At 67.6% G+C, this 113,576-nt stretch carries 105 protein-coding genes and 1 pseudogene (1 of these 106 running past the window's edge); 47 read left to right on the forward strand and 59 right to left on the reverse strand.

The window, feature by feature from the left end:
• Positions 1-324 precede the first annotated feature (324 nt).
• Positions 325-1,827, reverse strand: a complete 1,503-nt coding sequence (locus tag EV643_RS04120; protein WP_238165350.1) for an MFS transporter — start codon at positions 1,825-1,827, stop codon at positions 325-327.
• Between the two features lie 25 nt (positions 1,828-1,852).
• Between EV643_RS04120 and EV643_RS04125 the strand changes: the two genes are divergently transcribed.
• The 7 genes from EV643_RS04125 to EV643_RS04150 all read left to right on the forward strand — a co-directional run bounded on the left by EV643_RS04125 (position 1,853) and on the right by EV643_RS04150 (position 10,827).
• Positions 1,853-2,305: a MerR family transcriptional regulator gene (locus EV643_RS04125; RefSeq protein ID WP_133798620.1), complete on the forward strand. Its 453-nt coding sequence runs from the start codon at positions 1,853-1,855 to the stop codon at positions 2,303-2,305.
• 31 nt (positions 2,306-2,336) lie between these two features.
• Positions 2,337-3,359 carry a 1-aminocyclopropane-1-carboxylate deaminase gene (locus EV643_RS04130; RefSeq protein WP_133798621.1) on the forward strand — a complete coding sequence of 341 codons (1,023 nt, stop codon included), beginning with the start codon at positions 2,337-2,339 and terminating at the stop codon, positions 3,357-3,359.
• A 247-nt stretch (positions 3,360-3,606) separates the two neighbouring features.
• Positions 3,607-3,780, forward strand: coding sequence for a hypothetical protein (locus tag EV643_RS44010; RefSeq protein WP_166665315.1), 174 nt, complete (start codon positions 3,607-3,609; stop codon positions 3,778-3,780).
• A 185-nt stretch (positions 3,781-3,965) separates the two neighbouring features.
• Positions 3,966-7,349, forward strand: a complete 3,384-nt coding sequence (locus EV643_RS04135; protein ID WP_202869386.1) for an alginate lyase family protein — start codon at positions 3,966-3,968, stop codon at positions 7,347-7,349.
• Complete coding sequence (locus EV643_RS04140; protein WP_133798622.1) at positions 7,349-9,094, forward strand: glycosyl hydrolase family 28 protein; 1,746 nt, start codon at positions 7,349-7,351, stop codon at positions 9,092-9,094. The genes EV643_RS04135 and EV643_RS04140 overlap by 1 nt, the downstream gene beginning before the upstream one ends.
• A 24-nt stretch (positions 9,095-9,118) precedes the next feature.
• Entirely contained in the window at positions 9,119-10,345 is a 1,227-nt protein-coding gene (locus EV643_RS04145; RefSeq protein WP_133798623.1) for an alginate lyase family protein, read from the forward strand.
• A gap of 65 nt (positions 10,346-10,410) precedes the next feature.
• Complete coding sequence (locus tag EV643_RS04150) at positions 10,411-10,827, forward strand: SgcJ/EcaC family oxidoreductase (protein ID WP_133798624.1); 417 nt, start codon at positions 10,411-10,413, stop codon at positions 10,825-10,827.
• Between the two features lie 418 nt (positions 10,828-11,245).
• Here the strand turns inward: EV643_RS04150 and EV643_RS04160 are convergent, their stop codons facing one another.
• Both EV643_RS04160 and EV643_RS04165 read right to left on the reverse strand, forming a co-directional pair.
• Positions 11,246-11,572 (reverse strand): putative quinol monooxygenase, encoded by a 327-nt coding sequence (locus tag EV643_RS04160; protein WP_133798626.1) that lies wholly within the window; start codon positions 11,570-11,572, stop codon positions 11,246-11,248.
• 69 nt (positions 11,573-11,641) lie between these two features.
• Positions 11,642-12,637, reverse strand: coding sequence for a proline racemase family protein (locus EV643_RS04165; protein WP_238165351.1), 996 nt, complete (start codon positions 12,635-12,637; stop codon positions 11,642-11,644).
• 183 nt (positions 12,638-12,820) lie between these two features.
• Between EV643_RS04165 and EV643_RS04170 the strand changes: the two genes are divergently transcribed.
• Entirely contained in the window at positions 12,821-13,027 is a 207-nt protein-coding gene (locus EV643_RS04170; protein WP_133798628.1) for a hypothetical protein, read from the forward strand.
• A 156-nt stretch (positions 13,028-13,183) separates the two neighbouring features.
• Here the strand turns inward: EV643_RS04170 and EV643_RS04175 are convergent, their stop codons facing one another.
• From EV643_RS04175 to EV643_RS04185, 3 genes are all read right to left on the reverse strand, one after another.
• Entirely contained in the window at positions 13,184-13,378 is a 195-nt protein-coding gene (locus EV643_RS04175) for a hypothetical protein (RefSeq protein WP_133798629.1), read from the reverse strand.
• A 341-nt stretch (positions 13,379-13,719) separates the two neighbouring features.
• The gene (locus EV643_RS04180; RefSeq protein WP_133798630.1) at positions 13,720-14,493 is read right to left on the reverse strand and encodes an ABC transporter permease; all 774 of its coding nucleotides are present in this window, start codon (positions 14,491-14,493) and stop codon (positions 13,720-13,722) included.
• A gap of 10 nt (positions 14,494-14,503) precedes the next feature.
• Positions 14,504-15,403 carry an ATP-binding cassette domain-containing protein gene (locus EV643_RS04185; RefSeq protein ID WP_133798631.1) on the reverse strand — a complete coding sequence of 300 codons (900 nt, stop codon included), beginning with the start codon at positions 15,401-15,403 and terminating at the stop codon, positions 14,504-14,506.
• A gap of 82 nt (positions 15,404-15,485) precedes the next feature.
• Here EV643_RS04185 and EV643_RS04190 point away from each other — a divergent pair, with 82 nt between their 5' ends.
• Entirely contained in the window at positions 15,486-16,232 is a 747-nt protein-coding gene (locus tag EV643_RS04190; protein ID WP_238165352.1) for a TetR/AcrR family transcriptional regulator, read from the forward strand.
• Positions 16,233-16,257: 25 nt separating this feature from the next.
• Here the strand turns inward: EV643_RS04190 and EV643_RS04195 are convergent, their stop codons facing one another.
• The 9 genes from EV643_RS04195 to EV643_RS04235 form a co-directional block, all read right to left on the reverse strand.
• On the reverse strand, positions 16,258-16,881 hold the full coding sequence (locus EV643_RS04195) for a nucleoside/nucleotide kinase family protein (protein WP_202869387.1): 624 nt from the start codon (positions 16,879-16,881) through the stop codon (positions 16,258-16,260).
• A gap of 71 nt (positions 16,882-16,952) precedes the next feature.
• Entirely contained in the window at positions 16,953-17,630 is a 678-nt protein-coding gene (locus tag EV643_RS04200; protein WP_133798633.1) for an urease accessory protein UreD, read from the reverse strand.
• Positions 17,614-18,396: an urease accessory protein UreG gene (ureG, locus tag EV643_RS04205; protein ID WP_133798634.1), complete on the reverse strand. Its 783-nt coding sequence runs from the start codon at positions 18,394-18,396 to the stop codon at positions 17,614-17,616. The genes EV643_RS04200 and ureG overlap by 17 nt, the downstream gene beginning before the upstream one ends.
• Positions 18,389-19,066 carry an urease accessory protein UreF gene (locus EV643_RS04210; RefSeq protein ID WP_133798635.1) on the reverse strand — a complete coding sequence of 226 codons (678 nt, stop codon included), beginning with the start codon at positions 19,064-19,066 and terminating at the stop codon, positions 18,389-18,391. Before EV643_RS04210 ends, ureG begins: the two co-directional genes overlap by 8 nt.
• Entirely contained in the window at positions 19,066-20,769 is a 1,704-nt protein-coding gene (locus EV643_RS04215) for an urease subunit alpha (protein ID WP_133798636.1), read from the reverse strand. Before EV643_RS04215 ends, EV643_RS04210 begins: the two co-directional genes overlap by 1 nt.
• Positions 20,762-21,127 carry an urease subunit beta gene (gene ureB, locus EV643_RS04220; protein ID WP_133798637.1) on the reverse strand — a complete coding sequence of 122 codons (366 nt, stop codon included), beginning with the start codon at positions 21,125-21,127 and terminating at the stop codon, positions 20,762-20,764. The genes EV643_RS04215 and ureB overlap by 8 nt, the downstream gene beginning before the upstream one ends.
• Before the next feature lie 11 nt (positions 21,128-21,138).
• Positions 21,139-21,441: an urease subunit gamma gene (locus EV643_RS04225; RefSeq protein ID WP_133798638.1), complete on the reverse strand. Its 303-nt coding sequence runs from the start codon at positions 21,439-21,441 to the stop codon at positions 21,139-21,141.
• The gene (locus EV643_RS04230) at positions 21,438-23,144 is read right to left on the reverse strand and encodes a purine-cytosine permease family protein (protein ID WP_133798639.1); all 1,707 of its coding nucleotides are present in this window, start codon (positions 23,142-23,144) and stop codon (positions 21,438-21,440) included. Before EV643_RS04230 ends, EV643_RS04225 begins: the two co-directional genes overlap by 4 nt.
• A gap of 97 nt (positions 23,145-23,241) precedes the next feature.
• Positions 23,242-23,622, reverse strand: a complete 381-nt coding sequence (locus EV643_RS04235; RefSeq protein ID WP_133798640.1) for a MarR family winged helix-turn-helix transcriptional regulator — start codon at positions 23,620-23,622, stop codon at positions 23,242-23,244.
• Positions 23,623-23,766: 144 nt separating this feature from the next.
• Here EV643_RS04235 and EV643_RS04240 point away from each other — a divergent pair, with 144 nt between their 5' ends.
• The gene (locus tag EV643_RS04240; RefSeq protein ID WP_133798641.1) at positions 23,767-24,831 is read left to right on the forward strand and encodes a substrate-binding domain-containing protein; all 1,065 of its coding nucleotides are present in this window, start codon (positions 23,767-23,769) and stop codon (positions 24,829-24,831) included.
• Positions 24,832-25,031: 200 nt separating this feature from the next.
• Here the strand turns inward: EV643_RS04240 and EV643_RS04245 are convergent, their stop codons facing one another.
• Entirely contained in the window at positions 25,032-26,408 is a 1,377-nt protein-coding gene (locus EV643_RS04245; protein ID WP_133798642.1) for an FAD-dependent monooxygenase, read from the reverse strand.
• Between the two features lie 87 nt (positions 26,409-26,495).
• Here EV643_RS04245 and EV643_RS04250 point away from each other — a divergent pair, with 87 nt between their 5' ends.
• The gene (locus EV643_RS04250) at positions 26,496-27,104 is read left to right on the forward strand and encodes a TetR/AcrR family transcriptional regulator (protein WP_133798643.1); all 609 of its coding nucleotides are present in this window, start codon (positions 26,496-26,498) and stop codon (positions 27,102-27,104) included.
• A gap of 122 nt (positions 27,105-27,226) precedes the next feature.
• Complete coding sequence (locus tag EV643_RS04255; RefSeq protein WP_255512943.1) at positions 27,227-27,727, forward strand: class I SAM-dependent methyltransferase; 501 nt, start codon at positions 27,227-27,229, stop codon at positions 27,725-27,727.
• On the opposite strand, the gene ligD is transcribed toward EV643_RS04255, so the two are convergent.
• From ligD to EV643_RS46815, 4 genes are read right to left on the reverse strand one after another with little or no spacing between them, the layout of a single operon-like run.
• Positions 27,728-28,705: a non-homologous end-joining DNA ligase gene (gene ligD / locus EV643_RS04260; RefSeq protein WP_133798645.1), complete on the reverse strand. Its 978-nt coding sequence runs from the start codon at positions 28,703-28,705 to the stop codon at positions 27,728-27,730. It lies immediately after the preceding gene.
• A gap of 37 nt (positions 28,706-28,742) precedes the next feature.
• Positions 28,743-29,852, reverse strand: coding sequence for a branched-chain amino acid aminotransferase (locus EV643_RS04265; RefSeq protein ID WP_133798646.1), 1,110 nt, complete (start codon positions 29,850-29,852; stop codon positions 28,743-28,745).
• A 41-nt stretch (positions 29,853-29,893) separates the two neighbouring features.
• Positions 29,894-30,880 (reverse strand): XRE family transcriptional regulator, encoded by a 987-nt coding sequence (locus EV643_RS04270; RefSeq protein WP_166665316.1) that lies wholly within the window; start codon positions 30,878-30,880, stop codon positions 29,894-29,896.
• Complete coding sequence (locus EV643_RS46815; protein WP_133799188.1) at positions 30,783-31,127, reverse strand: helix-turn-helix domain-containing protein; 345 nt, start codon at positions 31,125-31,127, stop codon at positions 30,783-30,785. Before EV643_RS46815 ends, EV643_RS04270 begins: the two co-directional genes overlap by 98 nt.
• Before the next feature lie 82 nt (positions 31,128-31,209).
• On the opposite strand from EV643_RS46815, the gene EV643_RS47205 reads away from it, so the two are divergent.
• The 5 genes from EV643_RS47205 to EV643_RS04300 all read left to right on the forward strand — a co-directional run bounded on the left by EV643_RS47205 (position 31,210) and on the right by EV643_RS04300 (position 37,242).
• Entirely contained in the window at positions 31,210-31,683 is a 474-nt protein-coding gene (locus tag EV643_RS47205) for a hypothetical protein (RefSeq protein WP_502255077.1), read from the forward strand.
• Between the two features lie 62 nt (positions 31,684-31,745).
• A complete protein-coding gene (locus EV643_RS04285; protein ID WP_133798648.1) occupies positions 31,746-32,099 on the forward strand; it encodes a hypothetical protein in 354 nt (117 codons plus the stop codon).
• A gap of 193 nt (positions 32,100-32,292) precedes the next feature.
• Positions 32,293-34,062, forward strand: a complete 1,770-nt coding sequence (locus tag EV643_RS04290; protein WP_133798649.1) for a chitinase — start codon at positions 32,293-32,295, stop codon at positions 34,060-34,062.
• A gap of 55 nt (positions 34,063-34,117) precedes the next feature.
• Complete coding sequence (locus EV643_RS04295) at positions 34,118-35,779, forward strand: NAD(P)/FAD-dependent oxidoreductase (protein ID WP_133798650.1); 1,662 nt, start codon at positions 34,118-34,120, stop codon at positions 35,777-35,779.
• Positions 35,779-37,242, forward strand: a complete 1,464-nt coding sequence (locus EV643_RS04300; RefSeq protein WP_133798651.1) for an ATP-binding protein — start codon at positions 35,779-35,781, stop codon at positions 37,240-37,242. Before EV643_RS04295 ends, EV643_RS04300 begins: the two co-directional genes overlap by 1 nt.
• Before the next feature lie 173 nt (positions 37,243-37,415).
• Here the strand turns inward: EV643_RS04300 and EV643_RS04305 are convergent, their stop codons facing one another.
• Together EV643_RS04305 and EV643_RS04310 are read right to left on the reverse strand one after the other, a co-directional pair.
• Entirely contained in the window at positions 37,416-38,375 is a 960-nt protein-coding gene (locus EV643_RS04305) for a sugar kinase (protein ID WP_133798652.1), read from the reverse strand.
• A complete protein-coding gene (locus tag EV643_RS04310; RefSeq protein ID WP_133798653.1) occupies positions 38,368-38,991 on the reverse strand; it encodes a bifunctional 4-hydroxy-2-oxoglutarate aldolase/2-dehydro-3-deoxy-phosphogluconate aldolase in 624 nt (207 codons plus the stop codon). Before EV643_RS04310 ends, EV643_RS04305 begins: the two co-directional genes overlap by 8 nt.
• 141 nt (positions 38,992-39,132) lie before the next feature.
• Between EV643_RS04310 and EV643_RS04315 the strand changes: the two genes are divergently transcribed.
• The gene (locus EV643_RS04315; protein ID WP_133798654.1) at positions 39,133-40,950 is read left to right on the forward strand and encodes a sialidase family protein; all 1,818 of its coding nucleotides are present in this window, start codon (positions 39,133-39,135) and stop codon (positions 40,948-40,950) included.
• Between the two features lie 79 nt (positions 40,951-41,029).
• On the opposite strand, the gene dgoD is transcribed toward EV643_RS04315, so the two are convergent.
• From dgoD to EV643_RS04350, 7 genes are all read right to left on the reverse strand, one after another.
• Positions 41,030-42,175 carry a galactonate dehydratase gene (dgoD, locus tag EV643_RS04320; RefSeq protein WP_133798655.1) on the reverse strand — a complete coding sequence of 382 codons (1,146 nt, stop codon included), beginning with the start codon at positions 42,173-42,175 and terminating at the stop codon, positions 41,030-41,032.
• A gap of 70 nt (positions 42,176-42,245) precedes the next feature.
• Positions 42,246-42,983 (reverse strand): SDR family NAD(P)-dependent oxidoreductase, encoded by a 738-nt coding sequence (locus EV643_RS04325; protein ID WP_133798656.1) that lies wholly within the window; start codon positions 42,981-42,983, stop codon positions 42,246-42,248.
• 79 nt (positions 42,984-43,062) lie between these two features.
• Positions 43,063-44,310, reverse strand: a complete 1,248-nt coding sequence (locus EV643_RS04330) for a cellulase-like family protein (RefSeq protein ID WP_133798657.1) — start codon at positions 44,308-44,310, stop codon at positions 43,063-43,065.
• A 3-nt stretch (positions 44,311-44,313) separates the two neighbouring features.
• Positions 44,314-46,308 carry a glycoside hydrolase family 2 protein gene (locus EV643_RS04335; RefSeq protein WP_238165353.1) on the reverse strand — a complete coding sequence of 665 codons (1,995 nt, stop codon included), beginning with the start codon at positions 46,306-46,308 and terminating at the stop codon, positions 44,314-44,316.
• A gap of 26 nt (positions 46,309-46,334) precedes the next feature.
• Entirely contained in the window at positions 46,335-47,258 is a 924-nt protein-coding gene (locus EV643_RS04340; RefSeq protein ID WP_133798659.1) for a carbohydrate ABC transporter permease, read from the reverse strand.
• On the reverse strand, positions 47,255-48,151 hold the full coding sequence (locus tag EV643_RS04345; protein WP_133798660.1) for a carbohydrate ABC transporter permease: 897 nt from the start codon (positions 48,149-48,151) through the stop codon (positions 47,255-47,257). The genes EV643_RS04340 and EV643_RS04345 overlap by 4 nt, the downstream gene beginning before the upstream one ends.
• A 64-nt stretch (positions 48,152-48,215) precedes the next feature.
• Positions 48,216-49,553, reverse strand: a complete 1,338-nt coding sequence (locus EV643_RS04350) for an ABC transporter substrate-binding protein (RefSeq protein ID WP_133798661.1) — start codon at positions 49,551-49,553, stop codon at positions 48,216-48,218.
• A 202-nt stretch (positions 49,554-49,755) separates the two neighbouring features.
• Here EV643_RS04350 and EV643_RS04355 point away from each other — a divergent pair, with 202 nt between their 5' ends.
• The 3 genes from EV643_RS04355 to EV643_RS04365 all read left to right on the forward strand — a co-directional run bounded on the left by EV643_RS04355 (position 49,756) and on the right by EV643_RS04365 (position 54,250).
• Positions 49,756-50,490: a FadR/GntR family transcriptional regulator gene (locus EV643_RS04355; RefSeq protein ID WP_133798662.1), complete on the forward strand. Its 735-nt coding sequence runs from the start codon at positions 49,756-49,758 to the stop codon at positions 50,488-50,490.
• Positions 50,491-50,635: 145 nt separating this feature from the next.
• The gene (locus tag EV643_RS04360) at positions 50,636-52,213 is read left to right on the forward strand and encodes an FG-GAP-like repeat-containing protein (RefSeq protein ID WP_133798663.1); all 1,578 of its coding nucleotides are present in this window, start codon (positions 50,636-50,638) and stop codon (positions 52,211-52,213) included.
• A gap of 258 nt (positions 52,214-52,471) precedes the next feature.
• Positions 52,472-54,250 carry a bifunctional metallophosphatase/5'-nucleotidase gene (locus EV643_RS04365; protein ID WP_133798664.1) on the forward strand — a complete coding sequence of 593 codons (1,779 nt, stop codon included), beginning with the start codon at positions 52,472-52,474 and terminating at the stop codon, positions 54,248-54,250.
• On the opposite strand, the gene EV643_RS04370 is transcribed toward EV643_RS04365, so the two are convergent.
• From EV643_RS04370 to EV643_RS04405, 8 genes are all read right to left on the reverse strand, one after another.
• Positions 54,225-55,010 carry an alpha/beta fold hydrolase gene (locus EV643_RS04370; RefSeq protein ID WP_133798665.1) on the reverse strand — a complete coding sequence of 262 codons (786 nt, stop codon included), beginning with the start codon at positions 55,008-55,010 and terminating at the stop codon, positions 54,225-54,227. The two genes, EV643_RS04365 and EV643_RS04370, sit on opposite strands and share 26 nt — an antisense overlap.
• A gap of 194 nt (positions 55,011-55,204) precedes the next feature.
• Positions 55,205-56,647, reverse strand: a complete 1,443-nt coding sequence (locus EV643_RS04375; protein ID WP_133798666.1) for a GH1 family beta-glucosidase — start codon at positions 56,645-56,647, stop codon at positions 55,205-55,207.
• A 34-nt stretch (positions 56,648-56,681) separates the two neighbouring features.
• The gene (locus EV643_RS04380; protein ID WP_133798667.1) at positions 56,682-57,686 is read right to left on the reverse strand and encodes an ABC transporter ATP-binding protein; all 1,005 of its coding nucleotides are present in this window, start codon (positions 57,684-57,686) and stop codon (positions 56,682-56,684) included.
• Complete coding sequence (locus EV643_RS04385) at positions 57,683-58,726, reverse strand: ABC transporter permease (protein ID WP_133798668.1); 1,044 nt, start codon at positions 58,724-58,726, stop codon at positions 57,683-57,685. Before EV643_RS04385 ends, EV643_RS04380 begins: the two co-directional genes overlap by 4 nt.
• On the reverse strand, positions 58,726-59,706 hold the full coding sequence (locus tag EV643_RS04390; RefSeq protein WP_133798669.1) for an ABC transporter permease: 981 nt from the start codon (positions 59,704-59,706) through the stop codon (positions 58,726-58,728). The genes EV643_RS04385 and EV643_RS04390 overlap by 1 nt, the downstream gene beginning before the upstream one ends.
• Complete coding sequence (locus tag EV643_RS04395) at positions 59,703-60,767, reverse strand: ABC transporter ATP-binding protein (protein ID WP_133798670.1); 1,065 nt, start codon at positions 60,765-60,767, stop codon at positions 59,703-59,705. The genes EV643_RS04390 and EV643_RS04395 overlap by 4 nt, the downstream gene beginning before the upstream one ends.
• A 290-nt stretch (positions 60,768-61,057) precedes the next feature.
• Positions 61,058-62,740: an ABC transporter substrate-binding protein gene (locus EV643_RS04400; protein WP_133798671.1), complete on the reverse strand. Its 1,683-nt coding sequence runs from the start codon at positions 62,738-62,740 to the stop codon at positions 61,058-61,060.
• Between the two features lie 184 nt (positions 62,741-62,924).
• The gene (locus EV643_RS04405) at positions 62,925-64,043 is read right to left on the reverse strand and encodes a LacI family DNA-binding transcriptional regulator (RefSeq protein WP_238165354.1); all 1,119 of its coding nucleotides are present in this window, start codon (positions 64,041-64,043) and stop codon (positions 62,925-62,927) included.
• 374 nt (positions 64,044-64,417) lie between these two features.
• Here EV643_RS04405 and EV643_RS04410 point away from each other — a divergent pair, with 374 nt between their 5' ends.
• Together EV643_RS04410 and EV643_RS04415 are read left to right on the forward strand one after the other, a co-directional pair.
• A complete protein-coding gene (locus EV643_RS04410) occupies positions 64,418-65,602 on the forward strand; it encodes an ROK family transcriptional regulator (RefSeq protein ID WP_255512930.1) in 1,185 nt (394 codons plus the stop codon).
• 266 nt (positions 65,603-65,868) lie between these two features.
• Positions 65,869-67,207: pseudogene (locus EV643_RS04415) on the forward strand (GH1 family beta-glucosidase).
• A 192-nt stretch (positions 67,208-67,399) separates the two neighbouring features.
• Here EV643_RS04415 and EV643_RS04420 read toward each other — a convergent pair.
• Positions 67,400-68,650, reverse strand: coding sequence for a glycoside hydrolase family 16 protein (locus EV643_RS04420; RefSeq protein ID WP_133798673.1), 1,251 nt, complete (start codon positions 68,648-68,650; stop codon positions 67,400-67,402).
• Between the two features lie 506 nt (positions 68,651-69,156).
• Between EV643_RS04420 and EV643_RS04425 the strand changes: the two genes are divergently transcribed.
• From EV643_RS04425 to EV643_RS04440, 4 genes are all read left to right on the forward strand, one after another.
• A complete protein-coding gene (locus EV643_RS04425; protein WP_238165355.1) occupies positions 69,157-70,914 on the forward strand; it encodes a ricin-type beta-trefoil lectin domain protein in 1,758 nt (585 codons plus the stop codon).
• Positions 70,914-72,281, forward strand: a complete 1,368-nt coding sequence (locus EV643_RS45380) for a chitinase (RefSeq protein WP_133798674.1) — start codon at positions 70,914-70,916, stop codon at positions 72,279-72,281. The genes EV643_RS04425 and EV643_RS45380 overlap by 1 nt, the downstream gene beginning before the upstream one ends.
• Positions 72,282-72,444: 163 nt before the next feature.
• Positions 72,445-73,266: a MerR family transcriptional regulator gene (locus EV643_RS04435; protein WP_133798675.1), complete on the forward strand. Its 822-nt coding sequence runs from the start codon at positions 72,445-72,447 to the stop codon at positions 73,264-73,266.
• Positions 73,267-73,269: 3 nt separating this feature from the next.
• Complete coding sequence (locus tag EV643_RS04440; RefSeq protein WP_133798676.1) at positions 73,270-73,671, forward strand: VOC family protein; 402 nt, start codon at positions 73,270-73,272, stop codon at positions 73,669-73,671.
• 6 nt (positions 73,672-73,677) lie between these two features.
• On the opposite strand, the gene EV643_RS04445 is transcribed toward EV643_RS04440, so the two are convergent.
• Positions 73,678-74,463 (reverse strand): AlkZ-related protein, encoded by a 786-nt coding sequence (locus tag EV643_RS04445; RefSeq protein ID WP_133798677.1) that lies wholly within the window; start codon positions 74,461-74,463, stop codon positions 73,678-73,680.
• A 145-nt stretch (positions 74,464-74,608) separates the two neighbouring features.
• Here EV643_RS04445 and EV643_RS04450 point away from each other — a divergent pair, with 145 nt between their 5' ends.
• On the forward strand, positions 74,609-75,229 hold the full coding sequence (locus tag EV643_RS04450) for an antibiotic biosynthesis monooxygenase (RefSeq protein ID WP_166665317.1): 621 nt from the start codon (positions 74,609-74,611) through the stop codon (positions 75,227-75,229).
• 115 nt (positions 75,230-75,344) lie between these two features.
• On the opposite strand, the gene EV643_RS04455 is transcribed toward EV643_RS04450, so the two are convergent.
• Entirely contained in the window at positions 75,345-75,650 is a 306-nt protein-coding gene (locus EV643_RS04455; protein WP_133798678.1) for an ArsR/SmtB family transcription factor, read from the reverse strand.
• A 327-nt stretch (positions 75,651-75,977) separates the two neighbouring features.
• Between EV643_RS04455 and EV643_RS04460 the strand changes: the two genes are divergently transcribed.
• Both EV643_RS04460 and EV643_RS04465 read left to right on the forward strand, forming a co-directional pair.
• A complete protein-coding gene (locus tag EV643_RS04460) occupies positions 75,978-76,199 on the forward strand; it encodes a DedA family protein (RefSeq protein ID WP_238165356.1) in 222 nt (73 codons plus the stop codon).
• A gap of 60 nt (positions 76,200-76,259) precedes the next feature.
• Positions 76,260-76,874, forward strand: a complete 615-nt coding sequence (locus tag EV643_RS04465) for an NADPH-dependent FMN reductase (protein WP_133798679.1) — start codon at positions 76,260-76,262, stop codon at positions 76,872-76,874.
• 103 nt (positions 76,875-76,977) lie between these two features.
• Here the strand turns inward: EV643_RS04465 and EV643_RS04470 are convergent, their stop codons facing one another.
• From EV643_RS04470 to EV643_RS04480, 3 genes are all read right to left on the reverse strand, one after another.
• The gene (locus tag EV643_RS04470; RefSeq protein ID WP_133798680.1) at positions 76,978-79,491 is read right to left on the reverse strand and encodes an FtsX-like permease family protein; all 2,514 of its coding nucleotides are present in this window, start codon (positions 79,489-79,491) and stop codon (positions 76,978-76,980) included.
• The gene (locus EV643_RS04475; protein ID WP_133798681.1) at positions 79,488-80,309 is read right to left on the reverse strand and encodes an ABC transporter ATP-binding protein; all 822 of its coding nucleotides are present in this window, start codon (positions 80,307-80,309) and stop codon (positions 79,488-79,490) included. The genes EV643_RS04470 and EV643_RS04475 overlap by 4 nt, the downstream gene beginning before the upstream one ends.
• 119 nt (positions 80,310-80,428) lie before the next feature.
• A complete protein-coding gene (locus EV643_RS04480) occupies positions 80,429-81,028 on the reverse strand; it encodes a TetR/AcrR family transcriptional regulator (protein WP_133798682.1) in 600 nt (199 codons plus the stop codon).
• Positions 81,029-81,136: 108 nt separating this feature from the next.
• Between EV643_RS04480 and EV643_RS04485 the strand changes: the two genes are divergently transcribed.
• The 6 genes from EV643_RS04485 to EV643_RS04510 all read left to right on the forward strand — a co-directional run bounded on the left by EV643_RS04485 (position 81,137) and on the right by EV643_RS04510 (position 86,237).
• On the forward strand, positions 81,137-82,147 hold the full coding sequence (locus tag EV643_RS04485; RefSeq protein ID WP_133798683.1) for an ABC transporter permease: 1,011 nt from the start codon (positions 81,137-81,139) through the stop codon (positions 82,145-82,147).
• A 217-nt stretch (positions 82,148-82,364) separates the two neighbouring features.
• On the forward strand, positions 82,365-83,756 hold the full coding sequence (locus EV643_RS04490) for an extracellular solute-binding protein (RefSeq protein WP_166665318.1): 1,392 nt from the start codon (positions 82,365-82,367) through the stop codon (positions 83,754-83,756).
• 12 nt (positions 83,757-83,768) lie between these two features.
• Entirely contained in the window at positions 83,769-84,710 is a 942-nt protein-coding gene (locus EV643_RS04495) for a carbohydrate ABC transporter permease (RefSeq protein WP_133798685.1), read from the forward strand.
• A complete protein-coding gene (locus EV643_RS04500) occupies positions 84,707-85,534 on the forward strand; it encodes a carbohydrate ABC transporter permease (RefSeq protein ID WP_133798686.1) in 828 nt (275 codons plus the stop codon). The genes EV643_RS04495 and EV643_RS04500 overlap by 4 nt, the downstream gene beginning before the upstream one ends.
• A 59-nt stretch (positions 85,535-85,593) precedes the next feature.
• Positions 85,594-85,851, forward strand: coding sequence for a type II toxin-antitoxin system RelE/ParE family toxin (locus EV643_RS04505; protein ID WP_238165357.1), 258 nt, complete (start codon positions 85,594-85,596; stop codon positions 85,849-85,851).
• A 68-nt stretch (positions 85,852-85,919) separates the two neighbouring features.
• Positions 85,920-86,237 (forward strand): helix-turn-helix domain-containing protein, encoded by a 318-nt coding sequence (locus EV643_RS04510; protein WP_133798687.1) that lies wholly within the window; start codon positions 85,920-85,922, stop codon positions 86,235-86,237.
• A 75-nt stretch (positions 86,238-86,312) separates the two neighbouring features.
• On the opposite strand, the gene EV643_RS04515 is transcribed toward EV643_RS04510, so the two are convergent.
• The 3 genes from EV643_RS04515 to EV643_RS04525 form a co-directional block, all read right to left on the reverse strand.
• Positions 86,313-87,551: an RNA polymerase sigma factor gene (locus EV643_RS04515; RefSeq protein ID WP_133798688.1), complete on the reverse strand. Its 1,239-nt coding sequence runs from the start codon at positions 87,549-87,551 to the stop codon at positions 86,313-86,315.
• A gap of 1 nt (position 87,552) precedes the next feature.
• On the reverse strand, positions 87,553-87,894 hold the full coding sequence (locus EV643_RS04520) for a YciI family protein (RefSeq protein WP_133798689.1): 342 nt from the start codon (positions 87,892-87,894) through the stop codon (positions 87,553-87,555).
• Between the two features lie 113 nt (positions 87,895-88,007).
• Positions 88,008-88,913, reverse strand: a complete 906-nt coding sequence (locus EV643_RS04525) for an aminoglycoside phosphotransferase family protein (protein WP_166665319.1) — start codon at positions 88,911-88,913, stop codon at positions 88,008-88,010.
• Between the two features lie 175 nt (positions 88,914-89,088).
• Here EV643_RS04525 and EV643_RS04530 point away from each other — a divergent pair, with 175 nt between their 5' ends.
• The 4 genes from EV643_RS04530 (at position 89,089) to EV643_RS04545 (ending at position 94,204) form a co-directional block, all read left to right on the forward strand.
• On the forward strand, positions 89,089-90,381 hold the full coding sequence (locus tag EV643_RS04530; RefSeq protein ID WP_133798691.1) for a M16 family metallopeptidase: 1,293 nt from the start codon (positions 89,089-89,091) through the stop codon (positions 90,379-90,381).
• Positions 90,378-91,724 (forward strand): M16 family metallopeptidase, encoded by a 1,347-nt coding sequence (locus EV643_RS04535; protein WP_133798692.1) that lies wholly within the window; start codon positions 90,378-90,380, stop codon positions 91,722-91,724. The genes EV643_RS04530 and EV643_RS04535 overlap by 4 nt, the downstream gene beginning before the upstream one ends.
• Positions 91,725-91,807: 83 nt before the next feature.
• Positions 91,808-92,350: a DUF4190 domain-containing protein gene (locus EV643_RS04540; protein ID WP_133798693.1), complete on the forward strand. Its 543-nt coding sequence runs from the start codon at positions 91,808-91,810 to the stop codon at positions 92,348-92,350.
• A 156-nt stretch (positions 92,351-92,506) separates the two neighbouring features.
• Complete coding sequence (locus tag EV643_RS04545) at positions 92,507-94,204, forward strand: S8 family serine peptidase (protein WP_133798694.1); 1,698 nt, start codon at positions 92,507-92,509, stop codon at positions 94,202-94,204.
• 66 nt (positions 94,205-94,270) lie between these two features.
• Here EV643_RS04545 and EV643_RS04550 read toward each other — a convergent pair whose 3' ends face one another.
• Together EV643_RS04550 and EV643_RS04555 are read right to left on the reverse strand one after the other, a co-directional pair.
• Complete coding sequence (locus EV643_RS04550; RefSeq protein ID WP_133798695.1) at positions 94,271-94,696, reverse strand: CBS domain-containing protein; 426 nt, start codon at positions 94,694-94,696, stop codon at positions 94,271-94,273.
• A 126-nt stretch (positions 94,697-94,822) separates the two neighbouring features.
• A complete protein-coding gene (locus tag EV643_RS04555; RefSeq protein ID WP_166665320.1) occupies positions 94,823-95,473 on the reverse strand; it encodes a DUF4386 family protein in 651 nt (216 codons plus the stop codon).
• A 206-nt stretch (positions 95,474-95,679) separates the two neighbouring features.
• Between EV643_RS04555 and EV643_RS04560 the strand changes: the two genes are divergently transcribed.
• The 3 genes from EV643_RS04560 to EV643_RS04570 are packed head-to-tail and all read left to right on the forward strand — an operon-like array spanning position 95,680 to position 98,689.
• Entirely contained in the window at positions 95,680-97,485 is a 1,806-nt protein-coding gene (locus EV643_RS04560; RefSeq protein ID WP_166665321.1) for a sensor histidine kinase, read from the forward strand.
• Positions 97,473-98,120 (forward strand): response regulator transcription factor, encoded by a 648-nt coding sequence (locus EV643_RS04565; protein WP_133798698.1) that lies wholly within the window; start codon positions 97,473-97,475, stop codon positions 98,118-98,120. The genes EV643_RS04560 and EV643_RS04565 overlap by 13 nt, the downstream gene beginning before the upstream one ends.
• Complete coding sequence (locus EV643_RS04570; RefSeq protein WP_133798699.1) at positions 98,120-98,689, forward strand: hypothetical protein; 570 nt, start codon at positions 98,120-98,122, stop codon at positions 98,687-98,689. The genes EV643_RS04565 and EV643_RS04570 overlap by 1 nt, the downstream gene beginning before the upstream one ends.
• Positions 98,690-98,756: 67 nt before the next feature.
• On the opposite strand, the gene hisN is transcribed toward EV643_RS04570, so the two are convergent.
• Entirely contained in the window at positions 98,757-99,536 is a 780-nt protein-coding gene (gene hisN, locus EV643_RS04575) for a histidinol-phosphatase (protein WP_133798700.1), read from the reverse strand.
• Positions 99,537-99,684: 148 nt separating this feature from the next.
• Here hisN and EV643_RS04580 point away from each other — a divergent pair, with 148 nt between their 5' ends.
• The gene (locus tag EV643_RS04580) at positions 99,685-100,179 is read left to right on the forward strand and encodes a DUF2231 domain-containing protein (RefSeq protein ID WP_133798701.1); all 495 of its coding nucleotides are present in this window, start codon (positions 99,685-99,687) and stop codon (positions 100,177-100,179) included.
• A 56-nt stretch (positions 100,180-100,235) separates the two neighbouring features.
• Here the strand turns inward: EV643_RS04580 and rsgA are convergent, their stop codons facing one another.
• The 10 genes from rsgA to EV643_RS46655 all read right to left on the reverse strand — a co-directional run bounded on the left by rsgA (position 100,236) and on the right by EV643_RS46655 (position 110,712).
• Positions 100,236-101,258, reverse strand: coding sequence for a ribosome small subunit-dependent GTPase A (gene rsgA / locus EV643_RS04585; protein WP_133798702.1), 1,023 nt, complete (start codon positions 101,256-101,258; stop codon positions 100,236-100,238).
• On the reverse strand, positions 101,258-102,529 hold the full coding sequence (aroA, locus tag EV643_RS04590; RefSeq protein ID WP_133798703.1) for a 3-phosphoshikimate 1-carboxyvinyltransferase: 1,272 nt from the start codon (positions 102,527-102,529) through the stop codon (positions 101,258-101,260). The genes rsgA and aroA overlap by 1 nt, the downstream gene beginning before the upstream one ends.
• Positions 102,530-102,580: 51 nt before the next feature.
• Positions 102,581-102,874, reverse strand: a complete 294-nt coding sequence (locus tag EV643_RS04595) for a hypothetical protein (RefSeq protein WP_133798704.1) — start codon at positions 102,872-102,874, stop codon at positions 102,581-102,583.
• Between the two features lie 88 nt (positions 102,875-102,962).
• Positions 102,963-103,145, reverse strand: coding sequence for a hypothetical protein (locus tag EV643_RS04600; RefSeq protein ID WP_133798705.1), 183 nt, complete (start codon positions 103,143-103,145; stop codon positions 102,963-102,965).
• 65 nt (positions 103,146-103,210) lie between these two features.
• Entirely contained in the window at positions 103,211-103,801 is a 591-nt protein-coding gene (locus tag EV643_RS04605) for a DoxX family protein (protein ID WP_133798706.1), read from the reverse strand.
• A 134-nt stretch (positions 103,802-103,935) separates the two neighbouring features.
• Complete coding sequence (locus EV643_RS04610; protein ID WP_133798707.1) at positions 103,936-104,661, reverse strand: DsbA family oxidoreductase; 726 nt, start codon at positions 104,659-104,661, stop codon at positions 103,936-103,938.
• Between the two features lie 343 nt (positions 104,662-105,004).
• On the reverse strand, positions 105,005-106,351 hold the full coding sequence (locus EV643_RS04615; RefSeq protein WP_133798708.1) for an ArgE/DapE family deacylase: 1,347 nt from the start codon (positions 106,349-106,351) through the stop codon (positions 105,005-105,007).
• 214 nt (positions 106,352-106,565) lie between these two features.
• Positions 106,566-106,760 carry a hypothetical protein gene (locus EV643_RS04620; protein WP_133798709.1) on the reverse strand — a complete coding sequence of 65 codons (195 nt, stop codon included), beginning with the start codon at positions 106,758-106,760 and terminating at the stop codon, positions 106,566-106,568.
• Positions 106,761-106,823: 63 nt separating this feature from the next.
• Positions 106,824-108,113: an aspartate--tRNA(Asn) ligase gene (gene aspS / locus EV643_RS04625; RefSeq protein ID WP_133798710.1), complete on the reverse strand. Its 1,290-nt coding sequence runs from the start codon at positions 108,111-108,113 to the stop codon at positions 106,824-106,826.
• Positions 108,114-108,417: 304 nt separating this feature from the next.
• Entirely contained in the window at positions 108,418-110,712 is a 2,295-nt protein-coding gene (locus EV643_RS46655; protein WP_166665322.1) for a sigma-70 family RNA polymerase sigma factor, read from the reverse strand.
• A 309-nt stretch (positions 110,713-111,021) separates the two neighbouring features.
• Between EV643_RS46655 and EV643_RS04635 the strand changes: the two genes are divergently transcribed.
• The 3 genes from EV643_RS04635 to EV643_RS04645 form a co-directional block, all read left to right on the forward strand.
• Positions 111,022-111,825, forward strand: coding sequence for a hypothetical protein (locus EV643_RS04635; RefSeq protein WP_133798712.1), 804 nt, complete (start codon positions 111,022-111,024; stop codon positions 111,823-111,825).
• 187 nt (positions 111,826-112,012) lie between these two features.
• Positions 112,013-112,813, forward strand: a complete 801-nt coding sequence (locus EV643_RS04640) for an SOS response-associated peptidase (protein ID WP_133798713.1) — start codon at positions 112,013-112,015, stop codon at positions 112,811-112,813.
• A gap of 137 nt (positions 112,814-112,950) precedes the next feature.
• Positions 112,951-113,576 carry the 5' portion of an alpha/beta hydrolase family protein gene (locus EV643_RS04645; protein WP_133798714.1) on the forward strand. 7 nt of this gene lie beyond the right edge of the window, so only the first 626 of its 633 coding nucleotides appear in the window; its start codon is at positions 112,951-112,953; its stop codon lies beyond the right edge, outside the window.

Here is a 113,576-nt window from a genome sequence, read left to right on the forward strand (position 1 = left end):
CTGAACTGTCTCGACAACAGCCAGTGTTCAGAGGCCACGAGCCCCTACCCCGCAGGCAGAGACCGCGTGTCGTGCCCGGTCAAGATCGAAGAGCCCCTTTACCGGCCTCCTTGCCCTGCTCATGGCTCTTACCCATTACGAGTTCTGGACCGTCGGAATAGCTGCAGTCAACGGACTGTGCGTGGTGCTGCTTGGCGCCTGGTGCATCTTGTTTGCGTGGTCCGGCAGCCTCGCCAGGCAGTTGGTCGTCGATGTTGCCGGCGCTCGGGCGTCGTGAGGACTGCGTTCCAGCTGGCTCAACCGGATTTGTATCCCTCGAACTTGTCACGCGCCAACAGAGTTAGCCCCGGCCTGCCGCGTTCTTGGTTGGTCCGGGTCCTGGAACAGTGCTGCCGCTCGGCTGGCGGTATCCATGGCCCAGGGGCCGGTGCTGAGTACGCCCAGGATCAGGATCCCGGCGCCGAGGGCGAGTATCAGCCACCACACGTTGTGCTCCGCCTTGGTGTACGCCGTACCGCCGCGGGTCAGGGCTGAGCCCACGATCGTGCCCGCGATTGCGACGCCCAGGGTGGTGCCGGTTTGGCGGCCGGCGGAGGCTAGCGAGGTGGCGACGCCGGCCATTGAGCGGGGCATCCCGGAGACGGCTGTGTTGGTGATCGGCGGGTTGACGGTGCCGAGGAAGATGCCGAACAGGAGGTAGATCGCGAGTACGGCCGGTAGCGGGGTGGTCGGCCCGAGCCAGATCGACACGGCGCCGCCCAATGCCAGTGCGGTCCCCGAGATCACCAGCGGCAGTCGCGGGCCGCGGGTACCGACCAGTCGGCCGGTGATTGGGGAGAGGACCACGATCAGTACGCCGATGGGGAGCAGGCTCAGCCCGGCCGTCAGCGCCGACATACCGCGCACGTCTTGCAGGTACTGGGTGGTCACGAACAAGAAGGCGCCAAACGCGCACAAGGCGAACAGCGCCATCAGGATCGCCGAGCTGAACGGCACGCTGCGGAAGAGGCGTAACTCCAGCAGCGGGTCGGTACGCCGCGGCTCGTAGCCGACGATGCCCAGTGCGCTGAGTACGGCGATGGCGAGCAGGCCGAGGATGATCGGCGAGGTCCAGCCCAATTTGTGGGACTCGATAATCGCGTAGACGACGCTGCCCAGCATCAGGATCATCAGGGTCTGGCCGACCGGGTCGAAGCGGCGCGTCCGGGCGGCGCGGGACTCGGGGACGAACAGCGCGGTGCACACGATCGCGGCCGTCACGATCGGCACGTTGATCCAGAAGATGGAGTGCCAGCCGAAGCCGTCAACCAGGGCACCGCCCAGGATCGGGCCGAGCGCCAGCGACAAGCCGGTCACCGAGCCGAACACGCCGATCGCCCTGGCACGTTCACGCGGATCGGGGAACGTGGTGGCGACAATCGCCATCGCCACCGGATTGAGCATCGTGCCGCCGACCGCCTGCAGCGCGCGCGCCGCGATCAGCCAACCGATGCTCGGCGCGAGGGCGCACAGCAGCGAGCCGAGGCCGAAAGCGGCGAGGCCGATTTGGAAGATCCGCCGACGTCCGACGCGGTCGGCGGTGGACCCGGCGAGTACCAGGAAGCTGGCCAGCACCAGGGTGTACGCGTCGACCGTCCACTGCAGGCCGGAAACCGAGGCGTTCAGATCGCGACGCATCGTCGGCAGCGCGACGTTGACGATGGAGATGTCCATCACCACGACGAGAACGCTGGCACAGCAGATCCCGAGCACCAGAAACCGCCGCCGCCGACTGAGTTCGACCCCGCGCTCGCCGGGTCTGGTCGTTGGTTGCATCGTTGCGCTCATGACCACCGACGCTAGGATTTAGAGCATGCTCGAAGTCAACCCGCAGCCGGTACCCGAGCCCGCTCGCTCCGATTCCCCGGAGGGCCTGAGCATCGCCGAGGCCGCTCGCCGTACGGGAGTCAGCGCGCACACCCTCCGGTACTACGAACGCGCGGGCCTGGTCGTCACCCCGGTGGATCGCACCACCGGCGGCCGGCGGCGGTACCACCAGCTCGACCTCGACTGGATCGTCATCTGCACCAGGCTGCGGGCCACCGGCATGCCGATCAAGACCATCCGCCGATACGCCGAACTCGTCTCCGCCGGACGGGGCAACGAACTCGATCGACTGGACCTGCTGGAGTCGCACCGTGCCGAGGTGGTCGCCAACCTCGCCGAAGTCCAGGAGAACCTGAAGCTCATCGACCACAAGATCGATGTCTACCGAAGCAGGGTCGTCGCCGGCGACGCCGACCAGCTCTGGGCACCGACTCCCTAGCCCAGGCCCGCATTGTTCGGAGGAGATCACGATGAGACTGCACGAGTTCCCGCGTTATCCGCTGACCTTTGGCCCCAGTCCGATTCACCAGCTGGATCGGCTCACGAAGCACCTCGGGGGTGCGAGCATCTGGGCCAAGCGGGAGGACTGCAACTCGGGGCTTGCGTTCGGGGGGAACAAGACGCGCAAGCTCGAGTACCTCGTCCCCGACGCGCTCGCGAAAGGTGCCGACACCTTGGTGTCGATCGGGGGATTCCAGTCGAACCACACCCGTCAGGTCGCGGCCGTTGCGGCGAAGCTGGGGTTGAAATGCCGGCTCGTCCAGGAGAAATGGGTCGAGTGGGACGATCCTGGCAATGACAAGGTCGGCAACATCCTGCTGTCGCGGATCATGGGTGCTGATGTGCGGCTCGATCCGGCCGGGTTCGACATCGGGCTCCGCAGTTCGTGGGAGGACGCGCTGCGCGAGGTCGAGGAGGCCGGCGGTACGCCGTACGGGATCCCGGCCGGCGCATCGGAGCACCCGCTTGGTGGGCTCGGGTTTGCCAACTGGGCGTTCGAGCTCGCCGAGCAGGAGAAGCAGTACGGCGTCTTCTTCGACACGATCATCGTTTGTACGGTGACCGGCTCCACCCACGCGGGGATGATCGCCGGATTCGCCGCCCTGCAGGAGACCGCCGACGGCCGGCCGCGACGGGTGCTCGGCATCGACGCGTCCGCGACGCTCGACAAGACCCGAGACCAGGTGGGCCGGATCGCGCGGAACACGGCCGAGTTGATCGAGCTCGGCCGCGACCTGCGGGACGACGAGATCACCGTGCTCGAGGGCTGGGCCGGCGACCTCTACGGCATCCCGGTCGAGTCGACCATCGCGGCGATCAAGCTGTCCGGCTCGCTCGAGGGCATGATCATCGACCCCGTCTACGAGGGGAAGTCGATGGCCGGCCTGATCGACCTCGTCACCTCGGGGGAGATCCCCAAGGACTCCACCGTCCTCTACGCCCACCTCGGCGGCCAGCCGGCCCTCAACGCCTACTCCCGCATCTTCGACTGAGCTCGTCATCAGCGGGGACCTGTCCGGTCTCGGCTGCTGCGTGTACGGATCGACATGAGGTAGTCGCCCTCCCGGATGCCGGCAGCGCCGCCGCAAGCGTGAAGCTGTCGGGTGCCATACGACTACGTCCTGTCGAACGGTACAGACAACGCGGTGTGTTTCGTCGCGGGGTGCTGGTGGGCACTGGTTGTGGTGTGGCGGTGCGGGGGACGTCGATGACCGCCTCCGCCCTAGATAGGAGATCTCGATGTTCGCGATCATCGTCGCAGTCATTTTCGGGCTGGCGCTCATTCTGGACTTCGCCAACGCCAGTGTCGGCGACGCCTTCACCCAGCAGACTCTGCTGATGGCGGGTCTGCTTTGTGTCGCGCTCCACCTCGCTGGGATCGGCGCCACCGGCAGGTGGAGTCGCCGACGCTGACCCAGCACCACTAGCCCTCGCCGTACCAGCCGGAGAGTGGCCCGGCAACTGGCAACCGGCGTGTCGGCGCCTTTGCGGGCTCCGAAAACTTTCCGACGGTGTTGGGCTTTGCGTGTTATTGACCGTTCTTGTTGTGCGCGTCATCGTCATGGCCGGTAAGCGCATACCGGCCGGAGGAGAGAACGATGACGCTGATGAGCCGCCGGTCCCTCCTGATCGCCACCAGCGGGTCGGCGCTGGCGGCCCGCCTCGGCGAAGGCACTGGCGGCGGCGGTGACAAAGGCGGCGAGTACGACGAGATCGGCGAGCCGGCCGCAACCTCGTCGTACCGGGCGGGCGCGGCATCCGGGTTCGCACATCCGGGCCTGCTCCACTCGAGCGCCGACCTCGAACGGATGCGCAGGGCGGTCGCCGCCCACGAGTCGCCGATCTACGACGGATTCCAGGCGATGGCCGCCAACGACCGATCGTCATACAGCTACGTCGTCCGCAACACCGGACAGGTCACCTCCTGGGGTAGAGGCCCGTCGAACTTCGTCAGTGAGGCGGTCAACGATTCCGCGGCGGCGTACCAGAACGCCTTGATGTGGTGCATCACCGGTGACGTGCGGCACGCGGACAAGGCCCGCGACATCCTGAACGCCTGGTCCGCCAGCCTGCAAACGATCACCGGCGCGGACGGGCAGCTCGGATCCGGCCTGCAGGGCTTCAAACTCGCGAACGCCGCCGAACTCCTTCGCCACAGCGGCTACGACGGTTGGCCTGCCGCGGACATCGACCGCTGCGCGCAGTCCTTCCGGAAAGTCTGGTACCGCTCAGTCTCCGGCTACGCGTTGTTTGCCAACGGCAACTGGGACGTCGCCGCGCTGCAGACCGTCCTCGCGATCGCCGTGTTCTGCGACGACCGGGTGATGTTCGAGAACGCGATCCGGTACGCCGTGGCCGGCGCGGGGAACGGCCGGATCGAGCACATCGTGGTCGAGGCGACCGGCCAAGGTCAGGAGAGCGGGCGGAGTCAGGCGTACGCGCAACTCGCACTCGGCCTGCTGGCGAACTGTGCCGCCGTAGCCTGGAACCAGGGCGTTGACCTCTTCGGTCATCAGGACAGCCGGATCCTGAAGGGCTTCGAGTACACCGCCAGCTACAACCTCGGCGAGGACGGCGTTCCCTTCGTCGCGGATCTCGACCGCACGGGCAAGTACCTCAAGACCGCGATCGCGACCGGCAACCGAGGACAGTTCCAGCCGATCTACGAGCTGGCCCTGGCCCACTACCAAGGTCGCCGCGGACTTCCCATGCCGTACGTCGAGGAGGTCGTCCACCGCGGCGGCACCCGATTCGTCGAGGGCAACAGCGACGACCACCCGGCCTGGGGAACGTTGACGCAAGCCCGTACGCCGGCCGTCCCGGTTACGCCCGTCGTCGCGCCAGGTATCCCATCCGGCTTGACGGCACGCAGTACGCCGGAGGGCGTCGTACTGGCGTGGGCCGGATCGGTCGAGCCGATCAGTTGCACCACCGCAACCAGCTACACCGTCAAGCGGGCTACGGCTGACTCCGGTCCGTTCACCACGATCGCCAGCGGGCTGACCTCGGCCACGTACACGGACACGGCGAAGCACACCTGCTACTACAAGGTTTCCGCGGCGAACAACGCCGGCGAGAGTGCGGACTCACTGCACATCGCCGCCCGAGCACCGCAGCCTTGGAGCAGCAAGGACATCGGCACCGCCGCAGGAGAGACCGACTTCGATGGCGAGACCTTCGTGATCGAGGCCGGTGGAACGGATATCGGCCAGACGCAGGACAGTTTCCGGTTCGTCTACCTGCCGATGATCGGGGATGGCGCCGTCACCGCCAGGATCGTGCAGCCCGTCAGCTCGCAGTACGCCAAGCTCGGCGTGATGATGCGGCAGACAGACGCCGCCAACTCCGCCCAGGCGTCGATGCTGATCCAGGGACTCCCGCTGCATGCGTGGAGTGGCGTATGGACGGTACGACCGGCGGCCGGCGCGCCCACATCGGCAACCGGCAGCACGATCGTGCCGCCCACGCAGCAACAGACCATCACGATCAACGCCGGCTTCCCCATCGCCGACCACGGTTCGCTGCCGGAATCCGCGACCGCGTTGCCGGCCCCTGTGGTCGAGGCGGCTAGTGACGGTTACCGGCTACGTCGGCCGTACTGGGTGCGGGTCATTCGGAAGGGCGACACCTTCACCGGCCTCATCTCCGCCGACGGCAAGACCTGGACGAAGGTCGGTTCATCAAAACTCCACGTCGGCTCCGGGCTCTCCGTCGGCATCGCGGTGTGTTCCGCCCTCGGTGACGCCGAGACGACGACAGCGGTGTTCGACAACGTCTCCGTCCCTGGTTGGTCCGTACGCCGACCGGATGCACCCGTCGGCGTACTGCGAGCCGCGGTCGACCCGAGTGCTATCGAATTAGCGTGGAGCGACCTCGACTCCGCCGCAACGTACACCGTCAAGCGCAGTACGACGTCCGGCGGTCCATACAAGGTGATCGCCACGGGAGTCGCCCCGGTCGGATTCGGTGTGGAGACGCGCTACCGGGACGCGACCGGCGCGCCGGGGACGACGTACTACTACGTGGTGGCGAAGACCAACCTCGCCGGCACCGGCAAACCGTCGGGTGAGGCCAGCGCCACGATGCCCACTCCACCGGCACCGGAGATCACGAGTCCACCAACGGCTTTCGCCAATGTCGGCAGGCCTTTCCACTACCGGATCGACGGCACGAACGACCCGGCCACGTTTTCCGCGGCCGGCCTCCCCGACGGGCTGGTCCTCGACACCAGAACCGGGATCATCGCCGGAACGCCCACCAGGGAAGGGAACTTCACGGTCGAGATCGCGGCCCGCAACGCGACGGCCCGGCGTACAAGGGTAGTTGCCTTGAGCATCGCATCGCCACCACCTGCTCCGTGGGACTACCGCGACATCGGCGACTACGTCTTCGACGAACGAAAGCTCGGCACCTTCAGTGTCGTGTCGATTCGCACGCCGGGCATCACGAGCTACGACGCGTCCAGCGGCAGCTTCACGGTCCGCGGGGCCGGCTCTGATCTCAACATCATCAACCAGGGCATGACAGCGCAGTACGCCGCCGTGCCGGTCACCGGCGACTGCACCATCACGAGCCGCGTGGTGATCCGCCACAACGCTGGCCCGACCGATCGCGTCGGCCTCATCATGACCAAGTCGTTGTCGCCCTTCGACCAGATGGCCGGGGCGATCCTCACCAACCAGGCCGACGGCGGCAGGAGGCAGTTCGTACGGCGCCTTCGCGTGGCGACCGGTCTGGTCACGACGGAGGGCACTGGCAACGCGGCCCTCCCTCTCTGGCTTCGTTTAAGCCGTGAAGGTGATGCCTTCCTGGCAGAGACCTCCGACGACGGCCGGACCTGGACGCCGATCGGGGATCCAGTCGAGATCCCGAACTTCGGCGATGCGCCGTACTACGTGGGCCTCGCCGTCGTGTCCCGCGATCCATTCGTACTGAACACCACCGTCTTCGACCACGTCTTGATTCATCCCGAGGAGTTCTGATGGAAATCACCCGTCGTCGCCTGTTGCAGGCCACCGGTGCCGCCGCCGCCGGCTACGTGACGAGCCAGGCGAGTGCCGCCGAGGCATCTACAGCTGCCGCGCAACTGGTCACCTACCCGATTCCCGACGGGATCGCGCAGAGCACCACCTTCGAGGTGAAGGTCCGTACGCCGAACGGTCAGTGGCAGCGCCTCTCGACGTACTCCGTCAACCTGAAGATCATCAACGCGAAGACCGGCTCCGGTGAGATCAGGAAGTCGTCCTTCGCGTCGTTCGACTTCTCCGGCGCGGTCGAGGTGAAGGTCACCTACACCAAGGGGACTGTGACGAACGCCCGGATCCGCCCGCTGTCGTACGGGATCGAGCCGAAGGTCGAGGAGAGCACGCTCAAGTTCACCCTCACCCAGCCGCGCAAGGTCGTGGTCGAGGTGAACGGTGAGATCTTCGACTGCCTGCACCTGCTGACCCGGTCCATCGAGACCGACCGCCCGTCCGCTGATGACCCCAACGTCATCTACTTCGGCCCGGGTGTGCACACGGTCCCGAACAACGAAGTGCTCGTTCCCAGCGGCAAGACCGTCTATCTCGCCGGAGGTGCGGTGCTGAAAGCCGCGGTGAACTTCAAGGGGGTCACGAACGCCGGACTGATCGGCCGAGGCATGATTTATGGCTCGAATTCGGGCGGCTCCGCCATCGTGGACTCCAAGCACATCCGCATCGACGGCGTGACCATGCTCAACCTGACGGCCGGCTACGCGATCACAGCCGGTCAGTCCGAGCAGGTGTCGATCACTGACTTCGGCTACTTTAGCGCGGGGCAATGGGGCGACGGTATCGACGTCTTCTCCAGCAGCGAGGTACTGATCGACGACTCCTTCCTGCGCTGCTCGGACGACTGCATCGCCCTCTACACCCACCGATGGGACTACTACGGCGATACCCGGAACATCACGATCCAGAACTCCGCCCTGTGGGCAGACGTCGCGCACCCCATCAACGTCGGGACGCACGGCAACACCGCCAACCCCGAGGTACTGGAGAACCTCACCATCAGCAACGTCGACATCCTCGACCATCGCGAGCCGCAGAAGTGGTACCAGGGCTGTATCGCGCTGAACCCCGGCGACAGCAACCTCGTACGCAACGTGCGGATCGAGAACGTCCGGGTGGAGGACTTCCGCTGGGGCCAGTTCATCCATCTGCGCATCGCCTACAACCGGACGTACAACACGTCGGCCGGTCGGGGCATCGAAGGCGTCTACGTCAAGAACCTCAGCTACGCCGGCGAGAACGCCGAGACCGCGATGATGCTCGGGTACGACGAGAGCCGGGGTATCAAGGACGTCACCTTCCAGAACCTCGTCGTCAACGGCACCGTCGTCGCCGCGACGATGCAGAAGCCGCGATGGTTCTCCCTCGCCGACATGGTGCCGATGCACGTCAACGAACACGTGACGAACCTGCGTTTCCTGGACGCGAGTACCGCCCCGACGGCCGCACTTCCGGCCATCACCAGTCCCGACTCGGCCGACTTGGCAGCAGGCGCGCCGGCCGTTTACACGATCAGCGCGACCGGGTTCCCGACCGGCTTCGACGTACAGGGTCTGCCCGCCGGACTCGCCATCGATAGAGTCACCGGCGTCATCTCCGGGTCGCCGACCGCCGCCGGGACCTACGACGTCACCCTCAGCGTGGCCAACGTCGTGGGGACCTCGACCAAGAACTTGCAGCTCACCGTCCGATAACGCCCAACCGGAAGGAGAAGTCGCATGAAGGACAACTCGGGGAAGATCGACAGACGTACGCTGCTCAAGGCCGCCGGAGGAGTGGCCGCCGCGGGAGCCGCGGCCACCCTCGGCGTCACCTCGCTCGACCGGCGCGCGGATGCCGCGCCGGCGACGTTCACCCATCCGGGCATGCTGCACAACTGGGGCGACATGAACCGGGCCAAGGTCCGTGTTGCCGCTGGCAACGACCCGTGGTTGTCCGGCTGGAACCGTCTGATCGCCAACGGCCACGCCCAGTCCACCTGGCAACCCAACCCACAGGCCACCATCATCCGCGGTGGCGACGGGCAGAACTACGGCATCCTGTACAACGACATCCACGCCGCGTACCAGAACGCCTTGCGCTGGCGCGTCCAGGGCACGACCGCGCACGGGGACTGTGCCCGCAACATCCTCAACGCCTGGTCGGGCACACTGACCACGGTGACCGGTAACGCAGACCGGTTCCTGGCGGCCGGAATCTACGGCTACCAGTTCGCCAATGTCGCGGAGCTGATGCGCGACTACCCGGGCTTCGACCTCGCTCGGTTCAAGACGATGATGCTGAACGTCTTCTACCCGCTGAACAACCAGTTCCTGCTCAACCACAACGACGCGTGCATCACGAACTACTGGGCCAACTGGGATCTGTGCACGATGAACTCGATCCTTGCCATCGGCATCCTCTGCGACGACGCCGCGAAGTACGACCAGGCGGTGAACTACTTCAAGAACGGCGCCGGCAACGGGTCGATCCGGCATGCGATCCCGTTCGTGTACGACTCTGAGGGCCTCGCGCAATGGCAGGAATCGGGGCGGGATCAGGGCCATACCGTGATGGGTGTCGGCCAGATGGCGACGTTCTGCGAGATGGCGTGGAACCAGGGCGAGGACCTGTACGGATACGACGGCAACCGCTTCATGAAGGGCGCTCAGTACGTCGCGAAGTACAACCTCGGGCAGGACGTGCCGTTCACGAAGTACACGTGGGGGAGCGGCCAGAACTGTGCGTACAACGAGCACACGGTGATCTCCAGCGCCAGCCGGGGGCAACTCAGGCCGGTATGGGACATCGTGCACTACCACTACACCCGGCGCCGCAATCTGTCCGTGCCGTACATCTCCGCGATGGCGGCATCGGTCCGTCCCGAAGGTGGTGGCGGCGACTACGGCCCGAACAGCGGCGGCTTCGACCAACTCGGCTTCGGCACCCTGATGTACGCCAAGTAGGCAAGTTGTAGCGGGCTTGAGGTTGGAGTTGACCTCAAGCCCGCTTGAGCTTGCAGGATCCGGGCATGGAAATCACCGGTCAGATCCCCAGCCAGGAAGACGTCGACGCGATCCTGGACCTGGTCGCCAAGGTCGAACAAGCCCAGCGCACCGAGGACGTCGACGCCTTCATCGCCCTCTTCCGGAAGGACGCCCTCTGGGTGACCGGCCACGGTAAACGCCTCTACGGCCGCGACATCATCGAGGAGTTCACCCGCCGCGTCCTCCCCGGCGCCACCAAAGACGCCACCGTCACCTACATCCCTGACCACCTTCTCTTCGTCCGCCCCGACGTCGCAGTAGTCAACGTCAACCAGACCTACCTCCCCACCAACCCCACCCTCCCCGTCGACAACGGCTCCCCGGTTTACCTCCTCGCCAAAGACACCACCACCTGGCAAATAGCCGCCGCCCAAAACACCATCGTCGTCAAAGACGCCTGACCGCCTGCGCACCACGGCGTTCGAGCGGGCGGTGTCGCGTAAGTCGACTGGCAACCGTTGGTGCCGGGGTGCCGGGGTGCCGGGCTGTCGGGGTGCGGGGGTGCGGGGGTGCGGGGGGCGGGGGTGTCGGGGGTGCCTGGGGTGCCTGGGGTGCCGGGGGTGTCGGGGTGCGGGGGTGCCGGGTGCTGGCGAGAGTGGACCGAACGGGGCGGGAGCCCGGCGGAGGATCTCCGGTCGGAGTGACGCGTGCATTTCGACAGGAGGTAGTCCCGACATCGGGAGCCTCTCACGCCTGAACCCTACCGAACGGGCGCTCGGACTGCCGACTACCTCCTGTCCATCTGCACGCCAAGGCAGCGTTGCATGCAAGAACTGAAGCGGGCGACCATCGCCGGATCGTGCGGCCGAGTGGCGGCGATCAGCGGTTGACTGCTAGTTCGCCGAGTTCGGACCAGTCGGATTGGTCGAGTTTGAAGTTGACGATTCGGGGGGTTTCGGCGAGGTACTGGGGGAGGGTGGCTTGGGCTGCTTTGAAGTGGTCCGAGGTGACATGGGCGGTGGCGGCTTCGTCGTCGCGGAAGGCTTCTACCAGGACGTACTCGTTGGTGTCGTCGATAGAGCGGGACCAGTCGAACCAGAGGTTGCCGGGTTCGGCGCGGGTGGCCTTGGTGAAGGCTTCGGAGATGCGCGGCCAGTCGGAGGCGTGCTCGGCGAGAACGCGGAACTTGGCGGTGATGAAGATCATGATCAGGCTCCCTGAGGTCGGAGAGGCGACGACGGGGTTCGATGGTAGTCGCCGAACGCCGCCGGAGGTTCAGCGGAGGGTGAAGCCGGTGCCGAGCGGGTCGTGGGGATCGAGGGTGAAGGTGGCCGTGCCGGTTCGGTAGGAGTTGCCTTCCACCTCGGTGATCACGGCCGGTTGGTCGTCGACGATGACCTCCGAGACGACTCGGCCGAGGAACGTGGTGTTGACGATGGAGTCGTGGTGGAGGAACTGGCCGGGGGAGAGGCGGCCCTCGGCGTCGAGGAGGGCGAGGCGGGCTGAGGTTCCTGAGCCGCAGGGGGAGCGATCCACCTCGCCGTCGGCGAATATCGCGACGTTGCGTTGGTGTGGTCCGTCGGGGGTTTGGCCGAGGTCGTCGTACAGGATGGTGCCGTAGATACCGTCGAGGCGGCTGTCGGTGGGGTGGCGGGCCCAGGGCGTGTCGTTCAGGGTCCACTTGATCTCGCGGCCGATGGCGATCAGGTCGGCGTAGTGCTTCGGCGTCACCTCGAGGCCGACCGACGAGGCGGCGACGGAGGCGTAGTACGCGCCGCCGAAGCTGATGCCGGCCTCGACCGATCCGCGGCTGGTCTCCACCACAGCCGAGCGAGTGACCACGTACGACGGGACGTTGCGGAAGGCGACACGCTGTACGACGCCACCGGAAAACGTGACTCGCGCGACCACCCGGCCGGACGGGACGTCGATCACGACGGACGTGTCGCCATCCGCCGAAGCGGTGACCCGGCCCGTTTCGACCGCCCACACACCGAGGGCGATCGTGCCGTGACCGCAGGCCGTGGAGTACCCGTCCTTGTGCCAGAACAGCACCCCGAAGTCCGCGTCCGAATCATTGCCCGGGACAACGAATCCGCCGTACATGTCCGCATGACCGCGTGGTTCGTTCACGAGCAGCTGCCGTACCGCGTCGACCTCCGCCGACCCCATTGCGAAGGTCCGCCGATCCGGCACGGTCGCGCCAGGGATGTCCGGAAGCCCGTCAACGACGATGCGAAACGGCTCCCCAGCGGTGTGGTAATCGACCACACTGACAGGCTGCACAGGACCTCCAGGCCAAGAGTCAGTATCCGAGGTGCTGCCGAAGCGTCTCCAGCGTATGAGAGAACTCGAGCGTCTGCTGGATCGCGAGCAGGTCGTCGGCCAGCCGGAACCCGGCGGTGGTGATCGCGCGGCCCGCCGGCCGAACCGCCGCAGCAGACCTGGGAGATCATGAACCCGGGGGAGTCGACCTGGATGGACGGGGTGGAGAAGACCGGCAACACCCGGATCGAACGGCTCCGGACGCTGGAGGCGAACTTCCGCTCGCACGGTCTGGATATCACCTTCGACCTGGTCGACGGGGCGGCGCACTCCGGCAGCCTAATCATGCCGGCGGTCGAACGCTGGCTCGGCGGCCTGATCGACACCTCGGACTGAGAGCTTGGACTAGACCGGTGGCCCGGCCTCAGCTGAGACGGGTTCTCCGGACGAGACGGGTGGCCCGGATGCGAAGGGTGGTCCGGATGCGAAGGGTGGTCCGGACATGACCAGCGGCCCGGACAAGCCGGGCCGCTCGAGGGTCAGCAGGTGATTTCAGGCTGCGGCGCGAACGCGGTTCTGCTGGGCCCAGACCGCGCGGCGCAGTTTGGCCTTGTCCGGATAGCCGGCCGCTCGGCCGATCATGTACACGTCGTGGCTGCGCATCTTGACCATCCCGGCGACGAACCAGACCGGGTTGCCCTCGGCCAGCATCGTGACGATCATCTGGTTGGTGGTGTTCTCGTTCATGCTGACCCTCTCCTCAATCCGGTTGGTTCCTGCTCTCACTGATACGTCGGATCGGGATGACAGTTTTCGACATCGCCGCAGAAGTTTTTTGATCGGCTACGGTGCGCTCCGACGATCACGCCGAGCGACCTTGGTCCGGTCGAGGTGGGATGACCGTTCAGCGCAGGGTTCGCACCGCTTAGCGGACAGTGTTTCGAGAATCACCCGTCTCGTTCTGACATGACCCGTCTGGCGGGATAGATTTGAATTCCCCCCCACGTGTGGAGGTCCCACTCCCCCCGGGACCCGCACGGGCGAGTGCCCCGGCCCCAGGTCGGGGCATTCGTTTTTTCGGTCGGTTATCAGCGCCTCGCCCGCCGCCGGAAGAGCACGGTCGCGAGGGTGAAGGACGCGATCAGCAACCCGCCGCACCAGGCCAGCGCGATCCACCCGCTGTTGCCCATCGGCGACCCGGTGAGGAAGCTGCGTACGGTCTCGATCACCGGCGTGATCGGCTGGTGCTCGCTGATCGGCCGGAGCCACCGCGGCATCGTCTCGGGCTGCACGAACGCGCTGCTCAGATACGGCATGAACAACATGAAGAAGCTGAGGGTGCTCGCCGACTCGACCGACTTCGCGATCACCCCGAGACCGGCCGCCAGCCAGGACAGCGCGAGCACGTAGAGCAGCAGCAGACCGATTGCCGCGAGCCACTCGACCAGCCCGGCCGACGGCCTGAACCCCATCGCCAGTGACGCGAGGACGACGATCGCGGTGGCGACCGAGTTACGCGCGACGCTCGCGGTGACGTGGCCGGCCAGGACGGCGAAGCTGCGGATCGGCAGCGACCGAAGCCGGTCGATCATGCCGCTGGTCATGTCGTCGGCGACCGCCATCGCGGTGTTCGACGCACCGTACCCCGTGGTCAGCAACAGGATGCCGGGCACCAGGTAGTTGATGTACTGCGTCCCGGTCTCGATCGCGCCGCCGAAGACATAGACGAACAGCGCCATCATCAGCAGCGGGAGCAGAATCGAGACGAACAAGGTGTCGGCATTGCGCCGGGTCAACCGCACACTCCGGTCGATCATCGTCGCCGCGTCGCTCACCGCCGCCGCGAATCCGTCGTGAGTCATGACTGTTCTCCTAGGCCGTCAGAGTGAGGAACACGTCGTCAAGAGTCGGCCGATGCGATGACACCCGCACCGGTTGCAGACCCTGCGATCGCAACTCGTCCAGTACCGCGTGCAGGTGGGCGGCCGTTCCGTCCGAGGGCAGGTTGACCAGGGTGCCGTCGGCAACACCACCGAGTACGTCGACCGCCTTGATCGCGTCAGTCTGCTCGGCGAAGTACAGCTCGATCCGTTGGCCACCGATCTGGGCCTTCAACGCGTCCGCCGTACCGGCCGCGGTGATCCGGCCCTTGTCGAGCAGCACGATCCGGTCGGCCAGGCGATCGGCTTCTTCGAGGTACTGCGTGGTGAGCAGGATCGTGGTGCCGTCGCGGACGAGTTCGGCGATCGCCTCCCACATGGTCAGCCGGCTGGCCGGGTCGAGTCCGGTGGTCGGCTCATCCAGGAAGATCACCTGGGGATCGCCGATCAGGCTCATCGCGAGGTCGAGCCTGCGGCGCATGCCGCCGGAGTACGTCTTCACCCTGTGATTCATGGCGTTGTTCAAGCCGAACCGGTCGAGAAGTTCGCCGGCGCGCTGCCGGGCGGCCTGGCGACCGAGGTGCATCAGCCGGCCGACGAGCACGAGGTTCTCCCGACCGGTCTGGTTGTCGTCCACGGCGGCGTACTGACCAGTGAGGCTGATGACGCCGCGGACCTTCGTGGGCTCGCGGACCACGTCGTACCCGGCGATGGTCGCGCGGCCCGCATCCGGCCGGGTGAGCGTGGTCAGGATCCGCACGATCGTGGTCTTGCCGGCGCCGTTCGGGCCGAGCAGCGCGACCACCTCACCCTCGCGCACCGCCAGGTCCACCCCGCCCAGGACCTCGGTGCGGCCGTACGACTTCCGCAGGTTTGTCGCTTCGACGATCATTGCTAGCTCCCCTACTGCGTATTAGATACGCTAAATAGCGTAGTAGCTACGCAGTATCGCTGTCCAGACCTAGACTGAGGCCGTGGAGAGTAGCGAGTTGCCGGCGGATGTCGCGTTGATGTGGGGCTTGCGGGACGAGCGCCGGCGCGGGCCGAAACCGTCGCTGACGGCCGAGGACATCACCCGGGCGGCGATCGAACTGGCCGATGCCGAGGGCCTCGGGGCCGTGTCGATGGCCCGCGTCGCGGAGCGGCTGGGCAACTCGACGATGGCGCTCTATCGGCACGTGAAGAGCAAGGACGAGTTGCTCGTCCTGATGACGGATGCCGCGCTGGAACGGCCGGAACCATTGCCCGAGGGAGTCGACTGGCGCACCGGGCTGACGTTCTGGGCGGCCGGGGTGCTGACCGCTGTGCGCAAACACCGGTGGTACGCGAGCCTGCCGATCTCCGGTCCGCCGGCGGGGCCGAACAACCTCGCGTGGTTCGATTCCGCACTCGGGGCGCTGGCTGGAACAGGGCTGACCGAGGAGGCCAAGGTCGGCGTGGTGATGGGCCTGATGACGTACGTCCAGGGCGAGATCCGGCTCTCACTGGACCTCGCCGCCGGATTCACCGACAACCCCGAAGCGTTCAGCCGGTACGGCGCGACGCTGGCTCGCGTGGTCGACCCACGTCAACTACCCGCGTTGGCCCGGGTACTCGAAGCCGGGGTATTCGACGAGAACATCTCCTTCGACGAAAGCAGTGACGCCGACTTCGACTTCGGCCTTCAGCTCTACCTGGACGGCCTATCCGCCTTCATCACCCGAGTCACCGGGGAGCAGTAGCCCGCCCTCAACCGGCCTGCTTGGGTCAGGGCAGTTGGAGGATCGCATCGGCGGCTGGTTTGGTGGCTGCGATCAGACGGGCGTTGTGCTCGTCGGAGCCGAGGGTCCGCTCACGGGCTTCCTCAGGCGAGCGGCCGAACTGCCGGTGCCGCGCCTCCAGCCGAGCCTGCCGGACGTCATCGGCCAGGTCGACGTACCAAACCTCGTCCATCAGCCGCCGTCCCGTTGCCCACGGCTCCTGATCCAGCAGCAGATAGTTCCCCTCGACCAGCACCACCTCGACCTCGGCGTCGACCTGAATGCTGGCGGCAATCGAATCCTCCAGCTCCCGATCGAACCGCGGCGCCCAAACGGTCTCGTCGTCCTGCTTCCGCAACCGCTCGAGCAGCGCCACAAACCCACCCGCGTCGAACGTATGCGGCGCCCCCTTCACCTCAGCGATCCCCAACCGCTCCAGTGCCGCCTGCGCCAGGTGATACCCATCCATCGGAACCAGCGCGACCTTGTGCCCCCGCGAACTCAGCTCAGCCGCAAGCCCCGCGGCGTACGTCGACTTCCCCGCCGCCGGCGCCCCCGTAATCCCCAGAATCGCCCGCCGCCCACGCCCCGCAAGCTCAACAGCCCGCCCCAAGGCCCCATCGACACCCATAACCCGCATCCCCAGATCGTAGAACCCCACCCCCGCCCGGCGACCCCCACCGCCCGTGCCCAATGTCGCGGCTAGAGAGCGGCCCAGACCTCACCGAGGTCGCTGGTGTGTTGCGCGGCGACCAGCCGACGCGCAATCGAACCGGCACCTTCGAGCTGCAACGTCTGCTCAGCCTCAGGTAACCGGAACCCAAGCGTGGTCACCGCATCCAGACACCGCGAGTCCCCGAGAATCGCCCAGCCAGACCTCCGACCGGGCGACAGATCAAGGTGCTCAACCAGGAGTTCCTCATCGCCCAGCGCAACCCGCGTCGTAGTACGAAGCGCTCCGCCCGCCTCACCGTGCCGCCCAAGCACCAGCGACTCCCGCAACGCCGCCCGGCTGCCCGCACCGAGCCGGATCGACGTCGACCGATCGACCTCAGCACCCTCCGCAACCACGAACGGCTCACCATGCCAACTCAACGACGCCCCGTCGGACAGTTCGACGTCGACATCCCACCGAGCCGACCCACCGCGCATCGCATAGGCGACCGTGCCGGCCAGTTCCACGATCTCCACCCGCACGTTCCCCCGCGCGACAACCTCGATCCGAACCTGATCACCCGCCAGCAGCAACGCACCAGCTGCAACCAACGCAACCCGTACGACGCCGTCCGGCGCAGGCAACCGCCGAGGCGAGAGCAACCCCGTAGTCAGCAAGCACCGATCCCGAACCGGATCCGCCACCACCTCAATGCGAGTGCGCATGCGCCTGTACTACGCGATCGGTGTCGACCTCCACACCAGCGTGCGTCTGGTCGTGCGGATGAGCATGCGTGTGGGTGATCAGCTCGCCGTCATCGCCGACATGGGAGTGCGGCGCCATCGGCCCAGGATCGACCGGCGTGTGCCGCCCACTGCGCACCACCGCCGTCATCTCCAGCACCCACTTCTTCAACAACGCAACGGACTCAGCATCACTCCGCGACAACGCGAGTACCGGCTTCCCACCACGAGCCGCCTCGGCATCCGCGACCATCTGCACGACATCCACCCCGACGTACGGCGCGAGGTCCGTCTTGTTCACGACCAGCAGATCGGCCCGCGCAATCCCCGGCCCGCCCTTCCGCGCAACATCACCCCCACCGGCGACATCGAGCACGAAGATCTGTGCATCCACCAACGCGGGGGAGAAGGTCGCAGTCAGGTTGTCCCCACCGGACTCGACCAGCACCACATCCAACGGAGCGAAGTCTCGCTCGAGATCCTCGACGGCCAGCAAGTTCGGCGTCACGTCATCCCGGATCGCCGTATGCGGACACGCGCCGGTCTCTACCGCCCGGATCCGCTCTGGCGCAAGCACTCCCGCCGACCGCAGTAGCCGCGCATCCTCGTCGGTATAGATGTCGTTGGTGATCACCCCGAGCTGAAGCTCACCCGCCAGCTCCCGGCACACCATCGCGATCAGCGAACTCTTCCCAGTACCGACCGGCCCCGCGACCCCGAGCCGGAACGAACGCGTGGACTCATGCATGGAACAACCTCATCCTCTCGGCAGCATGCTTCTGACCGAACACGTCAACCAACGGAGCCCCGCACGCCGGAATCTCACCCGGCCCGGTCAACCCCCGTACGGCGTCCGCCAACTCCTCGATCTCCGGATGCAACGCCGTCAACCAGCACGCCGCATCAACCGGATCGACCGGCAGCAACTTCAACGACGCCGCGACCACGGTCTGCGCATCCTCATACCCGATCAACCGAGCCGTCTGCACAGCCGACAACCCGGTCACCGCTCCCACCACCCCCACAACCACCGGCCGAGCGATCTCCCCATCGCCCGGCAGATGCTCAAGCACGCCAGGCCAAACCCGCCCGGCCAGCCGCAGATAGGCCCGACCCTGCCGACGCGACGCAGCCCGAAGCGCCTGACTGGGTGTCCGAGCCGCCCACGCCCGCTCGACCGGCGTCAACTCCAGCCCGCTCAGCGCGAAGTACCGGGCAACCACCGCAGCGCCGGCCTCGACCCGAGTGACTGTCCGCGACCGATCCCGCGCGTACTCCTCGATCTCCCCAAGTTTGTTGCCATCAGCCCCCAACCCGGCCAGCACAGCAGGCTCCAGCCCGGCTGACTGTGTGTGCCCACCCGTAGGCAGCCGCGCATCCGCCAGCATCAAGGCAACAAGCTCCGGATTCGTGCCCATCAGAACATCGCATAAAGCTGGGCCAGCGGCAGCCTGGTCGCCGGTGCGGGTTCGATCAGATCACCGTCGACCTTGATCGCGAATGTCTCCGGATCGATCTCGATGCTCGGCAGAACGTCGTTGTTCTTCATATCGGCCTTGCTCACGGCCCGCGTCGGCCGCACCCCGGCCAGCTCCCGCCGCAACTCTAACCGCGCCGCAAGCCCGTCCTCCAACGCCGCGGGCGACACGAACGACACCGACAACCCCGCCCCGATCGCATCCCCGAACGCCGGCCGCATCAGCACCGGCTGCGGCGTCGGGATCGACGCATTCGGATCACCAAGTGCCGCCCATGCGATCGTCCCGCCCTTGATCACCAGCGCCGGCCGTACCCCGAAGAACGCAGGCTCCCAAAGCACCAGATCCGCCAGCTTCCCGACCTCCACCGAGCCCACCACGTGATCGATGCCGTGGGCAACAGCCGGGTTGATCGTGTACTTCGCGACGTACCGGCGCGCGCGTTCGTTGTCCGCCGGCAAACTGGTACCGAGCGAACCGCGGCGCGCCTTCATCACGTGCGCGACCTGCCAGGTCCGGGTGATCACCTCGCCGATCCGCCCCATCGCCTGCGCATCCGACGACGTGACCGACAACGCGCCCATGTCGTGCAAGATGTCCTCGGCCGCGATCGTGGTCGCCCGGATCCGCGACTCCGCGAACGCCAGGTCCTCGGGCACATCCGGACTCAGGTGATGGCACACCATCAACATGTCGAGGTGCTCGGCCACGGTGTTGACGGTGTGCGGCAGGGTCGGGTTGGTCGAGCCCGGTACGACGTTCGGGTGCGCCGCGATCGACAGGATGTCCGGCGCATGTCCGCCGCCGGCACCCTCGACGTGGAACGCGTGGATCCCGCGCCCGTCGATCGCCCGCAACGTCGACTCCACGAACCCGGCTTCGTTCAACGAGTCCGCATGCAGCGCAACCTGCAACCCCCAGTCGTCGGCGGCCTGCAACGCCGCGTCGATCGCAGCCGGCGTCGCGCCCCAATCCTCGTGAATCTTGTACCCCGCCGCGCCCCCGAGCGCCTGCTCGGCGAGTGCCTCGACGCTGACCGTGTTGCCCTTGCCCAGCAGCAACACGTTCATCGGAAAGTTGTCGAGACTCCGATGCAACTGCTGCAAATGCCAGGCCCCAGGCGTCACCGTCGTCGCCTTCGACCCCTCACTCGGCCCGGTACCGCCGCCCACAATCGTGGTGATCCCCGTCGCGCTCGCCTCGTGCAACTGCGACGGCGACAACAGATGCACGTGCGAGTCGATTCCGCCCGCGGTCAGAATCCGGCCTTCACCCGCGATGATGTCGGTCGACGCCCCGATCTGCAGCGCCGGATCGATCCCGTCCGCGATGTCCGGGTTCCCCGCTTTGCCCAGGGCGACGATCTTCCCGTCCCGGATCCCCACGTCCGCGCGCACGACGCCCCACCAGTCCAGCACGAGCACGTTCGTGATCACCGTGTCGGGCGCACCCTCCGCCCGCGTCGTCGTCCCCTGAGCCATCGACTCCCGGATCGACTTCCCCCCACCAAAAACGGCCTCCTCCCCGCCCACGGTGAGGTCCTGCTCAACCTCGATCCACAGGTCCGTATCAGCCAACCGCACCTGATCCCCGACGGTCGGCCCGTACAGCGCCGCATACGTAGCCCGCGAGATCTCAACCATGCTTCACCTGAATCCCAGGAACCGAACGGCGTCCCTTGAGCGCGACAGCGGCAACCTCGCGGGAGGCACCGGGTTCGAACCTCCGCGAAGTCCCCGCAGGAATGTCGAGCCGAAAGCCCTGGGCAGCGGCACGATCGAACTCAAGCGCGGAGTTCGCATCCGGCAGATGCAGGTGCGACCCAATCTGCACCGGGCGATCACCGGTGTTCACGATCACCAGCGCCAACCGCTCGTCTTCGGTGCGGTCGGCGTTGAGCACGATCGTGCCGGGCGCGACCCGCACCGCTCCGGGTCCGGCGCTGGTTGCGCCCTCGCCCGCCCCCTGCCCTTCATTGCTAAGTCTAATCTCGCTCGCCATGTTCTCTCCCCTCAAATGATTGGGCTGTGGATAGTGACGAGCTTGCGGCCGTCCGGGAACGTCGCCTCGACCTGCACATCGCTCAGCAGTTCAGCGACGCCCTCCATCACGTCGTCCCGGCCGAGCACCGTCCGGCCCTGTTCCATCAGGTCGGCGACCAGCGCACCTTCGCGGGCGCGTTCGATCACCCAAGTGCTGAGCAGCGCGACGGCTTCCGGATGGTTCAGCTTCACCCCCCGGGCTAGTCGGTCGCGGGCGACCAGACCGGCCACGGAGAGCAGGAGCTTCTCCACCTCCGACGGCGTGAACTTCACGCCTCAGCCCTCGCCGATGCGTCAGCGGCAGCGGCAGTGGGAGCGCCAGCCGGGAGCACATGATCCGACACCTTGTCCGTACTGAGGCACAGCGAGCACACATACGCGTCATGCGTCTCGCAAGCCGCCATGTCCGGTCGCTCGTAGTCCTGCCGGCAAACGTGACAACTCAGTACTGCGCCCGACGGGTTGCCGTGCTCGTCGTACATCGGGAGCTCGATCCCGTCGTCGCTCCGGCGAAGGTAGTACTTGCCACGCGTCGCGATCGCCAGGATCGGCGGCAACACAACCGCCAACCCGATCGCGACCAGCGGCGAGTACGGCTTGATCGCGTCGCCCAGACCACCGAAGAACACCAGGATCGAGATGCCCGCCGCCAGCGCCATCGAGACGAACCCGACCGGGTTGATCGCGTAGAGCATGCCGCGGCGGAACTCGGGCTGCAACGGCGACAGCTTCAGCAGGTACTTGTTGAAGACGATGTCGGAGGCAACGACCACGATCCACGCCATCCCGCAGTTCGCGTAGAAGCCGAGGATGGTGTTGAGGAAGTCGAACATGTTCGCCTCCATCAGCACCAGCGCGATCACCAGGTTGAACCCGAGGAACACGAGCCGCCCGGGGTAGTGCCGAGTCAGCCGGGTGTAGGAGTTCGTCCAGGCCAGCGACCCGGAGTACGCGTTGGTGACGTTGATCTTGATCTGGCTGATCACGACCAGTACGACGGCCAGCACCATCGCCAGCCACCCGGGGAGGAAGCCGCGGTAGATCTCCAGGAACTGGTGCACCGGTTCGTTCGCGACCGTCGCGCCATCGGCAATGTTCGCGATGATGTAGACCGCGAGGAACAGACCGATCGCCTGCTTCAGGGCCCCGAAGATCACCCAGCCCGGTCCGGCCAGCAGCATCGAGGACCACCAGCGACGCGAGTTCTCCGGGGTCTTCGGCGGCATGAACCGCAGGTAGTCGATCTGCTCCGCGATCTGCGCGATCAGCGACAGACACACCCCAGCCGCGAGCAACATCGAGCCGACGTTCGTCGCACCCTGTCCGTTCTCACCCTGGTAGTCGAAGAACGACGACACCGACTCCGGGTGCGACACGACCAGGTAGACGAACGGCAGCACCATCAGGATGAGCCACAACGGTGTGGTCCAGACCTGCAGCGTGGACAGTACTTTCATGCCATAAATCACCAGCGGAAAGATCACCAGCGTCGACACGGCATACCCGAGCCAGAGCGGAACGTGGAGGCCCAGTTCGAGGCCCTGCGCCATGATCGAACCCTCGAGCGCGAAGAAGATGAACGTGAACGACGCGAAGATCACGTTCGTCACCACCGACCCGTAGTACCCGAATCCGCTGCCGCGGGTGATCAGGTCCAGGTCGATGTTGTACCGCGCGGCGTAGTACGCGAGGGGCAGCCCGGTCGCGAAGATCACCACGGCGAAGATCCCGATACCCCACAACGCGTTCGTGGTGCCGTACGAGATGCCGATGTTCGCGCCGATCGCGAAGTCGGCCAGGTACGCGATGCCGCCGAGCGCTGAAACGCCGACCACACCGGTCGACCATTTCCGGTAGCTGCGCGGGGCGAACCGCAGGGTGTAGTCCTCCAGGGTTTCGCGCGTCGCGGTGCTGGGCTCTGGTACTGCGCCGGCGTCGGTGGCGGCGCGCTGGTCGAGCGAGGGTTCAACGGTCATGACGAACTCCTGCGGAACCTTCTGGCGGACGGTGCAGTCGATGCACCCGAATGGAAGGAACCTAGGAGCGGCTTGTTACCTGCGTGTTGCGTGACCGCTACGGTCGTGTATTTCCATTTGGAAGTAATTCCGCGACCCCAAGACCGGGCTCGAGCCGGCGCTCCTCGGCGCGGATCCGGTCGGCCACGGTCGTGCCGACGGGGGACAGGGCGGTGACAACCCGGCGCTTGTCCTCCGGGTGGATGCGGCGCAGGACGAGACCTCGCTCGACCAGCTTGTCGACATGCCTCGTCAGGCTCGCCGGCGGGAGAACCGCGGTCTCGGCGAGCGTGGTCATCGGCAGCCCGGGCTCCTCGTGCAGCGCGGACATCACCCGCCACTGCTCGATCGTGAGCTCGAACTCCTCCAGCAGCGGCAGCAGACCCAGCTCGATCCGGCGCTCGGCCTGTTTGAGCAGCAGGAGCAGGCTAGTCGTCATCTGCCCGCCTCTCGCTCATCCCGTCTCACGGTGGGGTGATTCTCGTGCCGTCTCACGTCAACGTGAATCTCGTGCCGTCTCACGTAGCGGTGAATATAGCCCAGAGCTCGGTGATTCCGCTGCCGGTAGCTCAGACTGGTCGGCATGCCGGGCTCAGAGGAGGTCACGATCGCCTTCGTCGTGCCCCGGCAAGGTCCGACCGGGATCTACGGCCCGTCCTGTCTGGCCTGCGGACAGCTCGCGGTCGAACAACTCAACGCCCGTGACGGAATCGCCGGACGTCGCGTCGAGCTCGTCCACGTCGATGGTGGCCGACAGCCCGAAGTCGTCGCCGAAGAAGTCGGCCGGCTAGTCGACAGCGGTCGAGTCGACGCCGTCGCCGGGTGGCACATCTCCGCCGTACGGGTCGCGCTGACCCGGCGGATCGGCGGTCGCGTGGTCTACGCGTTCGCCGCGATGCACGAGGGGAGCGACGACACCCCGGGCGTCTTCATGCTCGGCGAGCGCCCGGTCAACCAGTTGCTCCCGGCAACTCACTGGATCCGCGAACAGCACGGAGTACGGCGCTGGGCGGTGGTCGGCAACGACTACGTCTACCCGCGCGTGACGGGTGCAGTCGCTGAATCGGCCTTGCGTGGAACGGATTCCGAGATCGTCGGCGCCTCCTACGTTCCGCTGGGTACGACCGACTTCGGGGGAGTGCTGCACGAGCTCGACGGCGGTGACGTCGAGGGCGTGATCATGTTGCTGATGGGCCAGGACGCAGTCCACTTCAACCGGCAGTTCGCCCGGGCGGGGTTGAGTGATCGGTTGCTCCGGCTCAGCCCCGCGATCGAGGAGAACACCCTGCTCGCCGCCGGCCCGGGCGCCAACGAGGGCCTGTACGCGGCCGCGGCGTACTTCGACGGCCTGGCGACCGTGGAGAGCAACGAGTTCGCCCGCGAGTACTACGCCCGCTTCGGGGCCTGGGCGCCGGCCCTGAACGCGGTCGGCGAATCCTGCTACGAGGCGATTCACTTCCTCGCCCGGCTGGGCAAACTCAGCGGATCGATCACCATGGACGCCATCGGCGCGATGCCCAGCGGCCACTTCTACGACAGCCCCCGCGGCCTGATGCGCCTCGACGGCAACCTGGTTGACCAGGACGTCTACCTGGCCGCCGCCGACGGCCTGGAATTCCGCATCCAGGAGCAGATCGCCCGCCCCTAGCGGCATGAAGGATCACCGCAGCCAGGACCTGACCCCACGCGCCATGCGCCGGACCCACGCGCCACGCGCCCGGGCTCGACCTTCCCGGCGTCCGCTGTACATTTCGACAGGATGTAGTCCCTCTCAGCGGTCGGCCCCGAGCCATCCCAAGCGTTGAGCCGGCCCAACATCGCGACTACCTCCTGTCGAAATGCACGCCATCAGCCCAGGTGGCCGTCCGGCCGGACGAAGATCTCGTCACCGTCCTGCGCGTGGTAATACTCGAACGCGTCCGGCGAGGCATAGGCCCGATCGGTGGGGTTCGCGCGTACGACGTCGATGGCGTGCGGGTGGTCGGACGGCGTACCCGGGGTGAATCGGAGCAACGTCTCGTGCGGCCCGCGGAACAGGTCGAAGAGTGTCGTCCTGTTGCCCTGGGCATCGATGAGCGGTGAGTCCGGCGCACGGTCTCCGGACGCGATCGGGCTGCGATCGGCCGGGTCGCGGTAGGTGATGTCCAGCTGCTGGGTCTCCTCGCCCCGGTCGCTCGCGTCCTCGTCGCCGTCCTGATACTTCTGCAGCAGCTCGACGCTGAGCCCAAGGACCCGGGCCGCGTTGGTCCGGCGCTCGATCTCGTAGCTGTCCAGTAGTTCGTCGTTGCCGTCAGCAAGTTTCCAGCCGAGGTTGTACGCGTCCCCGATACCGGTGTTGAGCCCCTGCCCACCCGTCGGCGGGTGAACGTGCGCCGCATCGCCGGCCAGGAACACCCGGCCGTCGCGGAACCGGGCGGCCAACCGGATGTTCTGCCGCCAGATCGTGGCCCAGGTCAGGTCGCGCATCTTGCCGACCCCCGGTCCGGCGTACCGGTCGAACAACTCCTGCAGGGTTTCGAGGGTGGGCTCGAGCTGATCGTCGTCGAGCGGCGCGCCGAACTGGAACTGGTCACCGCCGGCCAACGGAGCCAGCCCGATCCCCGCCATCGGGTTGCGGGAATGCGCGAACCAATGGTCGTATCGATGGTCGAGCCCATCGACCGATACGTCGCCCAGCAGCACCCGGAGCGATTCGTCGGTGGTCCCCTCGAACGCGATCCCGAGCGCCTTGCGGACCGTACTGCGCCCGCCGTCCGCGCCGACCAGGTAGTCCACCTCGACGGTCTCCCCGGTGGACAACATCGCCGTGACTTTGTTCTCGGCCTGGTTGAAGGTCTGAAGCGCGGTGTCCAGTTCGACGTGGACGTCGTACTCTGCCAGCTTGTCGCGTAGGATCGCCTCGGTCTTGGACTGGGCGAGCATCCATGGATTCGGGTACGGCTTGTCCGGGGTCGGCGCCATGTTCCGCACTCGCTGCCGTTCGTCGTACAGCCGGCCGTCGATCATCACCCGCGTCAACGGCACCGGGATCCCCTGCGCCAGCACGTCGTCGATCACGCCCATGTCGTCGAACACCTCCAGTGTCCGCGGCTGGATCCCGTCACCGCGCGAACCGGCGAAGAACTCCGTCGCCTGCTCCACCACCCGTACGTCGACGCCGCGCCGGGCCAACTCGATCCCCAGCGTCAGCCCGGTCGGACCCGCGCCAACCACTAACACGCTCATGACTTCTCCTCGTGGATGAATTGTGATTCACTGAATCCGGATTCACTATGAGCGACGCTAGGGTTCGCTGTCAAGGAGGTTGCCGAGATGGTGAGTACCGGGGCCAGCCGCAAGGAGAAGGCGGCCGAGACCGAGGCCGCGCTGAAACAGGCCGCCCGGGAGGTGTTCGCCGAGCGCGGGTACCTGAACACGAAGATCACCGACATCACGGCTGCCGCCGGCCGCGCGACCGGCTCGTTCTACAACCACTTCGCCGGCAAGGAGGAGATCCTCGAGGCGCTCCTCACCGACATGCTCGCCGAGGCCGACGAACCGGTCCTGGACGACCCGGCGCACGAATCCGACTTCAGCAGCCGCTCATCGATCCGCTGGCACGTTGCCGCGTTCTGGCGTTTCTACCGCGCCCACCTGCCCGAGCTGATCGCCCTCAAACAGGCGTCGATGGTCGACCCCGCGCTGGGCCGCCGCCTCCAGCAGATCATGTACGCCGACGACGCCCACCTGGCCGACCACTTCAACCAGCTCCCCGGCCCGATCGACCCCGACCTCCACCTGACCTCGATGAACGCCCTGCTGGAAGGCTTCGCCCACACCTGGCTCGTCACCGGCCACCCCTCGGGCCGCACCCTCACCGACGACGAAGCCATAGACCACCTGACCGACCTCCTCCACCACGGCCTCGCCGGCAAGCCCTGAAGGCGTGTTAGCCAACGGCATACGAGCAGCGCGTGGCATCGGCGGTATAGGTCAGTTGCCTGCGGCCACGGACGGGTTACGCGTGGCCTTGCGCGGAATGGTGCTTCCGTTGTGGGGCCGACATCTCGACAGCGATGCTCGGCAAGGCCTCCGAACTCGAACAGCGCGAGCGCCGCGGCATCGACTACCTTCATGCCGACGTAGCCGATCCCGACCTGTTGGAAGGGCAGAGCTTTGACGCGGTGGTCTGCAGCTTCGGCCTGTCCGACATCGACGATCTCGACGCGACGGTTAGCAACGTTCGTCGCCTCCTTCGCCCGGGCGGGATCTTCGTCTTCGCGATCCTGCATCCGTGCTTCCCCGGTGCTGAAGGCGTATCCGGCGCCTGGCCGTCCGATGGCTCGTACTACGACGAGCGGTGGTGGCGGGCCGACGGTTCGTTGTCGACTTTGCGGCACCAGGTCGGAGCCAATCACCGGACCTTGGCGACGTACCTCAACACCCTCCTGCGGCACGGGTTTCAGCTGGACCAAACAGCCGAACCCCGACCGACACCCGAGCGATCGGGGAACCGGCCGGACCTGTCCCGACTCCCGACGTTCCTCGTCGTACGGTGCCGCTGATCACTCGTCCGTCGGAGGTACTTCGGCGCCCTCGCGTTCGTCGCGTTCGGCCCATTCGAGGAGCGTGTCGAGGGTATAGACGTCGTCGTCGATGGTCGCGTGCAGGTCGCCCAGTTCGGCGAAGCGCGCGGGCACCGTGGCGATGGTGAAGTCGCGGGGGTTGACGTCGTCGATCTCGTCCCAGTGGATGGGGGTCGAGACAGTGCCTTCGGGGTTGCCGCGGACAGAGTACGCGCTGGCGATCGTGTGGTCGCGGGCGTTCTGGTTGTAGTCGACGAACAATTTTCTGGGGTCGCGGTCCTTGCGCCACCACGTCGTCGTCACGTCGTCGGGCGCGCGCCGCTCCACCTCGCGGGCGAACGCCAGGGCCGCGCGGCGTACGTCGGAGAAACCGTGCTCGGGCTTGACCCGGACGTAGATGTGGATGCCCTTGCCGCCCGAGGTCTTCGGGTAGCCGACGGCGCCGAGATCGTCGAGAACCTCGTGTACGACGTGGGCCACGCGGCGGACGCGATCGAACGGGCAATCGGGCATCGGGTCCAGGTCGATCCGCCACTCGTCCGGCTTCTCGGTGTCGGCGCGACGGCTGTTCCACGGGTGGAACTCGACCGTCGACATCTGCACCGCCCACGCGACATGCGCGACCTCGGTGACACACAGTTCGTCGGCGGTCCGGTTGTACCGCGGGAAGTGCACCCGGACGGTCTCCATCCACGGCGGCGCCCCGTGCGGCAACCGCTTCTGGTGCACCTTCTCGCCGGCGACGCCCTCGGGGAATCGGTGCATCATGCAGGGCCGCTCCCGCAACGCCCGCACGATCCCGTCCCCGACGGACAGGTAGTACTTCACCAGATCCAGCTTGGTCTCACCACGGGCCGGGAAGTACACCCGATCCGGATTCGAGATCCGCACCGTGCGCTCGCCCACCTCCAACTCGACCGCCGGAGTCTTCGCCTTCCCCGCCTTGGACTCTGCCATGCCGCCCAACCTAACCGCCCACCCGGACATCCAGCACTCAGGCGAGGCGGGTTAGCCAGCCGCGCGTGTCCGGGACTCGGCCGTACTGGAGGTCGAGGAGAGACTGGCGGAGGGTGGCGGTGACGGGGCCAACGCCGTGGTTGATGGAGTGGTCGCCGATGGTGAGGTCGCCGTCGGGCCAGGCGAGGCGGCCGATCGGGGCGATGACGGCCGCCGTACCGGAGGCGAACACCTCGCTGATCTCGCCACTACGGACACCGTCGCGCCACTCGTCAGCTGACACCTTCCGCTCCTCGACCGTATGCCCGAGATCGACGGCGAGATCCAGCACGGACGCGCGGGTGACCCCTTCGAGGATCGAGCCGGACAGCTCGGGCGTGACGATCCGTCCGTCGGCGTATACGAAGAACAGGTTCGTGCTGCCGATCTCCTCCAGCCAGCGGCGTTCGACCGCGTCCACGAAGGCGACCTGGTCACACCCGTTTGCGACTGCCTCGGCGAGGCCGGCCAGGCTGGCGGCGTAGTTGCTCCCGCACTTGGCGGCGCCCGTGCCGCCCGGGGTCGCGCGGATCGTCGAGGTAGTGAGCCAGATGGAGATCGGCTTGGGTCCGGTGTCGAAGTACGCGCCGGCCGGGGAGGCGATCACTCCGAACAGCACCTCACGCGCGGGCCGGACGCTCAGCGCTGCCTCGGTCGCGATCATGTAGGGCCGCAGGTACAGACTGGTCTCACCGCTACCCGCCGGCGGCACCCACGCCTCGTCGACCGTCACCAGTGCGCGCAGCGCGGCGATGAAGTCCTGCTCCGGCACCTGCGGCAGCGCCAGCCGCGTGGCGCTGCTGCTGAACCGCGCGGCGTTCCTGTCCGGCCGGAACGCCCACACCGACCCGTCCTCGTGCCGGTACGCCTTCAGGCCCTCGAAGATCTCCTGTGCGTAATGCAGCACCGCAGCGGCCGGGCTGACCTTGAGCGGGGCGTATGCCGTCACCTTCTGGTCGTACCAGCCGCGATCGGCCGACCACGTCGCCACCACCATGTGGTCGGTGAACGCCTGACCGAAGCCAGGCTTGTCCAGTACTGCGGTCCGAGCCGCCGTCGTCGCCGGATCACTCCGCAACTCGAGCCCGAAGTCCCACGCGTCTGTCACTACCACTCCCCGGTCAGGTCCTGTTTCCGGGCACGCTACCCCTACGCCATGGCCCGGCTCGACCCACTGCCCACACTGCGACCGTAGTACGGCCTGCGCTTGAGCAGCTCGCGGTAGTCCCGCACTGCTGGTCTCCCCGCATCACGACCCTGTACTGCGGACAGCACGCGGCCGGCCACGTCGTACAGATAGTGCGTGTGCCACTGGTCCTCCAGCTCGACCAGCACGCGCATCGCCGTACTCAACCCAGCAGCGACATCGCCGTCGACGATCAGGCACTGCGCAAGCTGCAACTCGAGCTCCGCACGCTCCCGCACAAACTCCAGCGGACAGGACGACAACGCACGGTCCTGCGCGAAGTACGCGTGCAGTGTGTCGCCCAGAGCCGTACACACGAAGCTCTCCAACCTGTCCACCTCGTACTGCGCCCAGTCGTGCGGCGGAGTGTTCCCCGGGAGGCCTTCGTCGACTTCCCGTAGATCCTGCAGGGCTTGCCGGGCGTCGTCGGATCGGTTGAGTAAGGCAAGCACCTTCGCGCGCGCAGCAACCGCCCGCGCCACCTCCAGCGGCCGCTCCGCCAACCCCAGCGCCTCATCGGCAAGCCCCAGCATCTCCGCCAACGGCCGCCCCTCAGCCGGCCCACTCGACGCCTCCCAACTCCGAACCCGACTGGCGACCGCTTGGGCGGCGCTGTCGGCCGTGAGCCGGGCCGTCCGCCACCAACGCCCGGCGGCGCGAACTCGGCCCAACCCGGTGAGCGTCAACCCCATCAGCGTGGCAAGCTCCGCTGCAGGTCCTGCCAGCTCAGTCGAACCAGGGACCGTTGCCGCATGCAAGAGCTGGAGATCGGCCGTCAGCGCAGGCAGCAGGTCCGCCGGTGGCGTCGTTGCGAACTCCGTCCTGTACGCCGTGACGACGGCATCCCACTCGTCACCCTCCCGCGGCTGCGCGAACGACCCCGTCAGGCCATGCCGAACCGCCTCGAGCACATCCCCCGCCGACCGATCCACCATGGACGGCCGCTGCACAGAGGACACCTTGGCCACCGGTGAACCCGGACCGCCTGGTTGTCGCTCCTCTTGGTGGTTCTGCTGGAAGGCGGTGGTGAGCGCCGTACCCGTGCCCAGTTCGCGGTCGCAGAGCTGGGCCAGGTGGGTGGAACCGGGGCGGCGGGCCGCGTTCTACCTGGGACAGGTAGCTGTGGTCGTAGCCCACCCGGTTGGCAAGCTGCCGCAGGCTCAGTGCGGCTGCTTGCCGGGACCGCCTCAACTGCATGCCGAACGCTGCCTCAGCCACAGTGCCCTCCCCGCTTGCGGTGCGTGCTGGGAACGCTACAAGGGCCAACCGACAGAACGCGATGCAGCGGAGTGGTGGGGGCTGTGGGCTGTTCGGACAGCCCACAGATCACGCCTGGTGGAGGCAGTGGGCGGCGGTAAGGCTTGCTGGTGTGGACCGACAGGACGTGACGCAGCAGGGGCCGCCGCGGCCCTTCTGCCTGGTGCGGTCCAGCTCCGGGATCACCGGCACAGTGGGAGAGGGAGTCGAATGGGCAGACGGGTTGGCAGTCGTCCGATGGTGCGGCCAGGCTCCGGCCGTCTCGGTTTGGGCGGGCGGCATTACCGCGCTTCTCACCATGCATGGTGACGACGGCACTGAGGTGCGCTGGCTGGACAGTCCGCCGAGCCCTGCGGCGGAGGTCGGCGCGCAGGCGGAGGTCGGCGCAACGGGGGATGTGGGGTTGACGCTGCCGCTCTGGTTGCCTGCGCCTACCGCGGAGGGAAGATGTCCTCGGTGTGGGAGGGAGTGGCCGTGTCTGGGGTGTGGGCCGTGAAGTCTGTGCCCGGTGCCCGGTTCTCGACGGTGGCTGATCCGACTGGCTGGTATGAAGGCGGCATGAGGTGGATCGCGGTCGCGCTGGCGCTGCTCGTGGGGATGACCGGCTGCAACTCGGACGTGGCGAAGGACCCGAGCGGACCGACGAGTTCCTTCACCACTCCGTCCGACGGGGCGGTCCGCATCTCGCAAGGGACGGTGGAGTACATGCCCGGTGGCGTCCAGGTGGGCGTCGGTGGTGTGCTGAAGGATCCTGAGCGGGCGATGCTGTCAGTGATGAAGAGCGGTGCCGAGTCCGTGCAGCTCACCCTGGGCGTGGGGGAGAAAGGCGCCGCCTTCGGGCAGACGGTGACCGTGTCGGCGGTCGAGTTCGGCGATCACGACTACGCCTGGGTGAAGGTCTTACCGAGCTGATCCAGGGCGGGGCAGGTCGAACTCAGGGACGGGCTGAGCCCGGGCCGCCGGGCGGGTGAGGTGGGCGTGCTCCGGGGTGGACGTGGTCGGCGGGTTTCGGACAGCGTCGGGTAGCCGACAGGGGTGATGCCTTGACCGGTGGTTTTTGGAGCCTCTCTACTTAATAGCGCCGCCCCACCGAGGAGGTCCGCCCATGCGTTCACGTTGTTTGGCCGCTGTTGTCGCAGTGGTGCTAGCCGTTGCTGGTTTGGTGACGGTGGTATCGAGTGCGCAGGCCGCGAATCTGTTGGTTAATTCGGGATTCGAAAGCGGTTCGTTGAGTGGGTGGACCTGCTCTGGTGGCTCGGTGGTGTCGAGTCCGGTTCGCTCGGGCGGGTATGCGTTGAACGGTGGCGTGACGAGTTCCGACACCGCGCAGTGCAGTCAGACGGTCGCGGTGCAGCCCAGTACGGCGTACACGTTGTCGGCCTGGGTTCGTGGTTCGTACGTGTACCTGGGCGTCACCGGTGGAGCCTCGACCTGGACCCCGTCGGCCGCGGAGTACTCCCAGCTCACGGTCGCGTTCACCACGGGCGCGAGCCAGACGTCCGCACAGATCTACCTGCATGGCTGGTACGGGCAGCCGGCGTACCAGGCTGATGACGTGAGCCTTGACGGCCCGGGTGGCACGCCGGGCGCACCGAGTGTCCCCGGTGCGCCCTCAGTCACCAGTACGACGAACAGCGCGATCTCCCTGGCGTGGGGTGCGTCCACTGGAACCGTCACGGGCTACCGCGTGTACGAAGGCTCCACTGTGGTCCAGACAGTCACCGGTACGACGGCCACGATCGGCGGGCTCCAATCGTGTACGAGCCACTCGTACGCCGTCGCGGCGTACAACAGCAACGGGGAATCGGCGAAGTCGGCCGCAACGAGCGCCTCGACGACCGGCTGCACCAGCACCGGCCTGCCGAAGCACGCGTTGATCGGGTACCTCCACGCCAGTTTCGCCAATGGGTCCGGGTACGTCCGGATGGCCGACGTTCCGACCGAGTGGAACATCATCAACTTGGCCTTCGGCGAACCGACGTCCGTCACCTCGGGCGACATCCGATTCAACCGCTGCCCGGCGAGTGAGTGCCCGAACGTCGAGAGCGAAGCCGATTTCGTCGCGGCGGTCAAGGCCAAACAGGCTCAGGGTAAGAAGGTGCTGATCAGCATCGGCGGCGCGAACGGCCAGGTCCAGCTCACCACCTCCGCGGCACGGGACGCCTTCGTCAGCTCGGTCGCCGCGATCATCGACCGTTACGGCCTGGACGGGCTCGACATCGACTTCGAAGGCCACTCGCTCTACTTCAACGCGGGCGACACCGACTTCCGCAACCCGACCACACCAGTGATCGTGAACCTGATCTCCGCGCTGAAGACGCTGAAGGCCCGGTACGGCGCGAACTTCGTGCTGACGATGGCTCCGGAGACCTTCTTCGTTCAGGTCGGCTACCAGTTCTACGGCGGTTCGAGCGCCGGCGACAACCGGACCGGGTCGTACCTGCCGGTGATCCACGCACTGCGCGACTCGTTGACTGTGCTGCACGTCCAGGACTACAACTCGGGTCCGGTGATGGGGCTTGACAACCAGTACCACAACATGGGCGGCGCCGATTTCCACATCGCGATGACCGACATGCTCAAGGCCGGGTTCCCGGTCGCGAACACCGGCCAGACCTTCCCCGGCCTCCGGCAGGACCAGCTCGCGTTCGGACTGCCGGCCGCGGTCAGCGCAGGCAACGGCTACACCGCCCCGGCGGCCGTGCACCAGGCGCTCGACTGTTTGGTGAAGGGTCAGAACTGCGGCGGCTACACCCTCCGCGGCGGCGCCTCCCCGTCGTTCCGGGGCTTGATGACCTGGTCGATCAACTGGGACCGCTACTACAACTGGGAGTTCAAGAACAGTCACGCGCCCTATCTCGCCGCCCTGCCGTGATCGGGCTGTGGATAACCGGACCCCGGAATTCGGTTCGCGCTGGTATGAAGGAGGCATGACAGCGTCGACTTCCCGCCCGGTGGTCCTCACCGTGGACGACGATCCGGGTGTTTCCCGCTCGATTGCCCGCGATCTGCGCCGCCGGTACGGCGAGGAGAACCGGATCGTCCGGGCCGAGGCCGGACCGCAGGCCCTGGAAGCGTTGCGCGAGCTCAAGCTCCGCGGCGAGCCGGTGGCGTTGCTGCTGGCCGACTACCGGATGCCGCAGATGACCGGAATCGAGTTCCTCGAGCAGGCGATGGACCTGTTCCCGCTCGCCCGGCGCGTCCTGCTCACCGCGTACGCCGACACCGATGCCGCGATCCAGGCGATCAACGTCGTCGACCTGGACCACTATCTGCTCAAACCGTGGAACCCGCCGGAGGAGAAGCTCTATCCGGTGGTCGACGCGATGCTCGAGCTGTGGCGGACGACCCCCGAGCCGTCCACGGACGAGACCCGGGTGATCGGCCACCGCTGGTCGGCGCCGTCGTTCGCGGCGCGCGACTTCCTCGCCCGCAACGCTGTGCCGTTCCGCTGGCTCGGGGTGGATGACGACGAGAGCAAGCGTCTGCTGGAAGCCGCCGGCGTCGACGGTTCGACGCTGCCCGTGGTGATCACCCCTGACGGGAGCGTGATGGTCGCCCCGTCGGAGGCCGACCTGGCCGCCAACGTCGGCTTGTCCACGAAGCCCGCCGAGGAATTCTACGATCTGGTCGTGGTCGGCGGTGGTCCGGCCGGTCTCGGTGCTGCCGTCTACGGCGCCAGCGAGGGACTGCGGACCGTACTGGTCGAGCAGTTGGCGACTGGTGGGCAGGCCGGTCAGTCCAGCCGGATCGAGAACTACTTGGGCTTCCCCGACGGCGTTTCCGGGTCCCAGCTCACCGATCGGGCTCGGCGGCAGGCAGTTCGTTTCGGCGCGGAGTTGCTGACCGCGCGTCAGGTGGTTGGACTGGAGGCCGCCGGTTCCGCGCGTCGGCTGATGTTCTCCGACGGCAGCGACATCTCCGCGCACTCGGTCATCCTGGCGACCGGCGTCTCGTACCGGACGCTGGAGGCACCCGGCGTGGACGACCTGTGCGGCCGGGGCATCTACTACGGTTCGGCGACCACCGAGGGTCCGAGCTGCGTCGGCCAGGAGGTCTACATCATCGGCGGGGCGAACTCGGCCGGCCAGGCGGCGGTCTACTTCAGCCGGCATGCGAAACGCGTGCATATGCTGGTAAGAGGCCCCTCGCTGCTGGCGACCATGTCGTCGTACCTGATCAACCAGATCGACGACATCGACAACATCGAGGTCCACACCTGTACCGAGGTGGTGTCCTGCAAAGGGTCGGATCACCTGGAGCGGCTCACCCTGCACAACAGCGCGACCGGCGAGAGCCGCGAGGTGGACACGGAATGGATGTTCGTGTTCATCGGCGCGGCCCCGCGGACCGACTGGCTGCCGGGTGATCTGCTCCGCGATCAGCGCGGATTCGTGCTGACCGGGCCCGACCTGCGTGGGAAGCCGCCGGGCTGGGCGCTGGAGCGGGAGCCGTACCACCTGGAGACGAGCATGCCGGGCGTCTTCGCGGCGGGCGACGTCCGGGCCGAGTCGGTCAAGCGGGTCGCCTCCGCGGTCGGCGACGGCGCGATGGCCGTGACCTTGGTGCACCGATACCTGGAGATGTTGTGATGACTGCCGAGACAGCGGAACCGCAGCGGTTGAGCATCGACGAACTGCGCACGCTCTTCCTGTTCGAGAGCCTCACCGACGAACAGCTCAGCCTGCTGGCGAATTCAGGTCACGTGCAGAACGTCGAGGAGGGCATCGTCTTCGCCGAGGGCGAGGTCGGCACCTGCTGCTACGTCCTGCTGGACGGCGAGATCCGGATGTGCAAGATGTCGCACGGCGAGGAGGTGGAGGTCAACCGCACCTCGCAGCGCGGCGTCTATGCGGGCGCGGTGACAGCGTTCCTCGGAGCCGACGAAGGCACCGCCTACGGTACGACGATGCGGGTCACCAGGCCGTCGTCGTTCTTCGTGATCGACGCCAGTGTGATGGCCGATATGATGAACCGCTGGTTCCCGATGGCGGTGCACCTGATCGACGGGTTCGTGTCGGGGATGCGGCGGACCAACCAGACGATGGGGGAGCGCGAGCGGTTGCTTGCCCTGGGCTCCTTGTCCGCCGGGTTGACCCATGAGCTCAACAACCCCGCCGCCGCAGCGGTTCGGGCCGCTGCCACCCTTCGGCAGCGGGTCGCCGGGATGCGGTCCAAGCTCGCGATGCTTGCCGACGGCACCCTTGACGCGACCAAGCTGCACCAGATCGTCGAGTTGCAGGAGGCCGCGGTCGAGCGGGTGGCCAAGGCGAAGGCCAAGGAGGTCTCGCCGATCGAGCTGTCCGACGCCGAGGACTCGCTGTCCGACTGGCTCGACGATCACGACGTGACCTCCAGCTGGGACGTGGCGCCCGTGCTGGCCTCGGTCGGGCTGGATGTCGAATGGATGGAGGAGGTGCTGGCGGCCGTCGGCCCGGCGTACCTCGAAGGTGCTGTCCGGTGGTTGATGTACACGATCGACACCGAGTCGCTGATGAACGAGATCGACGACTCGGTCACCCGGATCTCCACCTTGGTCGGCGCCGCCAGGCAGTACTCGCAGATCGACCGCGCGCCGTACCAGGTGGTGGATCTGCGCGAACTGCTGAAGTCGACGCTGGTGATGATGTCGGGCAAGTTGCAGGGCATCGAGGTGGTGAAGGAGTTCGATCCCGAGCTGCCCCCGATCCCGGCGTACGCGGCGGAGCTCAACCAGGTGTGGACCAACGTCATCGACAACGCCGTCTCCGCGATGGGCGGCTCCGGCACGCTGACGATCCGGACCAAGCGCGACGGCGCCTACGCGGTGGTCGAGATCGGCGACACCGGACCGGGCATCCCGCCGGAGATCCGCCGCCGCATCTTCGAGCCGTTCTTCACCACCAAGCCGATCGGCGAGGGCACCGGTCTCGGCCTGGACATCTCCTGGCGGATCGTGGTCAAGAAACACCACGGCGACCTGCGCGTCGAGTCCCAGCCCGGCGACACCCGCTTCAAGATAGTCCTCCCCATCGACCCCGAAGCCGAAATAGAGGCGCAGGCCGACTTGATCTGATCGTGGGGCGGGGTCGCGAGGGTTGGGACCCGTCGGAAGTGGGCCGCCGCGGTGATCCGCACCTGCCGGACCGGCGTGCCGTTGCTGGCTGGACTGGGGAGGGTTTTCGCGGTGTCTGGGGCGGCTGTTGGCACCCGTGGTAACACATTCCCCTCCCCGGATCGGCCGGACGGCTAGCGGAGGGCGGTGCCGTGGGTGTGGGTTAGGAGGGTCAGGTCGTCGCGGGTGGGGAGGGATTCCCAGTCGCCGTGGGCGCCTACGCAGAAGGCGCCGGAGGAGGTGGCTCGGGTGAGGCGGGCTTCGGGGGTGAGGTGGTCGAGGGTGGCGGAGAGGTAGCCGGATACGAACGCGTCGCCGGCGCCGATGCTGTCGACGACCGTGACGGGGAGGGCGGGCTGGTGGAGGGTGCCGGCGGGGGAGTGGGACCAGGCGCCCTTGCCGCCGGCGGTGACGACGACGTCCTCAGCGCCTGCGGACAGGAGGGCGGCGATTGGTTCGTCGGCGTCGGTGAGGATGTCGAGCTCGTCCTCTGAGGCGAAGATCGTGTGTACCGAGGGGAGTAGTTCACGGAGGGCTGCGGCTGCTTCGGGGCGCGACCACAGGCGGGCGCGATAGTTCACGTCGAGGGAAACCCGCACCCCGGCGGCAGACGCAGCTTGTACTACGGCCGCGGTTGCCGCGCGGGCCGTGTCAGAGAGTGCGGGCGTGATGCCGGTGACGTGGAGCAGGATTGGCGACGACGCCTTGAGCGCGGCAACGCATTCGTCGGCGGTCAAGGTCGATCCGGCCGAACCGCGGCGGTGGTAGCTGACCCGGGTGATGTCGTGGGCAGGCTGGTCGAAGGCGATGAAACCGGTGAACGACTCGTCGGAGAATCGCAGCCACGAGGTGTCGACACCTTCGGCCCGCAGGGTGCGCTGGACCAACCGCCCGGGCTCATCGTTGCCTACAGCACCTACCCAGGCGGCGTGGTGACCGAGCCGGGCCAGGCCGATCGCCACGTTGCTCTCCGAACCCGCGATGGACAGGTGCGCGTCGCCGCCGAGCCGCATCGCGCGTACGGTGCGCAGCGACACCATCGTCTCGCCGAGTGTGAGTACCTCTACTGCCTCGTGCGGTTGGGCCTCAAACATCGCTCACTGCTTTGAGGAAGGCGGAGGCGCGGGCGGCGAGGTCAGACTGGGAGCCCCCGGTGGCGGCGTCGCCTAACAGAGGGGAGCTGACGCCAACGGCCAGGGCGCCGGCGGCGAGGTACTGCGGGGCGGTCACCGCGTCGACCCCGCCGACGGCGATCAGTGGTGCGTCGGGGAGAGGCGCGTGGAGTTCGCGGAGGTAGCCGGGGCCGTGGAGTTTCGCCGGGAAGACCTTCACGGCGAGCGCGCCTAGGTCGAGTGCGTTGACGATCTCGGTCGGGGTCAGCGCACCGCACAACAGCGGGAGCCCGATCTCCACACTCTGCGCCGCACCACGCGTGATCGCGGGCGTCACCGCAAACCCCGCTCCCGCCGCGGCCACCTCATCGGCCTGCGCCGGCGTCACGACGGTCCCGGCGCCGATCAGCACCGACGGGTCGAACTCCGATCGGGCCTTCGCGATCGCCTCGACCGCACCCGGCGTGGTCAGCGAGACCTCCAGCGCGGTGATCCCCGCGCCGACCAGCGTCTGGATGCACTCCAGCGCCCGATCCGGTCCGTCGGCGCGGATGATCGCGAGCAGTTTCCGGTCAGTCAGCTCTGCCAGTAAGTCCATATCTCCTCCTGGGCTCCAACCTATTGGATCGATCCATACATAGGACGTGGGATGTCTCAGGTTTGGACATCGCCGATGTGGATATTTTTCCAAGTGAGCAATCCGCCCAGTAACTTTCTGCTCACCGGAAGGCAAGCCATCATGCCCAGATTCCGACGTCTGGTGTTCCCAACCCTCGCCCTGGCCCTGCTCAGCACCGTGTTGCTGAGCACCCCAGATCAAACCCCACCCGCGGCCGCCGCCGTCACTCAGACCGTGTTGTTCGACAAGGGCAACGCCGGCTACGGCTGTTACCGGATCCCGGCCATCGTCCGGACGAAGACCGGAACACTGCTCGCATTCGCCGAAGCCAGACGAACCTGGTGCGGCGATTCCCAGGAGATCGACCTGGTGATGCGCCGGTCCGAGGACGACGGGCGTACCTGGTCCGCGCAGCAGATCGTGCTCTCCGGCACCGACTCGGATCCGAACGCCGTGGCGACCCGGGGCAACCCGGCGCCGGTCGTCGACCTGGAGACCGGCCGGATCATCCTGCTCAGCACCATGGACCCGGGTACCGGCACCAACCTGCCGCGGACGCCGTACGTGCAGTACAGCGACGACGACGGTCGCACGTTCAGTAAGGCCCGATCCCTCCTCAGCGAGATCGATGACCCGACCTGGAGTTGGTACGCGACCGGACCGGTGCACGGCATCCAGTTGGCCCGGGGTGCACACAAGGGCCGCCTCGTCGTCGGGACGAACTACAGCGTCGACGGACAGCAGGCCGGGCAGTTGGTTTACAGCGATGATCACGGCGTGACCTGGCGCAAGGGCGCGACCGATGTGCGGTCCGATGGGATGGTCCCGCAGGAGATTAGTGTCGTGGAGAAAGTCGACGGCGGGGTCTACGCCGGCGCCCGTAACAACGGAGGCAGTGCCGGCGCCAGTCGAGCATTTGCCGTCAGCAACGATGGTGGCGAGACCTTCGCTGCGCCGTTCCAGACGATCGCGGGTCTCACCACTCCCGTCGTACAGGGCTCGCTGCTGAGATTGCGGGCGATTGATCAAGGTGCGAAGTACAACAGGATCCTGTTCGCCGCGCCGGCCGATCCCGAGCGGCGCCGGTACATGACGCTCAGGTCCAGCTTCGACGAAGGGAAGACGTGGCAGACCGTCGACGAAGGCACCCGGATCACCAGCGAATGGTCCGGCTACTCGGACATGACCCTGCTCGACACCGGCGAGATCGGCCTGCTGTACGAAGGCGGTGCGGTCGACGCGCGCGACCAGGTCCGGTTCGCGCGGTTCACCGAGACCGACATCGGTCACCCCGACGGCGCCAGCGGTCCGACCACGCCCGACGTGTCCGGCCTCGGTAACCACAGTTACCTTCGGGGCGGTTCGACGGCGGTCGCCGGGAAGTTCGGCCAGGGGCGTGACCTGGACGGTGTCGACGACGCGATCCAGCTCCCGTACGCCGAATCGCTGGCGCTCGGATCCGGTGACTTCACCGCGATGACGTGGATCAAGTACGGCGCGAGTACGGCGAGCCAGGCGATCTTCTGGGGTTACGGGATCAACGAGTTCTCCCAATTCTGGCTGCGTGCTGAACCCGCCAGCGCGCGGATCAAGGGTCTGATCACAGTCAACGGGTCGACCGCATCCGTGGTGACGACCAAGGCATACAACGACAACGCCTGGCACCACGTCGCTCTGCAACGCAAGGCGGGAACGCTTGCCATCTGGGTCGACGGCGCCCAGATCGCCAGCGTCGCTGCCCCGACCGGTTCGATCAGCCCTGGCCGTCCGTTCAAGATGTACGTCGGCCAGCGCCTCGACGGAGCCCACCACTTCGACGGCTCGCTCGACGAGGTCCGCATCTACAAGCGCGCCCTCACCTCGACCGAGCTCAACAGCATCCGCACCGCCAACGCCACCACCATCCCGAACGCGGTCCTCGACCTCCCGCTCGGGTAGCGAGAGCATCAGGCTGACCTGGCGGACGCGGACACCGTGAGCCGCCAGGTCAGCTCACCCGACGCCGGTACCACGGCCGTCACCATTCCGCGAACGATCCGTCCTCGTGGGTCCAGATCGGATTGCGCCACGCATGGCCCTTCCGATCCGCGGCGCGCACCGCCTCCTCGTCGACCGTGATGCCCAACCCTGGCAGGGGATTCCACTCCGCGTACCCATTGACCCAGGTAAACGGCGCCGGATCGACGACGTACGACGTCAGGTCACTCTCCAGGTTGTAGTGGATGCCCCGGCTCTGCTCCTGGATCAGGAAGTTCGGCGTTGCGAAGGACACCTGGAGACTCGCCGCCAGCGAGATCGGCCCCAACGGGCAATGCGGCGCGAACGACGCCCCATGCGTCTCGGCCAGTACTGCGATTCGCCGCAGCTCCGAGATCCCCCCGGCGTGCGACACATCGGGCTGCACGACCGCGACTCCCGCGTTCAAAGCCGGTACGAAATCCGACCGGTTGTACAGGCGTTCGCCCAACGCCACCGGCACAGTCGAACGTCCGACCACCTCCGGCAACTGGTGCAACTGCTCCGGCAGTACCGGTTCTTCGACGAACAATGGATGCAGATCCTCGACCGCATGCAGGATCCGCCGCGCTCCCGCGACCCCGACCCGCCCGTGCAGGTCGATCGCGACGTCGAGCGAGTCGCCGAGCACCGACCGCGCGGCTGCCAGCCGCGACACAATGGACTTGATCTCCGCCAGCGATGGCGACGGCTGGATCCGGCCACTGGCGTTCATCTTCACCGCGGTCATCCCGGCCGCGACCTGCTCGCCCACCTGCGCCGCGATCTCACCCGGCTCGTCGCCACCGACCCACGCATAGACGCGAGCCCGATCCCGGACGCGGCCGCCGAGCAGGGCCGCGACGGGAGCGCCGTACACCTTGCCTGCGATGTCCCACAGCGCATGGTCGAGCCCGGCGACCGCACTGCTCAGCACCGGGCCGCCTCGGTAGAACCCGCCCTTGGACAGGACCTGCCAGTGCCGCTCGATCTGCAGTGGGTCCTGGCCGATCAGGTACTCCGACAGTGTCTCGATCGCGGTCCGGACGACCTCGGCTCGTCCCTCGACCACGGGTTCACCCCAGCCGACGACGCCGTCACTCGTCTCGATCCGGCAGAACAACCACCGTGGCGGGACCAGGAACGTCTCGATCCGCTCGATCTTCACCTGCCACCCCGAGCCTTGGACGCACTCGTCGCACCCCGCGCCTTTGAACCACGAGTCGCCTTCGAGCCGCTCATGCGGAGTCCTTGACCGCTGACCAGCCGCCGTCGACCGTCCAGTTCGCCGCCGTCACGAACGACGCCTCCTCCGACAGCAGGAACGCCACCACCGACGCCACCTCATCCGGCCGGCCCAGCCGCCCGACCGCTGTCGCCCGCGCACTCTGCTCCCGGCCGTCCGCATCGACACGATCCCACGCGGCCGTCTCCACCGGACCCGGCAGCACCGTGTTCACCCGGATCGTCCCGCCGTACTCGACCGCGAGTTGCCGCCCCAGCGAAACCAGTGCGCCCTTCGTCGCGGCGTACGCCGGATGTCCGGGCAGCCCGATGACCGCGTGTACCGACGACACCAGCACCACGGAGCCACGCGTGGCCGACAGGTCGCCGTACAGGCTGCGGAAGCCGAGGAACGCGGCGGTGAGGTTGACGTCGAGCTGCCGCTGCCACGACACCGGTGAGAGGTCGTGCGCCGGCAAGACGTCGAGGGTGAAGGCGTTGCTGACCAGTCCGCTGATCGGTCCCAGCTCGTCCCGCCCGCGCGAGAGCGCCTCGGCCCACGTATCCGGCGACGCCACATCACCGAGTACTGCGATCGCGCGATCGGGGATCTCCTTGCACGGCTTGACGTCCAGCTGGACGACGGATGCGCCCTCATCGAGGAACCGCTGGACGCAGGCAGCGCCGATACCGGTGGCCGCGCCGGTCACCACGATCACCCGTCCACCCAGCCGCACGTCGTCCTCCTTCATGTCAGGCCTGGATCGCCTACACCCGAGCCAGGGATTATACCCATATTTTATGACAATATCTTGCCCTGGGCCTGCGCGATCAGGCCTTCAGCAGGCGGCGATTCCAGCGGCGTTGCCACTCGACGTTGCGCCAGCCCGGGTGGTGTGGTGCTGAGTTGGAGCCGAGGACGGTGCCCCAGAAACCGTGCTCGATGCATTTCTCGACCGCGTACTCGGCGATGCTCTGGCCGACCGGGCCGTCCTCGAAGTCGGCGAGCAGCGGGGTGTAGCCGATCCACCCTTCGCCGATGACCGCCGGGATGTCACGACGCGATGCCCAGCGTGCTATCACGTCGAGCCGATCGTCGATCGCCTGCAGCATCGCGACGCGGTAGTCGCCGTAGTTCTCGTAGAGCCAGCGATCCCACTTGACCGGATCGACCCAGTCGTAGCTGTAGAACATGCTCGCCGACACACCGGTCGCGTCGAGCCGCCACTGGTCAGCCTCCGTGGCGTAGGCGCCGAAATCCGGCGCGTCCTCCCGCAGGAGAGATTGCAGGGCAGGGCGCGGGAATTCTGGCGGCGACACGCGGACGCCGGCCCACTCCTCGAGTGCCGACAGCACGCCGTACACGTAGACGTGGAAGTGGGCGACCTGGCCGTTGTCCGCAACGGCGTCCATGTCGAGGTACGGCGTGATGCCGTAACAGGAGGTCGAAAGAATATCGGGGTGGCGCTTGCGCATCAGGTCGACGGCCTCCGAGACATGGCCGCGTTGGGCCCAGTACGGATCGTTGCCGACGTCGCGCAGCCGGCTCAGGTCGACCTCGTTGTGCAACTCCGCGTACGCGATGCGATCGGCCAGGTCGCAGTCCTTGAGGTATTGCACGAGATCCGACATCGCCAAAGCCATGGTCCGATGACGCTCTTCGGGCGCGACGTCGACCAGGGCGTCGTACCAGTCGCGGGTCTCGAGGAAGGCGGGGCTCTGCTGGTACTCCCAGGACGAGAGGATGACGAAGCAGTCATGCCGCCGTGCCGCCTCGAAGAGCTCGCGCAGTCGTTGCCGGCCGTCGATGACGGCACCACCCCGCACGTCGTACCAGCGGGTGCGAGCGCCGACGGAGCCGCCCATACCTGCGATGCGCAGTCGAGTGGTGTCGATGCCGTGGTCACCGAAGAGGAGGTAGGGCATGGCGCAGATCCGCACCGTGTTGTAACCGCGCTCGACGGCCTGATCGAAAGCCGCTTCGACATCGTGAAAAGGTTCATCGACGGTGGTCTGGGTGTACCACGAGAAGTCCCAGAGCGTGATCGTCAGACGCTGTGGCAGGTGTGAAGGGATCAACGGTCATCGACCTTCCGGGAGCGCCGCGGCGGCGAAGTCGTCGTACACGAGGCGTCGGGTGGTGGAGTCGAAGCCGAGCAGGCCCATGGTGGAGATGCCGTTGAGCTCCTCGTTGTAGCCCAGCCGCTGCTTGTAGTCCTTCAGCACCCAGAACAGGTAGCCCGCCACGTAGTCCGGGCGATCGGTGACCTGTTGCCAGTGCGAGCGGAAGTTGGCGGCGTGCCACTCCTCGTTGCCCTGCTCGGTGTCCGGACCGTGCTTGCCGAGATACGACCAAGATCCGTTCTCGGTGATGATGATCGGCTTGTCCGGGTGGTTCTGGTGCACCGCGTCGATGGTGGGGCCGAGGTCCTCGTTCTTGCCGTAGAAGTAGCCGAAGTACTCGTTGAAGCCGACGACGTCGGCGATGTCGAACGCCGGGTCCCAGGACGTCGCCGACGCCCAGGTGACGGGCCTGTTCTGGATGTCGAGCGCCTTGATCGCGTCCTTCATGTCTTGCAGCCAGGCGCGGTACACCGGTCCGCCGTTCGCGTCGATCTCCGATTCGTTCTGCAGGCACCACAGGATGACCGACGGCCGGTTGTGCTGATTCCACGCCATCGTCGCGGCGAGCGCCCGGGACAGTCCGTAGCGCTCGGTCTGGACGCGTTCCTGGTCGGTGTTCATCCACATGTTGTCGATGTCGTCCATGACGAACACGCCATGCCTGTCCGCCCAGTCGTAGACGTACGGATGCCGGTTGTAGACGCAGTTGCGGAGCAGGTTCGCGCCAGTGTCCAGAGCGTGGCCGAGCTCGTGGTCGTACTCCGCGATCGTCATCGACCGACCATGTGCGGCGGATTCCTCGTGCCAGTTGAATCCCTTCAGGAACTGTGGTTCACCGTTGACCTTCAGCAGCGAGCGGTCGACCTGCACCGATCGAACGCCGTACGTCGTCGACAATTGGTCGACGACAACCCGATCCCGCGAGCGCACCTCGACAGTTGCCCTGAGCAACCGTGGACGGTCCGTCCGCCACTGCGGCGCCCCTGGAATCTCCAGCGACGCGGCAACGACCGCTACCTCGCCGGCCGCGAGGCTCACGGGTACGACGCCACGGCTGGTGCCGTGACCCGGCTTCACCACCACCTCGCCGCTGAATCGCCGAGGGCCGTGGTTGGCGACCACGACGCGGGTCTCGAATCGGCCGTCCTGGGCCGAGACGAGCACCTTCGCGATCGTCACCTGCGGAACGGCTTCCAGCCACGCCGAGCGAGTGATACCCGCGTAGGGCCAGTAGTCGACCGGCTTCCACGGCACGGCGAGCGGATCGCTGAGCGGTCCGGTGCCCGTCTGGTAGTCCGTGAAGTCGGCACGACGGTGTACGCGAACCGCGATCACCGCGCCGGAACCGGGCTGCAGCGCATTGCCGACGGATAGCGCGAACGGTGTGTGCCCACCCTCGTGCGACCCGATGAACCGCCCGTTCACCCACACGTCCGCGCGGTAGTTCACCGCCAGGAACATCAGCCGGATCTGCTTCCCGACCCAGGCGCCCGGCACCCGGAGCTCGGTGCGATACCAGGCATACCCGTCCTGGAACGCCGTACCACTGCCGAAGCCCGTGCCGTCATAGCTGCCCCAGTCCGGGTCATCCTTCAAATCCCAGGAGGACGGCACGGCGATCCGGTCCCATCCGGATACGTCGGCGCCGGGCAAGTGCCATCCGCCGGACAGTCCTGTGTCGTCCGGATCGAAGCGGAACGCCCAGTTGCCATTGAGGCTGCGGTAGGCCCTCGTCGGCTCCTGGTGTGCCCATCCGTCGAAGGACGGCACCACCTCGCCGTACTGGAACAGGACACCGGTGCCGGCGATCCGCTCGATCCGCGTGCCGGCGGGTTCCCGTTCTCCGTGTGGTGGAAGCGAGGGCGTCGTACTGGCGAAGGCGCGCGGGACCGTGAGACTCGGCAGCGCGGCAGCGAGCACGCCGGCCTTCAGGACGGTTCTTCGGGAGGGCATGGAGACTCCGTTCACAGGTTGGCGGATCATCCCTTGACGCTTCCCTCGGTCAGGCCGCTGCGCCAGAAGCGCTGCAGGACGAGGATCGCTATCATCAGCGGTATGACGGACAGGAAGGCGCCGCCGACGGTCAGTTGGTACAGGTCCGGCTGACGATCGGCGAACGACTGCCATGAGGTGAGGCCGAGGGTGATCGGGTAGAGCTTCGGGTCGGACAGCATCACCAACGGCAAGAAGTAGTTGTTCCAGATCCCCACGAACTGGAACAGGAAGATCGTGACCAACGCCGGCGCCATGATCCTCAGGGCGAGCGCGGTGAAGATGCGCGCTTCGCCGGCGCCGTCGATGCGCGCCGCCTCCACGAGCGAGTCGGGTACGGCGGCAGCCGCGTAGATCCGGCACAGGTACACACCGAACGGGCTCACGACCGATGGGAGCAGGACGGCCAGGTAGGTGTTCGCCAGGCCGAGCTCGGAGAAGAGGAGGAACAGCGGCAGAGCGAGCGCTGTGCCGGGGATGAGCACGCCCGCGAGGATCACGTTGAAGACCCCCTCGCGGCCGCGGAACTCGTACTTCGCCATCGCGTACCCCGCCATCGCGGCCAGCAGCGTCGCGATCGCCGCGCCGGCACCGGCGTACAGGATGCTGTTGAGGGTCCAGCGCAGATAGATTGAGCCGTCGTACGTCAGGACGTTTTGGACGTTCTCCCACAGCTGCGGCTGGGTGAACCAGAGCCCGAAACTGCCGAAGAGATCGCCTGTCGATTTCGTGGCCGCGACGATCAGCCAGTAGACGGGCAGTAGGAAGTAGAGCGCGAAGACCGTCAGCAGCCCGACGACGACAATCCGCCAGCCCAGCGCCGGCTGCTGCGCCGACCTGGTACGACGCTTTGGTCGCGGCGCGGAAGGCGGTTGTGCAGTGGTCGCCGGCTGGTCCGTGAGCGTGGTCACCGCTTGTCACCCCTCTGCCCGGTAAGACGGAGGAAGCCGAACGAGAACACACAGGCGACGATCGCAAGAATGACCGCCTGCGCCGCGGCCAGGCCGTAGTTGTTGTTGACGAAGGCCTGCGTGTAGGCCGCCAGGTTCGGCGTGTACGACGTGTTGATCGCCGTACTGATCGGGCGCAGGACGAGCGGCTCCGCGAACAGCTGCAGGCTGCCGATGATTGTGAAGACCGTGGTCAGTACGATCGCGGGCCGGATCAGCGGGAGCTTGACGTGCCGGACCACCTGCCAGGCGTTCGCGCCGTCGATGCGGGCTGCCTCGTAGAGGTCGGAGTCGATGGCCTTTAGCTGCGCGACCACCACGAGCATGTTGTAGCCGGCGAACTCCCAGGTGACGATGTTCGCGACCGACCACAACACGGTGCCGGAGCCGAGGAAGTCGGCTTGGATGCCGGTCTTGCCGAGGATGTCCACGATCGGACTGACGCCCGGAATGTAGAGGAATCCCCACAGAATCGAGGCGATCACGCCCGGGACGCCGTACGGGAGGAAGTAGGCGCCGCGAAAGAGTGGCACGCCACGCGCCGATGCCGAGTCGAGCAGCAGTGCGAGTGCCGTCGCCAGCGTGATCATCAAGGGGACCTGTACGGCGGCGAACACCAGCACCCGAAGGATGCTGTCGACGAATCCAGGGTCGGTCAGGGCCGAGGCGTAGTTGGACAGTCCGGCGAACACCCGGCGCGAACCGCCCAGGCCGAGCGGGCCCGAGCGCTCGGTCTTGAGGAGGCTCTGATAGACCGCGTAGCCGATCGGCAGGATGAAGAACGCCGCGTACAGCAGCAGGAAGGGCATCAGGAAGCCTGCCACCGCACGCCGCCGCGTACTCCATGTCGTCATGTTCAAGGCTCCGGGGAGTCTGGGTCCGGCGCCCACCCCGTGGACGGGCGCCGGACCGTGGTTGTCAGTCGGCGCGAACCTGCAGGCCCTTGGCCTTGAGATCGGCGACGGTCTTGGCCTGGGCTGTCTTGACGGCGTCGACGAACGTGCCTTGACCGGAGATCGCCCGCTGGAATCCGTCGTTGAGGTGCTGGTACACGGCCGGCGTGGTGGGAATCCACGCCCAGTCCTTGTCGATCGCTGTGTCGGCCTCGGCGAACACGTCGTTGATCTTCTGGCCGCCGAAGAACGGGTAGGGCTTGTCCAGTGCGGATCCCTGCAGCGCGTCCTTGGCGGCGGGCCAGCCGTAGCCGCCCTGGATCAGCAGGTCGATGCTCTTCGGGTCGGTGTTCAGCCAGACGGCGAACTTCGTGGCCTCCGCGGGGTACTTCGCACCCTTGAGTACCGCGGTGGACGAACCGCCCCAGTTGGCGGATGCGAACTGCGCACCCTCCCACTGCGGCATCGGGGCCACCTGCCACTTGCCAGAGGTCTTCGGCGCGTTGCCCATCAGGATCGAGTCGCCCCACTGCGCGCTGACCCAGCCGGCGATCTGGCCGTCCTGCAGATGCTTGTACCAGGCGTTCGCGAAGTCGGGTTCGGTCGCGACGAGTTTGTCGCGAACCAGGCCGTCCCAGTACTCCGCCACCTTGAGGGTCTCCGGGGTGTCGATATTCACCACCCACGTGTCACCGTCCACGGAGAACCACTTGGCACCCGCCTGCCACGCGAGCGAGGTGAACCACGCCGAGTTGCCCGGCGGGAACGTGCCGATGTAGGCCTTGGGATCCTCCTGCCGGATCGTCGCCGCGGCGGCCTTGTAGTCCGCCCACGTCTTCGGCGCGGTGATGCCCCACTTCTGGAACAGGTCGGACCGGTAGAAGAACCCCATCGGACCGGACGCCTGCGGTACGGCGTACACACCGTCGCCATAGGCGACCTGCTGCCACTGCCAGTCGACGAACTTGCTCTGGCTGTCCTTGACGCCGTGCTTCGACAGGTCGACCAGGCCTTCCTCGAGCAGGAACTCGGGGATGTTCTGGTACTCGACCTGTGCGAGGTCCGGTGCTCCCTTACCGGCCTCCAGGGCAGCGTGCATCTTGGCATATCCGCCGCTGCCACCGGCCGGGATCTTCTCCAGCTTGACCTGCACGTCCGGGTTCTGCGAGTTCCACAGAGCCACCGCCTTGTCCACGCCTGGCACCCAGGACCAGAAGACGAGCTGGACCTTCTGGCCCGGGGTCCGCTGGGTACCGGTGTCCGCGCTGTCATCACCGGATCCGCACCCGCCCAGTGCCAGCAAAAGTGCCAGGCCACCCAACAGCGCCGTACGGCCACGGCGCCCGAGACGCCAACGCCTCATGTCGATCTCCCATCTCACGCTTGTCCGTGGTCACCCGCACAGGGATGGCGGCCAGGCGAGCTCCTGTCGTTTCACTGCGAGCCTGGATCGAGGGAGCGCGGCCTGTCAAGATGTAGTCATAAAAAATGTATTCATGTAAAGTGGTCTGCGACGGAACCAGCCCCGTCATCGGCAGTGGCTGGGAGCGTGGTAAGGACTGCGCATGAACAGAATCAGGGCAGGCGGTTACAGCGGGCGGGGCATCCACGGGGAGGTGGTCGAGGAACTCGGCCAGCGAATCGTGGGCGGCCGCCTGGCCGAGGGTGAGACCATCGACGTCGTCGCGCTGGAGGCCGAGCTCGACATCAGTAAGACCGTCGTGCGTGAGGCGCTGCGCGTGCTGAAGGCGAAAGGCCTCGTCGATGCCAGGCAGAAGCGTGGCACCTTCGTCCAGCCACGCAGCGAGTGGCGCCTGCTCGACCCGGACGTGATCCGTTGGCAGTTCGGCGGTCGCGCGGACACCCAGTTCCTGGACGATCTGGCCGAGGTTCGCGGCATCTTCGAACCGGCGAGCGCGCGCCTGGCGGCTGTTCGCCACGACGAGGGGGACATCGCCGCGATGGAGCGTGCACTCGAACTCATGTCCGCCGCCGCGGCAGGTCGCGGCAACGCCGTCGAGGCCGATCTCGCGTTCCATCGGGCTTTGCTGGCCTCCACCCACAACGAACTGCTCACGCGGATGGAGGTTGTCCTGGAGGCTGGTCTGGCTGCCCGGGACGTCCTCGTCCACGGTGCCGTCGAGGACGACGACCCGACGCCGGCTCACGCAGCCGTGCTGGACGCCATTCGTGACCGCGACCCGGATCGGGCGGCAGATGCCGCGAGCGCGCTGCTCGCCAAGTCCTTGCTCGACCTCGATCGCGCTCGCTCCAGCGCCACGCAACAGGAAGGCCCCTGACGATCGCGCCGACTGGGCGGCACCGACGGCTGCTTGCTGACAGGTCCTGAAGCAGCCAGTCGAGAGGGGCAGACCGGACGCCGGTCTGCCCCTCTGCCGTGTTTGGGTGTACGTCGATCATCCGCCCGAAGTTGTGAGGACTTGAATGAAGCTTCGTCAGCAGTGGAAGCTCGGCGCCGCGACCTTGGTGAGCCTCGGGCTCGTCGTCGGCGGCGTCGCGCACATGGCCACCGCGGACACCGGTACCACCCCGGACGCCGAGCAGTTGCCGCCGGCCACGGGTTCGATCGCGCTGAGCGAGACCGAGCAGGCCGCCGCGGCACCCAACGCGGCCACGGGCGTCACGCGCCCGGCCGGATCGACCACGGCTGGTGACGTCAGCCCAGGTGTGGAAGCGCGACCCAAGACTGCCGCTGCGGTCGCCCGTGCGGCCGCGGCGGCGCCGACCTCGGCGAAGCTGTCGATCAAAGGCGTGTACCAGAGCACCAACTACAACTGCGTGCCCGCGTCGAGCTCGGTCGTCCTCGGCACCTTCGGCGTCAGCGTCACCCAGGAGTCGCTCGCCAAGCAGATGGGCACCACCACCTCCGGCACCTGGGACAAGACCGCGCTGCCGGTGATCAACAAGTACGTCAACCCCCTCGCGTACTCGGTCTGGAACACCGACACCACCGGGAACGCGACCAACCTGCTGAACTGGGCGGCGTACGACATCGGCACTTTGAAGCGGGCGCCGAAGATCGGTGTCTGGATGGAGAAGCTGCCCTGGAACAAGGGCATGTCCGGCCACTTCGGCCACGCCATCCTGATCTACGGCTACGACCTGACGGCGAAGACGCTGACCGTCTGGGACCCGTGGAAGCCGTCCGGCGGCACGCACACGTTGTCGGCCGCCGCACTGAACGCGACCATGCAGCAGTACGGTTTGTCGTACGTGTCCGGCCACTCGGACGCAGATCTCACCAACGCCGGCGACCAGAGCGGTGACGGCCTGGCCGACATGATCGCGGTGCACCGGCCGACGGGCGCGCTCTACCGGTACACGAACAACGGTCAGGGCGCCTTCCTGGGCGGCAGCAACGCGGTCAAACTCGGCACCGGCTGGAACGCCTACACCGAGCTGACCGGGGTCGGAGACCTCACCGGCGACGGCAAGGCGGACGTCGCCGCGATCGAGAAGTCGACCGGCAAGCTCTGGCTGTACCGCGGGCCGGACTTGGCCGGCAGCACCCGGATCCTGATCGGCACCGGCGGCTGGAACGGTATGCGCGACCTGATCGGGATCGGCAATATCACCGGTGACGCGAAGCCGGACCTGGTCACGATCGAGAAGTCCACCGGCAAGCTGTGGGCGTACCCGGGCAAGACGAACGGGCTCGGCACCCGCAAGGAGATCGGCCACGGCTGGAGCAAGCTGACCAAGCTGGCCGCGGTCGGCGACCTGTCCCGCGACGGCAAGCCCGACTTCGTCACGGTCGATCCGGCCACCGGGAAGCTGTGGCTCTACAAGGGGCTCGCCTTCGGTGGCGGCACCAGCCGGGTCGAGATCGGCTCCGGCGGCTGGAACGGGATGCGCTCGCTCACCGGCGTGGGCGACATGAACGGCGACAAGATCCCGGACCTGATCACGGTCGCCAACACCGGCGGCGACATGTACCTCTACCCCGGCAAGCCCTCCGCCCTCGGAGCCCGGGTGAAGCAGGGGAGCGGCTGGAACGGCTAGCGGCGCCCCCGCGAGCTCGGTCTCGGGCTGGTCCGGGTGGCTCCGCCCCGCCCCCGCCCTGACCCCCGCCCTGGGGCCCCAAGCTCCGCTTGCTCGCGTCCGAAGAATCGTGGCCTATAGCCCTCGGTTCTTCGGACACAAGGGGGGTTACTTTCCTTCGAACGTCGACGACTCGCCGTTTGCCGGTGACATTCCGTTCATTCTGCGTCAGTCTCATGGTGTCGATAGATGCTTGGCTTCGCCCACCAGGAGACACTTATGCGCAAGTTTCGCAGCCTTGGCGCTGCCGTGGCCGTCGCGCTGGCGACGATCACCGGACTGACTACCGCCGCCGACGCGTCCGACGAGGCTGCCGCGGCCGCCGCCCCGGTACCGGTCCAGCTGGTTTCGATCACCGACTTCCACGGGTACTTGCGGCCGCCGTCGCCGGCTGATGGTGGCACGATCGCCGGTGCCGACGGCAAACCGGTCGTCGTCGGCGGCGCGGCGTACCTGGCCACGCACCTGAAGTCCATCCAGGCCGGGCAGCGGAACTCGATCTTCTTCGCCGACGGTGACAGCTTCGCCGGCTGGCCGTTCGAGGTGGACGCGCACGGCGACGAGCCGACCATCGAGGTGCTGAACGCGCTCGGGGTGCAGTTCTCCAGCGTCGGCAACCACGAGCTCGACGTGTCGAAGAGCCACCTGGTCGACCACATGGCGAAGGGCAAGTGCTTCGGCCGGATCGGCGTGGACAGCTGCTTCACCGACTCCACCGGCCGCCAGTTCCACGGTGCCGACTTCGACTTCCAGTCCGCGAACATCGTGGACGCCAAGGGCCGGACCATCGTCGCGCCGTACACGATCCGCTGGGTCCGCGGCGCCGGCCGGTGGTACCCGGTCGGGTTCATCGGCCTGACCGTGCCGGATACCCCGGTTAACTCCACGTCGTACCAGCCGGACCTGAAGGCGCTCGACCCGGTCGCCTCGGCGAACGCGGCGGCGGCCGACCTGACCCGGCGTGGGGTGAAGGCGATCGTGCTGAACATGCACGAGGGCGGTACCGACGCCTCCGCGACGTACGACAACTGCGTCAGCCCGACCGGACCCGCGATCGAGATCGCCAAGCAGGTGACGCCGCAGATCGACGCGATCGTAAGCGGTCACTGGCATGCCGCCTTCAACTGCAGCCTCCCCGACCCTGCCGGCAACCCGCGCCCGGTCGTCGAGGCGGCGAACCACGGCCGGTTGATCAACGAGATCAACCTGCAACTGGACAGCCGTACCGGTGAGGTCCTGCGCGACCAGACCACGTCGACCAACCACGCCGTCACCCGCACGGTCACCCCGGACCCGAAGCTGCAGAAGATCGTCGACTACTGGACCGCCGCGGGCGAGCGCCGGTACGCCGAACCGGTCGCGACCATCACCGCTGACTTCACACGCACCGCCAACGCGGCCGGTGAGAGCACGATGGGCAACCTCACCGCCGACGTACACCTCTGGACCGCGCGCCAGAACGGTCCCGCCGACCTCGGCCTGATCGCCACGAAACCCGCGACCGGCAGCACCGCACTGCGCGGGGATCTCCTGGTTGCCAACAGCAACAAGCCGGGCGACGCCGACGGCCGGGTCCTGCTCGGCGAGTCCTGGGAGTCCTACGGCTACGGCAACCCCGTCCTGACCGTGAGCCTCACCGGCGCCCAACTCGACACCGTCCTCGAACAGCAATGGCAGCCCCAACTCGACGGCACCGTGAAGTTCGCCCCACTCGCCGTCTCCGCGAACGTGGCCTACGCCTACGACACCCGCCGCCCGATCGGCGACCGGGTCAACCCCGCCGACGTCAAGATCAACGGCACCGCCCTGGACCCGGCCCGCACCTACCGAGTAGCCGCCCTCGCCTACACCGTCATCGGCGCCGACGGCTACCCCGCCTTCAAATCAGCCACCAACCCGGTCCGCAACGCGTCCGACCACGAAACCTTCGCCGACTACCTGAGAACTCACCGGGCCCTCACGCCGGCACCGCTCACGCGGGTGACGCCTCTGGGTTAGGCGCTCGGCGGATTGGCGCGACCAAGGGGACCGGGTCGAGGGTCAGGAAGTCGACCACGATCCGGTTCACCAGGTCGGGCTTCTCATGGGTGAGGAAGTGGGAGGTGCCGGGGACGATCGCGAACTCCGCGTCCGGGATGGCCTCGAACATCTCGACCATGTGGCTCAACGTCACCAGGTCGTCGTCGGCGAACATCACCAGCGTGCGGGCCGTGATCGCGGCGAGCTCGGACGCCTGGAGATGCGGCTCCTTGGCGGCCATCTCGCCGACCTTGGTCGCCACCACCTTGAAGTGCTCCACGCCGTCGGGGGAGACCTCGCCGTACGCCGGGCCGAGGAACTCCGCGATCACGTCGACGTTCCACTCCTCGTCGGGGGCAGCCTCGCCTTCCTTGCTGAAGCCACCACTGATCAGCACCAGCCGCTTCACCAGATCCGGCCGCTGCATCCCGACCAGCATCGCGACGAACGCCCCGTCACTGTGCCCGACCACGTCGGCCGGCTCCCGCACGACCGTCTCCAGGAATGCGATCGTGTCGTCGGCCATCAGCTGGTACGTGATCGGCCCCTCGACATCCGGGGTGTGCCCGTGACCGCGCCGCTCGGGCGTGTAGACGTGGAAGTGCTCGGCCAGCGCCCCGATGTTGGGCTCGAAGAACCGCGCATCCACCAACCCGCCGTGCATCAGCACCAGCGGATCACCGTCACCATGCTCGTCGTACCAGGTCTTCACATTCCCCAGCTGCACGTACTCACCCACGTGTGACTCCCCTCGTCTTGGGCCGTAGCGGGGACGCTACCCCAGATCAGCCGCCCAGGCCCAGGACGCTTCGAGTGCTGACAGAGGCCGTACGCCCACCACTCACTAACCATCCCAGGACTACCAACCCCACGCCTGAGCCCCGCCGCCGAGCGCGGATCCGCGGGGGTTACTGAGTGGTGCAGGTACGCCTATCACCTGGCGCGTAGTCGTTGGGCTAGGTCGCGGAGGTAGAGGGCGCTTTGTTTGGGGGTTCGGGTCTGGGTTTTGTAGTCGACTCGGACGATGCCGAAGCGTTTGTCGTAGCCGTAGGCCCATTCGAAGTTGTCCAGCAAGGACCAGGCCAGGTAGCCGCGGATGTCGGCGCCCTGGTTGATCGCCTCGGCGACGGCGGCGAGGTGGGAGGCGAAGTACGCGGTCCGGCCCTCGTCGGCGACGTACCCGTTCTCGTCCGGTACGTCGTCGAAGGCGGCGCCGTTCTCGGTCACGACCATCGGCAGCCCCGGGTAGTCCTTGCTGATCCGGACCAGCAGATCGGTGAAACCTTCCGGGACGATCTCCCAGTCCATCGCGGTGCGCGGCCGGTTCAGCGGCAGGGTCCGGGTGATCGGCTGGCCCTCGTCGTCGGTGGTCCGGCCGTCCTCGGCGTACCCGGTGAACTTCTGGCTGAAGTAGTAGTTGATGCCGAGGACATCGATCGGCGCCGAGATGGTGGCCAGATCCCCTTCCTGCACAGGGATCTCGACTCCCGCGGAGGCGAGGTCCGCGAGTACGTCGGCCGGGTAGCGACCGTGGACGAGCGGATCGAGGTAGAGCCGCGCACCCATCCCGTCCGCCCGGCGAGCCGCGTCCAGGTCGTGCCTAGCGTCACTGGCCGGGTACGCCGTGGCCGCGTTGAGCGTGATCCCGATATCGACCTTCCGGGGAGCCGCCTTGCGCATCCGTTCGGTGGCCAACCCGTGTCCGAGCAGTAGGTGATGCACCGCGGCCAGGGAAGCCGGGTACTCCGTCCGCCCCGGCGCATGTACGCCGTACGCGTACCCGAGCATCGCCGAACACCACGGCTCGTTCAGCGTGGTCCACGTGTCGACCCGATCGCTGAGCGCCTCGAACACCAGCATCGAGTAGTCCGCGAACCGGTACGCCGTGTCGCGGGCCGGCCAGCCTCCAGCGTCCTCGAGTTCCTGCGGCAGATCCCAGTGGTACAGGGTCACCCACGGATCGATGCCCTGGGCAAGAAGTTCGTCGACCAGTCGATCGTAGAACGCCACGCCAGCCGGGTTCACCGAACCGGAGCCGTGCGGCTGGAAACGCGACCAGGACACCGAGAACCGGTAGGTGTCCATCCCGAGATCCTTGATCAGGGCGACGTCGGCCGGCATCCGGGTGTAGTGCTCGCACGCGACGTCACCGTTGTCGCCGCCATCGATCGCGCCCGGAACACGGCAGAAGGTGTCCCAGATCGACGGGGTCCGGCCGTCGACGTCGACAGCACCCTCGATCTGGTACGCCGAGGTCGCCACGCCCCACCGAAAACCGGCCGGCAGGCTGTCGATCAATGTGGAAGCTGCCGCAGCGTCGACCTGGGTCGGGGTGGCCGCCTCGGTCGCGCTGGTGGGGGCAGTTGGTGAGTTCATGGTTGGTGTACCGGCTCCAATCGGGGGCAGTGGATCAGGCGACCGGGACACGGCCGGGCAACCAGCAGGCGACCGAACGATTCGGGTCGTTGCGTGCAGCAGGGACACCGAGGACCGGGATCTCCGTCGAGCAGCGGTCGAACGCGTGCGGGCAGCGCGGGTGGAACGCACAGCCGGAGGGCATCCCGCGCAGGTCGGGCGGCGAGCCCGGGATTCCACTTAATTCACGGCGTGGACCACGCAGCGCCGGGAAGGATCGCAGCAGTCCCTCGCTGTACGGATGCAGGGAGTCCTTGTACAGCTCGGCCGAACGGGCCTCCTCGACGATCCGGCCGCCGTACATGATCGCGATCCGGTCGGCGAACTCGACCAGCAGCGACAGGTCGTGGGTGATGAACAGGACCGAGAAGTCCAGCCGTTCGCGCAACTCGACCAACTGAGCCAGGATCTGCCGCTGCATCACCACGTCGAGCGCGGTGGTCGGCTCGTCCATGATCACGATCTGCGGCTCGAGCACGAGAGCCATCCCGATCATCACCCGCTGCCGCATCCCGCCGGACAACTGGTGCGGATACGCGTCCATCCGGTCGGCCGAGATGCCGACCAGTTTGAGCATCTCCTTCGCCCGGGCGACTCGCGCCGGCGGAGTCAGTTGCGGCTCGTGCGCCCGGATCACGTCGAGCATCTGGGTGGAGACCTTGTGCACCGGGTTCAGCGAGTTCATCGCACCCTGGAACACGATCGACGTCTCCGCCCAGCGGAACGCGCGCAGCTCCGCGTCGGCCAGCCCCATCACGTCGTACGGCTGGTCGCCGGGCGGGTGGTAGATCACCGAACCACCACTGATCACCCCGGGCGGCGGCAGCAACCGGGTCACGCCGTACGCGAGGGTCGACTTGCCACTGCCGCTCTCGCCGGCCAGACCGAGCACCTCACCGCGATGCAGCGTGAGCGTGACGTCGCGGACCGCGCGTACGGCCTGGTCGCCGAGACCGTAGTCGACGTTGAAGTCCCTGATCTCCAGCACGGGTGCCTTCACTGAACTGTCCCCTTCACCTCGTCGACTCGTACTACAGGCGTGACCGGCGCGCCTTTGCCTGTCGTCGTCAGTACGGGCGTGAAACCGACCCGCATCCGGACCGTGCGCCCGTCCTTGGTCTTCACCCGGGTGTGACCGCTGCTGCGCAACCGCGGGCTGACGAACTCGTCGATGCCGAAGTTGATCAACGACAGCGCGGTACCGAGGACCGCGATCGCCAGGCCGGCCGGGACGAACCACCACCACGCGCCCTGGGCCAACGCCTGCTGGCTCTGCGCCCAGAACAGGATGGTGCCCCAGTTCCATTCGGAGATGGTGGAGATGCCGATGAAGGCCAGGGTGATCTCCGACATCACAGCAAAGATCACCGTGCCAACGAAGCCGGAAGCGATGATGGCGGTCAGGTTCGGCAGGATCTCGACGGTGATGATCCGCCAGGTGCTCTCGCCGGTCGCCCGGGCCGCCTCCACGTAGTCACGCCGGCGCAACGAAAGTGTCTGTGCTCGCAGTACCCGGGCTCCCCAGGCCCACGAGGTCAGACCGATGACCAGGGCAACCATCAGGTCACCCGCGCCGGGGATCGTCGACGCCACGATGATGATCAGCGGCAGGGCCGGGATGACCAGGAAGACGTTCGACAGGGCGGACAGGCCTTCGTCGGCCGCGCCGCCGAGGAAGCCGGAGCTGACCCCGATCAGCACCGACAGCGCGGTCGCCACGATGCCGGCGAGCAGGCCGACGAACATGACGCCCCGCGTACCGACGAGGACCTGGGAGAAGATGTCCTGCCCGAGGTGCGTCGTACCGAACCAGTGCTTGCCGGACGGCGGCTGGATCAGGTCGCTGCTCCGCCCGGACGGATCGTACGGCGCGATCCACGGGCCGATGATCGCGATCAGGCAGAAGAACCCGAGCACGATCAGACCGGTCGCGGCCTTCGGGTTCGCGACGAACCGGAGCCGCCGGCGCTTGACCGGCGCGACCTCGACCTCGGGGCCGTCCGGCGTGACCGCGGTGATGGTGCTGGTGGGTGCGGACATCAGCCCTCCTTCCGGGTACGCGGGTCGAGCAGCAGGTAGGCGACATCGGCGATCAGGTTCGCCACCAGCACCGAGATCGTGATCACCAGGAAGACACCCTGCATCAGCGGATAGTCCTTGGCGCCGACGGCCTGGAACAGGTTGTAGCCGATGCCCGGGTAGGAGAAAACGATCTCCACCAGCAACGTGCCGCCCACGATGAAGCCGAGCGACAGCGCGAACCCGGACACGTTCGGCAGCAGGGCATTCCGGGCCGCGTAGCTGAGCATCACCCGACGTTCGGACAGGCCCTTGGCGTGCGCGACGGTGATGTAGTCCTCCGACGCCACCGTGACCATCATGTTCCGCATGCTGAGGATCCAGCCGCTCACCGACGAGATCAGGATGGTGATGGCAGGCAACAAACTGTGCCGTACTGCGCTGCCGATGAACTCGCTGTCCCAGGCCGGGACCAGACCCGGTTCGTAGCCGCCCGAGGACGGGAAGAAGCTGCCCTGACCGGCCAGCAGGGTGATCGCGATCAGGCCGAGCCAGAAGTACGGGATGGAGGACAGGAACGTTGTCACCGGCAACAACCCGTCCAGCCACGAACCACGCCGCCACCCCGCCAGTACGCCGAGGCCGGTGCCGATCATAAAGCTCGCGAACGTGGTGATGCCGACCAGCGCGATCGTCCACGGCAAGCTCTGACCAAGGATCTCCGACACCGGCGTCGGGAAGAACGTGAACGACAGTCCCAGATCGCCGCGGAACACCTGGCCCCAGTAGTCGATGTACTGGCTCCACATGCTCGCGTCCTTGTCCAGGCCGAACAGCACGTAGAGCGAGTTGATCGCCTCGGTGCTCATCTGGCCCTGGAACTTGTTGATCAGCGAGGTGACCGGGTCGCCCGGGATGAGCCGCGGGATGAAGAAGTTGATGGTGATCGCGGCCCACGCGGTGAACAGGTAGAACGCCAGCCGCTGCAGCAGGAACTTCACTTCGCCGCTCCTTCCTCGTAGAGCCAGCAAGCCGCCCAATGGCTTTGCTGGGCGTCGGCGATCGGGAGCTCGAAGCGCGGTGGGAGATCGGTCGAGCACTTCGGCATCGCGTGGACACATCGCGGGTGGAAGCGGCACCCGGTCGGGGGAGCGATCAGACTCGGCGGTTCGCCCCCGGCTTGGTCCTCGGGTGCCTCGCGCGGATCACCGACTCGGTCCAGCCGGTCGGGATCGGGTGCGCTCTCGATCAGGAGCCGGGTGTACGGGTGTGCGGGGTGCTGGGTGACGGTCTCGGAGTCGCCGCCCTCGACCATGCGTCCGGCGTACATCACCAGCGTCTCGTCGGCGAAGTACCGGGCCGAGGCGATGTCGTGGGTGATGTAGAGGATGGCGAGGTTCAGCCGTTCCTTCAAGTCTCGAAGTAAGTTCAGGACACCGAGGCGGATCGACACGTCCAGCATCGAGACCGGCTCGTCGGCCAGCAGGGCTTCGGGATCGGCGCCGAGGGCGCGGGCGATCGATACCCGCTGTCGCTGGCCGCCGGAGAGTTCGTGGGGGAACTTGTCCAGGTACCGCTCGGGTGGGGTGAGCTGGACCTTGCTGAGCAGGTCGGCCAGGTTCTGCTCGAGTTCGGCTGCGTTCTTGCCGGCCCGGCCGTGGATCCGCAGCGATCGGGTCAGGTGGTACCGCACGGTATGGACCGGATTCAGCGAGGCGAACGGGTCCTGGAAGATCATCTGCACCTGGCGGCAATACGCCCGGAACCTGCGGCCGCCGTGCATGGTGACCGACTCGCCGTGCAACCGGATGTCGCCCGAGGTGCGGGAGTAGAGCTGCGCCAGCAGGCGCGCGACCGTGGACTTGCCGGAGCCGGACTCGCCGACCAGGGCGGTGACCCGGCCGCGGCGCAGGGTCAGCCGGATGTCGTCCACCGCATGCACCGCCTTGCGGTCCCGGGTGAACAGGTCGCGCAGGCCCCGCCGGACGGGGAAGTGTTTGGTGAGGTTCTCGGCCTCGAGGACCACGTCACCGGTGGCCGCTTCGGTCTTGGTCGCCGTCATCGCCTTCCTGACTCTCCTGGCTGGTCGGGCCTGGTCGCTTTCTCAGGTCCTGGTCTGTCGTTGGGGCACAGGGCGGCCGCGGCCGGGAGGCGCGTCGTACGCCGGCCCGGCCGCGGCCTTGCGTGAAGCGTCATGCGTCGGGCCTCCGCACGTCGTCTCCGCCGCCCAGGCGGGCACCTCGCTGCGTTGGAGAAGAAGCCACGATGAACACCGCATCGAGGCTCCTTCTCCGCCTTGCGATGCACCCACCTGGACACCGGAGCCAACGCACGGATTCCCGACGCATGACGCTAGGCGCCTGAAGCGGACTTCAGGTTGAGGACGATCTGCAGTGCGTTCTGCTGCGTCGGCTGGGCCGGCGCGTACTGGTTCTGCTCGTCCGGCCAGCCGACCCAGTTCTTGGTGCTGTACATGCCGCCGACGTTGGACGCCGAGGTCGGGATGATCGGCATCTGCTCGACCATGATCTTCTGCAGCGTGTTCAGCGCCGTGGTCCGGGCCGCGTCGTCGGTCGCGTTGGCGTAGGCGTCCAGCGCCTTGGTCGCCTCCGGGTTGTTGAACCGGCCGTAGTTGCCGCTCACCCCGCCCTTGCCGACCGGCTTCAGGATCTTGCCGTCCATGATGTTCTGGTAGATGTCGTACGGCGTGGCGCCGCCGTTGGTCCAGTGCATCGTGGCGTCGAAGTTGCCCTCGTCAACGGCCTTGAACCAGGCGTCCTGGTTCGCCTTGTCGACGGTCGCCTTGATCCCGATCTGGGTCAGGTTGTCCTTGATGATCTCCAGATCGGTGACGTAGTCCGACCAGCCGGCCGGGTTGGTCAGCGTGATGGTGACCGGCTTGCCGGACGGGTCCTTCAGGGTGTCGCCCTCGAGCTTGAACCCGGCGTCCGTGAGCTCCTTCTTCGCCCCATCGACGTCCACGGCGTGCTTCTTGTCCTTGAACTCCGGCGCGATAAAAGACTCACCGGCCGGGGTCGGGATACCGGTGACGGACTCGACCTTCGGGTAGAAGTAGCCGGCCTCACCCTGCATGAAGATGTCGTCGCGGTTGATCGCCTTGTCCATCGCCCGGCGCAACGCGGGGTTGTCGAACGGCTTCTTGGTGGTGTTGATCCACAGCCCGTGGATGCCCAGGTTCGCCGGGAACCAGAGCTTGTGGTGCTCCGGGTTCTTGTCGACGTACACGGCCTTGTAGTTCGGGATGAAGACGAAGCTCCACTCGGCCGCGCCGTTGGCCAGTGCGGTGGTCTGCGCGTTGTTGTCGTTGTACGACGTGTAGCGCAGTTCCTTGACCTTCGGCAGCTCCTGCCAGTACGAGTCGCGCAGTTCGAGCGTCGTGGTCTGCGGGGTGAACGACTTCAGCTTGTACGGGCCGGTGCCGATCGGCTCCTTCACGGTGTCCAGGCTCGGGTCCTTGAAGGTGGACCACTGGTGCTTCGGGACCACGAACACGGTGAGCAGCTTGGACTGGTTGACGAACTGGGACCGGGTGAAGGTGAGGTCGACCTTGTTCCCGGTCTGGGTGATCGTGCCGTACGGGATCGCGTCTTGGTTGAGGCCCTCGTTGTCCTTGCGGAGCTGGAACGAGTACGCCACGTCCTCGGCCGTCATCGGCTTGCCGTCGGACCACTTCACCCCGTCGCGGACGGTGAACGAGAGCTTGGTGAAGTTGTCGGCCCACTTCCACTCGGTGGCGAGCCAGGGCTTGCCCGGTTCCTTCGGCTTGATGCCGTTCAGCATCACCAGCGGTTCGTAGATCATCCACCGGTAGCCCAGCGAAGCGCCCGAGGACGAACCGAGGAACGGGTTGTGGTTCTCGGTCTGCGGACCGTTCGGCATGCCCACGTTCAGCACCGTCGAGGTGCTGCCGGAGCCGGCGTTCGAGTTGCTGTTGTCCCCGTTGCTACAGGCAGCCAGCGTGACTGCCGCGAGCACGCCCGTGAGGGCTAGCGCGACTGAGCGTCGAGCTCGCATCGTTCCTCCTGTGGTTCTCCAACTGCTGGCGGATGACGGTCGGACGACTGTCAGGTGTTGGCGTCGCATCGTGCCGTGAAAGCGCTCTCATGGAAAGAGCGAATGACCTAACGGATCGGTATCGCGGGTGGAACGCCGGCGGCGAGGCAGGGGCAGCTGCCCCGCCGCCGGCGGCATCAGAGGCTCAGCCGGGGGTGGTGCTGGGCTCCGATTGGCCGGGCTCGGGTCGGCCAGGTTTCGGCTGGTCGGGCTCCGGTTGGGCGGGTCTCCGCTGACCAGGCTTGGGCTGAGCGGTGGTTGGGCGGGCGGGGGCGGTTGAGCTGCGGACGATCAGGGTCGTGGGCAGCACTTTGGGATCCTCGGGCAGCGGCTGGCCGCCGAAGTACCCCATCAGCATCCGGGCCGCCGCCTGCCCCATCTGGCGCATCGGCTGATGCACCGTGGTCAGCGGCGGCTCGGTGTGCTCGGCGTACGGGATGTCGTCGAAACCGACCACCGACACGTCGTTCGGCACGTTCCGGCCGGTCTCCCGGACGGCCTGGATGGCGCCGCCCGCGGACAGGTCGTTGTGCGCGAAGACCGAGTCGAAGGCCAGCCCGGCGTCGAGGGCGTACTGGACGCCGCGGCGCCCGCTCTCGTGGGTGAAGTCGCCCTCGAAGACGAGCCGTGGGTCCAGCTCGTGACCGGCGGCCGCGTAGGTGTCGCGGAAACCGTCGAGGCGTTCCTGGGTGCAGCCGAACCTTTCCACGCCGGTGATCACCAGTGGACGGTGCCGGCCGAGTTCGAGCAGATGCTGCGCGGCCGACTCGCCGCCGGTCCGGTTGGTGGTGGCGACGGACGGGAAAAGTGGCTGCTTGCCGCGGTCGTCGATCAGTACGACGGGGAGGCCGCGGGCGTGCAGCTGTTCGATGTACGACAGCGTGCCTTCGGGTTCGATCACCAGCAGGCCGTCGAACGACTGGGCCGAGACCTGCGAGGCGAACTGCTGCATGGATTCCTCACCCCGGTTGCAGGTGAACAACAGCAGCCCGTAGCCCTCGGACTCGACCACATCGACAGCGCCCTGCAGGACTTCGCCCATCCAGGGCCAGGTCAGCGAGGGGACGAGCATGCCGACGATCCGGGTCCGGCCGCGGGCCAGGCCGACGGCGCGCGCACTGGGCACGTAGCCGAGTTCGGCGATCACCTGGCGGACCCGCTCGGCGGTGCGGATGTCCAGCTCGCCCTTGCCGTTCAGCACGCGGGAGACGGTGGTCTTGCTGACACCTGCGCGGGCGGCCACGTCGGCAATGGTGATCGACACGTTCACATCTCCCCTCGGGCGGTTGGGGGTACTGCGGGACGGTTTGATGCTGGTCGGTTTGTTGCCGGGTCGTGAACGGTGTGTTCGGAACCGGTTTCGGAAGCGGTTCCGTAGATACAAGCCGAGGAGGTGGAGGTCCGTCAATCACGAGGTGGTAACGAATCGCGGCTAAGTTCATGACCTGCAGGAAGCCCGCGGCCCGGAGCTGTGGATAAGTCCATCCACCCGGTCGCTGGTGCATGATTGACTGCGCGGAGCGATTTGAGCGGCCGGGCCGGCCGCCGGATCGGCCGGATCCTGCAGCGGCACATGCCGAGCATTCTCAGAGGGCGGGTCGACACACCATGGACGTACGCCGGACCACTGTGCGCGATATGCGGCGATCCAACCGCTCGGTGATCCTGACCAGCATCTACCGCAACGGTCCACTCAGCCGCTACGAACTCGGCCACGAGACGTCGCTCAGCGCGGCGAGCGTGAGCAACCTGGTCGGCGAACTGCTGGCCGAGGGCCTCGTCGAGGAGGCCGGTTCGGTCGAGTCCGACGGCGGCCGGCCGCGCGTGCTGCTCCGGGTCGCGCCGAAGTTCGCGTACGTCGTCGGAGCCGAGGTCGGCGAGACCCGCGTCCGGGTCGAGGTGTTCGACCTGTCGATGAAGGTGCTGGCCACCACGGTCTACCCGATCGACACCCCGACGCCTGCGCCCGAGCTCGCGGTGAAGTACGTCCTGCAGGGTCTCGAGTCCGTGATCAACGCGGCCGAAGTCCCGAAGGACCGGGTGCTCGGCATGGGGGTCGCCGTGGCCGGTGTGGTCGAAGGTCCCGCGGACGCTGTTGTCGACGCGCAGACGCTCGGCTGGGACTCCGTGCCGCTCGGCGCGATGCTGGCCGCCGGCACCGACATCCCGATCCAGGTCGACAACGGCGCGAATACCCTCGGTCAGGCGGAGATGTGGTTCGGCGCGGGGCGCGGAGCCACGGACGCCGTCGTCGCCCTGGTCGGATCCGGAGTCGGCGCCGCCCTCGTTACCGGTGGCACCAGCTATCGCGGTACCCGCAGCAGCGCAGGCGAATGGGGCCACACAACGATCATGTACGGCGGCCGGCGGTGCCGGTGTGGTTCCGACGGCTGCCTGGAGGCGTACGTCGGAGCCGAGGGCGTGCTCGATCGCTATCGCCTGGCCGGGGGAGTGGTGGACCCCGGCGACGATGAGGAGTCGGCCTTCATCGCTCTGCTGGACGACGTCGATTCCTCGGGGATCGCGGCGAAGGTGGTCCAGGACACGATCGGCTACCTGGCCGCGGGTTTCGCTGATCTGGTCAACCTGTTCAACCCCGAGCGGATCGTCCTCGGCGGCTGGTCCGGCCTGCTCCTCGGCGAGCGCTACCTCCCACAGATCCGCGAGGCGGTCGGCAAACGCGCCCTCCGCCAGCCGTACGCCCAGGTCTCCCTCGAACTCTGCGAACTAGGCCGTGACGCAGTAGCCCTAGGTGCCGCCACCCTCCCCGTCCTCCACCTCCTCCGCAACGGCGGCCTCCCCCACCACCAAGCAGCCAGCTAACACCCACCCGCCGGCCCTCCACCCCGCTGGCGCTTCACCCCACCCCGCCCCGCTGGCGCTTCACCCCACCCGCCCCCGCTGGCGCTTCACCCCACCCGCCCCCGCTGGCGCTTCACCCCACCCGCTCCCGCCCCCGCCCACCTCGCCCTGCCCCATCTCGGCTCGGCCCTCGCCGGCTGAGTTCCGGAACCTGGACGGGTAGGTTGTGGTTCAAGACTTCAACTATGCTTTGAAAAAACTGCTGCACGCTCTCTTGGGGGTCACCGATGGTCGAACTCTCCCCGCTCCGCCAGGACTTCGTCTGGGGTGCGGCCACCTCGGCGTACCAGATCGAGGGAGCGATCAACACCGACGGTCGGCTGCCGTCGATCTGGGACACCTTCTGCCACGTGCCGGGAGCGATCGACAACGGCGACACCGGTGACGTCGCCTGCGATTCGTACCATCGCTGGCCCGAGGATGTTGCGCTGCTCAAACAACTCGGCGTCGACGCGTACCGGTTCTCGATCGCCTGGCCGCGGGTGATCCCGTCGGGTTCGGGTCCGGTGAACGCGCCCGGGCTGGACTACTACGAACGGCTGGTGGACGGATTGCTTGCCGAGGGCATCAAGCCGTTCGTCACCTTGTACCACTGGGATCTCCCGCAGGCGTTGCAGGATCTCGGTGGCTGGGCGAACCGCGGCACGGCGTACCGGTTCGCCGAGTACGCCGAGGTGGTGGGCGCCCGGCTCGGCGATCGCGTCCGCGACTGGGTGACGTTGAACGAGCCGCTGTGCTCGGCATGGATCGGCCACTGGGAAGGCCGGATGGCCCCGGGGATCACCGATCCGGCGACCGCCGTGCGAGCGTCGTACCACTTGCTGCTCGCCCATGGCCTCGGCGTCGCCGCCCTGCGTTCGTCCGCGTCGGATCCTTCGATCGGGCTGGTGGTCAATCTGAGTCCGTGTGAGCCGGCTAGTCGTCGCGCGGAGGACATCCGGGCTGCGCGGATTGCTGATGGGCATATCAATCGGTGGTGGCTTGATCCTGTTAGTGGGCGCGGTTTTCCGGCGGACATGGTCGAGGCGTACGGCGTGGAGTTGCCGGAGCAGCCGGGGGATCTCGACATCATCGCGGCGCCGACGGACTTCATCGGGTTGAACTACTACTTCCGGCAGATCGTCGAGGCGGACGAATCCGTTCCGCTGCTGGGATTCCGGCAGGTCCCGGGGCCGAACCCGGAGCACACCATGCTCGATTGGGAGGTGCACCCGGCCGGTCTGGAGGAGCCGATCCTGCGGCTGGCCAAGGAGTACGGGGCCGAGAAGGTCTATCACCGAGAACGGTTCGGCCTGGGTCGACCAGCCGGACTCGTCCTTCGCGGTCGACGATCCCGAGCGAACCGCTTATCTGGAAGGGCATCTGGCCGCCTGCGTCCGCGCGGTCGAACAAGGTGCGCCGCTGGCCGGGTACTTCGCTTGGTCGCTGCTCGACAACTTCGAATGGGCCTACGGCTACGAACCACGCTTCGGCCTGGCGTACGTGGACTACCCGACCGGCACACGCGTGCTGAAGACCAGCGGCAAGCGATACGCGGACCTGATCCGCACACACCGCACAACCTGAGTTCGCCCGCGAGGCCGGGCTCTACCGAGCCGCAATCGGCCCGCCAGGCCGCCGTACAGCCTGAGGTCGGGGGTGAAGCGGCCGACGCATTGAGCTGTTCCGGGCCGGGCGCCGCCCTGGGCTTCCGGCCGCTGAGCGGGCTGAACTCCGGGCCCTCCTGGCACTCGTCGGTCAGGAGGGCCCGGGCTTAGTTCAGACGGTCCACTTCTGGTTGGCGCCGCCGGTGCAGGTCCAGATCTGCAACGGGGTGGCGTTGGCGGAATTGTTGCCGGTGACATCGAGGCACTTGTTGGCCTGCGGATTCACCAGGTCGCGGCCGGATGTGTAGACCCATTGCTGGGCCGCGTTGCCGTTGCAACTGACCAGCTGGACTCTGGTGCCGTCCGCGGTCCCGGCGTTGGCGACGTCGAGACACTTGCCCAGGGCACGGATCGTGCCATCACCCGGACGGGTCCACTGCTGCGCGACCGTGCCGTTGCACTCGTAGAGCTGGACGGTGGTGCCGTCGGCGGAGTTGGCGCCGGCCACGTCGACACACTTGCCGGCGAGCCCGGTGATCGGCGTACCGGAGCTGCCGCTGCCGAGCGTGGACACGCGGACGTAGTCGATCGTCATCGTCTGCGGCAGCACCGTGGTGCCGTCGGGGTAGCCGGGCCAGTTCCCGCCGACCGCGACGTTCATGATCATGAAGAACGGGTGGTTGAAGACCCACGTGTTGCCGCCCAGGTCGGCTGGCGTACGGCGCTGGTACTGGATGCCGTCCATGTACCAGGTGATCGAGTCGGGCGCCCAGTCGACCGTGAAGGTGTGGAACGCGTCGGCGAACTGCTGACCACCGGGCAGCGTGTACGACGCGCCGATGCCGGCGCCGCCGGAGTACCCCGGACCGTGGATCGTGCCGTGCACCGTGGACGGTTCGCGGCCGATGTTCTCCATGATGTCGATCTCGCCGTCGTTCGGCCAGTTGCCGCCGCCGAGCATCCAGAACGCGGGCCAGATCCCTTGGGTGCGGGGGATCTTGATCCGCGCTTCGAACCGTCCGTACGTCTGGGTGAACGTTTGCGCGGTGAGCAACCGGGCCGAGGTGTACTCGCAGGTCCCGTAGTGGCACTGGAATCCGCCGGACTCGCGGCGTGCGGTGATCACCAGGTTGCCGCCGCCGTCGAGGGCGGAGTTGCGGGTGGAGTTGGTGTAGTACTGCCGTTCGTTGTTGCCCCAGCCGGAGCCGCCGATGTCGTAGCGCCACTTGTTCTGGTCGGGCGCCTGGCCGGCCGGGCCGTCGAAGTTGTCTTCCCAGATCACAGCCTGCGGTGCCATCGCGTCGGCGCTGCCGGCGGACGGAGTACGGGCTGTTGCGGGGGCTTGGAGGAGGGCGGTGCCGAGCAGAGCTGCGCCTGCGGCGAGCAGGACTCGGGTTCGGAGCCGGGAATGCGGGAATCGCATAGGTGCCTCATTTCTCGCTCGGCCGGACGGTCGACGGTCCGGCCGGGGCGGGGGCGGACTGAACGAGACAGGGGACGGGAGGCAGCCTGCTGTGAGAACGCTTTCACGTCAAGGCCACAGATAAATATAAGTCGTGAAAAAAGTCGCCGCACGCCGTTGACAGGGTGTTTCACCGATGGTTACCTCTTGCTGACCACCTGTTGCGGCGCGGGCAGACGCCGACACCCGGGGGTCCCATCCACTCTGTGAAAGCCCTTCCGTACAAGGGAGATTCCGCCATGCCCCGGACCCTTCGTCGACACCGCCCCGGCCGACGACGCCTCCTCCCCGGCCAAGGCTCGTTACTCGGCCGACGCCTACTGCCTGGCCGCCGCCTGTTACTCGGCCAAGGCCCGCTGTCCGGCCGACGTCTGCTACCTGCTCTGGCCGCGCTGGCGTGCCTCTCGGTCGTCGCTACCGGGTTGAGTGTCGGCAACTCACCGCCCGCGCACGCGGCAGGAGAGCAGGTGAACGTCTGGCTGACAACGACCAACGACGCCGGCGGCCGGAACGTGACTCGTGGCCTGCAGCAGCAGACCCCGGTGAACTTTGGTCCCGCCGGTGGTACCGCCAACCAGACGATCACGGTGAACGAGAACACGACGTACCAAACCTTCGAGGGCGGTGGCGCGTCCTTCACCGACAGTGCCGCGTGGTTGCTGAACAGCAGCAACACGATCAGTGCCGCCACTCGCGACCAGGTGATGCGCGACCTGTTCGACCCGGTGAACGGGATCGGGCTGGCGTTCACCCGCAACCCGATGGGCGCCTCCGATCTGGCCCGGTTCAACTACTCCTTCGACGACACGTGCTGCGACCTGAACGACTTCACCATTAATCACGACCTGGCCGATGTGGTCCCGCTGACCAAGCAGGCGCGGCAGCTGAACCCGGCGCTGAAGGTGAAGGGTGCGCCGTGGAGCGCGCCGGCCTGGATGAAGGACAACAACAAGTTCACCAACCGCGGCTGGCTGAAGTGGGAGTACTACCCGATGTACGCCCAGTACTTCGTCAAGTACATCCAGCAGAACGCTGCCCAGGGCAACAAGATCGACTACGTCTCGGTACAGAACGAGCCGACCTGTTGCGGTACCGACGACACCGGCTACGCGTCGATGAACTGGAACGGCTCCGGCCTGCTCGAGTTCACCAAGAACCACCTGCTGCCCGCGTTCCGGGCCGCCGGGATCACCACGAAGGTGATGATCCTCGACTACAACTGGGGCAACTACAACGACCTCGGCTCGGTCCCGCTGGCCGACGCGGCGTTGCGGAACGACCCGCTGTTCGGTGGCATCGCGTGGCACGGGTACGGCGGTGACGTGAACCTGCAGACCACGGTCCACAACCAGTACCCAGCCGTGGACCACTACATGACCGAGCACTCGGGCGGCACCTGGATCGCGAACCAGCAGGTCGAGGACATGAACAACCTGATCGACTACACCCGGAACTGGAGCAAGTCTTGGGTGAAGTGGAGCCTCGCGCTGGACCAGAACATGCTTCCGTACGTCGGTGCCGGGTGCAACGTTTGCACCGGCCTGGTCACGGTCCATCGGGGCGACGGCCGGCACGGGCAGGTGGACAAGACCGTCGAGTACTACACGATGGGCCACCTGACCAAGTTCGTGAAGCCGGGCGCGGCGCGGATCGAGTCGAACGCCAACAGCGCGGTGAAGAACGTCGCGTGGAAGAACCCGGACGGCTCGAAGGCATTGATCGCGTTCAACACGACCGGCAGCTCGCAGTCGGTGCGGGTGAACTGGGGCAGCCAGTCCTTCGTCTACACGCTGCCAACCAAGACGTCGGCGACCTTCACGTGGTCCGGGTCGCAGAACGGCGGCGGTACGGGTGGACAGATCACGGGCCTGGCCGGGAAGTGCGTCGACGTTGCCGGTGCCAACAGTGCGGACGGTACGGCAGTACAGCTGTACGACTGCAACGGATCGGCCGCGCAGCAGTGGAGCCGACCGGGTGACGGAACCCTTCAGGCATTGGGCAAGTGCCTCGATGTGAGCGGTGGTTCGACCGCGGACGGTGCGCGGGTGCAGCTCTACACCTGCAACGGGTCTGCGGCCCAGCAATGGACATATACGAGTGGGAGAGACCTGGTGAATCCGCAGGCCAACAAGTGTCTCGATGTCACCGGCAACAATTCCGCCAACGCGACGCCGCTGCAGATCTGGACCTGTACCGGTGCCGCCAACCAGAAGTGGACCGTCTGATGCGCGCGCTGGTGGCTGCCCTCGCTCTGACCGCGGGGTTGCTGGTCGCAGCTCCGGCGGCCCACGCGGCCGAGGCGACAGGGACGATCACCGGTCTGGCCGGCAAGTGCGTCGACGTCTCTGGTGCGAACACGGCCGACGGTACTGCGGTGCAGTTGTACGACTGCAACGGAACCGCGGCGCAGAGCTGGACCCGGAGTACGGACGGGACCATCAAGGCGCTCGGGAAGTGTCTCGACGTCAGCGGTGGATCCACGGCCGACGGTGCGCGGGTGCAACTGTGGACGTGCAACGGCTCCGGTGCCCAGCAGTGGACTTACTCCGCGGGCCGGGATCTGGTGAATCCGCAGGCGAACAAGTGCCTCGATGTCACCGGCAACAACTCCGCCAATGCGACACCACTGCAGCTCTGGACGTGCACCGGCTCCTCCAACCAGAAGTGGAATGCGCCCACGTTGCCGGACACGCCGCCACCTACGGGTGGGGCGCCGATGGCCGCGGCGCCGTACCTCTACCAGGGCTGGGGGAGTCCGCCGAACCCGGCGACGGTGATGAACGCGACCGGCGTCAAGTGGTTCACGATGGCCTTCATCCTGTCGAACGGCTACTGCAACCCGATGTGGGACGGCAACCGCCCGCTCACCGGTGGCGTCGATCAGCAGGCGATCAACACGATCCGTGCGAACGGCGGTGACGTGGTGGTCTCGGTCGGCGGCTGGTCGGGGGCCAAGCTCGGCGAGAACTGCAACAGTGCCGGCGAGCTGGCCGCGGCGTACCAGAAGGTGATCAACGCGTTGTCGCTGAAGGCGTTCGACGTCGACATCGAGGCGTCCGAGTTCAGCAACGCGACCGTCCGGCAGCGGGTGATCGACGCGCTGAAGATCGTCGAGCAGAACAACCCCGGGATCGCAACTTACTTAACGTTCGGAACTGGGCAGAGTGGTCCGGACGGTACCGGGCAGGACCTGATCCGGCGCGGCGCGGCGTCGGGGCTGAACCTCGACGGCTGGGTGATCATGCCGTTCGACTTCGGCGGCGGGCAGAACAACATGGGTGCCCTGAGCATCCAGGCCGCGGACTCGCTGAAGAACCACGTCCGCACCGCGTACGGCTACACCGACGACCAGGCCTACCGGCGGATCGGGATCTCGTCGATGAACGGTCTCACGGACGTCGCGGGGGAGCGGGTCAACCTGTCCGACTTCGAGCAGCTGCTGAGCTATGCGAGTCAGCACCACCTGGCCCGGTTTACCTTCTGGTCGGTCAACCGTGACCGGCCGTGTACGGGTGGAGGCGCCGACACGTGCAGCGGCGTACCGCAGCAGGCGTGGGACTACACGAAGGTGATCGGCCGATACCGAGGCTGACCAGCGCAGTACTCCGAGCGGGCCGTCGCCTCTCCGGTGGCGGCCCGCTCCGCCGCTCGGTCGACGTGCTCGAGTCGCTCGGCCGACGTGATCGGGCCGCTCCGGCAGGTCCCGACGGTGTGGGGTTTGACCCTCCCATAGCCGGAGGGTGCAGCCTTAGGGCATGACCGCTTCGGTGACCATCGGGGAGTTTTCGCGACTCACCCATCTGAGCGTGAAGACGCTGCACCACTACCACGACATCGGCCTGCTGACCCCGGCCTCGATCGACCCCTCGTCCGGGTATCGGCGGTACGGCACGGACCAGGTCGGCGTGGCGCAACTGATCCGGCGGCTGCGCGATCTACAGATGCCGCTCGCCCAGGTGCGTTCCGTGGTCGAGGCACCCGACGTGGTCACCCGCGATCGCGAACTGCGCACCCACCTGGACCAGATGGAACGCGAACTGGTCCGCACCCAGGATGTCGTCGCCTCACTCCGCTCGATGCTCACGTTGCCCCTGACGCCACTGTCGGTGGAGTACCGCTTCATCCCGGCATTCCGCGCGTACTGCGTCGTCGACCAGGTCGACCGTGCCGATATCGGACCCTGGTGCGGTACGGCGTTCGGCCGGTTGAACGACATCGCCGCGCGGCACGGGATCACGGCCACCGCCGGCGCGACGTACAGCGACGAGTTCTTCGCCGACGACAGCGGTCAGGTCATCGCGTTCCTGCCGGTCGCCCCGGACCAGCCGGCCGAGGACGGGGTCGAGCTGCTCGACCTGCCCGCCGGGTTCTTCGCGATCACCGTGCACACCGGCCCGTTCACCGACTTCGACCGCAGCTACGGCTCCCTCGGCGGCCACGTCGCGGAGTACTGCGAGGTCGCGCCCGGGCCGATCCGTGAGCTCTACCTGGCCGGACCGGGCGACGTGCCTGACCCGGCGGACTTCCGTACCGAGATCTGCTGGCCGATCCAGCGCATCCCCGCACCGAAAGGCTGAACTGTGTCTGATTCCTTCCCCACCCCACCGCCCCGGTCGTCCGACTCCTCCACCCCGTCCATCACCATCGAACACGTCACCTTCGACAGCGCCGACGCGGCCGCGCTGGCCGCCTTCTGGGCCGCCGTTCTGGAGCTGGAGGTCGATGCCGGCGGCAATCAGTTCTTCGCGACCGTGAACAAGAACGGCACCGGAACGGCGCTGATGTTCATCCAGGTGCCCGAGAAGCCGACCGTCAAGAACCGCCTGCACCTCGACCTGGCCACCCGCAACTGGACCACCGAGATCGACCGCCTCGTCGCCCTCGGTGCCAAACGACTGGACGAGTACGACGAGTACGGCGCCCACTGGGTCACCCTCGCCGACCCCGAAGGCAACCTCTTCGACCTGGCCGAAATCCGCTGACGTTCGTCAGGTCAACGGCTGGTACCGATGGCCGTCGTACGTCGCGCTGCCGGAGTCGACGAGTCGGTCGAGCTGCTCGCGGGCCACAGCTGCCGACCAACGGAAGGCGCGGGCGAGCTCGACCGGAGTTGCCGCCAGCATCGTGTCGAGGTAGGTGGATGCTGCTCGGGTGTGGTCGGGGCCGCGGCCGACATCGAACTGCTCACAGGTGAGGGTGATGACGGCCGCCGGCCAGCCGCTGGCCGACTCCTGGACGCCGGCCGTCGTGACCAGCAGGTGCCGCTGCAGTTCGGTGATCGCTCGCTGGTACTTGTTGCGGTCGCCGATCAACGAGCGCAACGAAGCGCTGGTCATCGGTTCCATCGCGAGCGCGCGGGCGATCTCGTGAGCCTGAGGCGATAGTTGCAGTTGCTCGTGGTCGTCCGGCTCGCCTGCGCCCGGGTAGAGCATTGCCAGGAGCCCGGGGGACAGGAAAGATCCGCGACCGCCCAGGTAGGCGCCGTACCAGGCGAGGCCGCGGCGGGGGAGTTCGTCCTTCCAGGTCCAGACACGCTGCTCGTTTCGGCCCATGCCGGACCCGAACGGTTCCTCGTCCTCGTCGGCGACCGCCTCCCACAAAGAGGGCACAACCATGCGTGGGGCCGGAAACAGCAGCGCGAAGCCGACATCGTCGAGGAAAGCTCCGGCGCGCTCGACCGAGCCGATCCGGCGGCACCGGATCCACCACCGACTGGCGCGGGCCTTTCCCAACTCGACATCCAGCTGATCGTCGGCTGTGCTCGTACGCTCCATCCAGCCAGTCAACCAGCGCCCGCCGACAGCCGGCGGGCCGGCTGTCTGGCCGCAGGTATTGCCAGCCGGTGTTCGGCGGGAGGAGGGTGGAAACGACCGGTGGCGCCGCCGGGGCGCCGCCCCGAGATCGAAGGGGGTGGACGCCGTGTACGCGCGTTCCACCACGATCATGGCCATGCCGGAATCGATCGACGCCGGCATCGCCGAGGTGCGCGACAACGTGATGCCACGGCTCCAGGAGATGGACGGCTGCATCGGCCTTTCGATGCTGGTCGACCGCGAATCCGGCCGCTGTATCGCCACCAGCGCCTGGCAGTCCGAAGCCGCGATGCGGGACACCGACGAGGAGCTCGCACCGATCCGCGAGCGCATCGGTGAGCTGATGGGCGGCAGCCCGCGCGTCGACGAATGGGAGATCGCCGTTCTGCACCGCGATCACCGAACCGCCGACGGCGCCTGCGTGCGGGTCACCTGGGTCCACGTCGACCCCGCCAACATGGACCGCGCCATCGACGTCTACAAGCTGGCAGCGCTGCCGCGAGCCGAGGAGCTCTCCGGCTTCTGCAGTGCCAGCCTCCTCGTCGATCGCGCCTCCGGTCACGCAGTCTCGTCCGTCACCTACGACTCGCTGGAAGCCATGGAAAACACCCGCGAAGCCGCCGCCTCGATGCGCGCAGCCTCCGCCAAGGACGCTGGCGCCGAAGTCCTCGACACCGGCGAATTCGAACTGGCCCTGGCGCACTTGCGAGTCCCCGAACTCACCTGACCCCTACTCACCACCCTGAACGCACCTGACCCCACCACCCCCGACCCACTTGCAGCCGCGACAGTCCCGGAGGGCCCACCCACAACCAAAACAGTCCGCATCCGTGCCCGCGCGGCTACTCCATCGTGTCGAGGTGGGATTCGAGCGCGTCCAACCGGCGGCGCCAGAGGTCGCGGTACGGCTCCAGCCAGGCGTCGACCTCGACGAGTGGGGCCGGCCTCAACCGGTACCACCGACGTTGGGCGTCCTGACGAACCTCCACCAGCCCGGCGTCCCGCAGTACCTTCAAGTGTTTCGACACGGCCGGCTGGCTGAGCTCGAGGTGTTCGACCAGTTCGCCGACCGGTCGCTCGCCGGCCCGCAGCAGGTCGAGGATCTCGCGCCGCCGCGGCTCCGCAAGCACCTCGAACGTAGTTGCCATACAAGGAATATAACCGTCGAGGACCACTCAGGCGTAGGGATCCGTGATCTCCCGCAGCGCAGTCAACGCCATCCGGAGCTGAGCCGCCCGCTCGGGCGGTCGCGGCTGGCTTGTTGTTGGACCGATGACGGATTGCCGCGCAGCTGAAGGGTTACGGCACGCTAGTGGCGGGATAGGCCGTTAGTGGTGCAACAACCCGCCCATCGGATGGGCTCAGCACCGAGGTGATCGTGGGGTCCGGATCAGGTACTCAGGTAGCGGTTGACGGCCAGGACTCTTGTGCCGCTGGTGCGGAGTCTGATCTCGATCCCGGCGGGGGTGGAACGGATGTCGGTATCACTCTTCCTCGTGCTGACGGCTATCGGCAGTCTCGTCTGGAACACAGCGCTGATCCTCGCCGGTTACCTGCTGGGAGAGCAGTGGCATCTGGTGGAGTCGTCGGTCGGCGTCTTCCAGAAGGTGGTGCTGGTCGCCGCGGTCGCTGCGGTGACGTGGTTCGTGATGGTCAAGGTGCGGGCCAGGCGTTCGGTATCTGAGAAAGTCAAGTGATCCGCTGGACTTTGGTTACGCTCGAGATCTCATTGCCGATCATTGCTGGGAGACACCGCGATGCCCTCAGTCGCTTTCGAGCCGCGGATCGTTCCGGATCCGCCGGTCTGGCCGCAATCCGTCGTCACCGTGGTGGGGAATCCGAAAGCCGGGTCCCGAACCGCCGCGGCCGCTGCCTCGGTGGCGGAACTGCTGGCCTCCGAGCTCGGTACGCCGTACAGGATCGACGAGTTGGTGGATCTGGTCACGTTCGCCCCGGCGATCTTCCAGGGGGAGCGGGCGGCTGACGAGGATCGGGTCGCGCTGGAAGGGGCGATCGAGCTGGCGTCGTCGGCGTCCGTGCTGGTGGTGGCGACGCCGGTCTACAAGGGGAGTTACACGGGGCTGCTGAAGAGTTTCCTGGATGTGTTGCCGGCGCAGGCGTTGGCGGGGTCGGTCGTGGTGACAGTGACGGTGTCGGCGGCGCCTTCGCACAAGTTGCTGGCGGATCTGCAGTTGCGGCCGGTTCTGGCGGAGCTTGGTGCGAGCGTCCCGACGCCGCCGGTCGCGTTGGAGGAGCGGGATCTCGAGGATCTGCAGGTGGTGCTGTCCGGGTGGATTCGGCACAACGCCGGGCTGGTTCAGGCGACGACGATCGCGCTCCAACCGATCGCGGAGCCCACGCCGGCGCAGTAGCCGGCGTGGGCGTTGCGTGGGTCAGGTTGGTCGGTGGGCGGGGTTGGCGGGTCGCCGGGTCAGGGGGTGGTCAGGCTGGCGGGTGGGTCAGGTTGGGTGGTGGTCAGTCGGGGCGGGAGATGGAGTCGGCGGGGTGGTGGCGGAGGGTGGTGGTTGCCGGGAGCAGGGTTGAGGCGAACGTGAGGAGGGCGGCGGTGGCGGTGATGAAGAGGTAGATCCAGACGGAGCCGTGCGGGACGGGGGAGTCGGAGACCGTGGTGCTGAAGGGGATGAGGGTGGCCATGGCCGCACACGTGCCCAGCAGGATGCCGGCGAACGTGATCAAGGCGGCTTCGGTGCTGAGCATGCGGAGGATCTGCGCGCGGGTGGAGCCGGTCAGGCGCTGGAGGGCGAATTCGCGGCGACGGCGGATAGTTGCCGAGACCAACGTGTTGACGACGGAGACTCCCGTGTAGCCGATCAGGAGGCCGACCAGCAGGTAGTTGACCCAGGCCTGGGTCTTGAGATCCTCGTTGAAGGTGTCGATCAGCGCGTCGCGATGGGCGAGCTGTACGCCGGGGTGGGTGGCCGTGAGCTTGGCCAGGGCCGGTGCGGGGTTGGCGCCGGGGGCGTAGCTGACAAGGATCTGTGGGGCCAGGCGGTCGGTGGTATGGGCGGCCAGCAGATCGGCGGGAAGGACGATGCTTTCGTAGCCGCGCTCGGCGGCGAAGGTGGCGATGACGCGGAGGTCGACCGATGCCCCGTCGCCCAACGTCATCCGGATGCTGGAACCGAGGCCGCGATCGATCTTGGTGGCGACGTGGTCGGGGAGGGCGACAGTGGAACCGGTCAGGTTCTCCAGTGAGCCTGAGGTCAGGCGGACCGGTGCGGTACCGGATGAGTTCTGTGGGCCGACGCCTTGGAGGAGGCTGCCTTCCTCGTCGAAGGGAGCGTTGCGGGGCTCGTCGATGGCGCCGGTGCTGGTGACGTAGGCGGAAGCGTTCGCGACACCCGGTACGGCGCGGACCTCCGAGAGCAGTGACGGGGCCAGGCCGGCGCCGGCGGTGGAGACGAGGACGGCGTCTGCCTTGAGGTCCTTGGTGAACGCCTGTTCGGAGGCGTGGACCTGGGTGGTCTGCATGTAGAGGTTCGCCGTGGAGATCCCGACGGCGAGCATCAACGGCATGACGGCGGCCGACATCGCCACGGATCGCGTGGTGACGTTGACGATCGCGAGCCGGCCGTTCACCCGGCTCACGGCGTACAGGGGCCAGCGGATCAGGGCCAGGGTGAGCTTCGTCCAGAACGGGCCGAGGAGGGCGATGCCGAGGGCCCAGCAGAGTACGGCGGGGCCGGCGGTCGCGGCGGCGAGCGGTCCGGACATGACGGCGCCGGTGACGATGACGAGGGCGAGTCCGCCGCCGAGGGCGATCAGGCCGAAGAAGAGCCGGACCCAGCTGAACCACTTGCGCTGCAGGCCGGCTTCCATCAGAGCCTGGACGGGCTTGATCTTGGCGGACTTGCGGGCGGCGATCAGGGCTGCGCCGACGGCGGCCAGTACTGCGGCTCCCGCTCCGGCCGCGAACGGGATCAGGCCCTGGTGGAACTCGAGTGCCGCCGGGGCGACGCCGTGCGAGGCGAGTTGGTCGAAGAGGTAGCGGCCGAGGAACCAGCCGGGGATCAGGCCGACCAGGACTGCGGGGATGGAGACGAGCAGGGATTCGCCGAGGATCATCCGGCGGACTTGGCCGGGGGTGGTGCCGATGCTGCGGAGGAGGGCGAACTCGCGTTCGCGGTGCTGGGCCGAGAGAGCGAGGGTGGAGGCGACGACGAAGATCATCGTCATGGTCGCGATGCCGCCGAACGAGCCGGCGATCGAGATCACCGCCTCCCGGCCGGTCGCCGCCTCGGGGTGTTCGGCGAGGCCGCGGTCGTCACCCATCCGCACGGTCACGGGGGCGGCTGCCTCAACGGTTTTCTTGACCGCGGCGAGGTCTTTGCCGGGGGCAACGGTGATGCCGAGGGTGGAGTAGGCGCCGGGGTGACCAGAGAGGTTGGCTGCTTCCGCCGAAGAGAAGAAGGTGTGGCCGGCGGGGCCGTCCGCGATGCCGGTGACGACGAAGGTCTTCGGGGCGCCGGCGAGCAAGAGGGTTACGCGGGTGCCGGTGCGGGCGTTCGCCGTACGGGCTGTGGTGGTGTCGAGGACTACTTCGCCGGGTGATGCTGGTGGGCGACCCGAGGTCAGTCGGTATGGGGCCAGGCGGGCCGAGGACCAGGAATGGCCTTCGCCTGTCGAAGAGACCGAGGTGCCGGCGAGGACGGGGGCGGGGAAGGTGACGTCGCCGATGATCTCCTGGACTCCGTCGACAACCCGGAGCTTGGCGACGGTCGACGACGGGATGAGTACCTGTTCGACCAGGGGAGTGGCGTCCTCGGCGCCCGGGCGGAGGTGGGACTGCTTGGCGGTGACGACCAGCGGGGCCTCGGCCAGGCGGGTGGGTGGGACGTTGGAGCGGATGCCGGTTTCCATCAGGCCGCCGCAGGCCAGCACGATCGCGGTGCCGAAGACGACGGCGATGAAGGTGGCGATGAAGCCGCCCTTGCGGAAGCGCAGGGTGCGGACGGCGAGGCGCATCATCGGGCCGCCACCTTTGCGTTGCCGGCCAGCGCGGAACGGTTGCCGTTGTGGGTGCACGCCGAGCGCTTGCCGAGGTGGGTCATCTGGGCGGCCACCTGGTCGGCCGTGGGGGAGTGGAGGCTGCCGGCCAGGATGCCGTCGGCCAGGAAGACGACCTGGTCGGCGTACGAGGCGGCGACCGGGTCGTGCGTGACCATCACGACGGTCTGGCCCTGGGTGCGGACCGGTTCGCGGAGGAGCTCGAGTACGTCGGCCGCGGTCTGGGTGTCGAGGGCGCCGGTGGGCTCGTCCGCGAAGATCACGGCCGGGCGGGCGACCAGGGCGCGGGCGATGGCGACGCGTTGCTGCTGGCCACCGGACAGTTCGCCGGGGCGGTTCTTGGAGCGGTCGCCGAGACCGACGCGGTCGAGCACCTCGCGGACGGCGGCGCGGTTCGGGCGGCGGCCGTCGAGTTCCTGGGGCAGGGTGACGTTCTGCCAGACGGTCAGTGCGGGGAGCAGGTTGAACGACTGGAAGACGAAGCCGATCCGCTCGCGGCGGAGTTCGGTGAGCTGCCGTTCGCCCAGACCGGCCAGTGGCTGATCGTCGATCAGGACCGAACCCGAAGTGGGGCGGTCGAGCCCGGCCGCGCAGTGCAGGAAGGTGCTCTTGCCGGAACCCGACGGGCCCATCACCGCGGTGAAGGTGCCGCGCTCGAAGCTGATCGAGATGCCGTCGAGGGCGACCACGGCGTTGCTGCCGCGTCCGTACACCCGGCGTACGTCCTGCAGGACAACGGAATTCGGAGTCCTCTGGATGACTTCGTGCTTGCGCCTCATGGCTGGCCTCTCACGTGCGTCCTGGTTGACGCTCATGACGCTACGGAGAGTCCGACGGCGTCCCCAGGGAGTTGGGCAGCCGATCGGGGTGGAGCTAGACCTACCTCAGGCAGGGGGAATCAGGGCTTGTCGAGGAGGGCGGCCAGGCCCGAGGAGTAGCTCTCCGGCGTGACGTCGCCGAGGATCAGGCGCTGCAGGATGAAGCCGGGGATGAGGCCGAACATCACCTGGCCGACGTACTCCGGGTTCGCGTCAGCGGCGATGGTGCCATCGGCCTGGGCCCGGCGGACCACGTCGACGAAATGGCCCCGGAGCATGCGGTACTTCGCGGACGCGGTCGCGAAGATCACCTCGTTGTGCAGCGCCTCCGCCCAGGCCTGCACCCCGATCCGGGTGACGTCGGTGCCGTGCCGCTCGGCCAGGCTGACCACGAAGTCCAGGGTCTTGCGCAGCGCCGCGGCCGGGGTCAGCGGCCCCTCGGCCGCCAGCATCTCCTGGAACAGCAGATCGACCGAGCTCAGGGCGTCGTCCGCGATCGCCGCGACGATCTCGTCCTTGCCCTTGAAGTAGCCGTAGACGGCCCCGGCCGACAGGCCCGACTCCCGGATCACGTCCGCCATCGTCGTCTTGTGGAAACCCTGCTCGCCGACGCAGGTGCGGGCGGCGTCGACGATCTGCTGGCGGCGGGCGACGCGGTGCTCCTCAGTGACCTTGGGCATACCGAGAACATAAAACGAACATCCGTTCTTGACAACTCGGCGGCAGCGCGGGACGCTCGTGGTGATAAAGAACGATCATTCGGTTTTACCTTTCGAGGAGTGACCACGATGTCCGAGCAAACCGCCGCCGAGGGCCGACGGCGTCCGCCCGTGGTGGCTGTCGTCACGCTGCTCACCGTGATTCTGACGGTGCTGCTGATCGCCTTCGCGTGGCCGGCCGCGCGCTCCGAACCACGCGACCTCCCGGTGGCCGTGGCGGGTCCGCAACCAGCCGTCACCCAGGTGGCCGCCGGTCTCGAACAGGCGATGCCCGGTGGCTTCGAGATCAAGCCGGTGACCGACCGGGCGGCCGCAGTACAGGCGATCGAAGACCGGGATGTGTACGGCGCGATCATTGCCGATCCGCAGGCTCCGGAGGTGCTCACCGCGTCGGCCGGCGGTCCCGCGGTGGCGCAGATTCTCACCCAGTTGGCGAGCCGGATGGCGGCCCAGGATCCGTCGGCGGCGCCCAAGGTCACCGATGTCGTGCCGTTGCCTGCCGATGATCCGCGAGGAGCCGGTCTGGCCGCGGGTGCGTTGCCGCTGGTCCTAGGAGGCATTCTCGCGGCCGCGTTGCTGACCCAGCTCGTGCAGGCCGGTGCCAGGCGGATGGCCGGTGCGCTGGCCTTCGCGGTGAGCGGTGGTCTCGCGCTGGCCGCGGTGCTGCAGTTCTGGCTCGGGTCGTTCGAGGGCAACTACCTGGCCAACTCGGGCGTCATCGCGATGTCCATCGCCGCGATCAGTCTCACCTTGCTCGGGCTCGAGTGGCTGATCGGTACGGCGGGGCTCGGGCTGGGCGCCGCGACGATGATGCTGCTGGGCAACCCGCTCTCGGGTCTGACGAGTGCGCCGGAGATGCTGCCCAGCGGTTGGGGTTCGCTGGGGCAACTACTTCCGCCTGGAGCTGCCGGTACGGCGTTGCGGTCGGTGAGCTTCTTCGACGGGGCCGGCGCCGGTCAGTCGTTCGTGGTGCTGTCCTGCTGGCTGGCGGCCGGACTCGCTCTCTGCGGACTGGGTGCACTCCGCAGCCGTCAGCGCGTCGTACAGGCTCACCCTGAGCGGTCGCCCGTGACTGTCTGAGTGAATTCCTTCCCCACCAACCGCCCCGCGCGTGTGAAGGAGCGGTGACCGGATCGTTACGACCCGGTCACCGCTCAGCGCGTTCACGCACCGGACAACGTTGTCTGTCAACCATTAACTTCGAGGCTGCGGGACTTCTACGGTCGCGAAGGAGCCCGCAGGATTTGAGCTGTGGTACCAGGATGACAACGATTGACCGAAGGTGGACGTGATGGTCATGCGGAAACGTTTCAAAGCGGCCGGCGCGCTGGCCGTGAGCGCACTGCTGCTGGGGGTCTCGGCCTGTAGTCAGGGGTCGACCACCAAGGAGCCCGACGCGGGTGGCTCGCAGAGCGCCGGGCCGGCGAACATCAAGATCGCCTATCAGCAGTGGGGCCCGGGCACGGTGATGAAGAACTTCCTCACCGGCGCCAAGGCCGAGTACGAGGCGGCCAATCCCGGTTCGACGGTCGAGATCGTGCCGATCGTGGCCAGTGAGAACGACTACTACACCAAGCTCCAACTGATGATGCGGTCGCCGAACACGGCGCCGGACATCGTCTACGAGGACACCTTCCTGATCAACTCCGACATCACCGCGGGGTACCTGAAGCCGCTGGACGACTACATCAAGGACTGGGCGGACTGGAGCCAGTTCGAGGAGACGGCCAAGGGTGCGGCGAAGGCGCAGGACGGCAAGACGTACGGCGTCCCGGACGGCACCGACACCCGGGCTCTTTGGTACAACAAGGAGATCTTCGCCAAGGCCGGACTGCCCGCCGACTGGCAGCCGAAGACCTGGGAAGACGTGCTGACCACCGCCCGCACGATCAAGCAGAAGGTGCCCGGTGTCATCCCGCTGAACGTGTACTCCGGCAAGCCGATGGGTGAGGCTTCGGCCATGCAGGGCTTCGAGATGCTGCTCTACGGCACCAAGGACACCCTGTACAACTTCGACCAGTCCAAGTGGGTGGTCGGCAGCCAGGGCTTCAAGGACTCGCTGAACTTCATCAAGACGGTCTTCACCGAGGGCGTCGCCCCGCAGCCGAAGCAGTCGCTGGACCCGAACTGGGGTAACAAGGTCGGCAGCGACCTGCTCCCGAACGGCAAGCTCGCGATCGCGCTGGACGGCTCCTGGCTCTACAACAACTGGCAGAAGACCGGCGCCAAGCCGTGGCCGCAGTGGACCGAGGTGCTCGGCCAGACCGCGATGCCGACGCAGGACGGCAGCGGCAAGGGCAAGGTCAGCCTGTCCGGCGGCTGGACCTGGGCGATCCCGGCCAAGTCGAAGAACCCCGATGCCGCATGGAACTTCATCAAGACCCTGCAGACGCAGAAGAACGCGACCAAGTACGCGACCGACGGCGCGCAGATCGCGGTCCGCAAGGACGTCGCTTCCGACGCGGGGTACAAGTCCTCGGCGAAGAGCACGCAGTTCTTCACCGACCTGGTCGCGGTGACCGTCTACCGGCCCGCGCTGCCGGAGTACCCGAAGGTCTCCAACGAGATCATCACCGCGATGGAGGCCGTGATGACCGGGCAGTCGTCGCCCGACGAGGCGGCGAAGAACTACGACGAAGCGGTCGAGAGCATCGTCGGCAAGGACAAGACGACGACCGAGAGCCAGTAAGGAACCTTCTCTGTGACGACGACTGTCGCGCCGTCGGCCGCAGCGCCCGCTCCGTCCGGTGAACCCACCGGGCGGGGCGGGCCGCCGCGCGGTGCCAAGCTGGTCAGGATGTTGCCGCTGACACCGGCCATCGGGTTGATGCTGGTGTTCCTGGCCGGGCCGATCATCTACTGCGTCTACGCGGCGTTCACCAACATGGCGCTCACCGGGACCGGCGCGAACGCGGTGAAGTTCGTTGGGCTCGACAACTTCCGGAAGGCGTTCGAGAGCAGCGCGTTCACCAACGCGATCTGGCTGACCCTGGTGTTCACGCTGATCTCCGCGATCATCGGGCAGAACACCCTCGGTCTCGGCCTGGCGTTGCTGATGCGGCGCTCGACCAAACTGGTCCGCAACTTCGTCGGTACCGCGGTGATCGGCGCTTGGGTACTGCCCGAGGTGGTTGCGGCGTACCTGCTCAGCGCCTTCTTCAACGACGACGGCACCCTGAACGTGATGCTGCACTGGGTCGGGCTGCCGGGGCAGGATTGGTTGTACGCGGCACCGATCATCGCGGTGTCGTTGGCCAACATCTGGCGCGGTACGGCGTTCTCGATGCTGGTGTACTCCGCGGCGCTGAGCGAGGTGCCGAAGGAGATCGAGGAGTCCGCCGAGATGGACGGTGCGGCCGGCGCGCGGCGGCTGGTGTTCGTCACGCTGCCGATGATCAGCCGCGCGATCCTGACCAACCTGATGCTGATCACGCTGCAGACGCTGAGCGTGTTCGGCCTGATCTACGCGATGACCCGGGGTGGACCGGGGACCAAGAGCCAGACCTTGCCGCTTTACATGTACGAGCAGGCGTTCAGCTTCTCTCAGATCGGCTACGGCACCGCGATCGCGCTGGTGATGCTGGCGATCGGGGCGGTGTTCTCGCTGATCTACCTGCGTGGACTGAACTCGGAGGCCGCATGATCGCCCGGGACCGGATCAGCAAACTCACCGCCAATTTGATCCTGCTGGCGATCGGGGTGCTGTTCGTCCTTCCGTTGCTGTGGGTCCTGTTCGCCTCGATCAACCGGACCGCGGGGTTGCGGGTGGAGTTCCCGACGAGTCCGACGCTGGAGAACTTCCGGGCGGTGCTGAACACGGACACGACGTACCGGCCTGTCCTGAACGGTCTGGTGTTGTGTGGCGGCGCCGCGTTGCTCACGATGGTCTGCGCGGTGCTGGCGGCTTATCCGTTGTCCCGCTTCAAGTCGAAGTTCAACCGGCCGTTCTTGTTGACCGTTTTGTTCTGCACGGGGTTGCCGATCACCGCGGTGATGGTGCCGGTGTACGGGCTGTTCGTGCAGCTGAATCTGGTGGACACGATCGGCGGGACGATCATGTTCATGGCGACGAGTTCGCTGCCGTTCGCGATCTGGCTGACGAAGACGTTCATGGACGGCGTACCGATCTCGCTGGAAGAGGCCGCGTGGGTCGATGGCGCGGGCAACATGCAGGCGCTGCGGCGGATCGTTCTGCCGCTGATGTGGCCGGGGATCGCGGTCGTGCTGATCTTCACGTTCATCGGCATGTGGGGGAACTTCTTCGTCCCCTTCATGCTTTTGCTCTCGCCGGAACGGTTGCCGGCGTCGGTGAGCATCTTCACCTTCTTCGGCCAGTACGGCGAACCGAACTACGGCCAGCTGGCGGCGTACTCCCTCATCTACACCACCCCCGTTCTACTCCTCTACCTCCTCCTCAGCCGCAAACTAGGCGGAGCCTTCGCCCTCGGCGGAGCCATCAAGGGCTAGTTCGCGCAGACGCATAACAAGTTCTAGCTTCTACAAGCTTTGTCTTGTATTCTTCCTTGGTGGAGGAGTATCAGATCTACGTTCTCTCCGGCTGCGAGAAGTGGCTGAACTCGCTGCCGGAGAAGGACTACGAGGCCCTCGCCGGTCGGTTCGATCTGCTGGCAGAGCAGGGGCCGGCCACGCCGCGCCCGACAGTCGACACGATCAAGGGTTCTCGGCACTCCAACATGAAGGAGCTCCGGTCTGGGAAGCTACGCGTGCTGTTCGCGTTCGATCCCCAGACGCAGGCGGTGCTCCCGCTGGGCGGACGAACCTGATGTCTGAACCTCGCGCTGGCAGTTCAGGCGAAGCGGACTCTCATACTTGGCGAAGGAGGTATGGACGGATGGCGCACCGGAAGTGGAAGGACGTACGGGGTGACCGGATCAACACCCCGGGAGCTGAGGCGCGCGTCGCTGCTCAGAAGGAGGAGGCCCGGGCCGAGCAGCGTGCCTATCGCCTGGCTGAGGTGCGCCAGCAGCAAGGGCTCACTCAGGTTCAGTTGGCCGAGAGCCTGCACATCAGTCAGGCGGCGGTGTCCTCGATCGAGCGAGGCGAGCTGAGCCGATCCGAGCTGAGCACCATCAGCAAGTACGTCGAAGCACTTGGCGGCAAGCTTGAGATCATCGCCAACTTCGGCGACGAGCGGCTAGTCCTCGGCTGATCGTCCGCGTGCCGCGCCCCGCCGACAGTGAGCGACGCGTCGTGTGTTGCGGTGATGAACCGTGGCTCGAGGGGCTTAGCGCAGCTCATCCAGTTTTGTGCTCAGGAACTCGGCCTCGACCGCGTTGTCGGTGAAGGCAAGGGCTTCCTCGTATGCCGCTGCGGCTGCCTGGTTGTGGCCGGTGCGACGGAGCAGGTCGGCGCGGGTGGCCGCGAGGTACGGGTAGGTGGCAAGGGCTGGTTCCGCGGCGAGGGTGTCGATCGCGTCGAGGGCTGCCTCGGGTCCGTCGACGTAGCTGAGGGCGACCGCGCGGTTGAGGGCGACCACGGGCGACGGCCAGCGCGCGAGCAACAGGTCGTACAGGCCGAGGATCTCGTCCCAATCGGTGTCCTCCCACTGCCCGGCTTCGCTGTGTACGGCGGCGATCGCGGCCATCAACGCGAAACGTCCGGCGGGTGGTTGCGCCAGCGCGTCTCGTACCAGGGCTAGACCTTCGTCGATCGACGTGGAGTCCCACCGGGCGCGATCCTGGTCCCGCATCAGGACGAGCCGGCCGGCCTCATCGACTCGTGCGGCGTGACGAGCCTGGGTCAGCACGAGTAGCCCGAGCAATGCGGTCGCCTCGCCGCTGTCGGGGAGGAGCAGGTGAACCGTCCGGGCGAGATCGAGTCCGCGCCTGGTCAGGTCGGTCCGGATCAGCTCGTCGCCGAACTTGGCTGTGTGGCCGGCGGCGTACACGAGATGCACCACGTCGAGCACGCCGTCGATGCGTTCGGGGAGATCGGCGAGGCGCGGGATCCGGTACGGGATGCGGGAGCGGGAGATCTTGTGTTTCGCCCGGGTGATGCGCGCCTGCATCGTCGCCTCCTTGACCAGGAACGCCTTGGCGATCTCGGGCGACGAGAGTCCGCAGACCAGCCGGAGCGTCAGCGCGACCTGGGCCTCCTGGGCGAGGGCCGGGTGACAGCACGTGAAGACCAGCCGCAGCCGGTCGTCCGGGAACACGCCGGCGGCCGCCTCGTCCTCGTCGACCGGATCCGGCATCAGCAGCGGCAGTTTTCGCTGTGAGACCGCGGCCCGTCGGCGATGTTCGAGTGCACGCCGGGTTGCGACCGTGGTCAACCAGGCTCCCGGCCGGCGTGGGATCCCTTGAGTCTGCCAGTGCACCAGCGCCTGGGCATACGCGTCCTGCACGCAGTCTTCGGCGAGGTCGAGGTCCGCCGCGACGCGCGCGGTGGCCGCCAGGACGAAGGCCCACTCGTGTTCGTGGGCCTGTTCGACCGCCCTGGCGACCGTACTCGCGGTGTCGGCCACGTCAGTCGATGATCGGCCGTACTTCGATCCCGCCCATCGGCGCCGGCACCTGCTTGGCGATTGTCAGCGCCTCGTCGAGATCCGCGGCCTCGATGATGTAGTAACCGCCGAGGACTTCCTTGGTCTCGGCGAACGTCCCGTCGGTCACCGCGAACCCGCCGTTGCCGTCCGGCCGCACCGACGTCGCCGTGTTGCTCTCACCCAGCCGTGCGCCGCCGCGAAGCGCCGCCTGGTTGGCCCGCGCGAACTCACCGTGCCGCAGGTGGTTCGCCTCATCCACGCTCGGGTCGGCCGCCGCCCACGCCGCCTCGTTGTCGTAGATCATGATCAAGTACTTGCCCATTGGTGACACCTCTCGTTGTCCGCTGGGGTGGAACCGCTCGCCGGTTCCTGTTGCTACCACATCGATGCGCGAGACCTTCCCAGATCGACAAGCTTGGCCGATGAGATGTTTTGTCAGTGTTTCCAGGCGTCGATGAGCCGTTCGAGGCGGTGGAACATGCGGGCTCGACGGGGGTCGGGTGCGTGTGCGAGGTACGGCGGCCAGGCTATGAGGAGGAGCAGCAGTTCGGCGGCGACGGTTGCGCGGTGGAGCGACTTGTCGGCGGGGAGCCTGCGGGCTTCCGCGTACGCCGCGAGCATGGCGTCGCGGGGTGGGGTGTGGCCGTCGAACTCGGCCCGTTGCCAGAGCAGGGCTAGATCTTCGGGGCCGTGTCCGAGGCAGACCTCTTGCCAGTCGATCCAGACGAACCGGTCGGCGGGGTCGGTGAGCAGGTTGCCCAGGTGCCAGTCGCCGTGTCGCAAGCAGGTCGGTAGGTCGCTGAGCGCGGCGTACAGGGTGTCGAGTTTCTCCCACAAAGGCGCGAGGAGCTGGGTGTGGCCGAGGGATTCCCAGGTGCGGGTGGCGTCTTCGACTTCTTCTGCGGTTGGTTGCCGTGGGGGCCTTGTCCACTGGGTTGGTGTCTGTGTGTGCAGGCGGCCGAGCTCGGTCGCGAGCTGCGCCCAGCGAGCCGAGGTCCAGTGCTCGGGGGTTGGCGCTGCGCCGGCTGACTCGAGGAGCAGACAGGTGCCGTCGGAGTGCTCGATCGCGGCGACGAGCTTCGGTACGACGACTGGGACGTGGTGGGCGAGGTCGCGGTAGAAGCTCAGCTCACGGTTGGCCCGCGCCCGGAGTGTCTGATGTGATGCAACCTTCAGCACGTACTCCTTGGGGCCTGCTTCGCCGGAGGTTTCGATGAGGTACACGGCTGATCCCGACGCGCCCCCGGCCAACGTCCGTGCGTCAACCAACTCGCCCCGCCGATCGCCGCCCAGCAACAACCACCAGTGCGCGACGTCGGCCCATTGATCAGTGGCATTCATGTGCCTCCTTCCGACCCACACCACGTCTATCAAGAGGCACCGACAGTGTCGGGCTTCCGCTGTGGCTGGCGTACCGGTCGACATGAGGTGCGACGCGTGTGGGGGTGGTGGAGTTGGTGTGCGCTGGTGGCGAACGGGACGGGGATGGGTGGTGGGGACCACGTAGGGTGGCGGCATGTCGTTGACGTATCCGCTCGCTGAGCTGACTCTGGACAACGGGTTGCGCGTGGTTGTGAGTAGCGACCGCGCGGTGCCTATCGTCGCCGTGAATCTCTGGTACGACGTGGGATCCCGGCATGAGCCGCCTGGGTTGACCGGGTTTGCGCACCTTTTCGAGCACCTGATGTTCCAGGGGTCGCGCAACGTGGAGTCGGGGCAGCATTTCGGCTTGCTGGAGACGGCCGGCGCGAGTCTGAACGCGAGCACGTTCTTCGACCGGACCAACTACTTCGAGTCGCTGCCGAGCGGTGGGCTCGACCTCGCCCTGTGGCTCGAGGCGGACCGGATGGGATACCTGCTCGACGCGGTGAACCAGGAGAACCTGGACAACCAGCGCGACGTGGTGAAAGAGGAGAAGCGGCAGAGCTACGACAACCGGCCGTACGGCGACTCGTACGAGCGGCTGGTGCGGATGGCGTTCCCCGAGGGGCACCCGTACGCGCACATGACGATCGGGTCCATGGAGGATCTGGACGCGGCGTCGGTGGAGGACGTGCACGCGTTCTTCCGCAAGTACTACGGGCCGAACAACGCGGTGCTGACGATCGTCGGGGATGTCAGCGAGGAGGACGCGTTCGACGCGGCGAAGCGGTACTTCGGCCACCTGCCGGCGATCCCGCAGCCGCCGGCGGCCCCGAACGGGACGATCGGGCCGCTGGAAGGGGTGGCCCGGGACGACGTGGTGGATGACGTGCCGTCGGATCTGATCACGATGATGTTCCGGCTGCCGGTGGACGGTACGCCGGAGCTGGACGCGGCCGCACTCGCACTCGACGTACTGGCGGCTGGGCAGAGTGGGCGGCTCAATCGGCGGCTGGTCCGCGACGAGCAGATCGCGCAGAGCGTTTCGGGCGGGGCGTTGCCGCTGATCGGTGGGGTGTCGTTCGGCACGCTGACCGGAATCGCGTCGGAGGGTGTGGATCTGCAGCAGGTGGAGGACGCGCTGGTCGAGGAGATCGAGAAGCTCGCCGCGGGCGGGATCACCGAGGACGAGTTGCTCACCGTGCAGGCGCAGGCCGAGCGGGACTGGCTGGAGCAGCTGGCCACCTGTGCGGGGCGGGCGGACGAGATCTCGCATCACGCGTTGCTGTTCGGCGACCCGAACCGGATCAACACCCGGATCGACCAGATCCGCGCGGTCACCCTGGAGCAGGTGCAGCAGGTCGCCGCCCGCTGGATCCGCGCCGACGGCCGAGCCCAGATCACCTACCGGCGACCAGCAAGCACTGAGGGCGGGGAGCAGGCATGAGCAGCCAGATTCTGACCACGCCGCCCGCTGTCTCGTCGCCGCGGCCTTGGACGTTCCCGGTCGCGACCAGTACGGCGACTCGCGCGGGGACGCCGGTTCACGTGTTCGACCGGCCGGGCCAGTACGTCGCGACGGTGCGCGTCACCATCGCCATGCCCCTGGTCGCGGAACCCCGTGAACTGGAGGGCATCGCGACGATCATGTCCCGCACCCTCGACGAGGGGACCGAGCTCCGGTCCGCCAACGAGTTCGCGGCCGCCCTGGAGCGCCACGGCGCGGCGTACGGGGTGGACGTCAGCTCGGACGCGTTGCACGTGGAGATCTCGGTACCGGTCTCGCACCTGGCGCCGGCGGTGAAGCTGCTCGCCGAGGCGGTCACCATGCCCGCGTTCAACCAGGCGGACGTCGGCCGGCACGTGACGATCCGGCTCGGCGAGATCAACCAGGAGCGGGCGAACGCCGGCTATCGGGCTCGGGAGGCGTTCGCGGCCACCATGTTCGACCCGTCCACCCGGCGCTCCCGGCCGACTGCCGGCAGGCCGGACACGATCCGTCCGCTGACCAATGTCGAGGTGGCGAAGTTCTACCGCGACAACATCGGCCCGGGCCGCGCGCAGATCCTGTTCGCCGGAGACGCGACCGGGGTAGATGTGGCCGCGATCGTCGACGAGGCGTTCGGCGACTGGACCGCCGAGGCGGGGCCCGCGCTGGAGACGCCGGAGCCCATGTACGTCGTGGGCGACCGGATCGTCTTGGTCGACCGGCCGGGGTCGGTGCAGAGCCAGCTCCTGATCGGCTGCCCAGGACCGGACCGGCGGACCGACATCTGGGGATCGGCCGCTGTCGCGAACCACGTGGTCGGCGGCACCATCACCTCCCGCGTCGACACTGTGTTGCGCGAGGAGAAGGGCTACACGTACGGCACTCGGTCCAGCTTCACCGCGCCACGCAAGGGCGGGATCTTCACCCTCAGCGGTGCGGTCCGGACCGAGGTGACCGGGGCCGCGATCGCCGAGGCGCTCAAGATCCTCCGCGGCGCGCGCGACGGCCTGACCGATCGCGAGGTGAGCGAGGCCAAGGACAACCTGATCCGGACCGCCCCACTGCGATACGAGCAGGCCGACTCGATCGCGCAGCAGGTCGGCAGCAACATCGCCGCCGGCGTACCGCTCGACTTCGCCGACACGTACCTGGCCCAGATCGCCGCCACCACCGCGGAGTCCGCGACCGAGGCCTACCGCGGGTACGTCGGAACCAACGGGCTGCTGGTGGTCGTCGTAGGGGAGGCCAAGGACGTTCGCGGCCAGCTCGAAGGACTCGGCGACGTCACCGAGCTGAGCTGACTGTCACCACTTTGAGCTAGCGGGGTGAGATCCTCTGCTCAGGAGCAGGCCCGAGCGGCTCGGCCCTGAGCAGAGGAGATCCCATGTCGTCCGGTGAACGGCCCCAAGACCACCAGGGCTTCCCGAGCTACACCGATCGCCCGCAGGACGAGACCCAGCCCCTGCAGGACCACACGCAGCCGCTCCAGGACCACACGCAGTCTCTGTACCCGGCTCAACCGCAGTACCCGTCCCAACCTCAGCACCCGGCTCAACAGCAGTACTCGAGCCCCCAGTACCCGACCCAACCGCAGTACCCAGGCCACCCGCAGTACCAGACCGGCGGTTACCCGCTCCAGCCTGGCTACCCCGACATGCCGGCGTACGGCGCGCTCCGGGACAACTCCAACGCGACCCTGGCCCTGGTCCTCGGACTGATCGGCCTGGTCACCGGGATCGTGCTCCTCTCCCCGGTCGCGTGGTGGAAGGGCCAGCAGGCGCTCAACGAGATCGACGACGCACCGGGTGTCTACAACAACCGCGGCATGGCCCTCGGCGGCAAGATCTGCGGCATCATCGGCACCGTCCTGCTCGGCCTGGTCGTGCTCTTCGTCGCCGCGATGGTGATCCTCTTCGTGTCCGTCTGACCCATCCGACCCATCTGGCCCCACCGGCCTCGCCCGCACCATCAGTTGTTTGTTTGGAAATCCTGACAACGTCGGCCCCTCCCTGGAGGCTGGCGGAGCGCTGACCGCTGACTTACTGTCTGGCCGTCACACTCACTTCAGGGAGGGGTTCCACTCGTGAGAGACGTCCGTAGATCGTTGTGCGCGGCTACTGGTGCGGTTGCACTCGTCGTCGCCGCCCTGGCGGTTCCGGCCACCGCCGGCGCCGGAGTCACGGTGGCTGGGGGCAACACCGAGTACCTAGTCCTGCTCGAATCCGGAGCGGATCGGGCCCAGGCCGTCGACGCCGTCAAAGCGGCCGGTGGCGAAGTGGTCAAGGAGAACGTCAACCTCGGCACGCTCACCGTGCGCGCGGCAGCGACCGGCTTCGTCAGCCGGGTGTCCGCCTCGTCCGCGGTCGAAGGCGCGGCCCGGAGCCGGCCGATCGGCCAGCTGCCCAAGGAGAGGGTCGGCCTGGTCGAGCAGGAGAATCTCGGCGCCGCCAACGCGAAGACAGCGGCAGCCGCGACCGGTGCCCCAAGCAACAAGCTCGATCCGCTCGACAACCAACTGTGGGGTCTGCGGATGGTCCGCTCGGACCTGGCCCGGACGGTCCAGCCCGGCCGTAAGAGCGTCAAGGTCGGCGTACTGGACTCCGGCATCGACGCCCGCAACCCAGACATCGCACCGAACTTCGACTGGACCCTGTCCCGCAACTTCGCCCCGGACATCCCCGAGCTCGACGGCGCCTGCGAGTTCGCGGGGTGCGTCGACCCGGTCGGCTGGGACGACAGTGGGCACGGCACCCACGTGGCCGGCACGATCGGCGCCGCCGCGAACGGTCTGGGCGTCTCCGGCGTCGCGCCGAAGGTGACGCTGGTGGAGATCCGTGGTGGTCAGGACAGCGGCTACCTGTTCCTCGGGCCGGTCTCGGACGCGCTCACCTATGCCGGCGACGTCGGCCTGGACGTCGTGAACATGTCGTTCTTCGTAGACCCGTGGCTGTACAACTGCCTCAACAACCCGGCCGACAGCCCAGAGGCGCAACTGGAGCAGCGGACCATCATCCAGACGATGCGGCGCGCGTTGGAGTACGCGCACGACCACGGAGTAACGCTCGTCGGGGCGCTCGGCAACAACCACGAGGACCTCGGCAAGCCACGCACCGATGTCGGCAGCCCGAACCCGGGCACGGCCTACCCGCGCACGATTGACAACGCGACCTGCTTCGACCTGCCGGTGGAGGGACCGCACGTCATCGGTGTCTCCGCTCTCGGCCCGTCGTCCAAGAAGTCGGACTTCTCGAACTACGGGCTCGAGCAGATCGAGGTGTCCGCACCGGGCGGCTGGTTCCGCGACCTCATCGGTACGCCGGGCTACCGGACCAACCAGAACCTGATCCTGTCCACCTACCCGGTGAACCGCCTGCAGGTACTGGGACTGGTCGACGCGGCAGGCGAGATCACCCCGGCCGGCGTGGCGGGCAGCGTACAGAAGCAGTGCCCGGCCGATGCCACGGACTACACGCAGTGTGGTTACTACAACTGGCTCCAGGGAACGTCGATGGCGTCACCGCATGCCAGTGGCGTGGCGGCCCTGATCGTCAGTGAGTACGGCAAGGGTGTCAAGGGCGGGTTCGGCATGGCACCGGACAAGGTGCGCGAGATCCTGCTCGGCACCGCCCAGCAGCGAGCGTGCCCAGTACCGCCGCTGCAGACATACACAGCCGAGGGCCGTTCGGAGGAGTTCAACGCTCTCTGCGAGGGAACTCAGTCGTTCAACGGGTTCTACGGTCACGGCATCGTCGATGCCTGGGCCGCTGTGACCCGCTTCTAAAGCCGTACTGCGTCCTGCCCGGGCCAGGGAACTCGGGCAGGACGCAGCTCCAGAACTGCGACCGGGTCAGCCGGTGATGTAGTGGGAGAGTTGCTCGCGCTCGAACTCCAGTTCGCCGATCCGGGACTTGACCACGTCACCGATGCTGACGATGCCGGTCAGCCGGTCGTCCACCACGACCGGGACGTGCCGGATCCGTTCCTCGGTCATCAACCGCATCATGTCGTCGATGTGGTCGTCCGGAGTGCAGGTGTGCACCTGCTCGGTCATGATCGCGCTGACCCGGACATGGCCCGCGTCAGGTGTGCCGTTCATCAACCGGACAACGTCGCGCTCGGAGACGATGCCGGCCACGGAGCTGCCGTCCGCACTGACCACCAGGGCGCCGACGTTGTACTCGGCGAGCAGGGCGAGCAGTTCGGTGACTGTGGCTTCTGGGGAGATGGTGACGACCTTTTTGCCCTTGCCGCGCAGTATGTCGTTGATCTTCACGGAGCCTCCTGCCGATCGAGTGCCCAATACCCAAAGGTAGCGAAAACCTGCCCGGAAAGGCAGGTCTCGCAGGTTGCGGATCGTGACCGAATGCGTGTCACACGGAGGAACCGTTGTCAATTCCGGTCACCTGGCGTGACGAATCCGAACCGGTTCAGTCGGGATCTCCTCGACCGCGTCGACCGCGCTGAGGGCAGTCCAGGTGAAGCCGATCAGGGCCAGGGCGGCGCCGCCCACGACGAACACAACGAGAGGGCCGGGCGCCGTGAGCATCAGTGTCGCGCCACCGAGACCCGTGATCAGGGCGGCGGCCCGCGGAACCGCCCGGCTGCGGTAGAGCGCGAAACCGAAGAGCAGCGAGCCCAGCGCTCCGGCGATCATCGCCAGGTAGAACACGCTGAACTCGGAAGCAGTGTTCAACTTGTCGAGCAAGGCGATCATCGCCTCCCGGTCCGGCTGCTCGGCCAGTACTCCTGCCAGCAGGACCTGGATCGACCAAGCGGCCAGGCCGAACGCGCCGACCACGGACAAGGCCGCGGCGATCCGGCCGAGGTGACTCCTGAGAATCGAGCCCAGCGCCAGCGCGGCGCCGACGTACAGGACGGCCCCGAGCAGGGCGATCATGGCGGCGGCGTCGTTCCGGGTGGCGGCCTCAGCCAGTTCGGTCAGGTAACGCGGCGTATCCGGCTGATCGGCGTCGTCCTGGTACGCCGGCGTCATCAGCGCCCGGGCGACCACGGCCGCGAGAGGTGCGCCGATCAGGAACAAGAGCTTCATGGTGGTTCTCCCTCGAATCAGTAGGTGACTCGACTGTGTGCCGCCGGACCGATCGGGCACTTCGGGGCAGACCAGGGACTTCTGATCAGGGCTGGCCCTGAAGACCTGCGCGGGATTCGGTGTCACCATCGACGTGTGTGGGGGCCTCCGTGACTCGCGGGATCGTTGTCGGTGCCTGCGTTCTGACCGCTGCGACTTTTGCCGGAGTGGCGGTCCTGGACGCGCGGTTGCCGGCCGGTCAGGACCTGTTCGGCCCTGATGACCTACCCTTCGTCGTTGCCTTCGCCAGTGCTTCGGCCGTCGGCGCGGTGCTTGCTTTCAAGCGGCCCGGTCATCCAGTGGGCTGGCTGTTCCTCGCGCTGGGACTGAGCGTGGTGCTGAGCGGCATCTTCGACGGGTACCGGGCGCTCGGTGATCGCCCGGGCACAGCGCTCGCTGCGGTACTCGGCGAAGCCGCGTTCATCCCATGGTTCGTGTTGCTGGCGCTGATCCTGCAGCTCACGCCGACCGGCCGGCCGTTGTGGCCGCGGCTGACCATCTCGACCGTTGCCATCGGCACCCTTTGGTACCTGAGCGCGCTGATCCCGGCGCTCGACCTCGCCCGTACGCCGGCCGGTGTGCTGACCGCTGCCGGGTTGGTCGCCGCCGGATTCTCGTTGCTCGTCCGCTTCCACCGTTCCACTGGTACCGAGCGGAAGCGGTTGCTCTGGCTGGCCGTGGCCGTCGTACCGCTGCCCGCCTTCGTCGTACTCGCCTTCGCGGCCGGTGACGGCAGACCGTTGCTGCTGGCGTTCGCAACCAGTGGCTTCATCGTGCTCATCCCGGTCGCCACAGGGCTGTCGATCGCGAGGTACCACCTGTACGACGTGGAGCGGGTGCTGAGTCGCGCGGTGACGTATCTGCTTGTCTCGGGCGTACTGGTGCTGACCTTCGCGGCAGTGGTGTTCACGGCCGGCCACGTGATCGGGGAGCGCGGTGACTCGCCCGTGCCAGCGGTGCTCGGCACGCTTGCTGCGGTGGCGTTGGCCGGGCCTGCCTATCGGGCATTCCAGGAGACCGTGGATCGGCGGTTCAACCGGCGCCGGTTCGACACGTTGCGGCGGATCCGCGAGTTCGTCCGCGATCCCACTGCGCAAGGCGGATTCGGGATCCAGGACGTACTCCGCGACGCACTCGGCGACCCCGCGCTGCGGACGGCGTACTGGGTGGACGACCGGGGTCAGTGGGTGACCGACGCCGGTCAGGCGATCGACCCGGACCCGGGCGAGCTCGCCGTACGACGCCTCGGCCGCGAGGTGGCCCGGATCGCGGTCGGCCCTGCGACGGATCGCGAACTGGCCGAGGCGGCCGCGAACGAAGCCCTGCCGGAGTTGGAGAACGCGGGCCTCCGGGCGGCGATCAGTCTCCAGCTCGTCGAGGTCCGCGAGTCCCGGGCCAGGATCGCGGCCGCGCAGCTCGCCGAGCGCCGCCGGATCGAGCGGGACCTGCACGACGGCGCCCAGCAACGGCTTCTCGCGCTCGCGCTCAACCTGCGCGCGGCCCAGCTCAACGGACTCAAGCTCGACGAAGCCGTCGAGGCCGCGATCATCGAGCTGCAGGGCGCGGTCAGCGAGCTCCGCGAACTGGCGAACGGCTTGCAGCCCGTCGGTCAGGCGGGACTCGCGATCGCCCTGGACGACCTGGCCGCGCGACTGCCGTTGCCGGTGGAGCTGGAGGTGGTCGATGAGCGGTTCGCGCCGGCGATCGAGGCGACGGCGTGGTTCATCGTGTGCGAGGCGATGACCAACGCGGTGAAGCATGCCGATGCGACGCAGCTCGAGGTCGCGGTCACCAGGTCGGATCGGCGGCTCGCCGTACGGGTGGACGACAACGGGCGTGGTGGCGCGGATGCGAACGGTAGCGGGCTGCGGGGGATCGCGGACCGGGCTGAGGCGATCGGTGGACGGTTGACCGTGGGCGAGCGCCCTGGTGGTGGAACACGAGTCGTGGGGGAGTTGCCATGCGAGTGGTGATCGCGGACGATTCGGTCCTGCTGCGGGAGGGGCTGGCCCGGTTGCTGGGCGAGGCGGGGATCGAGACGTGTGCACTGGCAGGTGACGCGGACGGTCTGGTGAAGGCGGTCGCCGAGCACCGGCCGGACGTGGCCGTAGTCGACATCCGGATGCCGCCGACCTACACGCACGAAGGCGCGCGGGCGGCGATCTCGTTGCGCGCGGACTACCCGTCGCTGGGGATCCTGCTGCTGTCGCAGTCCCTGGAGAGCCGGTACGCCGCGGAGCTGGCCCGCGCGGCACCGCAGGGCTTCGGGTACCTGCTGAAGGATCGCGTGGTCGACGTCGCCACCTTGGTCGATGCGGTCGAGCGGGTCGCTCAGGGTGGGACCATTCTCGATCCGGAGGTGATCGCGTATCTGCTCGGCCGGCGGACCAATCGCGACCAGCTCGGCGTACTGAGCGATCGTGAGCGGGATGTGCTCGCACTGATGGCGCAGGGGCGCTCGAATGCGGCGATCTGCCGGCACCTGATGCTCACCGGCAAGACCGTGGAGAGCCACATCGGGAGCATCTTCACCAAGCTGCAGCTACCTGTGCAGGATGACGATCATCGGCGTGTCCTGGCTGTGCTCGCCTGGCTGCAGGACTCCTGATGGCCGCATGGACGGTGATGAACTGCGACGAAATCGCCCGGACGATGTCGCCGATGATGTCGCCGTTCGTGCTCGACGTCCAGGGCACGCCGACGATCCTGGTGAAGCTCGCCGGGCTGTCCGCGCGCGAGGCCGGTGAGCTGGCGCGCGCGGTCGAGGCCGGAGACAGTCTGGCGGTCGCGGCGTACTTCACCTACCCGACGTACCCGGTGCTCGTGCTGGCGTTGTTCGTGTACGACTCGTACGACGATCCGCTGCGGTTCGAGGGGTACCGCGATATCACCACCGCCGACGTCCAGGACTTCGTCATCGGCCTGGACCGGACCGGCGGCGAAGGAAAGGTGCGCCTGTACGACGAGTCGGCGGGGCTGCTGGCGGTCGGCCGGTTCGGGTTCCGGATGCCGCCGTTCGGCCGCACCAAGTTCCCGTACCGGAGCACCGCCCAGGATCTCAAGGGCCTCTGGCAACTATTCGGCTACTGCGCCGAGTGGTACCACCGGATCACACCCGGCAACCGCGATTTCAACACCGCCGTCGACATCCACCTCGCCACCGAGCCGCCCATCTGAAAGCCCCCCCGCACCGCTGCGCCTGGTAGCCAGCCTTCGAAGGTAGGCGGGTGGTCGGCCGTAGTTGTCAGGCCAGCCGGCTGAGCACCTCGTCGTGGAGCCGGCCGTTGGTGCCGACGGCGTTCGGCCCGTTGGGTCCCGGCTTGCCGTCGACGGAGGTGAACTTGCCGCCGGCCTCCTCGACGATGATGGCCAGCGCGGCCATGTCGTACAGGTTGAGCTCGGGCTCGGCGGCGATGTCCACCGCGCCCTCGGCGACGAGCATGTAGGACCAGAAGTCGCCGTACGCGCGGGTCCGCCAGCAGGCCTCCATCAGATCGGCCCACTGGTCCTTTTTGCCGATCTTCTCCCAGCCTTTGAGCGAGGAGTACGACAGCGAGGCGTCCTCCAGCTTCGCGACGTCGCTGACCCGGCAGGGCTGGGCGGACATCAGCGCGCGACCGGTCCACGCGCCATCGCCGTACGACGCCCACCAGCGGCGGCCGAGCGCCGGGGCGCTGACGACGCCGACGACCACCTGGTCCTCGATCATCAGGCTGATCAGCGTCGCCCAGACCGGGACGCCGCGGATGTAGTTCTTGGTGCCGTCGATCGGGTCGACCACCCAGCGGCGGGCACCCCAGCCGGTGGTGCCCTGCTCCTCGCCGACGAACGCGTCCCGCGGCCGGGCCCGGGACAGGGTCCGGCGCATCACGTCCTCGACCTTGCGATCGGACTCGCTCACCGGGGTCAGGTCCGGCTTGGTCGCCACGTGCAGATCGAGCGCCTTGTACCGGTCCATCGCGATGGAATCCGCGTCGTCGGCCAGGATGTGCGCGAGCCGGAGGTCGTCCGTGTGCGAGGGCATGGCCGAAGGCTACCCGCGCGGGGGCCGCCAGGCGCGCGGAGGTTCGGATAAGTTGCGGGAAGGTTGCGACGTGGATTGAACCATCGGTGGTCGTTGAACGTGCAGTTAGTGTCAGACCAATCGAGCTGGACCGACTGCGGGAGATGTCATGTTCGAGCGCTTCGGAGACCTTCCTCTCCATGTTCTGGTCATTCACGCGGCCGTGGTGATCCTGCCGCTGGCCGCGCTCACCGCGATCGTGTTCGCGCTGCGGCCGAAGTGGCGCTGGCTGCTCCGCTGGCCGACCCTGCTGCTCGGCCTCGGCGGGCTGGTGATGGCGTACGTGGCGAAGGAGAGCGGCGAGGCGTTCGTTGCGGCGGTCCCGCAGTTGGAGCAGGCCGTCCGGGTGCACAAGGAGCGGGGGGACCTGCTGTTCTGGTTCGTGCTCGGCTTCGCGGTGCTGGTGGTGGCCGCGTTCCTGGTGCTTGCCGGGCCGTCCCAGCTGGCGAGCGGAAAGGGTGCCAAGACAACGAAGAGCAAGCCGCTCGAGTATGTGCTGAGTGCCGCGCTCGTGGTGGTCGGTGTCCTCGTCATCTTCCAGACCATCCGCACCGGCGACGCCGGCGCCAAGGCAGTCTGGGACGGCCTGCTGCCGGCTGAGTGACCCTTGCGTCCGAAGAAGGTTGCGCTATAGCGCCCGGTTTTCGGACGCAAGCGTCGTCAGTCGCGGCCCTCGCGGCTCGCGAGGAGGCGGCGGAAGGAGTTCACCCGCTCGGCGTCGATCCGGCCGGCCGCGACCGCGTCGTCGAGGGCGCAGCCGGGCTCGTTCGAGCCGTGGGTGCAGCCGCGCGGGCAGTCGGCGACCTCGTCGGCCAGGTCGCCGAAGGCGTTGATCAGCTGATCCGGTTCCACGTGCGCCAGCCCGAACGACCGGATCCCAGGGGTGTCGACGATCCACCCGGCACCCGGCAACCGCAGTACAACCGTGTTGGTCGACGTATGCCGGCCGCGCCCGGTGACGTCGTTGACCACCCCGATCGCCCGGTCCGCGCCCGGAACCAGCCCGTTCACCAATGTCGACTTGCCGACGCCGGAGTGGCCGACCAGAACGCTGGTCCGGCCGCGGAGTTGTTCGAGCAACTCGGTGAGATCCCCGCCCTGGTGGGTGGCGACGGATTCCACCCCGAGCGGCCGGTACGTCGACAACAGCGGTTCGGGGTCGGCCAGATCGGTCTTGGTGAGGCACAGCAACGGGCGCATGCCCGCGTCGTACGCCGCCACCAGGAACCGGTCGATCAACCTGGTCCGGGGTTCGGGGTTCGCCACGGCGACGACGATGACCAGCTGGTCCGCGTTCGCCACCAACGGGCGCTCGACCGGGTCGTCGTCATCGGCCGAGCGGCGCAGCAGGGTCTTGCGGGGGAGCACCTCGACGATCCTGGCCAGCGTGCCGTCGGCGCCGCTCGCGTCGCCGTCCAGCTTGACCAGGTCGCCGACGATGACGCCCTTCCGGCCGAGCTGGCGCGCCTTCATCGCGGTCACGATCCGGCCCTCGTCCACGTCCGCGGCGTCGTCCGCGGCGTTGTCAGCGGTGTTGTCCTCGAGCCAGGTGGTGTAGCGGCCGCGGTCCCGGGTGATCACGAACCCGATCACCGCGTCGTCGTACGTCGGCCGGTCCTTGGTCCGCGGCCGGGTCCGCCGTTTCGGGCGGTCGTACTTGGCTTCTTCGTCGTACCGCGACATCAGCCGGCCAGGACCGACCAGAGCTCGGGGAACTCCGGCATCGTCTTGGCCGTCGTCTCGATGTTCTCGATCGCGAGACCGTCCACCACCAGCCCGGCGACGGCGGCCGCGTGCGCCATCCGGTGGTCGTGGTACGTGCCGAAAAGCCCACCGTGCAAGGGTCTCGGCCGGATCTCCAGCCCGTCCGCGGTCTGCGTGACGTCGCCGCCGAGCGCGTTGAACTCCTGCTCGAGCGCGGCCAGCCGGTCGGTCTCGTGGTTGCGCAGATGCGCGATGCCCCGCAGGTACGACGGCCCTTCGGCGAGCGCCGCGACGGCGGTGATCACCGGAGTGAGCTCGCCGACTTCGCTGAGATCCAGGTCGACCCCGGAGATGCGCTCTGTACCGCGGACGGTCAGCCCGTCGTCGCCGAGGGCCACGTCTGCGCCGAACTGGGCGAAGATGTCGCGCAAGTGGTCGCCCGGCTGAGTGGTTGCCGTGGGCCACCCGGTCACGGTCACCGCGCCGCCGGTGACCACGGCAGCCGCGAGGAACGGGGCCGCGTTGGACAGGTCCGGCTCGATCGCGGAGTCCTTCGCCTGGATCGGGCCGGGGGCAACGATCCACCGGTTGGGCTCGCTGTCATCGACCTGGACGCCGCGCTCGCGCAGCATCCCGGCCGACATGTCGAGGTGCGGCTGGGACGGGACCGGCTTGCCGTCATGCCGGATGTCCACGCCCTCGTCGTACCGGGCGCCGGCGAGCAACAGGGCCGAGACGAACTGGCTCGAACCGGACGCGTCCAGGGTCACCTTGCCTCCGCGAACCGCGCCGGACCCGCTCACGGCGTACGGCATCCGGCCGGTGCCCTGGTCGTCGATCTGGACGCCGAGGGTGCGGAGGGCGCCGAGGATGACGTTCATCGGGCGCTCGCGGGCGTACGGGTCGCCGTCGAAGGAGATGATGCCGTCGGCGAGCGCGGCGACCGGCGGGACGAACCGCATCACCGTGCCGGCCAGGCCGCAGTCGACGGCGGCCGGGCCCTTCAGCGAGCCCGGGGTGACCGTGACCAGGCCGTCCCGCTCGGTGATTCCGACGCCGAGCGAGACGAGAGCGGCGCGCATCAGAGCGGTGTCACGGGCGGCGAGCAGGCCCGAGAGCGTGGAGGGACCGTCGGCGATGGCGGCGAGGATCAGCGCGCGGTTGCTGATCGACTTCGACCCGGGCACGGTGACGCGGCCGCTCACCGCTCCCGCCGGGCGCGGTGCCGGCCAACCCTCTGACGTCCCCATCTCACTCCTTCAGCTCGTGGTCCTTCCGCTCATGAGCCTATCGGTCCGGGGCTATTTCGCGATCTTCCAGCCATCGGGGAGGTTCAGGGTGAGCGTTGTCCGGGTCTTGCCCAGCGTCCAGGTCGGCAGCGTCTTCGGGAAGGCGTAGTTGAAAGCCTGGACGCCCTCCTGCTCGACTTCTGGGCCGTCGCTCGAGGGGGTGTTGACCGCGGTGTGGAAGCTGGCGACCGGCATCAGGGTGGCAGTGTCCAGGTAGTAGACGACGTGCAGACCGGCGGCGAGGCCGAAGGCGTTGGACCACGGCCATTTGACCGGATCCAGGCCCGCCTCCCGGAACGCCCACATGGGATCGCGGTGCCGTAGTACTCGCCGTCCCCGAGCTTCTTCGGCTTGAAGTCGACGACCTGCCGGACGTAGGTCTTGCCGTTCGCGGTCAGCAGCGTCGGCTGGGCACCAGGAAGGCGCCGGCGGAGATCACCAGTACGAGCAGGACCGCGCACACGACGATCAGTCCCGCCTTCCCCGACCGCTTGGGCGGCTGGGGAGGTTGCGGGGTTACCGGTTGCCAGGCTCGGCCGTCCCACCACCACTGGCCGTCGTCACTGTAAGTAGGCACATCCTGAGATTATGGCTACTTCAGGCCAGGTGCCGTTGGATGTTGTCCTGATCGAAGTGTTCGGGTCAGCCGAGGTGCAGTTCGGCCCTGGCGGCGTGCGCGGCCAGCCTGGTCTCGCGCTTGGCGGCCTTGGCGAGCTGCTTGGTCTCCCGCTTGGCGAGCTTGGCGCCGCGCTTGGTCTCCCGCTTGGCCGCCTGTACGCCGTGGGTGGCGCGCCAGGCGAGACCGGGCTGACCCTCCGTGTCGACGGCGGCGAGCAGCAGTCCGCCGAGCAGACCCAGGTTCTTCATGAACTGGATCATCTGGGTGTTCCGGTCGAGCTTGTCCTTCTCCCGCCAGAACGGGTGCCCGGCCACTGTGGTCGGCGCCAGCGAGACAGCGAGGACGGTCGCGCCGAGACGACGGCCCTTCCCGCTGGCGAGGGCAAGCCCGGCGAGCACCTGGGCCGCGCCGTTCAGCCGGACCAGATTCGCCGTGCTCTCCGGGATCCGGTCGCCGACCGGGGCCGGCGCCACCCTCTTGGCCAGCGGGACCAACCGATCCGCGATCGGCTGCGCCTTCGGCACCAGCGGCTCCGGGTTCCGGATCGAGTTGGCGCCCTGCACGATGAAAATAGCGGACAGCAACGGCCTGGCCAGTGCGCGCACGACAGTCATGTCTCCTTCTTACCTCTTCCGGAAGCCAAACGGACACCTGGTACCCGTGTGTCCCCCGACGCAACCGTCAACGGATCAGATCGCGCAGCCGCACGACCCCGCCGCCGTCGGCGTCCGTGGCGTTCGGGTCGGGTTCAGATCGGGCAGCCGTCTGGGCCGCAGGTGTCGGCGTCCGCGGTGGCTGGGCCGGTGATGAGGGTGACGGGTTTGCGGTCGGCGTTCGCGCGGCGGAGTGCCTCGCGGAACACCTCGACCGGCTGGGCCCCGCTCACGCCGTACTTCTCGTCGATGACGAAGAACGGCACCCCGTTCGCGCCGTACGCGAGTGCCTGCGCCTGGTCGGCCGCGACCTCAGCCGCGTGCGCCGTACCGGTGAGCACCTCGGCGACCCGGACCTCGGGCAGCCCGACCTCGACCGCGAGCCGGGTCAGCGTCGCGTGGTCGCCCATCGGCAGGCCGTCCGTGAAGTAGCCCTGGAGGTACCGCTCCTTGAGCCGGCCTTGCGTATCAGCAGGGACCTCGCCGGACTCGCCGAGCTCGCGCGCCAGGTGGAGGACGCGGTGCGCGTCGACCGTGTTCGCCGACTTGGCCCGGTCGAGCCGGAAGTCGAGCCCGAGTTCGGCCGCGATCGTGCTTACTCGCTCGTTCGCCTGCAGACCCGTCTCGCGCCCGCCGCCGAACTTCTCGCCCAGCCGGGTCGCCAGGTCACGCGGATCGTCGTTCGTGGCGGACGGGTCGAGCTGGAAGCTGTGCCAGACGATCTCCGCCGGGTCGCCGGACTCCGCCAGCGCCTCCTCGAGCCGCCGCTTCCCGATGTAGCACCACGGGCAGACCACATCGGACCAGATATCAATGCGCATGCCACCGGCAACCTCCCCACGCACCCGCCTATTCCCCGCGCCCGATGCGATCTCGCCCACAGCGGTCGCCGCGATTGCCGGCCGGGGCCGTACCTCCACCACTCACTAACCACCGAGTTTGCCCAATCCCCGAGCGTGCGCCCCGCCGCCAAACACGGATCCGGGGCGGTTACTGAGTGGTGCAGGTACGCCCTGGGCTGACGGCGCTAGGCCGCAGCGGCGAACCGGTGCGAGGAGTAGGTGCGCAGCGCTGCAGGTCCACGCTGGGGTCGACGGCGCTGGGCGCGGCGGCGTGCGGCGGGTGGGTGCGGGCGTGGTGCAGGTACGCGCTGGATGGATGGTGCTAGGCGCAGCGGCGTAGGGCGAGTAGGGCGTAGGTGCGGGCGCAGTGGAGGACTTCTGCTAGGGGGACGTGTTCGTCGGTTGCATGGGCGTAGCGGACGTCGCCGGGGCCGTACTGGATTGTGGGGATGCCCGCTGCGGCGTACTGGCGTAGGTCGGAGCCGTAGGGGCCGCCTTTCACTTCCGGCCGTACGGATACGCCGTTCGGCTGTGCGGCGGTGGTGGCGTCGGTGATTGCCTGGATGGTGTCGGGGAGGAGGGGGTCGCCGTCGGGTAGTAGGCCGGAGGCGAATATGCCGCCGGGCCAGGTGACCTTGACTGGGTGGTCGCGGAGCCAGTCGTCCTTCGCGGATGCCTTGGCGATCGCGTCCTCGAACACGGCGCGCGCCTCCTCGACGGACTCGCCCAGGCGGACGCCGTACCGGCCCTCGGCGACGAGCAGGTCGGGGACGGTGCTGGCCCAGTCGCCGGCCCGGATCGTGCCGATTGACAAGGGATTCGCCAGGTCGAGGTGCTGGAGCAGCGGATGCGGGTCGCGGTTGCGGTCGGCTTCGAGGGCGCGGAGGGCGGCGTGGATGGATTCGAACTTCTCGATCGCGCTGACGCCGCGGGTCCGGGTCGAGCCGTGCGTGGCGAGGCCGGGGATCTCCAGCCGGAACGTGAGTGAGCCCGAGTTCGCCGGGATCACGGTGCCGGCAGTCGGTTCGGCGATCAGGCAGGCTTCGCCGGTGTGGCCGCGTTTCAGGGTCGCGAACGTGCCGACGCCGCCGTCCTCCTCACCGACGACGGTGTGCACGGCCAGCGGTTTGCGGAGGCGGACGCCGGAGGCAACGATCGCGGCGGTCGCGCCGAGGATTGCCGCGATCCCGCCCTTCATGTCGCAGGTGCCCCGACCCCACATGATCCCATCGCTCACCCGCGCCGAGAACGGATCGCCGTCCGGCCAGAGCGCGAGATCCCCCGGCGGCACCACATCCACATGCCCATTGAGAATCAGCCCCGCCTCATCCACCCCGCCGAGCCCGGTGCCCGCCGCCCCGCCCAGCGCTGCGCCCGCCGTGCTGCCCGCCGCGGGGGTGCTGGCGAGGGTGGCGACGACGCCCCAGGCTTCTGGGCGGTCGACCTCCATGCCGGGGAAGTCCGGGTCCGCGGTGGTCGTCTGGAGGTCGATCTGCCAGTGGTCGACGGTGAGGCCCAGGTCGCGGAGCTTGCGGGCGCACCACGCCTGCGCCTCGTTCTCGCCCGCGGTCCCGTCCACACTCGGAATCCGCACCAGTTCCCGCAGCTCCTCGACGATCCGCTCGTCGTCGACAGCCGCCAGAACCGCGCGCTCCACCTCACTCAGCATGCGCACATCATCCCTTTCGTGCCTATCTGACGGTTCCGTGCGTGCTGCGCGGAGCTGTCAGACAGGCCTAGACGGCTTGGAGCATCTCCACCATCCGCCGCCCGCTGTGCTGGATCAGCTGCAGCGAGGCCGGTGAGATCTCCCGGACGAACGCGGCCATGCTCGCGTACGACGACGCCGCGCACGTAGTCCGACCAGCTCCACTCTCCGTCGTTCACCAGTCCGCGCTGTGTCTCGCAGATCTCGAGCGCGCCCACTCCGCGTTGTCGGTCCACTTCAACACGACCCGTGTCTGGTGGTCGCGCAGCTCGTACGCTCCCGACTGCAGACCGCCCGCGAGCCGCCGAGCCAGCTGATAATCCGTGCCCAGGGCAACGTTCAGCTCGGCGACGACATCGGCCGTGTCCATGGTTGTCCTCCTCGGCAAGGATCATCGCCGAGGAGGACAACCTGGCGCACGTGATTTGTCAGCTCACGGCGTGAGGCGGTGCAGGTCGCGGGGGAAGAGCGTGACCTCGCGGACGTTCTCCGCTCCGGTCAGCCGGGCGACGAAGCGCTCGAGCCCGATCGCGAACCCGCCGTGCGGCGGCATCCCGTGCTTGAACGCCTGCAGATAAGACCCGTACGCCGGTGCCTCGGGCGACTCGCCGCGTGCCTCCAGGGCGGCCACATAGTCGGAGTACCGGTGCAGGCGTTGCCCGCCGGTGACCAGTTCCATGCCCCTGAACAGCAGGTCGAACGAGTTGGACCATCGTGGGTCCGACGGCTGCGGATGGGTGTAGAACGGCCGCTTCACCATCGGGTAGCCCTCGACCGCGACGAACTCGCTGCCGTGTTCGCGGAGTGCCCACTCGCCGATCGCGCGTTCGTCGGCGGGGGACAGGTCCGGCTCGTCCGGGTCCGCACCGGCCAACGCGAGCGCCTCGGCGAAGTGGATCACCGGAACCTCGGTGGGGATCTCCGGCACCTTCACCCCAAGCAGGTCCAACGCCCCAGCCGCGCGCGACCCGACCGCCGCGAGCATCCCGGCCACCACGTCCCGCAGTACGGCGAGAACGTCGCGATGGTTCTGGATGAAGCCGAACTCGGCGTCGAGCGAGACGTACTCCGCCAGGTGCCGGACCGTGTCATGGGGCTCGGCCCGGAAGACCGGACCGACCTCGTAGACGCGTTCGAACACGCCGACCATGGTCTGCTTGTAGAACTGCGGCGACTGGGCCAGGTACGCCGGACCGCCGAAGTAGTCCAGCGCGAAGACGTTCGCACCGGACTCGGTCGCCGTACCGACGATCTTCGGCGTCTGGATCTCGGTGAATCCGAACCCGTCGATCGTCTCGCGGAACCCGTGCAGCGCCGCGGCCGCCACCTCCCAGCCGGCCCGGATCGCCGGGTGCCGCAGGGCGACCGGCGCGTTGTCGAGCACGACCGGCAGCCCGGCGGCGATCGTCGGACGCCAGAGCTCGATCGGCGGGGTCTGCGCCGGTTCGGTCAGCGGCACGATCACCGAGTCGACGATCTCGGCGCCACCGGGGGCCTGTGGATTGGCGGCGACCTGACCGGTCACCTGGACGACGGTCTCCTCACCTAGTTCGTCCAGCTGAGCCTGGGTTTCGGGTGCCTTGACCACGACCTGGCTCAGGCCGGAGCGGTCCCGCAGTACCAGAAAGCTGACCGCGGCCAGCCGTCGTCTTCGATGTACCCAGCCGGCCACCGTGACGGTCTGGCCTACTGCTGAGGGGATCTCCTGGTTGAGAATGCGCATCGCTGTTTCACCTCCGTCGGTTGTCTCGAACCCCGGAGGTGTGGGCGAAGGGGAATCTCGCGGTGCCACCACACCTTCACCGGACCACGCGTGGTGGACCGGCCTCTTGCTGGTGCATTTCGCTCGGGAGTGTCTTCACGACCGGCCTGCGCATCGCCTTCTCAGCTACCGGCGACTCTCTCGGGCACAGGTTGACGGCGCTACTCGGTTCCGTCAGTGCGAACGAACACCAGGGTAGGGCTGACTGCTCGCCGCGGCAAAGCATTCTGTTCTGCGCTGGTGGTTGGCTGGGCCGGCGGTTTGTTCAGCGGTGGGGTGGGGTGGCGGGTGGGATCTGGACTGTGTCGGTGTCGTGGCGGCCGGGGGTGGTGGCGGTGACGGTCAGTTGGTTGGCGGTGCCGGAGCCGGGCCAGGCGGCCCATTCGGTGTTCAACCGGGTCTTGTAGTTGGTGGTGGTGCAGGTGGCTCGGCGGATGTCCGTGGAGCGGGAGCACGTCCAGCCGGGGTCGTTGGCGGAGACCAGGGAGAGGTGCTTGCCCCAGGAGAGCTCCAGGGTGACGGGGCGGCCCGTGGCACCGCTCAGGGCCAGGAAACGGTTGTAGAGGAACGGGTTCGGGTCATGGCCGGGGTCCGGGAGGTTGATCCGGAGGAGGGACTCGTCGAACTGGATGCCGCGCAGGGTCTCCTGGTCGGTGTCGTTGAGCAGCCCGGCCGTGGCAACCACCTGGTACGTCCGTGCTGACGCCGAACCACCATCCGGGATGGCGAAGTCGGCGGCCAGGGGAGCGGGCCGGGCCGGGTTGGTCGCTGTGCAGGTCTGGTTCGCGCGGGAGCACTTCCAGCCGGCTGGGTTCGCCGCTATCGGCCACTCGAGCGACGCGCCGTAGGTGATCTTCAGGGTCACGCTGGAACGGTCGCCGGGGGCAACGGTGAGCGTGCGCAGGTGGACATCCGGGTCGGGCTTGCGGACGCTGATCTTCAGCAGGTTCTCGTCCATCCGCGGCGGCGCTTCGATGGTCGCGGAGTCGTCGTCGTACAACCGGCCGGACGTCGCCGACACGGTGAACGTGCGGTCGGCCGCCGAGCCGCCGGTCGGGCTGGCGAACGTCACCGGCATCGCCTGCGGCGCGCGTGGGTTCGTCGCCGTACAGGTGCCACTCTTGCCGTCCGCGGCCCGGACGCACTTCCAGCCGGCCGGGTCACCGCTCAGCGGCCAGCGCAGGGCGGCGCCGTACTTGATCCCGATGTTCACCGGCTTGGTGTTGTTCGCCGGGACCTTGATGCTGATCAGCCACTGATCGCCCGCGGCCGCCGAGGCCTCCAGGGCCGGAGCCCAGGCAATCGAACCCCAGCCGATCGGGACGCTGCCACCACCCCGTGGCGCGCTGATGGTGAGCAGCCCCTCGTCGAGGATCGGAGTCGTCGGCACCGGCTTGGTCGGTCGCGGCGTAGGAGTCGGAGTGGGCGTGGTCGGCTGACTTGTCGGAGCCGTTGTGGGTGCCGGCTCCGTCGGGGTCGGCTGCGGCGGCTGTGTCGACTCGGTCGGCGACGGCTTGGGCTGTGTCGACGGCGGCTTGACCGACGGTGGGTTCACCGTCGGCGGGTTGGGCGGCGGCTGTTGGGTGGGCTGCTGGGACGGCGGATTGCTGATCGCCGCCGGGGGAGAGTCGTTACCGGTCAGCGCGAGCGCCGCCATGATGGCTGCCACCGCGACCACGACGACCGCGCCGGCGCCGACCGCCGTACGGGTGCTGTTCTCTGTTGCCTTCTTCCAGCCGGTGACGAAGAAGCCGACCAGGCCGACCTTGGCTCCGGATGCCGCGGCGAGGTAGCCGAGACCCGCAGTACCGAGCAGGGCGGGAGCCAGCAGCGCCGGCAGTGCGCTGTTGACCTCGACCAGCTCGAGGTAGACGGCGGTGCACTTGGCGCAGTCGTCCAGGTGCTCCCGGACGTTGCGATTCTCCCGCTTGGTCAGGCCGCCGCGGACGTAGGCGCCGAGCCGCTCGGTCGTCCAGCGGCAGCGGTCGCCGGCCACATCGGCCAGGTGCTGCTGCAGATACGCCTGCCGCAGCCCCTCGCGAGCCCGGTACGCGAGCGCGGACACGCCGTTCGCGGTCAGGCCGAGCAGGGGAGCGATGGCGGCCGGCTTCTCGCCCTCCACCTCGGTGTGCCAGAGCACGGCCTGCCAGCGCTCGGGCAGGGACGCGAACGCCTTCGCCGCGGCACCGCTCTCGAATCCGGTGACGGTCGGGTCGTCGAACGACTCCGGCTCCCGCTCGTACGCCGCGATGTCGTCGGTCGCCGTGACCTTCCGGCCGGAGCGGATCCGGTCGACGTGGACGCGGCGGACGGTGGTCAGCAGATAGGCCCGGAACGACACGTCCGGCCCGCCGCCGGCGCGGAGAGCGTCGAGGACCTTCGCGAAGGCGTCACCGGCCAGGTCGTCGGCATCGTTGGCCGGGACCAGCTGGCGGGCCATCCGCTCGGCGGCATGGTGGTGCCGCGCGAACAACTCGCCATACGCCTCGAGGTCGCCCGAGCGCACGCGCGCGATCAGCTCCGCGTCGCTCGGTCGGCCCTCAACCGGCACAGGCTCCATCGAAGGTCCCCCTGCTGTCATCACTGTGTTGCCGTCACTGTGTGGTCACCGTCTGTAATTTTGTTGCCGAGGTCAAGACTCCCACGAGGAGACGGCTGACCGCGAGGTCCATGACGGCACTCTCAAGGACTTCTTCGCGCACTCTCCCCGCACTCCTGCCCGCCACCCCACCTGACGACGCGAGCCGATCCGAGGTTACGGAAAAAATTCCTCGAAATCCGCGTCATGAACTCCGACGAGGGCTGTCTCACTCCCAGAACGACGCTTCCGGCCGCCCGGTCGGGAGACTGACGGGACCTGAGGAGGGTCATGTCGCTGTATGCGGGCATCCGCCGGCGGTTCGACTCGCTGCGGTCCCCGAACCTGGCGGGGTCGCTCGCCCAGGGTCGGCCGGAAGCGTTGTCAGGACCACCGTGCGGGCGGAGGGAGCCGCACGGCACAGCTGGCCCGGACCGGAGTGCCTATCTCGCGATTGCCGAGGCGCTTCGGGACGGAGCCGATGTCGTGCCTGCGAGCGACGAGGTCGGCCGCCAACTGGCGGCCGACGGAGTCTCGTTGATCGAGGCACTTGATGGGCTGAGTGCGTTGTACCGCTCGATCGCCGGGGGCGAGCCGGCTTTCGCCGCGGTACGCGCACTCAGTTCCAGCTGGGCCGAGGCATCACTGATCTATCTGCACTCGCTGTCCTGCGAGGACCCGCTGACCGGGCTGTCCAGCCTGAAGCACCTGCGGTCCCGGATCGGCGAGCTCTACCGGGAGGCCGATCTCCGTGGAACTTCCGTACCGGCGACCCATGCACTGGTGGTCGTCGAGCCGCTCAACCGGGCCGGTACGACGCCGTTCGACCGTGAGCTCCGGCTCATCGACGTCGCGGAGTGCCTGCGCATCGTGTTCTCGGGTGGCGACGTACTGGGCCGTGTCGGCTCACGTCGCGCGGCGGCGCTCGTCGGCCGCGAGCGGAACCTGCCGGACCAGGTCGAGACGGCTCGCGCGCTGATCACCCAGTGGCGGCTGGACACCGAGGAACCTCAGCTGGCCCGGATCTGGATCGAGGGCCTGCCGAGTACCGACCTGATGGCGGGCCGGCTGCTCGACGAATTGGCAAGACCTTAGGAGCTTGCGTCCGGACGCCAACAGGGGGGCGCCCGGGCGCAGCAAGCAGGCGGCGGATCGCCTATCACGGGGTAGGCGATCCGCCGCCGCCATCCGTACTGCGAGCCGCGTAGGGCCCGATCGCCGGCGGCAAGCGGCGCGAGCGCAGTACAGGAAACTGTCCGTCAAGGTGGCTAGGCTGACATTCATGTGTGGCCGATATGCGTCCAGCCGGGATCCGGCCGATCTGGTGGTCGAGTTCGAGATCGAGGCCGGCAACGTGAAGGAGTCCGTGCAGGAGTTGCCGGACAACTACAACGTGGCGCCCACCGACCAGGTCATCGCCGTGGTCGAGCGGAAGAACCGCGACGAGCCGGACGAAGTCGTGCGCAAGCTGACCACGGTCAAGTGGGGTCTGGTGCCGTCCTGGGCGAAGGACCCCTCGATCGGCAACCGGCTGATCAACGCCCGGATGGAGACGGTGGCGGAGAAGCCGGCGTTCAAGAAGGCGTTCGCGGTACGCCGATGCCTGCTGCCCGCCGACGGCTACTACGAGTGGTACGAGACCGAGCAGAAGAAGAACGGCAAGCCGGTCAAGCAGCCGTACTTCATCCGGCCGGCCGACGGCGGGATCCTGGCGATGGCCGGGCTGTACGAGATCTGGCGGAACCAGGCGGTCGCGGACGCCGACTCCGACGAAGCGTGGTTGTGGAGCTGCACGGTGCTGACCACGACGGCGACCGACGACCTCGGCCGGATCCACGACCGGATGCCGCTGCTGGTCGAGCGGGACCGGTACGACGCCTGGCTCGACCCACTGAGCTCCGACCCCGACGACCTGCTCGAGCTCCTGGTGCCGGCGGCGCCAGGACGGCTGGAGGCGTATGCCGTGTCGAAGGCGGTCAGCTCGGTCAAGAACAACGGACCCCACCTCGTCGACCCGCTGCCGCTGGACGGCATCGACCCGCTCGACCGGCCCGAGGAGCCCGAGGAGACCACTCTCTTCTGACACCCGTCCGGACCGAGCCCCTGACACCCATCCAGTCTGTGCGTGATCGCCTTGGTGTCCCGTGTCGGAGATTCCTGGGCGCCGCCCACTGCCAAGCAATCTCCGACACGGGACACTAGTGATGCAAGGATGGGCCCGTGACCGACGAACGGATTGTGGCGACGCCGCACGGTGAGGCCCGGATCGTGGCGCACCGGGCCCGGCGACCTGTGGCGACTCTCGCCCTCGGTCACGGGGCGGGTGCCGGGATCGAGACCGGCGACCTGACCGCGCTGGCCGCCCGGCTGCCCAAACAGGACATCAACGTGTTCCTGATCGAACAGCCTTGGCGCCGGGCCGGGAAGAAGGTCGCGTCGGCGCCGAAGGTCCTGGACGAGTCCTGGGTGGCGATCATCGGCCAGCTCCGGATCCGGACCCCGTTGGTGCTGGGTGGCCGGAGCGCGGGTGCCCGGGTGGCCTGCCGGACCGCGACCGGCCTGGGTGCGTCCGGCGTACTGGCGCTGTCGTTTCCGCTGCATCCGCCGGGCAAGCCGGAGAAGAGCCGGGTCGACGAGCTGCGGTCGACCGGGCTGCCGACGCTGGTGGTGCAGGGGGAGCGGGATCCGTTCGGCGCGCCGGACGAGTTCCCGCCGCTGACCGAGATGGCGGTCGTCCCGGACGCCGACCACTCGTTCAAGGTGCCGAAACGGGCCGAGCTGACCCAGACGGAGGCGTACGAGCTGCTGATCGAAGCTGTGTTCGAATGGATCAGCCGGGAGATCTC

The sequence above is a fragment of the Kribbella caucasensis genome, assembly GCF_004361855.1.
In the GTDB taxonomy this organism is placed as follows: domain Bacteria; phylum Actinomycetota; class Actinomycetes; order Propionibacteriales; family Kribbellaceae; genus Kribbella; species Kribbella caucasensis.

What these genes read in the sequence shown, in the direction of transcription:
- EV643_RS04120 (WP_238165350.1), bottom strand. Translation starts at nt 1,827, where the DNA reads ATGAGCGCAACGATGCAACCAACGACCAGACCCGGCGAGCGCGGGGTC.
- EV643_RS04125 (WP_133798620.1), top strand. Translation starts at nt 1,853, where the DNA reads ATGCTCGAAGTCAACCCGCAGCCGGTACCCGAGCCCGCTCGCTCCGAT.
- EV643_RS04130 (WP_133798621.1), top strand. Translation starts at nt 2,337, where the DNA reads ATGAGACTGCACGAGTTCCCGCGTTATCCGCTGACCTTTGGCCCCAGT.
- EV643_RS44010 (WP_166665315.1), top strand. Translation starts at nt 3,607, where the DNA reads ATGTTCGCGATCATCGTCGCAGTCATTTTCGGGCTGGCGCTCATTCTG.
- EV643_RS04135 (WP_202869386.1), top strand. Translation starts at nt 3,966, where the DNA reads ATGACGCTGATGAGCCGCCGGTCCCTCCTGATCGCCACCAGCGGGTCG.
- EV643_RS04140 (WP_133798622.1), top strand. Translation starts at nt 7,349, where the DNA reads ATGGAAATCACCCGTCGTCGCCTGTTGCAGGCCACCGGTGCCGCCGCC.
- EV643_RS04145 (WP_133798623.1), top strand. Translation starts at nt 9,119, where the DNA reads ATGAAGGACAACTCGGGGAAGATCGACAGACGTACGCTGCTCAAGGCC.
- EV643_RS04150 (WP_133798624.1), top strand. Translation starts at nt 10,411, where the DNA reads ATGGAAATCACCGGTCAGATCCCCAGCCAGGAAGACGTCGACGCGATC.
- EV643_RS04160 (WP_133798626.1), bottom strand. Translation starts at nt 11,572, where the DNA reads ATGATCTTCATCACCGCCAAGTTCCGCGTTCTCGCCGAGCACGCCTCC.
- EV643_RS04170 (WP_133798628.1), top strand. Translation starts at nt 12,821, where the DNA reads ATGAACCCGGGGGAGTCGACCTGGATGGACGGGGTGGAGAAGACCGGC.
- EV643_RS04175 (WP_133798629.1), bottom strand. Translation starts at nt 13,378, where the DNA reads ATGAACGAGAACACCACCAACCAGATGATCGTCACGATGCTGGCCGAG.
- EV643_RS04180 (WP_133798630.1), bottom strand. Translation starts at nt 14,493, where the DNA reads ATGACTCACGACGGATTCGCGGCGGCGGTGAGCGACGCGGCGACGATG.
- EV643_RS04185 (WP_133798631.1), bottom strand. Translation starts at nt 15,403, where the DNA reads ATGATCGTCGAAGCGACAAACCTGCGGAAGTCGTACGGCCGCACCGAG.
- EV643_RS04195 (WP_202869387.1), bottom strand. Translation starts at nt 16,881, where the DNA reads ATGGGTGTCGATGGGGCCTTGGGGCGGGCTGTTGAGCTTGCGGGGCGT.
- EV643_RS04200 (WP_133798633.1), bottom strand. Translation starts at nt 17,630, where the DNA reads ATGCGCACTCGCATTGAGGTGGTGGCGGATCCGGTTCGGGATCGGTGC.
- ureG (WP_133798634.1), bottom strand. Translation starts at nt 18,396, where the DNA reads ATGCATGAGTCCACGCGTTCGTTCCGGCTCGGGGTCGCGGGGCCGGTC.
- EV643_RS04210 (WP_133798635.1), bottom strand. Translation starts at nt 19,066, where the DNA reads ATGGGCACGAATCCGGAGCTTGTTGCCTTGATGCTGGCGGATGCGCGG.
- EV643_RS04215 (WP_133798636.1), bottom strand. Translation starts at nt 20,769, where the DNA reads ATGGTTGAGATCTCGCGGGCTACGTATGCGGCGCTGTACGGGCCGACC.
- ureB (WP_133798637.1), bottom strand. Translation starts at nt 21,127, where the DNA reads ATGGCGAGCGAGATTAGACTTAGCAATGAAGGGCAGGGGGCGGGCGAG.
- EV643_RS04230 (WP_133798639.1), bottom strand. Translation starts at nt 23,144, where the DNA reads ATGACCGTTGAACCCTCGCTCGACCAGCGCGCCGCCACCGACGCCGGC.
- EV643_RS04235 (WP_133798640.1), bottom strand. Translation starts at nt 23,622, where the DNA reads ATGACGACTAGCCTGCTCCTGCTGCTCAAACAGGCCGAGCGCCGGATC.
- EV643_RS04240 (WP_133798641.1), top strand. Translation starts at nt 23,767, where the DNA reads ATGCCGGGCTCAGAGGAGGTCACGATCGCCTTCGTCGTGCCCCGGCAA.
- EV643_RS04245 (WP_133798642.1), bottom strand. Translation starts at nt 26,408, where the DNA reads ATGAGCGTGTTAGTGGTTGGCGCGGGTCCGACCGGGCTGACGCTGGGG.
- EV643_RS04250 (WP_133798643.1), top strand. Translation starts at nt 26,496, where the DNA reads ATGGTGAGTACCGGGGCCAGCCGCAAGGAGAAGGCGGCCGAGACCGAG.
- ligD (WP_133798645.1), bottom strand. Translation starts at nt 28,705, where the DNA reads ATGGCAGAGTCCAAGGCGGGGAAGGCGAAGACTCCGGCGGTCGAGTTG.
- EV643_RS46815 (WP_133799188.1), bottom strand. Translation starts at nt 31,127, where the DNA reads ATGCAGTTGAGGCGGTCCCGGCAAGCAGCCGCACTGAGCCTGCGGCAG.
- EV643_RS47205 (WP_502255077.1), top strand. Translation starts at nt 31,210, where the DNA reads ATGCAGCGGAGTGGTGGGGGCTGTGGGCTGTTCGGACAGCCCACAGAT.
- EV643_RS04285 (WP_133798648.1), top strand. Translation starts at nt 31,746, where the DNA reads ATGAGGTGGATCGCGGTCGCGCTGGCGCTGCTCGTGGGGATGACCGGC.
- EV643_RS04290 (WP_133798649.1), top strand. Translation starts at nt 32,293, where the DNA reads ATGCGTTCACGTTGTTTGGCCGCTGTTGTCGCAGTGGTGCTAGCCGTT.
- EV643_RS04295 (WP_133798650.1), top strand. Translation starts at nt 34,118, where the DNA reads ATGACAGCGTCGACTTCCCGCCCGGTGGTCCTCACCGTGGACGACGAT.
- EV643_RS04300 (WP_133798651.1), top strand. Translation starts at nt 35,779, where the DNA reads ATGACTGCCGAGACAGCGGAACCGCAGCGGTTGAGCATCGACGAACTG.
- EV643_RS04305 (WP_133798652.1), bottom strand. Translation starts at nt 38,375, where the DNA reads ATGTTTGAGGCCCAACCGCACGAGGCAGTAGAGGTACTCACACTCGGC.
- EV643_RS04310 (WP_133798653.1), bottom strand. Translation starts at nt 38,991, where the DNA reads ATGGACTTACTGGCAGAGCTGACTGACCGGAAACTGCTCGCGATCATC.
- EV643_RS04315 (WP_133798654.1), top strand. Translation starts at nt 39,133, where the DNA reads ATGCCCAGATTCCGACGTCTGGTGTTCCCAACCCTCGCCCTGGCCCTG.
- EV643_RS04325 (WP_133798656.1), bottom strand. Translation starts at nt 42,983, where the DNA reads ATGAAGGAGGACGACGTGCGGCTGGGTGGACGGGTGATCGTGGTGACC.
- EV643_RS04335 (WP_238165353.1), bottom strand. Translation starts at nt 46,308, where the DNA reads ATGCCCTCCCGAAGAACCGTCCTGAAGGCCGGCGTGCTCGCTGCCGCG.
- EV643_RS04345 (WP_133798660.1), bottom strand. Translation starts at nt 48,151, where the DNA reads ATGACGACATGGAGTACGCGGCGGCGTGCGGTGGCAGGCTTCCTGATG.
- EV643_RS04350 (WP_133798661.1), bottom strand. Translation starts at nt 49,553, where the DNA reads ATGAGGCGTTGGCGTCTCGGGCGCCGTGGCCGTACGGCGCTGTTGGGT.
- EV643_RS04355 (WP_133798662.1), top strand. Translation starts at nt 49,756, where the DNA reads ATGAACAGAATCAGGGCAGGCGGTTACAGCGGGCGGGGCATCCACGGG.
- EV643_RS04360 (WP_133798663.1), top strand. Translation starts at nt 50,636, where the DNA reads ATGAAGCTTCGTCAGCAGTGGAAGCTCGGCGCCGCGACCTTGGTGAGC.
- EV643_RS04365 (WP_133798664.1), top strand. Translation starts at nt 52,472, where the DNA reads ATGCGCAAGTTTCGCAGCCTTGGCGCTGCCGTGGCCGTCGCGCTGGCG.
- EV643_RS04375 (WP_133798666.1), bottom strand. Translation starts at nt 56,647, where the DNA reads ATGAACTCACCAACTGCCCCCACCAGCGCGACCGAGGCGGCCACCCCG.
- EV643_RS04385 (WP_133798668.1), bottom strand. Translation starts at nt 58,726, where the DNA reads ATGTCCGCACCCACCAGCACCATCACCGCGGTCACGCCGGACGGCCCC.
- EV643_RS04395 (WP_133798670.1), bottom strand. Translation starts at nt 60,767, where the DNA reads ATGACGGCGACCAAGACCGAAGCGGCCACCGGTGACGTGGTCCTCGAG.
- EV643_RS04400 (WP_133798671.1), bottom strand. Translation starts at nt 62,740, where the DNA reads ATGCGAGCTCGACGCTCAGTCGCGCTAGCCCTCACGGGCGTGCTCGCG.
- EV643_RS04410 (WP_255512930.1), top strand. Translation starts at nt 64,418, where the DNA reads ATGCGGCGATCCAACCGCTCGGTGATCCTGACCAGCATCTACCGCAAC.
- EV643_RS04420 (WP_133798673.1), bottom strand. Translation starts at nt 68,650, where the DNA reads ATGCGATTCCCGCATTCCCGGCTCCGAACCCGAGTCCTGCTCGCCGCA.
- EV643_RS45380 (WP_133798674.1), top strand. Translation starts at nt 70,914, where the DNA reads ATGCGCGCGCTGGTGGCTGCCCTCGCTCTGACCGCGGGGTTGCTGGTC.
- EV643_RS04435 (WP_133798675.1), top strand. Translation starts at nt 72,445, where the DNA reads ATGACCGCTTCGGTGACCATCGGGGAGTTTTCGCGACTCACCCATCTG.
- EV643_RS04445 (WP_133798677.1), bottom strand. Translation starts at nt 74,463, where the DNA reads ATGGAGCGTACGAGCACAGCCGACGATCAGCTGGATGTCGAGTTGGGA.
- EV643_RS04455 (WP_133798678.1), bottom strand. Translation starts at nt 75,650, where the DNA reads ATGGCAACTACGTTCGAGGTGCTTGCGGAGCCGCGGCGGCGCGAGATC.
- EV643_RS04460 (WP_238165356.1), top strand. Translation starts at nt 75,978, where the DNA reads ATGTCGGTATCACTCTTCCTCGTGCTGACGGCTATCGGCAGTCTCGTC.
- EV643_RS04465 (WP_133798679.1), top strand. Translation starts at nt 76,260, where the DNA reads ATGCCCTCAGTCGCTTTCGAGCCGCGGATCGTTCCGGATCCGCCGGTC.
- EV643_RS04470 (WP_133798680.1), bottom strand. Translation starts at nt 79,491, where the DNA reads ATGATGCGCCTCGCCGTCCGCACCCTGCGCTTCCGCAAGGGCGGCTTC.
- EV643_RS04475 (WP_133798681.1), bottom strand. Translation starts at nt 80,309, where the DNA reads ATGAGGCGCAAGCACGAAGTCATCCAGAGGACTCCGAATTCCGTTGTC.
- EV643_RS04480 (WP_133798682.1), bottom strand. Translation starts at nt 81,028, where the DNA reads ATGCCCAAGGTCACTGAGGAGCACCGCGTCGCCCGCCGCCAGCAGATC.
- EV643_RS04485 (WP_133798683.1), top strand. Translation starts at nt 81,137, where the DNA reads ATGTCCGAGCAAACCGCCGCCGAGGGCCGACGGCGTCCGCCCGTGGTG.
- EV643_RS04490 (WP_166665318.1), top strand. Translation starts at nt 82,365, where the DNA reads ATGCGGAAACGTTTCAAAGCGGCCGGCGCGCTGGCCGTGAGCGCACTG.
- EV643_RS04500 (WP_133798686.1), top strand. Translation starts at nt 84,707, where the DNA reads ATGATCGCCCGGGACCGGATCAGCAAACTCACCGCCAATTTGATCCTG.
- EV643_RS04510 (WP_133798687.1), top strand. Translation starts at nt 85,920, where the DNA reads ATGGCGCACCGGAAGTGGAAGGACGTACGGGGTGACCGGATCAACACC.
- EV643_RS04520 (WP_133798689.1), bottom strand. Translation starts at nt 87,894, where the DNA reads ATGGGCAAGTACTTGATCATGATCTACGACAACGAGGCGGCGTGGGCG.
- EV643_RS04525 (WP_166665319.1), bottom strand. Translation starts at nt 88,913, where the DNA reads ATGAATGCCACTGATCAATGGGCCGACGTCGCGCACTGGTGGTTGTTG.
- EV643_RS04530 (WP_133798691.1), top strand. Translation starts at nt 89,089, where the DNA reads ATGTCGTTGACGTATCCGCTCGCTGAGCTGACTCTGGACAACGGGTTG.
- EV643_RS04535 (WP_133798692.1), top strand. Translation starts at nt 90,378, where the DNA reads ATGAGCAGCCAGATTCTGACCACGCCGCCCGCTGTCTCGTCGCCGCGG.
- EV643_RS04540 (WP_133798693.1), top strand. Translation starts at nt 91,808, where the DNA reads ATGTCGTCCGGTGAACGGCCCCAAGACCACCAGGGCTTCCCGAGCTAC.
- EV643_RS04555 (WP_166665320.1), bottom strand. Translation starts at nt 95,473, where the DNA reads ATGAAGCTCTTGTTCCTGATCGGCGCACCTCTCGCGGCCGTGGTCGCC.
- EV643_RS04565 (WP_133798698.1), top strand. Translation starts at nt 97,473, where the DNA reads ATGCGAGTGGTGATCGCGGACGATTCGGTCCTGCTGCGGGAGGGGCTG.
- EV643_RS04570 (WP_133798699.1), top strand. Translation starts at nt 98,120, where the DNA reads ATGGCCGCATGGACGGTGATGAACTGCGACGAAATCGCCCGGACGATG.
- hisN (WP_133798700.1), bottom strand. Translation starts at nt 99,536, where the DNA reads ATGCCCTCGCACACGGACGACCTCCGGCTCGCGCACATCCTGGCCGAC.
- EV643_RS04580 (WP_133798701.1), top strand. Translation starts at nt 99,685, where the DNA reads ATGTTCGAGCGCTTCGGAGACCTTCCTCTCCATGTTCTGGTCATTCAC.
- rsgA (WP_133798702.1), bottom strand. Translation starts at nt 101,258, where the DNA reads ATGTCGCGGTACGACGAAGAAGCCAAGTACGACCGCCCGAAACGGCGG.
- aroA (WP_133798703.1), bottom strand. Translation starts at nt 102,529, where the DNA reads ATGGGGACGTCAGAGGGTTGGCCGGCACCGCGCCCGGCGGGAGCGGTG.
- EV643_RS04595 (WP_133798704.1), bottom strand. Translation starts at nt 102,874, where the DNA reads ATGTGGGCGTTCCGGGAGGCGGGCCTGGATCCGGTCAAATGGCCGTGG.
- EV643_RS04605 (WP_133798706.1), bottom strand. Translation starts at nt 103,801, where the DNA reads ATGACTGTCGTGCGCGCACTGGCCAGGCCGTTGCTGTCCGCTATTTTC.
- EV643_RS04610 (WP_133798707.1), bottom strand. Translation starts at nt 104,661, where the DNA reads ATGCGCATTGATATCTGGTCCGATGTGGTCTGCCCGTGGTGCTACATC.
- EV643_RS04615 (WP_133798708.1), bottom strand. Translation starts at nt 106,351, where the DNA reads ATGCTGAGTGAGGTGGAGCGCGCGGTTCTGGCGGCTGTCGACGACGAG.
- EV643_RS04620 (WP_133798709.1), bottom strand. Translation starts at nt 106,760, where the DNA reads ATGGACACGGCCGATGTCGTCGCCGAGCTGAACGTTGCCCTGGGCACG.
- aspS (WP_133798710.1), bottom strand. Translation starts at nt 108,113, where the DNA reads ATGCGCATTCTCAACCAGGAGATCCCCTCAGCAGTAGGCCAGACCGTC.
- EV643_RS46655 (WP_166665322.1), bottom strand. Translation starts at nt 110,712, where the DNA reads ATGGAGCCTGTGCCGGTTGAGGGCCGACCGAGCGACGCGGAGCTGATC.
- EV643_RS04635 (WP_133798712.1), top strand. Translation starts at nt 111,022, where the DNA reads ATGTCGCTGTATGCGGGCATCCGCCGGCGGTTCGACTCGCTGCGGTCC.
- EV643_RS04640 (WP_133798713.1), top strand. Translation starts at nt 112,013, where the DNA reads ATGTGTGGCCGATATGCGTCCAGCCGGGATCCGGCCGATCTGGTGGTC.